A 114,191-nucleotide genomic window follows, 5' to 3' on the forward strand; every position below is an offset into this window, starting at 1 on the left:
TTATTCGTGATGGTATCGTTGTATTTGAGGGAAATATCAGCTCGTTAAAGAGATTTAAAGATGATGCAAAAGAGGTATCAAAAGGATATGAATGTGGTGTAGGCATAGAGGGTTATAACGATATGAGAGAGGGCGATTATATAGAAAGCTATAAAGAAGTGCAAAACAAGGCAGAACTATGAATGCCGCCGAAGTCAAACGACTAAGAACAGAGAGTATATTAAAAGAGCTTATCCCAGAAGCTCTTAGCACTTTAGAAGATGCGTATTTAAAAGGACTTTGCGTTACTGATGTTGAGTGTAAAAAAGGCAGGTATGATGCTTTTGTGTATCTTGATAAAATGATGCTTGATGAAAGAGAGCAAGCTTATGTTCTTAGCCATTTAAAAAGAGTGTGTAAGTATATTCAAAATCATTGTATGGCGGCTGAGGGTTGGTATAGAGCTCCAAATTTTCATTTTAAATTTGATGATAGACTAGAGTATCAAAATCGTATAGATAAGGTTTTTGATAAGATCTCAAGCGAACTACAAAAAGGCGACAAATGACAGATTTAGCAGCTCTAGTTTCTGAATGCGGTGTAAATTTATATGACACAGAAATAGCAAACGATAATGGTAGGACTATATTTAGAGTATATATCACAAAAAACGGCGGTGTAAATTTAAATGATTGCGAAGCCGTCAGCAGACTACTTTCGCCTATTTATGATGTTATGCCTCCAGTCAGTGGAGACTGGGTTTTAGAGGTTTCAAGTCCAGGAATCGAAAGAAAACTTAGCAAAATAGAGCATTTTAAAGCTAGCATCGGCGAACTTGTAAAAATAAGCTTAAATGATAAAAGTGAGCTAAAAGGCAAGGTTTTATCTGTTACTGATGATAAAATCGCTATAGATATAGATGGTGTCTCTAACGATATAAATTTTATAGATATCAAAAGGGCAAAAACATATATAGAGTGGTGATTGCCATTTAGCATTTAATGCACATCATAGAAAAAGCCGTTATAGACTTTTTCTACTTTACTTTTTATACCTTTAGAAGCTTTTATATATTTCTTTACTTTAAAATAAGCTTTGTTGCATTTTACAATTATCGGTAGCGCGTTTTGTTTCTGCTATAATTTTTTAATCCGTCATTGTTCTTGCAATCAAGTATAATGAACTACACATTTAAATTTCTAAGTGCTTATATTTTTTAGCGTTAAAAACATAAAAAGCAATATTTTGTTATTTATTCAAATTTAGGCTCTAGTTTTTGGCAGGTTAGTTCTAATTTATCCTTGTTTTGTTTAAAATGATATATCCATTCGTCTGTTTCGTAGCTGATTTTTTTAGCTTTTTTTGGTTTTTTGAGCGTTTTTAGCTTATCTAAAATTGTTGGAACTTCTTTTAAAATAAGAGTTTTTATACTCATATCCATACCGTGATTTAAATTTTTTATAAATTTACCATCGACTTGGTTTTGATCTTTTATTAAAGTCAAATTTGAATCAAATTTAAATAGCTTTAAATTCTCATAAAATTTAGATTTATCATAGTAGTTTGCTATATGATCATTTATTGAGTGATATCCTATATAAATAGGCTTATTTGATCTGCTTTGAATATACAAATGTTTTGGGTAATTAACATCTCTTATATCTAATCTGCTTTTAGAACAAAAATATGGCGAAGCGGAATTTGAAGTCCATTTTGTTTTATCTGAATAAAAAAAGATTAAATTTTTTCTGATTGCATTTGTCGCTGAATATCTTATATAGTCTATCTCTTTACCAAAGCCCATAGCTGAGAATTGTAAATAATTTTTATTTTTTAAAATATCGCTAGAGATATTCCAAGATGAGTTATCCACTACGCCATCTATAATCCAAGGTGAGATTTTGGCACACAAATTTGCTATATATCCACCATGGCTTGAGCCTACTAAGATGCAAGGCACCCCCCCCCACCTATCATCATTACAATTAAACGGCGGATTTGCTTTGACGTGTAAAATAGCATTTATAACATCAATTGCACTCATCAAACCAAAGTTTTGATAATCTCCATTTGGCGGTTGAAAAGTAAAATGCAAATTTAGTTCAAAATCACTTGAAAACTTACCATTTACTTTACCTAAAGCTATAAATAAATTTAGAGAATTTACTATATTATCTACATATTGCGTATCTTCTGATTTTGTTTCAAAATCTTTTTCAAGCTTAAAACCTATGGCTTCGCAGCTGGTTCTAAAGATAAGTTTATCTATATCATCAAGTATAGTTTTTGCTCCGATTTGTGGGCGATTTGCTATGCAGTGGTAATTCACGCTTAAAACAGCAACATTTAAATTTAAAGCTATACTCTGGGCTAAATGCTCTTTATAGCTATAATTTGCATCTGCTCCAAGCCCTGGGATAATGCAAACAATGGCTTCAATGCTTTTACTATCATCATAAGTTAAAAAGAAATTTAAAAGTGATTTTCGCTCTATCCCAAGCTCTACATCATCGCAGCTTTTTATATCATAAGTTTTAGTTTGAATCATTTTATCCTCTCATAAGCTGTTTTTATACCATTTTTAAGAAAATATCCATCATTTTGCATTATATAAAACTCTATCTTAGCACCTCTTAGCAAAATTCCCTCACTGCTAAAAACTCTATTTAAGTCGTATCTTTTAGCGTTTTCATCTATCAAAATCGCGGTTGTAAAATTGTCTTTGGAGCTAAGACTTATCATGTGTTCGCCAAAATTTAGTATATAACGCTCATCTTTTTTGCTTAGATTACGCCTAAAATCCTTGCTTTTAAATACCATCGTTTCAAATTCAGGCACAAAAACTCTTTTTAGCCCTTCATCATTTATCTTTTGCGAACACCCTAAAAATAGTAAAGTAAAAATGGCTATCAAATAACGTATTTTAACCATTTACAGCACTTTTGCTATAAGCTCGATAGGATTTTCACATCTCATATCGGAATTTTGAAGATGAAGTGCGTTATTTAGTTGCATTTTACAAGCACTGCACTCTGCACTTACGCAGTTAGCTTCAGTTTTTATTATGCTATTAGCTCTGCTAATTCCTGCTGCGCGAGATAAATGATACTTCTCACTTTGCATAGTAACGCCACCAAATCCACAACAACTAATAGTATCGCTCATCTCTTTGATATTATAAACCTTACTTAGTAAAGCTCTAGGTTCTTTAAATACGCCTTGCATTTTTTTAGCGTGACAAGGGTCGTGATAAGTAATAGTGGCTTTATCTAAATTTGCCCCTATTTTTGCAAGAATTTCACTTAAATTTGTATATTTCTCAAAATACTCAGTAGCCAAAAATATCTTTTTACTCACATTTTTAGCACGGCTCTTCCACTCTTCATCATTTGCAAAAAAATGTTCGTAATCAACCTTTATCATCGCACTACAAGTGGCTTCTGGGATAATGATAGCTTCACAAATTTCAAGCATTTTCTCAAAATACGCAATATTTTTTTTAGCCAAAACCTCAACTGTGTTAAAGTCTCCTGTAAAATACGCCGGAGCAGCACAACAACTTTGATCTTTCATCAAATGAGCATTTAAATTTAATGTTTTACAAATTTTAAGTAACCCTTCGCCGATGCTAGTATATGCGTAGTTTCCCATACAGCCTATGAAAATTCCGATTGTTTTTTCGCCGCCGTTATCGATAAATTCTAGATGAGAATTTAAAAAACTCTTTTTACTTGCAGCTGGAAGTAGTCTTTCTTTCTTTAACATAGGAATGCTAAAACGCGCTTGCATCTCGCCGTTTCCTACTTTAAATCCACAACTTTGAAAAACATATCCCATACGAGCTGCAAGATCCATAATCTTACGATGTCTAAGTAGCCAAAAAAATACTTTTTTAAACCACGCTATACCGAATTTATCTGCTATATCGCGTCTTACGTTTTCTATCATCGTATCAGTTGCTAATAAATTTGGACATTCGCTTACGCAATTTGTACATAAAAAGCAACTTTCAAATATATCTTTAGCGTTTTTATCTAGCTCAAGCTCACCGCGACTATAAGCACCAAGCAAGTCAAGAAATCCCCTAGGGCTCTTTGTCTCATCGCCACTGATCTTGAAAATAGTGCAGTTTGGCTTACATTTTCCACATTTTACACACGCATCTGAAATGATATTAAATTTATATTTTTGCATTTAACTTCTCTGTTTTTTTGTGCTTGCTTTTACAGCTTCTATAAAAGCACTTCTAATAGCGTATTTTTCAAGCTGGGCTACGCCTTCTATCGTAGTACCTCCTGGGCTACAAACTGCTTCTTTGATAAGAGCTGGATGCGAACTTGCTAAAAGCTTACTAAAGCCGTTAAAAAGCCCATTTACTAAGATATTTGCATCATCTTTTTTTAATCCTTCTAAAACTCCTGCGTTACTTAGAGCTTCAGCTACGATAGCAAGATATGCAGGCGCACATCCTGCTAGCACACTAGCGGCGTCTAGCTCATTTTTAGTTTCGAGCTTGACTGAGCTACCAAAGCCGTTTAAAATTTGCGATATCAAAAGTGTGTCGCCTTCACTCATAAAAGGCGTTATGCTAGAGTTAAATTTAGCAGCGATATTTGGTAAGCAAACAGCGTAATTTTGAGCTTTTATATGAGTTTTTAATAGTTTAAGATCTGTTCTTGCTAATACGCTTATGCAAACTTTTGCATCTCCTTTTAGTAAATTTGATACACTTTGTAAAGCATACGGCTTTACTGCAAGTATTATATTTTTATCTTTTATATCAAAGACATCGCCATAAAGCTCTACGCTAAATCCTGCTTCTTTTAGATCTGCAAGTTTTGCTTTATCTCTTCCTACTATAATGACATCAAAACCGCTATTTTTTAGCCCGTAAGCCATAGCAGTCCCCATATTTCCGCCGCCTAAAATATATATTTTCATTTTACAACCTGTTTTAAAACTGAAATATCATCAAATTTACTCATATTCTCATCGTTTTTTATAAAATTTGTTATATCATTTAAGCTATATTTTGTATGATTAAAGCTTACGATACTTATCTCATCGCCACTTTTTAAAAAGCGATTTTCACCCTTAGGTTCATATCTAGTGGCTCCTATTGTGATGATGACATCTTTTTTATACCCGCTTTTTCTTAGAATTTCACCTAAATCCTCAAGTACAGAAAAATCTTTTTGAGAGTTAAAAGTGTCTTTTATCCAGCCTAAAAGCTTGGCGTAGATATAGTTATATTCACTTATTTTCGCACACTCGCCATACCTAAAAAACTCTTCATTGCTTTTTAAAAACGAAACTAAAGAGTAATCGTTGCAAATACCGGTTTCATCAAATTTATCTATTTTTATCTCGTTACCAAAACCTTTTGAACCACTTGAGAAATTCTTTTTTTGAGATATTTTAGTAGCTGTCTTATCACCTCTGATAGAAGCGTCGTTAAATGCCATAAACGCAATCGGCGTGATACCTTTGACGATACCATTTTCATACTCAAACTCACATCTAATGGCTATTTCTGGTTCAGCTTGAATATCTTTACCGCGAGCTAATATCAAATTTAAATTATCAATACAATCTCTTCCCAAAAATCCATCAAATCCAGGAATATAAAAAGGGAAAATCCCTTTTGGAGCGTCTGCTTCTTTGGTCTTGATATCCACAAAATCACTAGCCTCTCCTGCTTGTTCTAAATGAAAAGCAAAGTTCCCGACCACCCCAAATCCTAAAAAATTTTTCATCTTTATACCGTTTTTGAAAAGCTATTTTTGACGTCTTTAAATTTGACCATATATTCATCAAAACACATAGCGATATTTCTTATAAGAAGAGTTCCTGTTTCATTTACTTTTATCTTTTGGGGCGAAATTTCTATAAAATCCTTTAACTCTTCAAGTTCATTTAGCTCATCTTTAAAATGTTCCCAAAAATCAATGTTAAATTTAGTTTCAATAGCTTTTATATCAAGAGCAAAATTCGCCATAAGATCCATAATCACGGCTTTTCTTAGCTTGTCCTCTTTGCTTAGCATTATACCTTTGAAATTTGGCAATTTGCCCTCGTCGATAGCTTTTTCGTATCCGTCCATATCTTTGAAATTTTGCGCATAGTAGTCCTCGCCCTCACCTATACTAGTAAGTCCGATACCGATGAGATCAGCACCGCCCTTGGTCGTATATCCTTGGAAATTTCTATGGAGCGTCCCGCTTTTTAGTGCGTGAAATAGCTCATCACTAGGCTTAGCGTAGTGATCCATTCCTATCATTTTGTATCCGTTTGATGTGAGAAATTCCATAGTGTATTTTAGAATTTCTAGCTTGACTTTTGGGCTTGGAAGAGTGCTTTCATCAAATTTTCTCATACTCTTTTTAATCCATGGCACATGAGCGTAATTAAACACGGCAAATCTATCAGGATTTAGCTTAAGTCCTAGATCTAGCGTATTTTTAAAACTCTCTAAACTCTGAAACGGAAGTCCGTAAATAAGATCTGTATTTACGCTGATGATACCCTTAGCTCTAGCCATATCTACTGCATTTTTAGTCATCTCAAATGGCTGAATTCTATGGATCTCTTTTTGAACTTTTTCATCGAAATCTTGCACGCCAAAGCTCACTCTGTTAAACCCGTGAGTAGTTAGCACATCTAGTTGCTCTTCGTTTAAAAATCTAGGATCGATCTCACAGCTTATCTCAGCATCATCGCTCCAGTTTTTAAAATGCCTTTTTATGGATTTAATAAGCCTATTAAGCTCACTAGCGCTATAAAACGTAGGCGTTCCACCGCCAAAATGCATCTGCGTAACTTTGCGATTTGTATCTAAAACTGCACTTAAGATATCAAGCTCTTTATCTATATAATCTAAATACCTAGCCATTTTGTCGCTTTTGCTAGTGTATATGACATTACAGCCACAAAAATAACAAGCCGAACGACAAAATGGTAGATGAAAATACAATGATAAAGGTCTATTTTTATCGCCATTTCTTAGCCGTTTTGTGTATTCATCATAGCTAAACTCATCACTAAATTCCAAAGCCGTAGGATAGCTCGTATATCTTGGTCCTGGCTTAGAATACTTCACAAATGCGTCAAAGTTTATCATTGTATTTCCTTGTTTGTATGGATCAAATTTTGCATATCTACAAATAAATTTGGATGTTCTCTTTTGATTTTTTTGATTATCTGATCCAAATTTGGCTCTTTTTTAAATTTTTTGCCTTTTATCTCATTTATAGCTACACTCCAAACATCGCCAAAATCAACAGGAATATGCTGCCAAATAGATCTTTCAAGCTTTAGCTCAAAATTCTCTTTTTGTGTATTTTTTAATGAATTTAAAATAGCTTCAAACAGAGCTGCTGATATAAGAGCACACTCTTCTCCATTGCTACTGACGCCAAACCATGGGTTTGTAAGATCGATATTTCCTCTGTTTATAGTGAGCTTCATCTCTTTTTCATCTATTTGTTCTAGCTTAAATGTTGTTTGTTTTGCTTTAGAGATACCAAGAGTGCTACTTATATCATCTAATCTTTTATGCTTTTTACTCATATCTTTTCCTATCGCACCAAACCATTACGCCTTTTTGAGCATGCAAACGATTTTCTGCTTCGCTGAAGATCTCTTCTGCGTGAGCTTCAAAAACGCTTCCACTTACCTCATATCCGCGGTAAGCTGGCAAACAGTGTAAAAATTTAGCATCTTTAGCTGCTAAGCTCATCATCGCATCATCAACGCAGTATCCAGCAAAATCCTTAATGCGCTTTTCTTTTTCATCTTCTTGCCCCATAGAAACCCAAGTATCTGTAGTAACGACGTCTGCACCGCTAATAGCGGCTTTTGGATCATTTGTGATGATTAAATTTGCACCGCTTATTTTGGCGTTTTTTTCTGCCTTGTCTAAAACCCACTGCGGTACTTCATAGCCTTTTGGAGTGGCAACCCTAAGCTCAAAACCAAGCTTAGATGCAGCCATAAGCCACGAATTAGCCATATTATTGCCATCGCCTATATATGCTACTTTCATAGTTTGTAAATTTAATCCAAGTTCGCTTAAGGTAAGCAGATCGGCCATAAGCTGAACAGGATGAAAATCATCGCTAAGACCATTTATAACAGGTACGCCACTAAATTTAGCAAATTCCTCTAAATCGCTTTGTTTATAAACTCTAGCCATTATCATATCTACCATTCTTCCAAGAACTCTAGCAGTATCTTTGATAGGTTCGCCGCGCCCTAATTGTATATCGCGACTACTTAAAAATAGCCCTTTGCCGCCGAGCTGATGAATGCCGACTTCAAAGCTGACTCTTGTCCTAGTCGAACTTTTTTCAAATATCATTGCTAAGGTTTGGTCTTTGAGATAAGAGATATAATTTTTACTTTTTGCCTCTTTTTTAATCTTGGCGGCTAAATTTAAAATATCTAAAATCTCATCTTTACTAAAATCGTTTAATGTCAAAAAATGTCTCATCATCGCACTTTATTTTGGGATTTTAGGATTTTAGCTACTTCTTTTGCGTGGTAGCTTATTATCAGATCTGCTCCTGCACGCTTAAATCCAACCATTGTTTCCATCATAACACGCTCATAGTCGATGACTCCGGCTTTTGCTCCGGCTTTTAGTAGCGCATACTCGCCACTTACGTTATACGCACAGACTGGAAGAAGAGTTCTTTCTTTGATATCACGCAATATATCAAGGTAAGCTAAAGCCGGTTTTACCATTAAAATATCTGCACCTTGCGCTTCATCTTCTAAGCTTTCATTTATCGCTTCAAGGCGGTTTGCGCAGTCCATTTGGTAGCTTTTTCTATCGCCAAAGCTTGGCGCACTCTCAGCCACGTCGCGAAATGGCCCATAATACGCAGAAGCAAATTTAGTAGAATACGCCATGATCGGAAGATTTTCATATCCGTTTTCATCAAGAGCGTTTCTTAAAGTTTCTATGATGCCATCCATCATACCGCTTGGAGCTATCATATCAGCACCGGCTCTTGCATGAATTAAAGCTTGTTTAGCAGAGATCTCAAGCGTGGCGTCATTATCGACTGTTTTATGAACATAATCAAGTATTCCACAATGCCCGTGATCTGTATATTCGCAAAAGCAAAGATCAGTTATGACTACAAGCCCTGGAAATTTAGCTTTTATAGCTCTTAGAGATCTAGCGATTAGTCCATCATCACTCAAAGCGTCGCTACCTATGCTATCTTTTAGACTTGGAATTCCAAATAAAAGTATGGATTTTATACCTAAGCTTACGACTTCTTCACACTCTTTTAAAAGCTCGTCGATACTTAGCTGAAATACTCCTGGCATCGAGCTTATCTCTTTTTTGATACCATTTCCATCAACGACAAAAAGCGGATAGATGAAATCTTCTACGCAAATTTTATTTTCCCTGACCATATCGCGAACAGCAGGATTTATTCTAAGTCTTCTAAATCTCGCAAACATAATATAACTCCTAGTTTTAGTTGTTGGCAATTATATCTAAAATAATGTTAATTAAAAATTATCTATTTTTCATAAATTTAAATATTTTTGATACACTTTGGGCAAAAAACAAAAAAGAAGAGTCAATGCAAATACAAAGCTCAGAGATAGCAAATTTGCCAAGTCGTTTTGGCAAATTTAAGATAAAATCATACAAAGAAAACTCATGCAAAGAACATCTTGTTGTGTTTTCCCCAAATTTAGACGTAAGCAAACCAGTAAATGTAAGAATTCACTCAGAGTGCTTAACAGGAGATGCGATCGGTAGCTTAAAGTGCGATTGTCGCGATCAGCTAGAAGCTAGTTTAAAATACATAAACGAAAATAGCGGAATGGTCATTTACTTGCGTCAAGAAGGGCGAAACATCGGGCTACTTAATAAAGTAAATGCTTACGCCTTGCAAGATAAGGGTCTTGATACCATAGAAGCAAATCATCAGCTAGGTTTTAAAGCCGATGAGAGGACTTATGAGATAGCAAGTTTTATACTAAAAGATTTTGGTATAAAAAGCATAAATTTACTAACAAACAACCCCTTAAAACTAGCCGGTCTTACTTGTGTCAAAATAGAAAAAAGAATTCCTATCGAGATAAAATCAAATGAGTTTAACGAAGGTTATTTAAGAGTCAAAAAAGAGCAGATGGGGCATATACTTGAACAAGTTACCAAATGATTTTTGGGATAAAGTAGGCGAATTTGAGCTTATTTTACAACAATTTAATAAAATTCATAGCCTAACAAACTATAACGATATAAAACCGGTCGTAGAAGATAGCATAAAACCGCTTGAGTTTTTAGATATTAGCCCTAAAATAGTGTGCGATGTAGGAAGTGGGGCTGGTTTTCCAGCTATTTTTTTAAGCCTTATCTTGCAAACAAGCGAGTTTCATCTTTATGAGCCGATCGCTAAAAAATCAAGCTTTTTAACCTACGTAAAAACGAAGCTTGGTTTAAAAAACATAATAGTTCATCAAAAAAAACTTGAAAATAGTACTAAATTTATAGCCGACCTCATCACTTCAAGGGCGCTTATGAAAACTCAGTTTTTACTCAAAATTTGCAGTGGATTTTATGATGAAAATACAAATTTTTTACTATATAAAGGAAGTCTAGCAAAAGATGAGATCGATGACTTAGAGTGCCAAAAAGATATCATCAAAAGCAAAGCTCATAGAAATTATATATTTTTAAAAGGGATAAAATGTTAGGAAAAATCATAATCTTTGGAGTTATAATTGCGATCATTTACTTTTTTATACTGCCTAAATTTAGAAAAAAAACACCTAAAAATAGCATAGAAAATTTCGTAGAATGCGATGAATGCAAGACGTTTGTAAGTATGAAAGATACTATTTTAAAAGACGGCAAATACGTTTGCAAGGAGTGTTTAAAATGATAGTTTTTGGAAGTGAGTTTGTGCCGTATTCAAAGATTGTTTTAGAAGATTTTAGCCTTTTAAATTTAAAAAAACAAGCCGAGTTTCTAAGAGTAAATTCAAAAAAACAAGCTATTTTTGCAAATGCAAACTCAGTTAAATTTATAGTCTGTGATAATCTTAGCTTCGCTAGAGTTCTTCAAAGCATAGCAAATGACTATCTGTTTGATTCTAAAATAGCTCTTCTTGTAAATGACGATATAGAGCTAGAAGCAGCGTGCGATGCAAGAATAGACGCCGTGATATATAAAAATATATTAGGATAATATATGGAAGTTTTTAAAACGACTGCGTTTATGGTTATTTTGATGCTTTTGTTTGTTAGTGTAGGCTTTTATATCGGCGGGACTAATGGTATGATTATGGCATTTTTGATAGCTTTAGCGATGAATTTCTTTAGCTATTTTTATAGCGATAAGCTTATACTAAAACACTTTAATGCCATGCCAGTTAGTCAAAATAGCCAAATTTATCTGCTTGTAAAAGAGCTAACAAGCAGAGCAAACTTACCTATGCCAAAAGTCTATATCATAGATGATAATGCCCCAAACGCCTTTGCAACAGGTAGAAATCACGAAAATGCAGCGGTTGCTCTTACTAGCGGACTTATAAATTTAATGAATGAAAACGAGATAAAAGCCGTTGTCGCCCACGAACTTGGACATATCAAGCACTATGATATTTTAACAGGAAGTATAGCGGCAGTTTTTGCAGGTGCTCTGTCTTTGATATCAAATTTCGCTCAGCTTGGAACCATTAAAAATGAAAATCGTCCAAATATGATAACAACTATCGCTTTAGCAGTGATTATGCCATTAGTAGCTAGTATAATCCAGATGAGCATATCAAGAAGTAGAGAGTATGAAGCAGATCGTTTTTCAGCTATCACGACTCAAAACCCGCAGTGGCTCATAGATGCTTTATCGAAGCTAGAAAACTACTCGCAAAATCACGCTGTGCTAAAAAATGCAGATCCGCAGACGGCTCATATGTTTATCATAAATCCATTTGGCAATGTAAAATCAAATTTAAGCAATCTTTTTAGAACTCATCCAACCACGTCCGATAGGATACAAAAACTAAAACAGATGACAAATCAAAGCCCAGCAGCAAGGTATTTTAACTCATTATAAGCAAATTTATATAATTTTTCTTGGTATATCTTTGCTTAATTTTACTAAGATATCATAGCTTATAGTTCTAAAAAACTCAGCCCAGACATTCGCATCATCAAAAACGCAAACTTTAGACCCTGCATCTATAGTACTAAAGCTATCCATAGACATTTTACCTAGAATTTTTTGTCCATTTGCTAGATGCAAATCCCCTGCCCCGCAGTATCTAAGAAGCCCATCTCCATAGCCTAAGTCATAAGTAGCGATATCTAAATCAAGACTAGCTACAAATACTCCGCCGTATCCGACGCATTCGCCTTTTGCTAGTACTCGTTTGCTAACTCTATGAGCCCACAGGCTAAGAACTTTTTTTAAATTTAAACTATCATTAAACTGCGCATAACCAAACTGAGCGATCCCAACTCTTACAAGCTCATCGCCAAAGCCAGTCGCTCTTTCAAGCGCAGCTGAATTATGTGAGTGAAAAACTCCTTTTGGCAGATTAAATTTATCAAAAAGCTCTCTTAATCTCGCCTTTGCTATTTCAAAGTTTTCTTTTTGCACGAAATATTCACCGCTAAGCTCATCGCTACTTCTAAAATGAGTATAGGCACCGCATATCTTAAGATCCATTTTTTTAGCTATTTCAAAAGCATTTTGCAACTCATCAAGCTTAAGCCCGTTTCTGTGCATCATAGTATCGATAGCCAAATGAACTTTTAGCCCTTTTTTTAAATTTAAAAGATTGCTTATATCGTTTATGCCATATATAAATTTAGGATTTTCATCTCCAGCGGGGATATGTGATAGCACGATTAGATTTTCGAAAAAAGAGCTGATCTCTTCAGCTTCTTTAATACTTTTTACACACGCCCATTTTATACCAAATTCACTTGCGAGTTTAGCTATTAAACTAGCGCCGTGACCATAAGCATTGTCTTTTAAAACGGCGATCACTTTTTCTTTGTCGCCTACTTTATTTGAAATTTGAGTTAGATTATGTAAATAAGCATTTTTATCTATGATGATCTCAGACATTAAAGCTTACACCAAATCTCTTATATACGTAAGGTAAGATTTTTCTTATAGAGTAGTCATAAGCGTAGAACTCTTTATAAAGATCTTTTAAACTCTTATCTTTACAAGACTCAAAGTCAAAGACGTTTGAGTTGCCTTGTTTTGGCACATTTTTATCCAAAACTTCAAAAAAAGCATCTCTTGCTTTTAGCATCGATTCTATCTGATTTTTTATGAAAACTCTTTCTTGTTCTGATACTTCTTCCATTATTTCTCCTTATGCTATTGCTCAACTAGTATCTTCATCTTATCGCCGACTAGTTTTACGTAAAGGGTTTTGATACCATCAAATTTATACGTAGCAGTTCTATATTTTTCATTGAAACTTACTCTAAAAAATGAGCCTTCTTTTGTAGATGGATATGGGCTAATGCTAAATTTAGTAAATTGTATAAATTTATCCTCTTTCTTTGAAAAAATGCTCTTTTTCATATTAGCAAAATCACTAAATTTCATACCATCAAACCTTAAAAACTCTTTATCATAAAAGTCCAAATACGCCTTTACGTCGCTATCTCCCCAAGCTTTTTTCCATTTAAAAAGTTCGGCAAAGATAGTTGCTATCTGTTCGTTTGAAGCCTCTGTTACGCTATTTTCATTTATAAGAACCATTGCGCGATTATCTTTTAAAATTTCATCAAACTGCATAATTTTATCATTTTCAAACGCCACGCAACCTTTAGTTTTATACGTATCTATTCTCATATTTCCATTCATAGGAAAGCCGTGTATCCATATGCCGCCACCCGTTCTTCCTTTTGCCTTATCATAGATATTTGGATATGAAAGGTTAAAAGCAACTGGCCCATAGTAGTTATCGCTAGGCACAAAACGCCTTGTTATCTCATAAGCACCAACAGGGGTTTTTAGATCTCCCTCGACTAATTTATCGCCCATTAAACCAGTTAGCACTTCATTACTAAATTTATTAGTCAGTTTTCCGTCTTTATAATCATACAAGCTTATATTTTTAGCTTTTTTATCCACAACGACTAAAAAAATATCATCTTCATAATATCCGTATTTTGCATCTATGTTTCCGATACGTTTTTCCCAATAATTTTTGCTCTGAAGATTTGATTCAATAGCATTTTGAACTGCGAGTATTCCATCGTCTAAATATATCTGCTCAAGATCTTTACCAAACAAGCCACTAAGACAAGCCAACAATAACAACCCAAACTTTCTCACTATTTTCTCCCATTAAATTTTTAAATATAAAGGGCATTATTATAACTCAAGATTTTTAAATTTTCAGTTAGTTTTTACAAAAGTTCATATATTATTTTATAATATTTCAATACAAAGGATACAATATGACTAAATTTATGTTCTCTGCTGCACTAGCGGCTGTATTTGCTTTTGGCGCTGATATTGACGTAAATGACGCTTTTGTAAAAGCTACTATGCCAAATGCACAAAATAGTGCGGCTTTTATGAGCATTACAAACAACACAGACCAAAATATATCTCTTGTTTCTGCTAGTAATAGCGTTAGCAAATTTACAGAACTTCACGCTCACGTAAGCGAAAACGGAATGAAAAAAATGATTCAAATTCCACAAATCGACATTCCAGCTAAAAGTAGCGCCCAGCTAAAACCAGGCGGTCTTCACATAATGATGATAGGTCTTAGCAAAGCTATAAATCCTGGAGATAAAGTAGATATTACTCTAAACTTTAGCAATGGTAAATCTATCGATCTAAAAGGCGTAGAAGCTAAAAAACTACAACCTATGAAAAAATAGGTAATTTGGGCGAAACTCGTCCAAATTCTTACTTCACTTATAAAATTCTCTTTTTATAACCTTTTAAATTTTCATCAAATAGCCTTCTTAAGATTTTAATTTAATTTCAAATTTGGTATAATCAAATAAAGGAGCAGATATGTTCAATAATAAAAATATTCTAATAACAGGCGGAACTGGAAGTTTTGGAAAAAAATATACAAAAATTTTACTTCAAAACTATAAACCAAATAAGATAATCATCTACTCACGAGACGAACTAAAACAGTATGAAATGGCAGGTGAATTTAATCAAAAATGTATGCGTTACTTCATAGGCGACATACGCGACGAAAAACGTCTTAAAACTGCGATGAACGGCGTGGATTACGTCATTCACGCTGCTGCTATGAAGCATGTCCCTATAGCCGAATACAACCCAATGGAGTGCATCAAAACAAATATAAACGGCGCTAGTAATGTCATAAACGCTAGTCTTGAATGCGGTGTGCAAAAAGTCATCGCTCTTAGCACTGATAAGGCCTGCAACCCAGTAAATTTATACGGTGCTACAAAACTTGCAAGCGATAAGCTTTTTATAGCTGCAAATAACATAGCAGGAAATAAACCTACCCGGTTTAGCGTTGTGCGTTATGGAAATGTAGTAGGAAGTCGCGGTTCAGTAGTACCGCTATTTAAAAAGCTCATCGCAAACGGCGCGCGCGATCTTCCTATCACAGATACAAGGATGACTAGATTTTGGATCACCTTAGAACAAGGCGTAAATTTCGTGCTTAAAAACTTTGCTCGTATGCAAGGCGGAGAGCTATTTATCCCTAAAATTCCATCTATGAAAATGACTGATTTAGCTAAAGCAATGGCGCCTAATTTAGGCATTAAGATTATCGGCATAAGACCCGGCGAAAAACTTCACGAAACTATGATCAGCAAAGACGATGCTCACTTGACTTATGAGTTTGATGATCACTATGTTATAGTTCCATCTATACATTTTTTAACAGAACCAAATTTTAGTCTAAATTTACTCGGAGAAAAAGGCTTAAAAATAAATGGCGAATTTGAATATAGCTCAAATACAAATAAAGAGTGGCTTGATAGTGCTAGATTAAACCAAATGCTTGAAAATGTATAATGAATATTTATCTGCAAATGACGACTTAAAAAATTTAAAAAAAGCTAATTACTATGGTTTGGACTAAAAATTTTACCAAGCTTAGCAATGATGAGATTTTAAAGGTCTATAAAGCCAGAACAGATCCTGCTACACTGAAATTTAGCAATACAAATTTCAGCTTTGATGAGCATATAAATTTTATATTTTCACTAAAGTTTGCTAAAGACAAAGTTTATTTTATGGTTTATAAAGATGATGAGTTTATAGGAGTTATATCATTTACAAATATAATAGGAGATATGGCGGAATTTGGAGTATATAAATGCCCAAGCGTATCAAATGTAGGCGATATACTTATGAAAGAGCTCATAAAAGAAGCTAAAAATTTAAATATAAAAACGATACTCGCAAGGGTTTTTAAAGAAAACAAAAAAGCTTTATATCTATATCATAAATTTGGATTTATGACTATGATAGAAGATGACAAGATAGCTCATCTCAAATTAAATTTAGAATAAACTCTTTAGCTATTATTGTTCCTGAGTTCATATCTTTAAGAGTTACTGAAGCTTGTTTCATTTTTGAGCCATTAAGTCCAGCTTCCTTAGAAAAACCATGTCTTGCAGCACCCGCACCATTCTTATCTGTTGAGAATACAACTCTTATATCTCTAGCATCTTGACGTATAAAGGTAAGATGCCCTAAGACTGTAATTGCAGATGATTGCTCACCTTTAACTCCAAAGCCCATAAGGCTAATGTTGCCTTTATACCCAGCGGCAACAGAGAGTTTTGATGAAGCAGCTATTTTTATGGCTCTGCCATCTTTTGCTATAAGTGTTAATCTTCCGTTTTCTACAGATGCTTCAACTCCGGTTTGATCTTTTACTTTATTTATGGCATTTACTAGAACTCCATCAGAGTCTCCACTCTTTGTATCTATAGTCCCGATATTGACATTATTTATACGTAAATTTGCTATTTGACCAGTACCGACTACATTAGATAAAGTCAGCTTATTATTTACATTTGCTTTTATGCCAGTTTTATCACTTACTCTATTTATAGCATCAGCTACTGCTTTTAGACCATCTTTATCTAAGACTGTTTTAGAAATCTTTTCAAAGGCATAACCGGTAGGGTAGCCATCAACTCCGCTAAATTTAATAGTCAAATCATTCATACCTGGAGTGCTACTCTTATCAAAAGCTATATTTCCTGTAGTTTCAAAACGAGTATAGCCGATTTTACCTGATTCAGTCGAGCCGATATTTACTTTAACAGTTTCATTTGAGTAAGCACCTATTTGGAATTCTTTATTAGAGAAATTTCCGTTTAGAAGTTTTTGTCCGTTGAAACTTGTAGTTTTAGCTATGTTATCAAGCTCTTCAAGGAGTCTTGAGATGTCGTTTTGACTCATTTTATTTTTATCGTTATATCTAAAAATAAATAGTCTAGAAGTTAGAATTTAAAAAGAGTGAGAGTATGGATTTGTGTTTTGGTGGAAGTTCGTGATAAAAAACGCAAAACTGTGATGCAAATTTATACTTAGCTACAGCAGCTAAATTTGGTTTGGAAAAAAATAGCGTTGCAAATTTGATAAGTGAATGTTTTAGGCAAATAAATTTGGTAGTGAGAGAGTGCGAAAATATCGACTACAAAGCTGTAAAACAGACACTTTTAGAGCGTTAAGCTTATTTTTAAACCTATATTTACAACAGACCAAAAAGACAAAGCCCCACATAGAAGCTAACTTACACGCCTTCTTTATCATTCCATAAACGCACGTGAAGTCTATCAGAGTAGTTAAAACCATTTTTGATACAAAACTCTGCCACATTTAAGGCGTTTTTGCCTAGCTCAAAGCGGTCTTTGCCAAGAGGCATACACCAAACTTCGCCGTTTTGTAGCTCCAATATCTCATTTATCTCATCAAGCTCACTTCCGCAAATCACAAATTTATAAAACGCATCAGCGTTAGCAAAGATCGCTTGTAAGGCTTTTTGATTTATTCTTTTGGATTTTAGCTCACCACTTATGGATAGTTTTACGCTTACTGCAAATTTGGACTTTTTATACACTTCAAATTTATCAAAATCCACAAAAATAGTGCCATTTGTTTCAAAATGCACTTCATAATCTTGCTCAAAACACCACTTTGTAAATTTGATCAGATCTTCATCTTTATGCCAAAGTAGCGGCTCACCGCCTGTTATCACGATGAGAGGTTTAAACTCCGTTTCTTTTACTAAATTTACAAGAGCTTTATAATCAAATTTACTATGCTTAAAATGCGATGTTTGCACCGCTTTGATCGTATCACAACCGACTAATATCTCGCCTGTTTTTGGCGACCTTGTCTTGACGCCAAAACCCTTGCAAGAAAGATTACATCCCCCAAGGCGGATAAAAAGTGAGTAGCGACCACTAAATTTACCCTCGCCTTGAATGCTAGTAAAATGCTCGACTACACTTATCATCAGCCGCCTGTTTGGTAAAATGCACGGCTAGATATCTCGCCTTTACCATCATTTTCCCATTTATTTTTCTCTGGCTTTTTTTCTATGACTTCTCTTAGTATCTCGCAAGCTTTTTTGATATCTCCAGCTCTCATTGCTTCTCTTATGCTTTTTCCATCTTCATAGTAAAGGCATGGTATCAAAAGCCCTTCCGCGCTGAGTCTTAGGCGATTACAAGTAGCACAAAAGTCGTGTTTGTGTGGATCGATTATACCAAATTTATAACCATCTTCAAGCTCAAAAAGGCTTGATGGACTATGTGGGCTTTTTGTTATCTCTTTTACTTTATATTTTTTTGAGATTAAGCTTAAAATATCATCTTTTTTAAGCCCTCTTAGCTCACTACAAGCACTACTATTTTCCATAAATTCTATATAGCGGATTTGGGCGTTTTTACTTTTTGCAAATTCCATTAGATCAAGAAGTTCATCATCATTTACACCTTTTAACGCCACAGTGTTTAGCTTAACTCCAAAGCCCAAATTTGTAGCTTCATTTATGCCATCTATAACCTCATCAAGAACATCTTTTCTGGCTATAAAAGTAGCTTTTTGCCTGTCTAAAGTATCTAAAGATATATTTAAACGTTTAAGCCCCGCCTCTTTTAGGGCTTTTGCTTTTTTTGCCAAAAGATAGCCATTTGTAGTCATAGCAAGATCAAGATTTGGCTTATAGTTATTTATCATAGCCACAAATTTTTCAACATCTTTTCTAACAAGCGGTTCGCCGCCCGTTAGCCTGATCTTTGTAACGCCGTTATCTAAACAAATTTTGATAAACTCAAACATTTCTTCGTAGCTTAGCACATTTTGATGAGAGATATTTTCAATGCCATCTTCTGGCATACAGTAGCGACAGCGAAAATTACACCTTTGGGTTACTGAAACTCTAAGATAATCAACAACCCTACCATAACTATCAATTAACATCAAATCACCTTATGAAATTTTAAAACCATATTTACCCTTCCGACACTTAGCCTTAGGTCTCTTGCTATGCTTTCTACGCTTTTTCCAGCATTATACAGCTCTATTATCCTATCTTCTTGCTTATCAAAGCTAGGCGGAGTGATCTTAGTAAATGTTTTTGTTCGCTCTTCTAAGCTATAAAGTCTATTTTGCTGATCATTTTGAAAATCGTCTATAACTTTTTCTATGCTTTTTAGGCTCTCTAACATCGGCGCTACTTTTAAATTTAACGCTTCATCAATATGCTCGAAAGCGACTTTTATAATACCGCTATCATCATTTACTTGGGTTTTAGGAAGAGATGAAATTTGCTTTTTGAGCTGATAATTTTCTTTCATAATGCTATCTAAAGTCATCTCAAATTTAGAAAACTTTTTCCTAGCTTCTTTATCTTTTAAATTTATATAAACAAACATCACTACTAAAATCACGCTAAAACATATATAGATCAAAACATCACTACCCATTGCGTTTTTGCTTCCTTATCTCTAGTCTTTCGCTCTGTGCTACATACATAGACCACTCTTTTTCATCGCTTGTTGATACTTTTATTATCTTTGCAGTCTTAGTATCTAGTGCTTCAAAATACAAAAGAATGCCACGTTTTATAAAAAGAGGCAAGGAAACTCTTGCAAAGTAAATTTTGCCAGGTTTTAAGCATTCGTTTTTAAACTCAAAACCTTCAAATCCTATCAAACTTGTAATCTCATGATATTTTAAAGGAATCTGTGGCGACTTTTCATTTTTTATTAAATTTGAAAGCTCATCTACTTTTTTATAAAGCTGAACAAGCAGTTTTAAAGTAAGCGGATCTGAGTTTTCAGCTTCGCCTCTAGCTTTTGCTAGACTAAGCCACTCTTCGATATTTGCACGAGATGAGCTAAACTCTAGCTCAAATTTATCACCATCATCCTCTTCAAATTCCACTGAAATCTGCGAAGCTATAAGTCTAAAATCTACCATAAGTCAATCCATATAAAAACAAAAAACATAATACCTAAGTAACCATTTAACGTAAAAAAAGCTTTATCAATCTTTTGAAAATCGGCCCTTACTATTCTATGCTCTTTAAAGAGTATAAATCCTGCTATAATAGCTCCTAAATACGCAAAAACGCCCAAATGACTAGCACCTATAAATAGCAGCCAAAATAGAACACACAAGCCGTGAAACAGAGCAGATATAAACATAGATGCTTGCTGTCCGTATATCGCTGGTATGCTATAAAGTCCTGTTTTTCTATCGTAATCCATATCTTGCAATGAATAAAGCACGTCAAATCCAGCCACCCAAAATACGACTCCAAGACACAATAAAATAGACCAAAATGGTATAGTGCCACTTACAGCTATGGCGCCGGCTATAGGAGAAAGTCCTAGACTTAACCCTAAAACAAGATGAGCTAAATGAGAAAAACGCTTAAAATAAGAGTATCCGCCTAAAATGATAAGAAATACAAAGCTAAGCCAAAAAGCCAAAGAGTTGATAAAATATGCGGTAACAACAAAAATAACGGCGTTTGCGATTATAAATAAAAGTAAATTTTTTCTACCTATGCGACCATCTACACTAGGACGAGAAGCGCATCTTGGATTTGGTCTGTCGATATCCTCATCAAGATAACGATTTAGCGCCATTGCGTAGTTTCTAGCGCTAACTGCGCACAAAATTCCTAAAAAAAGCAACGACAAACCAAACCACATAGTACCATTTACTAATTTACTACAAACTATCATAGCCATAAATATAAATGGTAATGCAAAAACGGAATGTTTAAAAACTATAAGTTCATTTATATCTTTTAGAATTTGAATAAATTTGCCCATTATTTTCCTTTAAGTTTGTGATTGTAGCAAATATTTCATAAATTTATAATTATTGATATTTTTTTGATAGAATTAAACCAAAAAAAAGGAAGCCTTTGTTTTTTGAGTTTGCACTTATCGGAACGACTGCTAGTGGTAAAAGTGAGCTAGGAATAAAACTAGCAAAAAGGCTTGATGCTGTCATTTTGAGCCTTGATTCGCTCTGTCTTTATAAAGATATCAATATAGCAAGTGCAAAACCTAGCAAAGAACAATTAGAAGAGATAACCCATTTTGGTATGAATTTAGTCTATCCAAACGAGCATTTTTGTGTAGGAAACTTCATAGACGAGTACAAAAAAGCAGTATCTTATGCTAGATCTAAAAATTGTCCGCTCATCATCACAGGAGGAAGCGGTTTTTATCTAAAAGCTATGCTAGAAGGGCTAAGCCCCAAAATTCCAGAATGCGACATAAAACTAAGCGATGATGAGATCTGGAAAATAGCCTTAAAAATCGATGAGAAATTTTGTGCTAAATTTAGTAAAAACGATAAATTTCGACTTCACAAATGGTATCAAATTTATGAATTTTCAAAGTGTATTCCAACTATTTGGCTAGAACAAAACACAAATAAAAAAGTTATCGAAAATATCGATATTTATGAGATCTACTGGGATAAAGAAGAGCTTAAAGATAGGATATATCTAAGAACCAAAAAGATGCTTGAAGTAGGGCTTTTAAACGAAGCTCATCTGCTTTTTGACAAATACGGATTTGAAGCAAAATCGTTAAAATGTATAGGGCTTAAGGAGTGCGGTGAATTCTTACGCCACAAAGGCGAATTTGAAAAATTTGATTTTAATGATCTAAATTTAGATAAATTTGATAAAAACTGCATCGAAAATGAGCTTAAAAACCAAAAATCTAGCATATATAAGCTTTACTGGCTTATAGCTACTCATACTATCCAACTAGCAAAAAGGCAACGCACGTTCAATAAATCTCAGTTCCCAAATACAAAAAAAGTAAAATTCCAAAGCGGATTTGATGAAATTTTAAGCGATATAAAAGCTAATTTATAAGCTTACTTTGCTGCTCACATAGGTTTTTCCAAGGCGAGTCTAGTCTCATCTTCAAGCACTCATCTACATAAATTTTAGCCGAGTTTGGCTCATTCATAGAGATATAAATTTCAGCCACTTGATATAAGGCTCTGATTCTACTTTGCGGAGGTATATTAATGTCTAGCAAAGCTCTAGCCACGCTTAAGGCTTCATTAAATTTAGCTATTTTTAAGAGTGATGATATATATATAAAATCAACATCTGGGCTAAACGTATTAATGCCTAATTTTCTTTGCATATCAATAGCTTTTTTTGAATAATTAAGCGCAGCACTATCAAAACCCTTGTCTTTTGCATATTTTGCTGCAGCATCGTAAATTTCGACTAAACGTATATCATTTCCCCTTAAACTTTCAAGAGCATTTATACTGCTTAATGCTTCTTCAAATCTATTTAGCTTTAAAAGCGAATAAAAGCGGTAAAAAATCGCCGCTGTCGGGTCAGAATATTTTATAGTAGAGGCTAGGCTCATCGCCTCATCACAAGCTCTTATGCACTCTTCATATCTGCCTACTTCATAAAGAACTCTACTTGTATTTGAAAGCCACTCAACTCTATCGTGCAAGTCATCATCTCTGATGTGAGATACTGCTAAATTCAACGCTTCATCGTATTTCGCAGTTCTCATAAGACAATTAAAAAGCTTGAACTTATCTTTTATAGCATCTTTTAAATCGTATTTATTTGTTATATTTACTAGCGTTCTACAATCTCCGCTTTGATTTGCTAAATTTGCTAAAAAACTAGCTGAATCTTTAAGAAATTTTGTAGAATCGCTATCATTTAGATCCAAAATTTGATCACCAAAACCTAAAATTTTTTTATAATTTTTCTCTTCAAAGCTAAGCTTAACTTCTTCTTTTAAAGCCTTTTTTCCGATATCTAAGCCTTTGTATTTATCCATAAGTTGAGCGTAGTTTTTATGTTTTTCTTCATTTGTACCATTTAAATCAAAAAACAATCTATCTAAAGCGACTGATACCTCAGGCATAAACTCACTACCGCTAAATTCTTTTTGATATCTTTGCAAATATTCATAAGCTTCTTTAGTCCTAGATATTTTTGACAAGCTCAGACCTAAATTTCGAAGTGCTGTTTCATAAAAGTTGTCACCTCTTTTTGAGTATTCAAAAACAATCTTATAAATTTGTGAAGCAATATCTTGCATACCCTTATCTCTAAAAGTGGCGGCTTGTTCCATAGAGTTTGCTAAGTCTAAAGCAAAATACTTTTGATTTGAGTTTATAACCTTTTGAATATATTCTTTTGCGTCATTAAATTTTTGCTTTGATATGCTAGCATCTGCTAGTTTTGTAGCTGCTCTGCTTGCTAGGTCAAGATCATTTGTAGAGTATAAGACATCTTCATAAAGTCGCACCGCATCTTCTAATTTTCCTTTATCTAAAAGGGCATCTGCATAAGCTAGTATAGTAGTTTTCGTCCAAGGCGAGTCTGGATGCTCTGTCATAAGTATATCAATAGAGTAATTTGCATCACTTGTCATATCTTTATCAAGGTAAGCTTCTGTGATGAGATATAAAACTTCAGGGTAATTTTTATCAGAAGGATAGTTTTTCATCCACCTTTTACCGCTATTTATTATATCATCAGCGTATTGTTCTGCTAACTTATAGTCGGTTGCTCTTTTTGCTAACTTTTGCAAAGAGCGTAAATAATAGAGCCAAAACTCACTTGCAAAGATACTTTGAGGATGAATTTCAAGTGCTTTTTTAGCATCTTTTAACGCCTCGGTATATGCTTTGCTATCATAGCTTTTTTTTATACTAAGATATAAGCCAACATCGGCGCCATCTCCATAGGATAACGGCTCTTTATTAAGATCTAGCGCACCTATGCTAGGTCTTAAAACATTAAAAAACGTGATAGGAAAATCTATACCAACGCCACTATTTTTTGGCGATTCTATTATGTTTTGTCCGATGAGTATAGTAAAATGTTTAGAAAAATCAGCTGTTTTTTGCTTTGGATTTTGTGTATCAAACAGACTCACGCTAGCGTTTATAAGCCTAGATTTTTGTTTTGCTCTTATGATAACATTGTAACTATCACCGCTTTTTTCAAATAAAATATCTGCAAATGGTAAATTTTGATTTTTTATCTTATCATCAAGACTACCTAAAACTTTACAAGTATAAATGTTTTGCATATCTTGCTCTGCCTTGCATTCTATATCAAATATATCTTCTAAATGCAAAACATAATAATCGCTACCATTTTGCCTGCCGCTGTTTATCGTAAGAGAAAACGCAAAAACATTAACGCTGACAAAAATTATTAATGCTAGAAATTTCATTTTTAAATTATATCATAACTATCATTTAAGTCTTATGAGCTCTAAATTTGAACGTGGATGAATCTGCATCGTTAAAGCGTCTTCAAACTCGCCGTTTTTAAATTTAGTAGCTCCAGCGCGTGCTATCATAGCCGCATTATCACTGCAAAATTTAAGAGGCGCATAAAGTAAATTTGAACCGAATTTAGAGCAAAGTTTTTCTAGCTTATTTCTTAAATTTAAATTCGCACTAGCCCCACCTACGACTCCGAAATTTTTAAATTTAAATTTATCAAAAATCTTTTCTAATTTATCGATTATATGATTTACGGCAGTCTCTTCAAAACAAGCAGCTATGTCACTTATATCTTGTTTGCTAAGATCTCCTAAATTTGCAATTTGAACGCGTACTTGATTTTTAAGCCCAGAAAAGCTGTATTCTAAACGCTTATCGTATTTTAAAGGAACACTAAATTTAAAACGATTTTTATCGCCACTTTTAGCCAAATTTTGTATAACTTCTCCGCCTGGATAGCCAAGATTCATCATCTTTGCTACTTTATCAAAACTCTCACCAAAACTATCATCGCTAGTAGTAGCAAGTATTGTTATAACGCCGTTTTCATCGATATTTAGTACGAGTGTATGTCCGCCACTGACAAGCAAAACCCCAAGCGGTAAAATAGGCTCATTATCCAAAAATAAAGAGTAAATATGCCCTATTAGATGATTTACTGAGATAATGGGTAAATTTAGAGCTACGCTTAAGGATTTAGCGACGCTTACGCCACTGATCAAACTGACGCTAAGACCCGGTTCATTTGTAACTGCTATGGCTTTAATATCGCTAAAATATGGCTTTATCTCTTCTATCAAGCAAGGAAGTGCCGCGGTGTGGAGACGAGCTGCAAGTTCTGGAACTACGCCACCATATCTGCTATGCTCATTTTCTTGAGTGATTTTTTTATAAAATTTAAGCTCAAAACTGCCTAATTTCATCAAAGCTACCGAGCTATCATCGCAACTGCTTTCTATGCCAAGTATCATGATAAAACTCTATTATTTGGCAGATCTAGCATTGCAAATTCTACCAAAACATACCGATAAACTTATCCTCGGTGCCGTCTTTTTGCTCATAAAGCTCTATCCTAAAGATTTTGCCTTTTTTATCTATAGAGTAGCTTCTGATGATATCTTTTTTATTTACTATGATGCCTGATTCGTCTTTTAATTTTGAATTATAACCTATGATATTTACTCTTATGTTAGGGCGACTTATGACTTTTATATTTTCTTCAACATTAACTTTTGAGCCAAGAGATATATCTTTTAAAACACCATCGGCTTCTATTTTTACGCTACTTTCTATATCTGAATAATTAAAATATTCAGGGATGAGTTTTGTAAGAACTTTATTTCCATAATGCACGACATATCCGCCTTTGTCCTCTATAAGAGCAGTTAGCGGATTTGTAGAGTTATACTCAAGTGCCGTGTTTTTAGGTATCGGCACATAGCCTATCTTTGCTCTTGGATCATTTAGACTAAGATAGAATTTATTATCAAATAGCACGACTTCTATCTCTTTTTCTATGGCTTTTTTTACATTTTGCGGATTTAGCTCAAAACTTCTTTCAAACTCCACTCCTGCCACCTTTAGATACTCTTCGATAGCTAGTAGATGATAATACGCTCTTTGATGGCTAGGTAAGGTTTTACTCGCTTCATTCGCAAATGCGGATTTATTGTTTTTGATAGCAAAATAGGTAAGAGATTTTAGCATCTCTTTGTCGCCTTTTGCGGTGTGGGTATTTTTTAGATGATATTTGTGTTTAGGGTCTAAGATATTTTGATTTATCTTATCCATAACTCTTAAAGCTATACCCTTTAAATCGGCGTATTTAGAGCCTTCAAGACTTTCTTGATCAATTATACAGCTATTTCCCCAACGTTTTGGATTTTCTAACTCGTTTATATAGTGATCTCTATAAAATCCGCTTCCATCGTGTAAATTTAATACCATAGAAACGTTTTTATCTACTATGAGATTCTGTATTCCTCTTACACTTTTAAGCTCTGGATCATTCTCTTTTATCTTATCAAATTTACGATTCATATCTCCGTAAATCCCGCGATCTCGTTTGATGATACTGATAAAATTTAAATTTGGTACGACCCACAAAGAGCCTTTTGTAATGTTATACTCAGTAGCTAGCAAACTAGCAGCTAAAAAACCTCCAGGCTCGTCTCCTTGGATCCCGCCTATGACAAGAACAGTATTTTCATCAAGCTTACCTTTTTTTATAAGAGAATACTGTAAATTATTTGCTTCTAAGACGCAACTGCAAATTGTTAAAATAAAAAATTTAATAAAAATCTCTCTCAAACTAAACTCCGTTTTTTTAAATTTAAATCAGATCAATATCTGTTATATCCACTAAATTTAATATCACCCGCGATCGTGCCACTAAAACTAGCCACGCCAAAATCAAACACCATACCGCCTATAGCAAATACAACGATACTATTTTCTAGGATCGCTATAAGCACAAGAGCGCCAAATAAAGCGTCGCCAACTCTAAAATGGTAGCCATCATAAAATCCCTTATTCATCAAAATCCTTTACAAAACTCTCTTACTTTTTTATCTATTTCAAAAACGTCCTCAATCTCATCTACTCTAGGCGAACCAAATTTATCAAGCGTTTTAAAAATTGCTCTTGCTATATCTAAAAATCCACATTGACCGCCTAAAAATTTATATACCATTTCTTCATTTGCCGCATTTATGATGACGCCTAAATCAGGATTATTTAAAACATCATTTTTTAATGAAAAAATAGGGTATTTTTTTAAATTTATCTTTTTAAATTTGATACTTTTTAAGCCTAAAAGATCCACGCATTCTAGCGTCTGCTCACCCCCTAGACCTATGGCGTGTGCGATAGCTAGTTTCATATCTGTTTTTGAGATATGAGCCGTAGTCGAGCCATCGTAAAAATTTATAAGAGCATGTACAACTGAAGTTCGCTCTATGAGCGCGTCTATGTCTTTAACAGAGTAAAGATGATACGCCTCAAGTACTTCAAATAGCTTATTTGCCATAGTCGCACTATCTATCGTTATCTTTGATCCCATGTTCCAGTTTGGATGATTTAAAGCCATTTCTGAAGTGACTGAGCTAAGAGACTTTAAAGGAAATTTATAAAACGCTCCACCGCTTGCAGTGATGATAAGTTTTTGAATTTTTGGTCTGTTTTTTAGTAAAAATTTAAGCCCAAAATGCTCACTATCGATCGGTTCTATGCTTTTAGTATCTAAGAATTTACCGCCTGTTACTAAGCTTTCTTTATTTGCTAAACATAGCTTAAATCCAAGATCTTGTGCCACTATACTAGGCTTTAAACCGCTAAAGCCCACAAGAGCGTTTATGAGAATACAAGAAGTAGAGTCAAACTCGTCGCTTATAGCTTTTAAAAAAGCGTCTATGCCGTCATTAGATGTAAAAACATTGTCATGATCTACTAGACTTTTTAAACTAGGATCTTTTATATAAACAAATTTCGGATTTAGCTCTTTTATTTGACGATTTAGCTCTTTATAGCTTTTTTCACAAGCTAGAGCTTTTACGTTTATACCATGCTTTTTAGCTAGTATTACGCTATTTTTACCGATACTTCCTGTGCTTCCTAAAATAATCATGCAAGCACCAAAAACATAGCCACAACGCCAAATAAATATCCGTCCATTCTATCTAAAATACCGCCATGAGCTCCAAGTAAAGCCCCGCTATCTTTGATATCTACTCTTCTTTTTAAATAACTCTCAAAAAGATCACCAAATACACCAAAAATAGTTAAAAGAATAGAACAACTAGCAGCCATAAAATAGCTTACATCAACAAAAATAAACGCAAATGCAGTTCCAAATACGCTACCAAAAACCACTCCGCCAATAACGCCCTCTATGGTTTTATTTGGACTAGAAGCCGAAAACTGATGTCTTCCTAGGTATTTCCCGACAAAATACGCCGCAGTGTCGCTGATTATTATAGTAAAAACAAGCCAAAACAAGCACTCTATACCGTAGTTTTGATACAATGCAAACATCATAAATATCGGCACCGTAGGATACAAAAAAGGTAGTATAAGCTTCATATTATCTGATTTTGTGTATGCCAAAACAGACGATATGATGATTAAATTTAGAAGTATTACTTTAAAAATATCATTAATTCCTTGCAAAAATGGCAAGATACTATAAAAAACGAGAGCTATAAAGACGAGATTTTTTTGCTCTATTTTATAAAGCTTTAGGCTTTCTAAAAACGCAGTAGCCAATATAATGCCAAATATCAAAAAATTAAGCCAAAATATATCGAGCAAAGCTATGCCTAAAAATATAACAAAAAGCAATAAACCGACGATTATACGATTTTTCATAGAACTTCCTTTGGCAAGATTTTATCTAAAATCAACTAAAACATTGCTTTAAATTTAGTCTGAAAATCACTTGATAAATTTAGAAATTTCTTGTCTTTTACCAAAGCTATCATAAATAAAACAACAAGCCACTAAAGCCGAAGCTTATATTTAAGCTTTCTAATGATTATCAAAAGGCATGGCTACAAAACTGAATTTAAATTTCTGATTTGTCATCGTGCATGGCTAACAAAGAGTTTGTATTTGCTCCAAATACTTTTGCGTAATGTTCTTTGGCTAATGCTTATAATGCTGATTTTATTGATATTTGAAGCATTTAAATTTATAGTAAAAACGTAAAAATAACGTAAAAATATAGTAAAGCTTTTTTCATCATTATACGACTATATTTAACTTATGCTCGCCACTTAGCTCATCTTTTTGATCGATATTTTCTTCTTTTTTTTCATTTTGATCTTTGGTTTGCTCTTCTAAAGATTCGTGCTCATGCTGTTTTTCATGCTCATTTTGCGGATCTATCTTATAAGTCTCTTCAGTCGGTCTTATTTGGGCAACTTCTTTTTTCTTTTCATTAGCAAGCTCTGCGACAACAGCATTTTGAAGCTCCAACTTTGATTGAAAATCGCTTTGTACGCTAGCGACTGCTGGCGAATTTTGATTAACGTAGATAGTTCCACCTACTGGAGTTATAGCCATAGCATCTCCTTTTTTTCATATATATCGGTATTTTAACTAAAGTCGGTAAATTAAAAAGAAAAATTACGTGAAATATCCATATCCACGCCACTATTTACACCACAAAAACAGCTTAAATAAAATACAAATGATATGCGAAGAAAAAATAATATTTATTTTATTGTGCTTAATGTAGCCAAAGATATTTTTATAGAATTTATATGATTTTAATAAAAGTGGCTCCGGATGCTGGATTCGAACCAGCGACCAATCGGTTAACAGCCGACTACTCTACCGCTGAGCTAATCCGGAATAAAAAAGAGTGGGAATTATACCTAAAACTTTTTTGTTTGTCAATAACATTGATTGAGCACAAAACCAAAATACAAATTTTTACTAAGCTACAACAATTTCAAAACATAAAAAGCTCAAAATAAAATCAAAACATTACAAGATCACAACTTCGCTTTTTAACTCTATACCAAATTTATCCAAAACTCGCTCTTTGGCTAAATTTATAAGGCTCAAAGCATCTTCAAATTTACCACCACCATAATTTATCAAAAAATTCGCATGCATCTTGCTAAATCCGCAATCTCCTATCCTAAATCCTTTTAGCCCAACGCTCTCTAGCAAGGCTCCAGCATAATGTCCTGGCGGATTTGCAAAACAAGAACCAAAACTAGCGCCTTTTGGTTGGTTTGCCCTTTTTGCATTTAACACTTTAAATAGCTCATCATCAAACTCGCGTATCACTTCAAAACTAGCTTCAAATATCACACCTTTTATATTTGAATGACGATAGCTAAAGTCGCACTCTTTTTTAGAAAATTCACCATAACTAGTGGTGATATTTTTTAAGTTCAAGCTGATCTCGTGCTCTTTTACTCCGGCGTTCATAGTAATCATTCCACCAATGCTACCAGGGATTTTTTTTATAAACTCAAATCCTCCGATATTATGATCTTTGGCAAATTTAAAAAGCTTTGCACTACTAGTTTTTGCGCCCACTTTTAAGATATGGTTTTCAAATTTGATATAGTCGAATTTAGAGCTTAAAATCCCCATTTTAGGCGGATTTGGCGAGATCAAGATATTGTTTGCACCGCCTATCATCACTCCGCTAAATTTACGTATCTCGTCTATAAGTTCTACATCAAAAACTCCGCCGATCTTAACAGAGCTAAATTTAGAAAAGTCGATCTTCATTGTATAAAAGTCGGTATCATATTTAAAATTCTAGCCGTAAAATCCGTCATTTGGTTCATCATCCAAGGCATTAAGAAGATGATTATCACGACGACTAAAATGATCTTTGGTACAAAGCTCAAAGTCATTTCGTTTATTTGAGTCGTAGCTTGAAATATACTAATAAGAAGTCCTGCTATAAGACCGGCTAAAAGCATAGGAAGGCTTATCATAAGAGTCAGCTTAAAAGTCTCAACTCCAAGCCCTATAAGATCGCTTTGCATCAGGCGTTTCTGCTTTCTAAATACTCAGTAGGGATAAAATTTGGCTCTGCTTTTATAAGGTTAGGATAAAATCCGTTTTCAAAACCTAGCTCAAAAAGCCTATCTAACGCCTTTATCTGAAGTTTGTCCATACTTATAGAACTATCATTTGCATATAAATTTAGATAAATTTCAAGTTTTTTATCATCTACTCTGACTAAATTTCGCTCTAAAAGCATTTTGCAAAGCAATTTTTTGTTTTTATTTGCGATATCTACAGCTTTTGTCAAAACTCTTTCACACTCTATAGCATCAGTTAGCGGCAAGCTTCTTCGCACCGCCATTCCACCAAGAGGCAGTGGCAAAGTATCATCATTTCTAAACTCGCACCAGATATCCCAAATTTCACGCTCCACGCAAAGCTCACTGCTAAATTCTAAAATGCTTTCGTGTATAAGTACGCCAGCATCTACTTCACCGCTTAAAACAGCACTTTCTATCTCCAAAAAGTTCTTATAAATCACCCTAGCTTTTGGATAGGCTATCTTAAATAAAAGCGCATTTGTAGTATGCTCGCCACTTAAAGCAACTTTAAAATTCGGTTTTAAGCTCAAGCCTTTTTTCTTGATAAGTTTTGGACCATACCCATTACCAAAACTCACAGCAGTCCGTAGAAGTGCGTAATCTTCCCAAATCAATGGATACAGACCAAAGCTTATAGCAGTCGTGTCATAAGTGCCTTTTAATGCTTCTAAATTTAGAGTTTGGATATCAGATGGGGTATTAGAAAATAAGAGTTTTTCACTACTGACCCAACCAAATTTGATAGCCTCATACATAAAGATATCATCGGCATCTGGCGAATGAGCTACTGTTATATTTTTCAAAATTGCACCTTTTTTGACTTTTTATTAGCAGTGTATTAAAATTTAGCTTAATTTTTAATACTTTTTGATAAAATAGTTTAAATTTTTTGCAAGGAAAAATATGGATGAAAATAAGAAAAAAAGCTTAGATTTAGCTTTAAAGCAGATTGATAAAGCTTTTGGAAAAGGCACTATTTTAAGGTTAGGAGATAGAGAAATTGAGCCTATTGATAGCATTAGTACAAGCTCAATTGGACTTGATATAGCCCTTGGAATCGGTGGCATTCCAAAAGGTAGAATCATCGAAATTTACGGCCCTGAAAGCTCAGGCAAGACAACTCTTACTTTGCACATCATAGCAGAATGCCAAAAAGCCGGCGGAATTTGTGCGTTTGTAGATGCAGAACACGCACTAGACGTAAAATATGCAGGAAATTTAGGCGTTGATACTGAAAATTTATATATATCACAACCAGATTTTGGCGAACAAGCTCTTGATATCGTAGAAACTCTAGCTAGAAGTGGTGCGGTTGATTTAATAGTCGTAGATAGTGTCGCAGCGCTCACTCCAAAAAGCGAGATAGAAGGCGATATGGGCGATCAGCACGTCGGACTTCAAGCAAGACTTATGAGCCAAGCTCTTAGAAAATTAACCGGCGTAGTACATAAAATGGGAACTACGGTTATATTTATCAACCAAATTCGTATGAAAATCGGCGCCATGGGATATGGTACTCCTGAGACTACGACTGGCGGAAACGCACTTAAATTTTACGCTTCAGTTCGCCTTGATGTACGTAAGGTTGCCACTTTAAAACAGAGCGACGAGCCTATAGGAAACCGCGTAAAAGTAAAAGTAGTAAAAAATAAAGTCGCGCCTCCATTTAAACAAGCTGAGTTTGATATAATGTTTGGCGAGGGTATAAGCAAAGAAGGCGAGATAATAGACTATGGCGTAAAACTTGATATTATCGATAAAAGCGGTGCTTGGTTTAGCTATGATAACAGCAAGCTAGGACAAGGAAGAGAAAACTCAAAAGCATTTTTAAAAGAAAACAAAGCAGTAGCAGAAGCAATTATAGAAAAAATACGTGCAAATATGAATGACGGAATTATGAGTAGCACAGATATAGATGAAGAGAATTTAGGAGAAGAATAATGCCTACAATAAAAAGTGTAAAAGCGATAGAAGTTTTAGATAGTAGAGGAAATCCAACATTAAAAGTAAAAGTAAAATTATGTGATGGTAGCGTTGGTGATGCTATCGTGCCAAGTGGCGCAAGTACCGGTAAAAAAGAGGCCTTAGAGCTAAGAGACGGCGATAAAAGCAAATTTGGCGGAAAAGGCGTTTCAAAAGCTGTAAATAACGTAAATACGTTAATAGCAGAAGAAATAAGCGGTATGGATGCACTCAACCAAAAAGCTATAGACGATGCTATGCTAGGACTTGATGGCACAGACAACTACTCAAATTTAGGTGCAAACGCAGTTCTTGGCGTATCGATGGCAGTAGCTCGTGCAGCTGCAAATAGTCTAAATTTACCACTTTATAGATACCTTGGTGGCGCAAATGCCTGCACGTTGCCCGTTCCTATGTTTAACATAATAAACGGCGGAGCTCACGCAAACAACAGCGTAGATTTTCAAGAATTTATGGTAATGCCTTTTGGTTTTTCAAGCTTTAGCGATGCTTTGCGTGCTGTAGCTGAAATATACCAAACACTTAAAAAGATCCTAAACGACTTAGGGCATAGCACGGCCGTTGGCGATGAGGGCGGATTTGCTCCAAATTTAAAAGACAATGAAGAGCCTATAAAAATCATTATGGAAGCTATAGTAAAAGCCGGATACAAGGCTGGAGAGCAGATAAAAATCGCTCTTGACGTAGCTAGTAGCGAACTATATGAAGATGGTGTTTATAAACTTGAAGGTAAAGCGCTAACAAGCAAAGAACTAATAGATAGATATGAAGAACTTTGCAACAAATATCCGATATTTTCTATCGAAGACGGACTTAGCGAAGATGATTGGGAGGGCTGGAAACTGCTAACAGATAGACTTGGTAGCAAAGTTCAGCTCGTCGGAGATGATCTATTTGTAACAAATGAGAAGATCTTAAAAGATGGAATTCAAAAAGGCATAGCAAATGCAGTGCTTATAAAACCAAATCAAATAGGCTCAGTAAGTCAAACAATGCAAACAGTGCGTCTAGCTCAAAGAAATGGTTATCGTTGCATTATGAGCCACAGAAGTGGTGAGAGTGAAGATAGCTTTATAGCCGACTTTGCAGTAGCATTAAACACAGGCGAGATAAAAACAGGAGCTACAAGCAGAAGCGAGAGAAACGCAAAATACAATCGTTTGCTTGAGATCGAGCTTGAAACTAGTGAGTATTTGGGGGATAAAATTTGAATGAAATTTTAGATGAGCTAGGCGTCCCTAAAAAAAAGACTAATAGCTCTTTTAAATTTCTAATATTATATCTTGGAGCAACTTTTTTTGTAGTTGTCGCAGGAATTTACGTAGGAAATGCACTTTTTGGCTCACGCTCTCTTGATGTGATGATAGATCTTTACAATCAAAAAAATAGCCTTAAAACAGAAGTGCAAAAACTACAAGAGGCAAACTCGGCACTACAAAAAGAGTATTTTGAGCTTATAGGCTTAGATCCTGATAACTACAACAAATAAATGGGTAATATATGAAACGATTTTTAATTTTATTAGTTTTTGCATCTATTTTTTACGGACGTGAAAATCCATTTTTGCCGAGCGATATCAATGAGACTGATATGGTCGCATCAAACGTCATTGAGAGTGCTCCACCATTTGAAACAAAGATAATCAAATTTCCAAGCGATGCTAGAGAGCTAAGTCATGCGGTTTTTTATTATAAAAGTATAGACGGCAACATAAAACAAAAGATCATAGATATAAATGGAAGTTTTGATTGGCACGATGAGTTCGTGCTAAGAAATCAAGCAAATCCAAACAAAAGCGCCACAAAGATCTTAGACGTATCAGTAACCAGCAAACCAGATATCAAAAAAGAAAATGTAAATATAGGTCTAAATACCACAAAAGCACCTAAAATAGAGCCCCCGCTTAAAAACGTAAATTTTTCAAAACTTGTTAAATTTGATATTTATAACTCAAAGATAAATATCTTTACCAAAGATGAGAAGATCCGTGATTTTATCATCGATCAGCCAAACAAGATCGTCATAGACTTTAAAAAACCAAAAACAAGACTAAATACTAAAACGTTAAAGGTAGATATTGGGGCAGTAAAAAAGATAACTTTTGGATCGCACGAAGAGTTTTATAGAGTAGTTATATGGCTAGATGGAAACTACTATTATGGTATCAGACAAAGCGATGGTGGCTATACTCTTATCCTTAAATAAGCTAGAAAATCTGGCTTATTTAAAAAACACAAATCCTATGCCTATTTTATTTGTATGTTTATCATAGTCTGCTAAATTCTCTGCATAGCCGTTAAAATACTGAACATATCCATAAAATCCCGCATAAAATAGTGGAAATATCCATCCAAGCTCGGCAGATCCTCTATTTGTTTTATCAAGATGAAGGTTGTTTGTAAGCTTTAGACTAAATATGTGCTTGTTAAATTTATAAAACATACTCACATCGCCATTTCCTGCGTAATCCTTAATGTCTGGATTGTCATCATCGTGTTCTGGGATTCTCCACCAAAGACGCGGAGCTATGCTAAAACCATCATAAACAAAATTTCCCCTTAAATAAACTCTATTCCAAGAACGCGACTGCTCGCCGTCTTTGCCATTTGAATTATGCAAAACTCCAAGCTGGAAATTCTTTAAATTCGGAATTGTTAAAATATCTGTAGGAAAATTTACAAAGAGTTCAGGCTCATAATTATTCTCTCTAAATGGAGATGAATCTTTTGAAGTTTGCCACCACGAACGCTGAGTATAGCCAAAATACAGCGTTTCATCTAAACCTAAAATATCTCTAACAAGAGGTTTTTTAACACTTATTTGAAATTTAGTCTCAAATTTCTTGCGTCCGTCATCTGGTATATTTTTCGTATAAGTTTCTGGTAAAATATAATTTGTATGAAAGGTTTCAAGACCGAAAAAATCGGTTATTGGCTCATCTGTATGAGCAAAATTCATACTATGATCTTGCTTTTTATCAGTTTTAAATTCTTTGCTTATATCTTTTATATCTAAAGCGACTTTCGCTGCTTGTTTATAGAAGAAAAGTGCATTTTTCATATCTCCGTTTTTTTCAAATTCACTAGCTTTTTTATATAACTCATCAGCCGAGTTTGCATAAGCTATCAAGCATAAACTCAAAATCAAAACAGATATCTTTAGCATCATCTTACAAGCTCATAATCAGCCCGAGTGTTTAAATTTAAAAACTGCTTTTTATCTTTAAATTCAGTGATAATAGTAGGACAAAGATCTCTTAAAAGTGAGACTTTTTGCATACCATTTTTTAACAAAGATTGCGCTACTAGGCTCACTTTAGGATTATAAAATCCGCAAAGCCCATGCACAAACTCGCCGTCTCTTGGAAGAGACATATCGTTATTTTTTAAATTTAAATACAGCTCTTTTATCGTTTCAAGTTTTACAAACGGCGTATCTGCAGCTATAATAAAAACAGGCTCGTCATAGTTTTTATCTAAATTTGCTATAACTTTTAAGACAGAAAAATCACCAAAATCATCGATCAAAACAGGAAGTTTAGGCTCAAATTTATCATTTTTTGCGCTGATTTTAACATCTTCAAAAATCTTGCTTAAACGCTCAAATAAAAAGTGCGTAATGCTAGGATAATCTTTGTAAGCAAGAAGCGTTTTATCGCTTCCCATTCTGCTGCTTTTTCCTCCAGCTAAAATCAGTGCGTTTTTCAAATTTGGCTTTCTTATAGCGCTCTTGGATCTGCGATTTTCCCGGCTATAGCAGAAGCTGCCGCGACTGCAGAGTTTGCAAGATACACTTCGCTAGTCTTGTCGCCCATTCTGCCTACAAAGTTTCTATTTGTAGTGCTTACGCATCTTTCCCCTGCTCCTAAAATCCCCATATATCCGCCAAGACAAGCTCCACACGTAGGATTGCTGACTACAGCTCCTGCTTCTACAAAGATATCCATAAGCCCTTCTTTTTGCGCTGCAAGTGCGATCTTTTGCGTAGCTGGAGTAATGATAAGCCTAGTGTGCTTAGCTACTCTTTTTCCTTTTAAAATTCCAGCAGCTATCCTAAGATCGCTAAGACGTCCATTCGTACAGCTTCCTATAAACACTTGATCTATTTTTAGGTCGTCTTTTAAAGCCTCATTTATGCTTTTTCCATTGCTTGGTAAAAACGGATATGCAATAACCGGATCAAGCTTACTCACATCTATGCGTAAAACTTTTTCATAGTTTGCATCCTCATCGCTATAGTAAAACTTTGGTTTTGAACGTAAATTTTTACTAGCTAAAAATTCTTTTGTTATATCATCTACTGCGATTATACCGCTTTTTCCGCCTGCTTCTATAGCCATATTACATAAACTAAAACGGCTATCCATATCAAGATATTTCATAGCGTCCCCACAAAACTCTAAAGCTTTGTATAAAGCTCCATCAACGCCGATTTGACGTATAACTTCAAGTATTAAATCCTTGCCATAAATGTGCTTCGCAGGTTTTCCCACGAACTCAACTTTTATGGTTGCAGGCACCTTAAACCAGTTTTTACCAGTTATCATAGCATAAGCCAAATCCGTGCTTCCCATTCCCGTGCTAAACGCTCCAAGAGCACCATGCGTACAGGTGTGAGAATCTGCTCCTATGATAACATCTCCTGGCACTACAAGACCTTTTTCTGGCATCAAAGCGTGTTCGATGCCCATATCTTTTTCATCAAAAAAATTCTTTAGATTATGTTCATAAGCAAAATCACGACTGATTTTTGCCTGATTTGCGCTTGCTATATCTTTAGCTGGGATATAATGATCCATTACTATAGCAAAACCATCTGGATTTGCTAGTTTTTTTGCTCCACTCTCCCTAAAAGCCTTGATAGAGATCGGCGTAGTGATGTCGTTTCCTATAACCATATCAATCTTGCTTTCTACTATTTGCCCCGCATAAACAGCGTCTCCAACATGCTCACTAAAAATTTTTTCAGTAATAGTTTGTTTCATGATTTTCCTTAGCTAAATTTGGTCTATTGTAGCAAATTTTTGGTATAATCAGGCTTATGAAGTATAAAATTTTAACTCAGATATCAGAATTTTTAACCAAATTTAAAAAAATAACTAACATAAAAAGAGTTGATGATTTGGCTTTGCAAATTACATTTGATGGGAATTATTCTTTAATTTTTGATCTAAATAAAAGTAGCTCTAGCATCTATAAAACAGATGAAAAAATCGCCGTAAAAGAGTATAAAGCGCCTTTTGATATCACGCTTAAAAAACGCCTAAACTCAGCCAAGATAGATAGCATAAAAACGCTAAAAAACAACAGGATACTGAAAATACAAGCAAGTCTTAGTGGCTCATATAAGAAGGTAAATTCAGTTTTGTATCTAGAATTTACCGGACGATTTACAAATATCATTTTAACAGATGAAAACGGCATCATCTTAGAAGCCTTAAGGCATATGCAAAACGATAAAAGAGTCATAAAACCGGGCAAAAAATTAATCATGCTTGAGCCATTTGACATAAAAGAGAGCGGTTGTGAGCAGATCACTGACTTTGACGAATATTTTCAAAACGAATTCTTAAAACTCAAAACGAAAAGATTAGAAAATTTAAAATCTGCGAAGTTGGCGAACTTAGATAAAAAAATATCAAATTTAAAAGCTAACTTAGATAAGCTTGAAAGCAAGGAATTTTTAGAAGCAAAAAGTAAAGAGCTAAATAAAAATGCTAGCCTTATAATCTCAAATTTATATCTTTTACAAGGATTTCAAAGAGAGTTAAATTTGATTGACGAAGATGGCAACAATATAAATTTAAAGCTAAACGATACTCCAAAAAATAGTGCAAATGCTATGTTTAAAGAGAGTAAAAAGCTAAAACAAAAAGCAGCAAACATAGAGATAGAACGCTCAAATTTAAATGAAAAAATAGACTTTTTGCTCAAACTAAAAAATGCCATAAACCTAGCAAATACCAGCAGCGAACTACTCATCATATCGCCTAAAAAATCGCTAAGTAAAAATAGTGCCAAATTTAGCGACATAGTTCGTGATTTTTACGTAGGCGAGTTTAAGATCAGTGTGGGAAAAAATGAAAAAGGTAATGCGTTTTTGCTTAAAAATGCAAAAAAAGATGATTTTTGGTTTCATCTAAAAGATATCAAAAGCGCTCACGTCATCTTAAAGACAAATAAACAAAATTTGAGTGAAGATATCATAAATTTTGCTGCGAAACTTTGTATAAATTTTAGCACAAATGAACGCGGAAGCTACAGCGTCGATTATACAAAAAGGCAAAACGTCAAGGTCGTAAATGAAGCCTTTGTAAATTACGTAAATTACAAAACGGTAGTAATTAAAATTTAATATCATAAGATATGATTATATTTTAAAGGAGAAAAAATGGTAAAAGTCGAGTTTTTAGGGCCGATAAATACGGACGCTTTAGAGTTAGATGTAGCAAATTTAAGGCAGTTAAAAGAGATCTTAAATAAAAATGAGAATCTCAAAGAGTGGCTAAAACTCTGTGCTGTTGCACTAAATGACGAGATTGTTACCAATCTTGATACTACTTTAAAAAATGGTGATAAAATTTGTATATTACCGCCAGTTTGTGGGGGCTAAATATGGAACTATATAGCGGCGAACTAAACGTCACTGAGATAACAAACCGCTGGTTTATGCAAAATAAAGATAAAAATTATGGTGCTATCATAACCTTTGTAGGCGTTGTGCGAGATGAAGACGGCATAGATGGCCTTAGTTTTGACATCTATGAACCGCTACTTAAAAAATGGTTTGATGCGTGGCAAGAAAAGGCAAAAGAAAAAAATGCCACTATATTTATGGCACATTCAAAAGGCGACGTGCCAAATCACGCCTCAAGCTTCATAGCAGGTGTGCTAAGCCCAAAAAGAAAAGTAGCGCTAAGTCTTATAAATGACTTTGTAGAAGATTTTAAAGCAAATGCTCCAATCTGGAAATATGATCTAAAAAATGCCAAAAGAATCTATGCCAAAGATAGAAGTCAAGCGATAAATGGGGCTGGGATTTTAAGCTAAGAAGTTGAAAAAGTTACTAGTTTTTATGGTTTTTGCAAGTTTTTTATTTGCTAGTACTGCTATTTTTATGGGCAAAACGGAAAGTTGAGTTTAGAGCTACCTAGTATAAAAGGCGTATCTGCTTATATGTTTTAAATTTATTATCTTCTTATAGCAAATATCAAATTTCAATAGTAAATTTAATAAAAATTATATTATTTAAATTTTATAGTATTTTTGGATTTTCGTAAATTCTTTCTTTATTTGCGATTTATTCATACGGCTCATATTAAGTAAATTTAGAGTATAATCCATACAAAAATACTAGGCGATAAAGGAAAAAAAATGCAAAACATAAAGCTGATCTCTCATCCGCTCATTGAGCATAAACTCACTATTTTAAGAGATATAAATACAGACCCATTTCAGTTTAGAATGCTTGTTGATGAGATAACTTATCTTATGCTTTTTGAAGCCAGCAGAGACTTTTTGCTAAAAGACACAGAGGTTACGACGCCAGTTGCCACTACAAAATCGAAAAAATTAGCCGAGAAGATTATGATATGTCCTGTTCTAAGAGCAGCTCTTGGTATGCTTGATGGCGTATTTAAACTACTTCCTGATGCAAGTGTCGGATTTTTAGGTTTTCAAAGAGATGAAAAAACTCTTAAAGCAGAGTTTTACTATGCAAAACTTCCAAAAGATCACGCCGAACGTACTGCGATCATCATAGATCCGATGTTTGCTACTGGCGGGACTGCTATAGATGCAGTCAAGTTTTTAAAGTCTAAGGGTGTAGAAAAGATCAAATTTATCTCTATTTTAGCAGCACCCAAAGGGCTTGATAGATTTAGCGAAGTTTATCCGGACGTAGAAGTTTATACTGCAGCTATCGATAAAGGCTTAAATGAAAAAGGCTATATAGTTCCTGGACTTGGCGATGCTGGAGATAGAGTTTTTAACACGTTGTAAAAAGGTATAAATATGTTATTTGGCAAGATCGATTATCTAAATTTGCTTCCGTTTCACGTCTTTTTAAAATCATATCCTTTACAAAGCTATATAAAAAAAAGTATTGAATTTAAAAAAGGCGTTCCTAGTAAATTGTGTAAAGATCTTGAGTTTAGGCGCGTTGATGCGGCTGTTATCTCAAGCATAGAAAGTAGGAAAAGCAAGTATAAGACGCTTGATTTTGGAATTTGTTCTAAAAAAGATGTAAAATCTGTTCTTATCAGAAAAAATAGCGATAAGGCTTTGGATCCAGCTTCCATGACTTCAAATATGCTTTGTAAAGTTTTAGGTTTAAAAGGAGAAGTCATCATAGGCGATAGAGCTTTGAAAGCCTACCTTGATGAGGGGGAAAATGCGTTTTATGATATGGGTAGAATTTGGCACGAAAAAAGAAATCTTCCGTTTGTTTTTGGAAGGTTTTCATATATTAAAAATAAAAATAGCTATGAAAAACTTATTAAAAAATTCTTAAAGACTAAAGTTAAAATACCAAAATACATAGTGGATCAATACTCTAAAAGTAGAAATGTAAAATCAAAAGATATCCTATGGTATCTCGGCTTTATAAGCTATAAAATGGATAAAAAAGAGAAAAAATCTCTAAAAATTTTTCTAAATTTGGCTAGAGAATTTAAATTTGATCCTAAGTAATGCTTAGTATAGTGACTATTTAAAAATTTATTTAGTATAAAATTTAATATTAAATAAAACTTTAAATATTTTTTTGTATAATAAAAAACAAATTTTATTATAAATAGGAGCCAAAATGGGAGTACATGATTACATAAATCAAACGCTTGAAAATATCAAAAAGTCAAGTCCAGGTCAAACAACATTTTTACAAGCCGCAACAGAGATATTGCGTAGTTTAGAGCCTTTGCTAAGCAAAGAAGATAAGTATCTAAAGCATCGCATAATTGATCGTATTGTAATGCCAGAGCGTACTACGATGTTTAGAGTAACTTATATGAACGATAAAAACGAACCTTGCTCACATTTTGGATATCGCGTAGAGTTTAATTCTGCTCTTGGCCCATATAAAGGTGGTTTGAGATTTCACCCATCAGTATGCCTTGATATCATTAAATTTTTAGGCTTTGAGCAAATCTTTAAAAACTCACTTACAGGTCTTAATATGGGCGGCGGTAAAGGTGGCGCAAATTTTGACCCTAAAGGCAAAAGCGATGGCGAGATTATGAGATTTTGTCAAGCTTTCATGAATGAGCTTTATAAGCTAATAGGCGACGTAAAAGATGTCCCAGCTGGTGATATCGGCGTTGGTGGTCGTGAGATCGGATATATGTTTGGTCAATATAAAAAACTAACAAACCGCTTTGATGGTGCTTTGACTGGTAAAGGTCTAGACTGGGGTGGTAGCTTAGTAAGGGTAGAAGCTACTGGTTATGGCTCAGTATATTTTGCTCAAGAGATGCTTAAAAAACAAAATAGTAGCTTAGAGGGCAAAAAATGCTCAATAAGTGGTGCTGGAAATGTGGCTATATATACAGCTCAAAAGCTATATCAGCTTGGCGCACTTCCTGTGACAGTAAGTGACTCAACTGGCTTTATCTATGATAGCGAAGGCATAGATGTAGAGCTACTAAAACGCATTAAAGAGGTTGAAAGAAAAGGTCTTAGCGAGTATGCTGCAGCTAAACCTAGTGCGAAATTTACTCCTGTTAGCGAGTATAAAGCTGGAAGAAACGGAATTTGGAGCGTTCCATGTGATGCTGCTTTCCCTAGTGCTACACAAAATGAGCTAAATTTGGAAGATATCAAAACTATTTATAATAATGGTTGTCGCTTGGTTTGTGAGGGTGCAAATATGCCTAGCACACTTGAGGCTATTGACTTTATGCTTAGCAAAAAAGATTTCTTATTTGGCCCAGCAAAAGCCGCAAATGCTGGTGGTGTGGCAACTAGTGGCCTAGAAATGGCACAAAACGCAAGTATGCAAAAATGGACTTTTGATGAAGTAGATAGCAGACTTCATAATATAATGACAAATATTTTTCATGAGAGTTACGATACTTCAGTGGAGTTTGGCGATGCTGGAAATCTTGTTCTTGGAGCAAATATCGCAGGATTTAGAAAAGTCGCTGATGCGATGATCGATCAAGGATATGTATAATAGATATCTAAATTTGGCTGATATTCAGCCAAATATTTCCTCGGCTTCATAAGTTTATCTTATATCATCTAAACTTAAAGGATGCCCAAATTCCAAATCTTTTTTTGCCGTTTTTCCTAAAATTTCATCATAAAATTTAGGATGAAGTCCGTTGTTTGGGCGGATTGAGCGGATATTTTGTGGTGTAAAAACCTCACCTTTTTTGATACGCTCTACTACAAAAAGCGATCTAGCGCTTTTTCTATTTTTCTCATTTACACTATAATCAACGCTTCCAAGAGCCTTATAAGCATTTCTAACTGCTGTGCTCATAGCTTTAAATTCATCTTTATTTAGAGAAAATCCACTATCTTCACCGCCTAGAGCTCTATCTATGGTAAAGTGTTTTTCTATCACGCTAGCTCCTAATGCGACCGCTGTTATCGGGACTTCTAAGCTCATAGAGTGATCGCTGAGCCCAACTTTTACGCCCATAGGCGAAAACCTTTCAAGCATATCTTTTATGGTTAAAAGGTTCATATCTTCTATTTTAGCAGGATAGCTTGAAGTGCATTTAAGTATAGTTATATCGTCGTTTCCTACGCTTTTGCAAGTTTTGATTGCTTCATAAATTTCTTCTAAGCTTGAAATTCCAACTGAGATTATCATAGGTTTTTTAAATTTAGCCGCGTATCTGATGAGCGGATAATCGATCGCTTCAAAAGAGGCGATCTTATACATAGGAACATTAATGCTCTCTAAAAAATCCACCGCACTATAATCAAACGGCGTTGAGAAAAAGTCTATCCCGACACGATCGGCGTATGCTTTTAGCTCGCCTTGCCACTCCCAAGGCGTGTATGCTTTTTTGTATAGTTCATATAAGCTTTGCCCTGCCCAAAGACCATCATCTTGAGTCATAAATATCTCATCTTTACAATCAATCGTGATAGTATCAGCTGTGTAGGTCTGCACTTTTATAGCATCAGCCCCAGCTTCTTTGGCCGCTTTTATGATTTCAAAAGCTAAGTTTTTATCTCCGCAGTGGTTAGCTGACATTTCAGCTATTATGTATGGCCTCTGTGATGTAAAAATCATTTTGTATATCTCCGTTATTTTGAGTGAAAGTCTCTTTGTCTATGCTTGATATTTTCAAATCGGCTTTGTAAAACACATCTTTTATCATATCTATATCATAAAATGTATATAATAAATCTTTGTGCGATTTTCTTGTTATTTTATATACATTTGGTTCTAAATTTATAGCGCCGTTTTTTAAACTATCATTTTTACTTCTGAAATTTACTAGAATTTTACCATTTTTATTTAGATGATTTTTAAACTCACTTAGTAAATTTACTACGATATTTGGTGTAAATAAATGCAAAACTCCCCAAGAAATTATCGCATCTACTTTGGTGTCGCCAAGAGTGTCATAAAGTATGTCTTTTAAGCTTTTATCTTTATTATTTAAAAGTATGAGCTTACCCCCCCCCATTTCTACGCGTTCATTTAGTCTTGCAAAGGCTACATCAAGAGGCTTTTGGTTGATATCTACGCCGATTATTTTCTTTACTCCAGCTCTATTTAAACACTCAAGATGCCTACCTGTAGCACAGCCAAAATCAAGTGCGCTTTTAAATTTATTTTTAAAAATAAAACGCACCACATGCTCGTTTGGATATATTAAATCGCCTTTTAAAACAAGTTCTTCCCAGTAAGTTAAGTCATTTTTATAATCTTTTAAGCTATTCATCAAATCTCCTTTAGTTTTTTGGCTTCTATAATATGCCATGAATTTATTATATTTCCATTATTTGTGCTAAATTCTTCATAATCTTTGCTAGTTATTTTTAAACCAGCACTACTATAAATATTTTCTATTTCATCTAAGCTTGGGAAGTAATAAAGCATTCCTTTATGAGACTCTTCATCTATGATAAATGTATCTTTATCTATCTCTTTGCCTTTTTTATACAAAGAGTCTTTTCTTGTCCGCCAGTTGGCAAATACGCTTCCGCCTTCATTTAAAATATCTCTAAATTGCTTTATAAAATTTGAAGTTATCTCTTTTGCATTTAGATGAGTTATGCCCCAGCAAACTACACAATCAACTTTTTTTCCGCCTAAAACTTCTTTTAAATTTAAAATCTTTCCGCTTTGAAATACTTCTACGCCCGTTTCATTACAACGATTTTTAGCTATTTGTAAAACTGATTTATTGTAATCTACGCCGATTATATTTGGAATTTTTGCTTTACTCATCATCTCAAGGTGTCTTCCATCGCCACATCCAAAGTCTAAAACGCTTTTAAATCGCTTTTGGTTTGCAAAAATATATCTTGTAAGGTATTCATTTGGATAGAGCAAATATCCGCTTGATACATGCTCTTCCCATAGTTTGTAAGCATTTTCTTGTGCCTCTTTTACACTTTCGTTCATTTTATATCCTTTTTAAATTTTTTTATAAGAGCATCTGCCTTTGCCAGGCACTCTTGCTTGCTGCTAGCTACTATGATGGCATATCCTCTATTTATGATGCTTTTGCCATCTGTTACTTTGCCTAAAACTCCATTTATGTTACACTCATATTTTACAATTCCAAGTTCATCTTTTAAAATTTCAAAATTTGGCGCGGTGACTCTGCCCTCAAAATCAAAATACCTAATAATCGCATGTTTTGTAAATTTAGGCTCAAAGCTAAAAGCTTTGCCTAAAATCATATTTATCCACTCTTTTGTCATATTTACGCCAGTTGCTATCTCTACAAAGGTGCTTGAGAGATAGTGACCGCTTGGGCGTGGAGCTAACTCTATGATAAAAGGCTCTCCTTCTGGCGTTATGATAAGGTCTGCGTTTATAAGGCAGTTTTTTAAATTTAGTCTAGTAGAGACTTTTTGCATATAGCGTGTAACTTCCAAAATCTCCTTAGCACTCAAATTTCCTATACTTTGTCTATAAGGCAGCGGCGTAAGAAGCTTTTGTCTTATAAGTATGTGGATATACTTTCCATTTACTACCGCTCCACTTAGTCCGTATTCCATCCCCTCTACTAATGTTTCAGCTAAAAAATCCTCTTTGTTTAAGTCTATTTTTGATAGAGCATTTTTTAGCTCATCTTGATCTTTTACGGCTATGACATCTCTACTTCCACTTCCAAATCGCGGTTTAATGATAAGTGGAAATTTAAGTATGCTTAAATCTAAATTTGGAGTTATCAAATGACATTCTATAGGTCTCAAATCCTCTCCTTTTTCAAAAGAGAGTCCTCCCCCCCCCCCATAGTTTTTATAGTCTTTTTCATCGCTTAGATTTCTTAGTTTTTTATGAAATAGAAGTTTATCGGTGCATAAATCAGCAGCTTTGTAGCTAACGCCATCTAGTTTGTAGTAGTCATTTATACTTCCAGTTGTTATCAGATATCTACCGATAGGAACCGGTAAAATCGTTATAGGCTCGTACCCCCCCCATAAGTTTTTCTATGATATTTTTTGGATCTCTTATATCTACTACGAAAGATACGTCGGCAAATTTTAGTCCGATTGCATCTTTATTGCCATCAAAAGCTACAACTTTAAGTCCGGCTTTTTTGGCTTCGCTAATAGCAAAAACACTCTCACTACTAGCACCTATTACTAGGGCTACTTTTTGGCTCATTTTAACTCCTTTATAAATTTAGAATCTTTTATAAAATCATCTAAATTCTCTTTACTATCTTTTATCGTCTCTATAGCAAGAAATTTATCTTTATCTATGATAGAGTGGATTTTTTTAAAATCAATATTTCCATCTCCAAAATGCAAATGTGCGTCATAAATGCTTGTGCTATCATTATCGCTTAGATGATATACAGACGGCTTTAGAGAGTTAAATTCTAAGATATATTCATAAGGGTCTAGTTTTTGATAGTTTGCACTCGCTAAAGCGTGACCGATATCAAGGCAAAATCCACGCCCTGTTTGGTCTATTATTTTTTTTATCATTTCAATGGTTGAACCGATACAAAATGCGTCTGGAGCGTTATTCATAGGTACTACGTAAGGCTTGTTTTCTATTATAAATTTAAAATCTTTTATACTATTTATCTGTCTTATACTTTCATCAACCTTACCGCCAATTCCTGGATGAAAAATAGTATAAATAGCGTCAAGCTCAAGGCTATAAGCACGAGTAAGCTCTACTAATTTTAAATTTGAGCTAAATTTATCTCTATTTGAAAAGTCCAAACCACTACTAAAATGTGGAGCATGGATAGCAAAAGGGATATTAAATTTGCTTTTCATATCTGTCCAAATACTGATTTTATCAAGAGAATTTGGCACAGCATAAAGCTCAATATAATCATAAACTCCATTTTCATAAAGAGTTATCGCACTATTTATATAGTTTTCATTTAAAGACCATAATTTAAGTCCAATTTTATAAGCCATGCAATACCTTGTATTTAAGCTCTGCCATTTTCCAATCGTCCATAGTATCTATATCTTGCGTAACATCTTCGCTTAGGATAAATGGTACTCTATCACCTGAGTTTAGCGCGTTTGCTTTATAAAAATAGAACATTCCAGCGTCGTGATACATCGGTTCTAGATCTTGAGATCTTTTGTTTGCATTGAGTGGTTCGCGGTATTTTAAAAATCCTTTTTCATCTACTCTAAAAGCCCTTTGTATGGGAAATGAAAATTTGACTACCGGAGTTAGTTTGTCTGCATTTGTAGATATAAATATTTTATGGGCTTGTTTTAAAAGTTCGCCACTTATAAATGGTACGCAAGGGTAAATGCAACATATATTTTCGATGAAAACTCCTAATTTCGCATACTGGCTTAGTACTTCTTCTATAACATCATTTGTTGTAGCAAAGTCGTCTGCTGTTTTGGCACTTCGTAAAAATGGAACTTTTGCACCTAGATTTTTAGCGATACTAGCTATCTCTTCATCTTCAGTTGAAACCATGATCTCATCAAAAATTCCAGCATTCATAGCTGCATTTATGGCGTAATGTATCATAGGTTTTCCCATAAAATCTTTGATATTTTTACGTGGAATTCTTTTACTTCCGCCACGCGCTGTTATTATGGCTATATTGTTTATCAAGTTTTGTTCCTTGAGAATTTTATCTGCAATGATAGCATAAATTTGGGATAGGGCTTATAAAGCCCTATGTTATTTTAGATCACTCTCATCAATCATCGCAGGTACGCCTCTTATGGCGCCTGTTTCAAAGTATCTGTTTATGGCGATTTGCTCTTTTTTGACTTCATCATCTGTTATATTTGCTGGAGCTTTTGCATCTTTTGCATAGTATTTTCTAAAGATTTTTATCTTTTGCTCATCGCTTGATGCGTTTTTTACTTCTTTATATATCGCTATTGATTTTTTTATAGCATCTTCGCCGTGGCTAGAAATCGGCGCCATTACTACTTTTAAATTTAGATTTTCAAGATCTTTTTCGATCTTGTCTAGCTCAAGTCTGCAGTATGGGCAGTCTGGGTCTGTAAATAGATATTTTGTAGGTTTTTTAGGATCGTTTCCTAGCTCTATAATCCTTGAATTTCCTTCTTCTTTCAGAACTTCTCCAAGTCTTTTATAAGCACCTTTCATAGCCGCTTTTTCTTGTATTTCGTTAAAATGGTTTGCATAAGAAGTTTTTTTATCTATGTCTATAATATCTGGAAATATATATTTTCCATCAGTAAATAAAACTTGCTTTTGGCTTTGTTTTCCATCTGTGATCTCTATGACTATTTGTTCAAATTTTGTGCCTTCTAATTTGCTTTTTGAATCAACTTTTACGCTTAAGCCTTGAACGCTAGCTGCGCTAAATAGCTCCAAAATATCTGCGTCGCTTATAGCAAACAAAGAACTAGCCGCTATCAAAGAACTACATACAATTATTTTTTTCATTTATTACCCTTATATAAAATTTTTGAATTATATGAATTGTTTCTAAACAAAAACTCTATCATTTTCAAATTTAGTAATATCTTTAAAATTATCCAAATATTCTAAGTAGGCAAGAGCGTATTTTCTACTCAGTCCTAAATTTGCTTTTACGTTTGTTATGTTGGCAAAACCTTCTTTTTTGATGATATTTCTCAAGCTTTGCATTACGTTTGAAAGGGCGTTTTCTTCGATAAAAAGATTGTGCTCTAGTCTTACTACCTTTTTTGCTTTTGTGAGTTTTTTTAACGCTAAGTCGCCTAAAGTCCTGTCTATATCAAGTTTATCATATATATTATATGGTGCCTCTGGCGTTATATTTTGCTCTTTTAAAATATCATAAATTTTATCTTCCAAACTAAGGCTTAGTTTGTCAAAATCAGCTCCAAATTTAGTATAAATTCCGCCATTTTTTTGAATGATTTCTTTGGCTTCTAGCTCGTTTAGAACTTTTTGTATGAGCTCTTGTGAAGCCCAGTTTAGTTTTAAATTTATGCTTGAAGGAGAAAAAAGGGCATTTGGATTTTTAAGTATGATGAAATTTACAAATTCATTAACATCTTTAAAGGCGGTTTTACCATAGATACACCCGTTTTTTACATCTACAAATACATTATTTAAATTTTTAGCCAAGCTAAGCGCGTCTTCTTGGTTTAAGCCAAATCTTTGCACACTTGATATTAGTCCAAATCCGTGTTTATGAGTGTTTGCTAGTCTAGCAAAAGCAGATAAAAAATCTTTTTCTTTAAGCGAGTTTAAAAGTGCGATTTTTTGCTCTTTTTTAAGCGGTTCATTTACTGGATTTAGCACTCTTCCGCCGCCTATTACTCTACCTTCTTTTAGTAAAACAAACAGCTCATCAAACTGCAAAAACATTTTTTTATCAAATTTAAAAGTGTAAAAACCATCTTTTAGATGCAAAACTTTGGCATTTACTTGTTTTGTCCCTACACAAAAAAGCAGTTCGCTTCCGTGAGGTATGCTAGTATTCACAAAACAATCCGCCTCAAAAAATCCTCGCCAAAACCCTTTCTTGCTTAGAATTTGCCCTTTTTCTAGTTTATGAGTATTGTCGCCGCTAAGATTTAGCGCTACTCTATTTGGAGCAAATGCTATATCTCTGTTTTGAGCATGAACTTCTAATGAGCGCACGCTAAACATTTCGTTTATGTCTAAATTTAAAAGCTTATCTGAGAGTTTTACGCTTCCATTTAGTACGCTTCCTGTGACTATCACTCCATGACCTTTTAGGCTAAAAACTCTATCTATGTAATATCTAAAAAGTGCAGTTTCATCGTGTTTTTTTGGATTTAGCGTAAAGAGATAATTTTTAAGCTCTTCTATGCTACTAGGATCTTTTATGCTCACGAAAAATGTTTCGTATATACTTAAATTTTTATACTCTTTTATAAACTCTTTTACTTCGCTTTGTACTTTTTGCTGAGCTAGAGTATTTGTTAGGTCACACTTTGTTACGACTAGGATTATGTTTTTTACATTTAGTAAATTTAGCACGGCGATATGCTCTTTGCTCTGAGGTTTAAGTCCTTCGTTGCTTGCTACTACAAGCATCGCAGCATCAAACCCAAATGCTCCACTTATCATAGTTTTTATAAGGCTTTCGTGACCAGGAACATCGATAAATGCTATATTTGAAGAGGCATTTGATAAATTTGAAAAGCTAAGATTTACCGTGATTCCTCGCTCTTTTTCTTCTTTTGTCTCATCTCCATCAAAACCATTTAATGCTTTTATAAGAGCGGTTTTTCCGTGATCTATGTGTCCGGCTGTGCCTATTATTAAGTTATTCACCATTTACCTCGTTTATTTTGTTGATTAAATTTGGAATCTCATCTTCATAAATAGATCTAAAATCTAGTATAAATTTACCCTCTTCAATACGTCCGATTATGCCTTTTTGGCGAAATTCTTGCTCAAGAGTGTTTGCATTTCCTAAAAATGCGAGTGCTACACTAGGATATGGCGTGTTTGGTAAGCTTCCGCCACCGATGAATGTTTTAGTGCTTTTGATCTGGGTTTTAAATTTGATATTTTTAGCAACGTTTTTGGCTAAAATCTCAAGTTCATTAACGTTTTTATAAATTTGATTTAATGGTTTTATTAGTTTATATTCTTTATTTAAGTATGCTTTTATAGTTTCATTTAATATGCTAAGTGTGATTTTATCTACCCTTAGCATTCTTAAAAGCTGATTTTGTTTTAGCCTATCTATAAGCTCTTTTTTACCTAAAATTATCCCACATTGCGTACTTCCAAATAATTTATCCCCGCTAAAGCTTACTAGATCCACGCTACTTTGAAGGACTTTTTTTAGACTCTTTTCGTCTTTGCCTAGATTAAAAGGTAGCTCATTTACGTAAGCACTTCCTAGATCGTAGTAGCTTATCAAATTTGATTTTTTAGCTAAATTTGAGATATCTTCTATGCTTGTTTCCCCGCTAAATCCGACTATATCGTAGTTTGATTTATGCACTTTTAGGATAACATTTGTATTCTCATTTATGGCGTTTTCATAGTCGCTAAGATGCGTTTTGTTTGTGGTGCCGACTTCTTTTATCAGGCATCCGCTACTTGCCATGACTTCTGGAATTCTAAAACTTCCGCCTATCTCTACTAGTTCGCCCCTGCTTACTATGACCTCTTTATCTTTTGCGTAAGTGTTTAGCACTAAAAATACAGCAGCAGCGTTATTATTTACTATAAGGGCGTCCTGGCAGCCTAGCATTAACTTAAATAAATAACTCGTAAAACTATATCTATCGCCTCTTTTTCCACCGCAGATGTCGTATTCTAAATTTGAATATGAGCTAATAAGTGGAGTTATTTTTTCTATGATCTCTTTGCTAATAGGGCTTCTGCCAAGATTTGTATGGACTACAACCCCGGTTGCATTTATCAAATTTTTCGTGCGTAAGTTTTCAAATTTAGCATAATCTTTTGCTATAAGATCTATTATCTCATTTTCTTTTATTTCAGAGTTTTTACTCTCTCTTAGCCTATTTATAACTTTTTTTGCAATCTCTAAAAGAGCTGGTTTAAAGCCGTTTTCAAACTGTTTTAAATTTACTATCTTGTCGATTTTAGGTAGTTTCATTGCCATCTTTTTCCATCTTAAATTTAGATTAAGTATAACATTTTTTACTTTTGTTTTTCCTTTTATGATAATGATTAGTTATAATTGCTCAGCGTGGATTAATTCAAAAAACTATAAAATAAAAGTAAATTCTATACAAGGAAAATTAATGCAAGAATTTGCATTTTTATGCAAAGATGAGATAGTTCTTAGCGATAAAATAGCAGTTTTAAATGAAAAAACGAATGATAAATTTTTAGTAGCGAATTCAAAGGAGCTTGACGCGCTCATTTATGCTCCAGAGATAAATTTTTATCTTAAAAATACGACAGAAAATACCCTAACAAAAGCAAAAAATTCACTAAAGCTATATGAGATTAGAGCTAGTGAGTTTGATTACGCTTTAGATGTCGATTTTAGCAAAGAGATAGGCAAAAATATCTTGCTTGTGAGTAACGAGAGTGAAAACATCGAAAAACCGCTAAAGGAGCTTGGATTTAACGTCATAAAGATAACTCACGCCGAAGTAGAGCTGATATACGGACAAATCGGCGATTTATGCGGAATTTTAAAGGTTAATAATACAAAAGAAACTAGCGACTTTGGTGATGAGAGCTTCTGTTGCGATTTTGATATCTTGCTTGTACGTGGCGCAAAAGACTTTATGCTAAGGCAAAGTGGTTGTTTTGAGATAGATGGTTTAAATGAGAATGAGATATTAAATTTAGTTAAGAGCGTAAGTCCTAAATTTGATTATAAAAAGCTAATAAGCTATGATGATAGCATTTGTCAGTATGCAAGGCGTAGGAGCGAGCACTGCGCTAAATGCGTAGATATTTGTCCAAGTGTCGCCATAATGAAAGATGACGAAAAAAGAGAGCTTGTATTTTCTGATATAGACTGCGTCTCTTGCGGACTGTGCGCGAGTGTTTGTCCAAGTGGGTCAATCGAATGGAGAATGAACCCAAGACAGGGCTTTGAGTTTATAAGCAAATTTTATGAGGATCATATAGCGCTCATTCTTGATGAGAGTATAAATTTAGATAATCTAAACATTAAGCTAAAAGATAAAGTTTTACCGCTTATGTTAAAAACAGTAAATTTTCTAGATCAATCTTACCTTTTAAATTTAGTTCAAACGACTGGAGCTACTATCATTTTACTAACAAAGAATTTGGGCGAAGGCACAAAAGACAGCGTAGATCTGATAAATGAAATTTATGAAAAAGCTTATGGTAAAAAGGCTATTTTATTAGCAGATGAGAGCGATATAGAAGATATTTTGGAGCTTGCTGAGTTTATAGAAGGAAGTAAATTTGATCTTTTGCAGACAAATTTAAGCAAAAGAGAGATATTTGCTAAAAGAGTTAAACATTTAGTAGGGGAAAATGATTTTGGTAAAACTATTCCAAAAGAGTGGGTAAGATATGGCAAGATCACTATAAATGAAGATAGCTGTACGCTTTGCTTGAGCTGTGTTGGAGCCTGTAACGTCGGAGCTTTATACGCTGATAAAAGTGATAATTCTATCAAATTTAACGCTTCTGTTTGTACCACTTGTGGATACTGCGAAACAAGCTGTGCTGAGAAAGATACATTAAAAGTTTATAGAGATGGTATGGAGCTTAAAAATAGCTATTTTGAGTATAAAACTTTGGCTAAAGATGAGCTATTTAAATGCGTAGAGTGTGGAAAGGAATTTGCCACTGCAAAATCTATACAAAAGATAGCAAATACCTTAAAACCTTTATTTGCTAGTAATCCAGTAAAGCTAAGAACGCTTTATTGCTGTGCTGAATGTAAAGCAAAATTGATGTTAAAAGAGCAGATAGAAAAAGGAGAATTTGATGAGTGATTTAGATGTGGGCAGGAGTTATTATTACGAATTTTTGGCTTATCCTCTGTTTTTTGATGAAAATGGTTCAGGCTTTAAGAGCTTTTTAGAACAGGCCCATTACTTAGCAAAAAGTCCTATAGATGAGTCAAATATAAGCGATTTTGAGACTATTTTGGGTTTTGATTTTGATAAATTTAAAAATGAACAAAATTCGGTATTTTTTGATCTGAGCTATGTAAATGTTCCTTTGAGTGCTAGTTTTTATGACGAAGGAAGAGATGATGGCAATAAACGTTTAAAAGTTATGGAAATCTTAAAAAGTAGCGACTTTAGAAGGAATTCGCAAAAGTGCAAAGTTAGCGAGGATTATATAGGTTTCATATTTAGACTGATGACTACGTTTTTGAAAAGTGATCTCAAATTATCAAGAGAATTATTTGAAAAAATTATAAATGATTTTTCTGATGAATTTACTAAAATGTTAAGCGAACATAAGGCTGCAAATTTCTTCAAAGCTTATGCAAATATCTATAGAAATTTTATCGCCTTAGAACGCTCTATTTTAGGCATTAAAGCACCTATTTTTGAAAAAAGTATGGCTGAAATTTCTATGAGTAAAAAGCCATACCAAACTAAGATGCCTACACAAAAAAGCAAGATAAATTGGGATGAATTTACCGCAATATAAATTTATATATTTTGAAATATAAATAAATTTATATTATTAATCTTTATAAATTATTATAGTTTGATTCGCTTTTAAGTAGAATAGATCGTAAATACAAGTAAAATATATTTTACTTTACAAAGGAGTTGCTTTGGAAAATAGACGCGATTTTCTAAAAAAAGCTTTAAAAATAGGCGCTATTGCAGGCGCAGGAGTCGCTGCGACTTCAGCTTTAGCTAGCTCTAAAGCTTATAGCGATGCAGATTCAAACGGCGTTGTTAGAGGAAAAACAAAGAAAAAAGAGGTGCTTTACTGGCAAAGTGAAGCTTGGAGTAAATACTATAAAATAGCATACTGAAAGGCTTAAAATGAGTGAATCTCATATAGGCAGAAGGTCGTTTTTAAAGCTAGCTGCTCTTGGTGCGGGAAGCACTTTGGCTTTTGGCAAAGAAAACGATACTATAAGAACTGCTACTAATGAAGAGATAAAAAACCCATTTCCGGGTTCAAAAAAAGTTCGAACTATTTGTTCGATATGTTCTGCTGGATGCGGTATAGAAGCTGAGGTAAAAGACGGTGTTTGGATAAGACAAGATATGGCTATAGACCACCCGATATCTCAAGGAAGTCATTGCTGTAAAGGTATAGATCAGATCGATCTTACAAAATCCAAACAACGCATCAAATATCCTATGAAAAAAGTAAATGGCAAATGGGAGAGGATTAGTTGGGAAACCGCTATAAATGAGATCGGCGATAAAATGCTAGAGATCAGAAAAGAAGATGGGCCAGACTGCGTTGAGTTTTTGGGTTCGGCTAAATTTAGTAATGAACAAGCATTTTATTTTAGAAAATTTGCAGCCTTTTGGGGAACAAATAATATAGATCACGTAGCACGTATTTGACATAGCGCAACAGTGGCCGGTGTGGCCAATACTTGGGGTTATGGCGCGATGACAAATCATTTTGGCGATGTGACAGCAAATTCAAAAGCTATACTTCTAATCGGAGCAAATTCAGCAGTTGCAAATCCTATAGGATTTAAGCATATGCTTCAAGCAAAAGATAGAAATAACTGTAAACTTATCGTAGTTGATCCTGTATATACAAAATCTGCTGCAAAAGCTGATTATTACGTAAGACTTAGACCAGGAACAGATATAGCGTTTGCTTATGGTATGCTTCACTTAATCTTTAAAAATGGTTGGGAAGATAAAGAATTTATAAAAAATCGTTCTTACGCGATCGATCAGATAAGAAAAGAAGCTGAGCATTGGACTCCTGAAGAGACAGAAAATGTCACAGGTATCCCAGCAGAGCAACTAAAAGAGATCACTAGAGTTTTTGCTACGACAAAACCTGCGACTTTGGCGTGGGCGTTAGGCGTTACTCAACACTCAGTTGGTAGTTCTAATACTAGAATTTACTCTATCTTGCAATTAGTTCTAGGAAATGTAGGGCAAAATGGTGGCGGATGTAATATTATTCGTGGTCACGACAATGTTCAAGGTGCGACAGATATGAACAATCTTGCAGACTCACTTCCTGGATATTACGGCTTGGGTGATGCTGCGTGGAAACACTTTTGTAAAGGTTGGGGGCAAGACTACGATAAATTTATAAAACGTTTCGCAACTAGCGTCAAAGAACCTAGAGAAAAGCTCGGCGAAGACGTGGAAAATACTAAATTTAAAGAGTATTTTTATCATGATCCAAAAAATCCAGAAGATAGAAATTGGAGAAATGAAAAAGGCTATTCTCTATCTAAATGGTGGCAAGGCGTTTTAAAAGAGGAAAATACATTTTCAAGTGGAAATTTACGCGTACTTTGGGTACAAGGTACTGGTATCACATCTATGGCGCATCTTACAAAAATACAAGAGGCTATAGATAAATTAGATATGCTTGTAATAGTAGAGCCATTTGTAAATGAAGTAGCAGTTTTAAGCGATAGAAAAGATGGAGTTTATATACTTCCTGCTTCAACTCAGTTTGAAAGTAGTGGATACGTAAGCGCTACAAACCGTTCTGCTCAGTGGAGAAGTCAAGTTATACCTCCGATTTATGAGGCAAAGCAGGATCAAGAAATAATGATGCTTTTTGCTAAAAAATTTGGTTTTTATGATGAGTATGTAAAAGGTATGATGCTTGATGTAGTTGATGGAGAAATCAAAAAGGTTAAAGATAGCTTCGTGTGGCCAGATGATGCTACAAATGAGATAGCAAGAACTACCCAAAGTATTGGCAATAACGGACGTACTGCAGATCGTCTAAAAAAACATCAAGAAAACTGGGAGAATTTCGATCCTGATACGTTGATGGGAAAACCAGGTAGCCCTGTAGCAGGAGAGTATTACGGTCTTCCTTGGCCTTGTTGGAATAAAAACCATCCAGGCAGTCCAGTTCTTTATGACGTTACAAAACCTGTTTGGAAAGGCGGTATGGGATTTAGAAACCGTTTTGGACTTGAGCACAATGGTGTTAGTCAATTAGCAGAAGACGCCGTTACGCTTCCTGGATCAAAAGTAAAAGGTGGTTATCCTCAGATCACTAAAGAAAATATAGAAAGAGTTCTAGGCATCACTCTAAGCGAAGAAGAAAAAGCTAAGATGGGTAGTAGCTGGAGCATGGACTATAGCGGAATCATAGCTAAAAAATGTGAAGAAGCTGGCGTTAGCCCTTGTGGAAACGCAAAAGCAAGAGCGATAGTTTGGGAGTTTGCAGATCAGTATCCAAAACATAGAGAACCGCTTCACTCTCCACGTCAAGATCTAGTAGAGAAGTATCCTACTTTTGATGATCAAGCTAGAAATTTTAGGGTATCTACTAAATTTATAAGTGAGCAAAAGGCTCAAGATTGGAGTAAGGATTTCCCTACTATCATTAGTTCAATGCGTCTAGTAAATTTAAGTGGTGCAGGAATGCTTGAGAGAACTAGTAAATATTTAGCCCATATAACTCCAGAAATGTTTGCTCACGTAAATCCAGAGCTTGCTTTGAAATATGGCATACAAGACGGAGAGATGATGTGGATACATAGTCCTCAAGGCACAAAGATAAAAGTAAAATGTATTCATAGTCATAGCGTTACTCCTGATAGGATATGTCTGCCATATAACTTTGCGGGTATTATGCAAGGTGTAGATTTAAGCGATAGATATCCAGAAGGAACTAAACCTTATACTATAGGCGAAAGCTCAAATACGGTTACAAACTATGGTTTTGATATAAACACTCAAATTTCAGAGTTTAATGCAGGACTTTGTAGGCTTGAACGTGCCGAAGATCAAAGTATGTTTAAAACTTCGTTTTTTGATGAGAAATGAGCAAGGAATTTAAAATGGCAAGAATGAAATTTTATGTAGATAAAAACAGATGTATAAGCTGTTTTGCGTGTCAAGTTGCTTGTAGTTCAGCTCATGAAGTTCCAGTCGGAATAAACCGCCGCAAAGTCATCACTTTAAATGATGGCGTTGAAGGCAAAGAAGTATCTAGCACTATTGCGTGTCAGCACTGCACTGATGCACCTTGTGCTCAAGTATGTCCCGTGCAATGCTTTTACATAAGAGAAGACGGCATAGTTTTACACGACAAAAATAAGTGTATAGGTTGTGGATACTGCCTGTACGCTTGCCCTTTTGGTGCTCCTCAGTTTCCAAGAGATGGAGCGTTTGGCATCAAAGGCGAGATGGATAAATGCACTATGTGTGCAGGTGGTCCAGAGGAGACAAACAGCGAAGCTGAGCGTCATCTTTATGGTCAAAACCGAATTGCTGAAGGTAAGGTGCCTATGTGTGCTGCAGTTTGTTCTACAAATGCTCTTTTAGTCGGTGATGCGACTGAAGTTTCAAATATTTATCGCAAAAGAGTGCTTATCAAAAACGCAAACATCTAATCTTTTAAATTCAAAGGATCCATTTAAAATATTTGGATTCTTTGAAATATTTTTCGAATTTTACAATAATCAAACAATAAATTTATTATATTTTTTAGTTTATTGTGTAATAAAGTAACAACTTTTCTAATAAAATTAAAATTATATTTTAATATAAAATTAATTTATAATAAAAATTTATATTTCTAAAAAATATCGCTAAAATAGCTATAAAAAGATAAATAATCTCTTAAATAATATAATTTAAATTTATAATATTATTCTAAATTTAAAAAATAAAGTTCTAATAATATTTAGAATACAATAAAATTTATTATAACTTAATTTTGACTGCTATACAATTTCATTATATTTACTACAACTATGTAAGGAGATGACCATGAAAGGTTCAGTTTTATTTTTAAGTTCTGTTCTAGTTGCAAGCTCGATGTTTGCTATAAGCGATGCTGATTTATTAAAAGAGGCAAAAAATGCAGGTCTAGTTGCACTACCAAGCGATCAAAAACAAGTTGATGCTATGCTTAAAGAGATAGGTGTAAAACCAAATAAATTTAGTGAAGCTAAAGCTGAGCTTGGTAAAAAGCTATATTTTGAACCAAGACTATCAAAAAGCGGAATCATAAGCTGTAATACATGCCACAATCTAGGTCTAGGCGGAACCGATGGTATCGCAGCTGCTGTAGGCCACAAATGGACTGCAAACCCACATCATTTAAATTCTCCAACAGTTTATAACTCAGTTTTAAACACAACACAATTTTGGGATGGTCGTGCTATGACTTTAGTAGATCAAGCAAAAGGACCAATCGAAGCTGAGCCTGAGATGGCTACTCCAGCAGCACTTGCAGTAGAGAGAATAAGCTCACTCCCTGAGTATGTAGCTGAATTTAAAAAAATATATAAAGATGGTGTTACATTTGACAATATCGCTGATTCTATAGCAAGTTTTGAAAGAACACTTCTTACTCCTTCAAGATTTGATAAATTCATAAAAGGCGACAAAAAAGCTTTAACAAAAGATGAAAAAGCAGGTCTTAAATTATTCCTTGATAAAGGTTGTGTAAGCTGCCATACAGGTGTAAATTTGGGCGGTTCTATGCAGGCATTTGAGGTAGCAGGTAAGTATCAATTTGCAAATATAGGCGATTTTAAAGGCGATGCAAATGGCATGGTTAAAACTCCAACTTTAAGAAATGTCACTGAAACTGCCCCATATTTCCACAATGGTGCTATATGGTCACTTGAAGAAGCTGTTAAAACTATGGGTAGTGTTCAATTAGGCATCGAAATAAGCGATGCAGAAGCAAAAAGCATAGCAACATTCTTAAATTCACTAACAGGTGAAATGCCAAAAGTCACTTACCCAATGTTCCCAAGAAGCACTGATAAAACTCCAAAACCAGAGCTATAATAATCTTTCGCTCCATATTTTGGGGCGAACTTTATTCATCATTTCTTATTTTCCATATTATTTTATGACTTGACTAAAATATTTATTAAAATAGTTTTTACTATTTTTAGTATTACTAATAAAATATTAAATTTATGCAACATATAAACTATAATTTTGAATTTATTTTCAACTGAAATTTATATAATTTTGAGTATAATCCACATTTTACAACCAAAATAAGCCCCTAAAATTTTCTATATTTTAAATTTAGAAATGCTTTTTGGTCTTACCAAATTTTAAAGGATAGTTTGATGTATGCGATTATCAAACATGGTTCAAAACAATATAAAGTTAGTGAAGGCGACTTTCTAAATTTAGATCATTTTGAAGCCAAAGCAAAGTCAAGTGTCGAGATTAACGAAGTTTTAGTAGTTAATGATGGCAGTTTAAAGGTAGGTGCGCCGTTTGTGAGTGGTGCAAAAGTTGTTTTAGAAGTAGTATGCGAAGGTAAAGACAAAAAAGTCGTTATTTACAAAAAACGCAGAAGAAAAGACTCAAAATTAAAACGCGGTTTTAGAAGACAATACACTCGCGTAAAAGTTACAAGCATAAAAGCCTAAGGAGTAAAGTATGGCACACAAAAAAGGTCAAGGTTCAACCCAAAATAACCGTGATAGTATTGGTCGCCGTTTAGGTATTAAAAAATTTGGCGGTGAGTTTGTAAGAGCTGGAAATATCATAATCCGCCAAAGAGGAACAGCAACTCACCCAGGCAATAATGTAGGTATTGGAAAAGATCATACTATATTTGCACTTATTGATGGTTTTGTCAAATTTGAAAGAAAAGACAAAGACAGAAAAAAAGTTTCTGTTTATCCTGCAGCGTAACTCATAGCCCATTTTGGGCTATCTCTTCTATTTTAATTTCAGCAATTTTTTATTATAATCCCCTTAAATTTAAGGATATTTTATGTTTATAGATAGTGCAAGTTTTAGTGTAAGTAGTGGCAAGGGTGGTGCTGGATGTGCTAGTTTTCGTCGCGAAAAACACGTTCCTTTAGGCGGACCAGACGGCGGAGATGGCGGGAATGGCGGAGATGTTTATTTTATAGTAGATAACAACACTCACACTCTAGCCAACTACAAAGGCAAAAGATCTATGAAAGCCGCAAACGGCGTACCTGGACTTCCTAGAAATATGACAGGAAAAAAAGGAGATGATCTTGAACTTATCGTTCCGCCTGGCACTGCTGTTTATGATGCAGATACAAATGAACTTCTGCTAGATCTTACCATAGAAGGTCAAAAAGAGCTATTTTTGGTGGGTGGAAAAGGCGGACTTGGAAATGTTCATTTTAAAACAAGCGTAAATCAAGCCCCAACTAAAGCCCAGCTAGGACTTCCGGGCGAGAGTAAAAATATCCGTTTGGAGCTAAAGCTTATAGCAGATGTTGGTTTAGTAGGATTTCCAAATGTCGGCAAATCAACTCTTATTTCAAGTATATCAAACGCAAAACCGCAGATCGCAAATTATGAATTTACAACTCTCACGCCAAAATTAGGACTTGTAGAAGTTGATGAATTTAATGGATTTGTGATGGCTGATATCCCCGGTATCATAGAGGGTGCTAGCGATGGCAGGGGGCTTGGATTGCAGTTTTTAAAGCATATTGAGAGAACAAAAATTTTGCTTTATATGATAGATTTAGCAAATTATCGCTCACTTAAAGAGCAGTTTGAAACGCTCAAAAATGAAGTTTTTAAATTTTCACCAAATCTAGCAAAAAGAGATTACGCCATAGCCTTGAGTCGCCTTGATGCCGTAAGAGACGCCGATGAGAAGATAGAAGAGTTTTTGAGTGAATTTAAATTTGATAAAAAACAAGATATTTATGAGTATAATCACCAAAAGCCGTTTTTTGTTTTGCCTATTTCTAGTGCTACAGGAGAGGGATTAAAAGAGCTTAAATTTGGGCTTTTAGAGCTTTTAAATTCAAATTAATTTAAGCTTTTATTGTTATTTTAGTTAGAATTTTATACTTTTGTTTTTATGTAAATTGATTAATTAGCCTAGAATTAGACTAATTAATCAGAATTTTAATTGATTTTTTTCAGTTTTAATTTTTCATCATCAGTTAAATCGCTTAAAAGTTTAATAGTGATAATTTGTTTATCAACCATTACATTTTCATTTTGTTCAGGTGTTAAATTCCACATTGCACCAGTTAATGGATCTACTATAAGCCAACCAAGTGGCCCGCCAAATATTAAATTTCCTGCTAGATACCATCCATTCGGTGTTGGTTTGATATTAAAACTTATATCTTTATATCCATCTTTACTAAGTGTAACTAAATAGGTTTTTCCTTGAAAATACCCAGCTTTTTTATCAAGAACTATTTGAAATGGGGTTTTATTTTCTATCACAATCTTATTGCTTTTGATATCTTTTACAGTGATTTTAGCAACTGATGGATCAGATACTATATCAAACTTTTGAGCTTGAGAATTCTCCATTATACTAGCGCATCCGCTAAGCGATAATACACACAGCCCTATTAAAGAGCCTTTTATAAGATTTTTTGATACCATGAATATCTCCTTAAATAAAATTAAAATCCGATTATACCCCCCCCCAGACTTATATTATGATTAAAATCTATTAAATTTAAGTAGTAAAATAGTATAATCACAAAATTTATTTTTAAATTCAAGGCAACAACTGATGAAAAGAGTGGTGATAAAAGTAGGCTCTCATGTTCTAAGCGATGATGGCTCAATCAACCAAAATAGGATAGATAATCTTTGTAAATTTATAAGCGATTTGAGTGATAAATTTGATGTGATATTAGTTAGTAGTGGGGCGATTAGTGCAGGGCAAGCGAAGTTTAATCTACCTAGGACAAGCGTGGTAAATAAGCAAATTTTATCTAGTTTGGGTCAGCCGTATCTTATGGAAATTTACTCTAAAACATTATCAAAATATAATAAATTAGCAGCTCAAATTCTTCTTACGGCGGGGGATTTTGACTCTAGGAAGATTACAAATCACGCTAAAAATGTTATCAATGGTTTGCTTGAAAATAAAATTTTACCAATTATAAATGAAAACGACGCCACTGGAATTAGCGAGATAGTTTATGGCGATAATGATAGGCTCTCAAGTGCGGTGGCGTACTATTTTGACGCTGATTTGCTAGTTATATTAAGTGATATAGATGGTTATTATGACAGCGATCCAAGAGAAAATAAAAATGCAAAAATCCGCCCTTTAGTTACTAGTTTAAGCGATGAAGAGCTAAACAAAACTAGCGATACAGGTAGTAAACACGGCACAGGCGGCATCACCACAAAGCTTTTGGCTGCTAAGTTTTTGATGGACAATAAAAAAGATATGTTTTTAGCTAGTGGGTTTGACCTTAGCGATGCAAGAGCATTTTTACTAGACAATAATCAAATAGGCGGCACAATCTTCAAAGGCAAACAATGAAAAATATAGTTTTTATGGGGACTCCTGATTATGCTAGTGTCATTTTAGAGGCTATATTAAAAAATGGCGGTTATAAGGTAGTTGCGGTATTTACGCAGCCAGATCGCCCAGTAGGAAGAAAAGCGATTTTAACTCCTCCAGAAGTCAAAAAAATAGTTTTGCAAACTGATATCCCTATTTTTCAACCTTTAAATTTAAAAAATAGCAATACTATAAATGATATTAAGGCTTTAAAGCCTGATTTTATCGTAGTTGCGGCTTATGGACAAATTTTACCAAAAGATATTTTAGATATCGCGCCTTGTATAAATTTACACGCTTCATTGCTTCCAAAATTTAGGGGCGCAAGTCCTATCCAAGAAGCGATTTTACGTGGCGAAAAGCTTAGTGGCGTAACTGCTATGAGAATGGGGGTAGGTCTTGATGATGGAGATATGCTAGGCTTTAGCTTGATTGATATATCAAATTTAAAATCAAGCGAACTTTTTTGCGAATTAGCAAAAATGGCTGCAAGTTTGATTATAAAGATACTTGATGAGTTTGATGATATATCGCCTATAAAGCAGTTTAACGCACTTAGTAGCAAATGCACGAAGATAAAAAAAGAAGACGGGCTTATAAATTTAAAAATAAACGCTAAAGATATTTATGCTAAATTTAGAGCTTTTTATCCTTGGCCGGGCATATTTTTAGAAAATCAAACTAAGATTTTAGAGATGAGAGTTTCAAATTTATCAGGTCCTATCGGTGAAATTTTGCGTATTGATAAAGATGGTTTTGTAGTTGGTGTAAATGACGGAAGTATTGAGATAAACGTACTTCAAGAAGCCGGGAAAAAAAGTGTTTTGGCAAAAGATTATATAAATGGTAAAAGGCTAAGAGTTGGTAGTAAGTTTTATTAAAAGCTGTCCTTCGACTCAAGAAGAACTCATTTTTATGCTAAAAAATAGGGTCATAACTCCACCTTATGCCCTAGTGGCAAGCACTCAAACAAACGGCGTAGGCAGCAGGGGGAATTCTTGGCAAAGCGATGAGGGAAATTTGTATTTTAGCTTTTGCATAAATGAAAACGATCTTGCAAAAGACGTAGAAACAGCGTCTGCTAGTATATATTTTGCTAGTTTGATGAGTGAATTTTTAAAGAGTTGCGGCTCAAAACTTTGGATAAAATGGCCAAATGATTTTTATCTGGGTGATAAAAAAATCGGTGGAGTTATCACGACAAAAATAAAATCAGTATATGTGTGTGGTATGGGAATAAATTTAAAAAAATCACCAAGTTTTGCAAATATCCTTGATATCGACATTTCAGCGCCAAATATCGTTGATGGATTTATCAATTATTTAAATTTAAAGATATCATGGAAGCAAATTTTTAGCAAATATCTGATAGAATTCGAAAAATCAAGAGTTTTTAATACCCATATAGATGGCGAGCTAACGAGCCTTAGAGACGCTATTTTGTTGAACGATGGCTCGATAATGATAAAAAATAAAAAGGTGTATTCTTTAAGATGAGTGAAGTTATAACAATAGCCAATCAAAAAGGGGGCGTAGGTAAGACGACAACAGCTGTAAATTTGGCTGCATCGCTAGGCGTGGCTGAAAAAAAAGTTCTTTTGATAGACATTGATCCACAAGCCAATGCTACAACAGGCCTTGGTTTTAGCAGGAGCGATTATGAGTTTAACATATACCATGTTCTAACAGGTAGAAAAAAACTTAGTGAAATTATACTAAAAACAGAGATTCAATCTCTTCATCTAGCTCCATCAAACATAGGACTTGTCGGCATAGAACAGGAGTTTAATGATCAAAATAAAGATTATAAGCTTATACTAAAAAATAAAATTGCCGAACTTAGAGATAGCTATGATTTTATCATCATTGATAGCCCTCCAGCCCTAGGAAGTCTTACTATAAACGCACTTAGTGCTAGTGATAGTGTTATCATACCTATACAATGTGAATTTTACGCTATGGAAGGACTGGCTCAGATCTTAAACACTGTAAAAGTTATCAAAAAGTCTATAAATCCAAAGCTAAATATTAAGGGATTTTTACCGACTATGTATAGTGCGCAAAATAATCTCTCAAAAGAGACTGTGGCCGATCTAAAAAAGCATTTTGAAAATAAATTATTTAAAGCAGAAGGTAGCGAAGAGGGCTTTGTTATAATCCCAAGAAATGTTAAGCTCGCAGAAAGCCCAAGCTTCGGTAAGCCAGTTATTTTGTATGATATCAAGTCTAGCGGTAGCATAGCGTATCAAAATTTAGCATATTCGATAATGGGGTAAAAATGGCATTAGGTAGAGGTCTTAGTTCGATACTTTCAGATGTTGAAGAGGCGTATGATAAAGAGTTAAATAGGGATTTAGTCAAAGATATCGATATAGATAAAATAACCCCAAATCCATATCAACCACGTACTTATTTTGATGAAGAAGCATTAAGCGAACTTAGTCAAAGTATAGAAAAACACGGACTTATTCAGCCTATCATCGTCATACAAAACGAAAATGGCTATACGCTAATAGCCGGTGAAAGGCGTCTTCGCGCTACGAAAATGCTAGGAAGATCTAGCATAAAAGCCATAGTGGCAAATTTAGAAGATAAAAATCTAAGAGAATTAGCTCTTATAGAAAATATTCAAAGAGAAAATTTAAGCCCTATTGAGCTAGCAAATTCATATAAAGAGCTCATAGAAGAGTATAAAATAACGCAAGAAGCTTTATCTAATATCATAAAAAAAAGCCGTACCGTGATCACAAATACGCTTCGTTTGCTTACCTTAGGCGATGATACAAAAAAACTTATTGAAGATGGAAAACTAACTCAAGGTCACGCAAAAATTATAGTTGGATTAAAAAAAGATGATGAAAAAATGGTCGTAGATACGATCATTGGTCAAAGATTAAATGTAAGAGATACGGAAAATCTTGTAAAAAGACTTAAAAATAAATCAGATAAATCATCAAATTTAGATAATATACAGCAAGACTATAATGACAATCTAAGCTTACTTCAAGCAGCATTTTCAAATTTGGGATTAAATTGTAAGATAAATAAGAAAAAAATTATATTAAATTTAAAAAATACTGATGAAATTAAATATTTAATTGCAAAAATTCAGTAAAAATTAGTTTTTAGTATTGTAAAATACTAGACTATTTTATGTTTGCCAAAGAAATTTATTAAGGAGATTTAATGTTAGAGATTAATCTACCGTTACTTACAGTTACGGTTGTGATTTTTTTAGGACTGATTTTTGTTCTAAATTCCATTCTTTACAGACCTCTTCTAAGATTTATCGATGATAGAAATATATCGATAAAAAATGACGAAGAAAGCGTAAGTAAAAATGCTAGCGATATTGGAGCATATCAAGCCGATATCGAAAGAATCATATCGAGTGCTAGAGCTGAAGCAAATTCTATCAAACAGACTGCTTTAAATTTAGCTAAAGATGAAGCCGCTAAAAAAATTCAAGCTAAAAAAGAGACTTTAGAATCAGAGTATGAACTTTTTTCCAAAGATTTAATATCTAGAAAAGATGAATTAAAAAGTATGCTTTTAGCCAAACTTCCTGAGTTTAAAAGTAGTCTTAGTATAAAATTGTCAAAGATTTAAGGAATTAAAATGAAACTTAGATATATATCATTATTGTTAATTCCGGTGTTTGGATTTGCTAGTAGCGACGCTGCACAGCACGACTATGATATAGTCGCTAGAACTATAAATTTTCTTATATTTGCTGGAATTTTGTATTATTTGATCGCTGAACCGGTGAAAAAAGCATATAAAGGAAGAATAAACTCTATAGCCACTAGATTAGAAGCTATCCAAGATAAACTTCGTGAATCAAAAGCCAAAAAAGATGAAGCTATAAAAGCCGTAGAACAAGCTAAAGAAAATGCCAAAGAGCTTATAAAAACTGCTAAAAAAGAAGCTGAGCTTTTGGTTTTTAAGGTTGAAGCAGATACACAAAATGAACTTGCGTATTTAGAAAAAAGTTATGAAGAGCAAAAAGCTTTTGAAGAAAGAAAAATAATTAAAACCGTCGTAAGCGAAGTTTTAGATGAATTATTTACTTCAGATGCTTTAAAATTAGATCAAAACGAATTTGTAAATTTAGTGCTTAAGAAGGTGAGCTGATGAAAGAAGTAATAGCTAAAAAATATGTAAGAGCATTGATTTCAAGTTTAGAGGCTAGTGAATTTGATAAAATGAATGAATCTTTAGCGATTCTTGGCGTTGCTTCAGGATTTCCAAAGCTAAAAGTTATACTTGATTCACCTGATATTTCTTCTAAAAATAAATCCGATTTTATCTTTTCTTTGGTGGAAAATGGTTCGGAAAAACTTAAAAAATTTATCAATCTTTTAGGTGAAAACAAAAGACTTGGTCTGTTGTCAGATATCGCAAAAGAATTTGCATATCAAAAATCTGTAAAAGACAATGAATTCACTGGATTGATATTTGGAAATTTTGAGTTTAGTAAAGCTGAGAAAGAGCAACTAGAACAAAGTTTTTCTAAAAAATTTGGTTCAAAAATTAGTTTTGAAACGATCAAAAATGATTACAACGGTGTCAAAATTGAGCTTGATAGTTTGGGTTTGGAAGTTAGTTTTTCTATTGATAGACTTAAGGCTCAAATGAGCGAATATATTTTAAAAGCAATTTAATAAGGAGTAAAAGCGTGAGTGTAAAATTAAAAGCTGACGAAATTAGCAGTATCATCAAAGAACGCATTGAGAATTTTGACTTAAGCGTTGATGTTGAAGAGACTGGTAAAGTAATATCTGTTGCTGATGGAGTTGCTAGCGTCTATGGTCTAAAAAATGTTATGGCCGGAGAGATGGTAGAGTTTGAGGGCGGCGAAAAAGGTATGGCTTTAAACCTTGAAGAAAGTAGTGTTGGTATAGTCGTACTTGGTAAATCAAGCGGTATAAAAGAAGGAACTAGTGTTAAAAGATTAGGAAAACTTCTTCGTGTTCCAGTCGGTGATGCTTTGATAGGACGTGTTGTAAATGCACTTGGTGAGCCAATAGATGCAAAAGGTGCTATAGAAGCTACAGAAACAAGATTTATCGAAGAAAAAGCAAAAGGCATCATGGCTAGAAAATCAGTTCATGAGCCACTACAAACCGGTATCAAAGCTATTGACGGTTTGGTTCCGATCGGTAGAGGCCAAAGAGAGCTTATAATCGGCGATCGTCAAACAGGTAAAACAACAGTTGCTATAGATACCATCATAAACCAAAAAGGTCAAGATGTTATATGTATCTATGTAGCTATCGGTCAAAAACAATCTACAGTTGCCCAAGTTGTTAAAAAACTTGAAGAATATGGTGCTATGGATTATACAATAGTCGTAAATGCGAGTGCAAGCGACTCTGCGGCACTTCAATATCTAGCTCCATACGCAGGTGTTACTATGGGTGAGTATTTCCGTGATAACTCACGCCACGCACTCATCATCTATGATGATCTAAGCAAACACGCTGTGGCTTATCGCGAAATGTCATTGATCTTAAGGAGACCGCCAGGTCGCGAAGCTTATCCAGGTGATGTTTTCTATCTACATTCAAGACTACTTGAGAGAGCTAGTAAATTAAGCGATAAATTAGGAGCAGGAAGTCTTACGGCTCTACCTATTATCGAGACTCAAGCAGGCGATGTTTCAGCTTATATTCCTACGAATGTTATTTCTATCACAGATGGTCAAATTTTCTTAGAAAGTGATCTATTTAACTCAGGTATTCGCCCAGCTATTAACGTTGGTCTATCTGTTAGCCGTGTTGGCGGATCAGCTCAGATCAAAGCTATCAAGAAAGTTTCTGGAACACTTCGCCTTGATCTTGCTCAATATCGCGAACTTCAAGCATTCGCTCAATTTGCTAGCGATCTTGATGAGAGTAGTAGAAAACAACTTGAGCGCGGACAAAGAATGGTTGAAGTACTAAAACAACCTCCTTATAGCCCACTTCCAGTAGAAAATCAAGTTATCATAATTTTTGCAGGAAGTAAAGGTTACCTTGATGATATTCCTGTAAGTGCAGTAACTAAATTTGAAGCTGAGCTTTATCCTTATATAGAGGCTAGATATTCAGAAATTTTTGAGCAAATTAGAACTAAAAAAGCACTAGATAAAGATATCGAAGAAACTTTAACTAAAGCATTAAATGATTTCAAAGCAACATTTAGCGCTGAATAAGGCTAAGATATGTCAAATTTAAAAGATATCAAAAGAAAGATTAAGAGTGTTCAAAACACCCAGAAAACAACAAAGGCGATGAAGCTCGTATCTACTGCTAAACTAAAAAAAGCAGAAGAAGCAGCTCGTCACTCACGTGTTTATGCTCTTAAGATAAATGAGGTGATAAGCGAAATCGCTTATAAAATAAATCAATTTAAAATAGTCGGTAAAGATAGTAAATTTTTTGATTTAGATGCTCCAGTAACAAAAATAGACATCATATTTGTTACTGCAGATAAGGGACTTTGCGGTGGATTTAATATATCTACCATAAAAACCATTAAAAATATGATAGAAGAGTATAAATCTAAAAAAATAAAAGTCCGCTTAAGAGCCGTAGGTAAAAAAGGTATCGAATTTTTTAATTTTCAAGGCACTGAAATCCTAGAGAGCTATAAAGGTGTAAGTTCTGCACCGACATACGAAAAAGCTCAAGGCATTATTACTGATGCTATTAACGATTTTATGTCAGGTACTACAGATAAGGTCATACTTGTCCATAATGGATATAAAAATATGATCTCTCAAGAGATTAGGATAAATGATATCGTCCCTATAAATATCCCATCTATAGATGGTGCTAGTGCTTCTAGTTCTCTTATGGAAATAGAACCAGAAAATGATGATAAAATCCTTGATGAGCTTATGAGAAAATATTTTGAGTATAGTATGTATTATGCTCTTATAGATTCTCTAGCAGCGGAGCATAGTGCTAGAATGCAAGCTATGGATAATGCCACAAATAACGCAAAAGCCAGAGTAAGAGAGTTAAATCTTGCTTATAATAAAGCAAGACAAGAAAGCATCACAACAGAGCTTATAGAGATTATAAGTGGCGTTGAGAGTATGAAGTAAATTTATAAGGAGTGATAATGAAAGGTGTAATTAGCCAAGTTATGGGTCCTGTAGTTGATGTTGATTTCAAAGACTACTTGCCTAAGATTAACGAAGCTATTGAAGTAAATTTTACAGTAGAGGGTAAGACAAATAAACTTATCCTAGAGACTGCTGCCCATCTAGGCGATAATAGAGTTAGAACGATTGCTATGGATATGAGCGAAGGGCTTACTAGGGGATTAGAAGCTACAGCTCTTGGTGCGCCTATTAGTGTTCCAGTAGGTGAAAAAGTTTTGGGTAGGATTTTTAATGTTGTTGGCGATTTGATAGATGAAGGTGCTGAAGAGAAATTTGATACAAAATGGTCTATCCATAGAGATCCACCGCCATTTGAAGAACAAAGCACAAAGAGTGAAATTTTTGAAACTGGTATTAAGGTAGTTGATCTTTTAGCGCCATACGCAAAAGGTGGTAAAGTAGGGCTATTTGGCGGTGCTGGCGTTGGTAAAACAGTTATCATAATGGAGCTTATCCACAATGTTGCTTTTAAACATAGTGGTTACTCTGTATTTGCGGGTGTTGGTGAGAGGACTAGAGAGGGTAATGACCTTTATAATGAGATGAAAGAATCTGGTGTTTTAGACAAAGTTGCCTTATGCTATGGACAAATGAATGAACCACCAGGGGCAAGAAACCGTATAGCACTTACTGGTCTTACAATGGCTGAGTATTTCCGCGATGAGATGGGGCTAGATGTTCTTATGTTTATTGATAATATCTTTAGATTTTCTCAATCAGGTTCAGAGATGTCAGCGCTTCTTGGTCGTATCCCAAGTGCTGTTGGTTACCAGCCAACACTTGCTAGTGAGATGGGAAGACTTCAAGAGAGAATCACATCGACTAAAAAAGGTTCGATTACGTCTGTTCAAGCTGTATATGTGCCAGCTGATGACCTTACTGACCCAGCGCCAGCTACTGTTTTTGCTCACCTTGATGCAACAACTGTTCTTAACCGTGCTATTGCCGAAAAAGGTATCTATCCAGCAGTTGATCCGCTTGATTCGACTTCAAGAATGCTTGATCCTCAAATTTTAGGTGAAGAGCACTATAAAATAGCTCGTGGAGTTCAAGCCGTGCTTCAAAAATATAAAGATTTGCAAGATATTATCGCAATCCTTGGTATGGATGAGCTAAGTGAAGAAGATAAGCTTACAGTTGATAGAGCTAGAAAGATAGAAAAATACCTATCTCAACCATTCTTCGTAGCTGAAGTTTTCACAGGAAGCCCTGGTAAATATGTGAGCTTAGAAGAGACAATTGCTGGATTTAAAGGTATTTTAGAGGGTAAATATGATCATCTACCAGAAAACGCATTTTATATGGTAGGAAATATTGATGAGGCTATCGCTAAAGCTGAAAAAATGAAAGCGTAAGCCAAAAGGAAGCTATATGAATACAATATATTTAGAAATAGTCACTCCTGAGGGGCTAATATTTTCTAATGATGCTAAAATGGTAGTCCTTCCTGGTAGCGAGGGTGAGTTTGGTGTGCTTCCTGGGCATGCCTCTCTTGTCTCACTTTTGAAGATAGGCGTTGTCGATATAGAAAATACCGATGGAACTCATGATGCAGTTGCTATAGACTGGGGTTATGCTAAAATAGATGAAAATAAAGTCGTAGTTTTAGTAGATGGTGCAGTTTATGTATCTGGAAATAGCGAGAGTGAGATAGCTAAATCGCTACAAAAAGCCAAAGATCTAGTTCGATCCATGGAAGATGGAAACGGAATTTTGGCTGCTGCTTTATCAAAAATCGAAAATGCTGCGAGGGCTAAATAGGTGTTAAGCTTTTTAGATCTGTTTTTGAATTATCTATCAAAAAGTAGCTTGGTGACAATCTTCGTCTTAAGTTGGTTGTCGCTATATTTTATTATTAGTTTTACTATACTATTTTCTAGATATACTGGACTGAATACTTGGAAGAAAAAAGAGCAAGCTGCATTAGAGTCTATTTTGATGGGTGCTAAAGTATCTTCTGTAGATTCTTCTTTAAAAAAATGCGCATCAAGTTTTCCTACTAAAGAGAAATTAGATGTATGTATCAGTTTAGCAGAGACAAATGCGACTAGCGGACTTACTATGCTTTCTATTATCGCTTCAACGTCACCATTTATAGGGCTTTTTGGTACGGTTGTTAGCATACTTGAAACATTTGCAGGACTTGGGCAAGGTGGCGGAAGTAGTTCTTTAAGCGTGATCGCACCGGCTATTTCAGAAGCTTTGGTTGCTACTGGATGTGGTATATTTGTAGCTATCCCGGCTTATAGTTTCAATCTTCTTATAAAAAGAAAAGCGTATGAGATTCTTAGTATAATAAGAAGAGAGTCAAATATTTTATTAAGTACGCAAGAAGAAACAAAGTAAGATGATCAATCTCGATGAAACTCCGGAGTTAAATATAACTCCACTAGTTGATATTATGCTTGTGTTGCTTGCTATTTTGATGGTTACAACTCCTGCTATAATATACGAAGAGCAGATTACTCTTCCAGATGGTTCTAAAACTAAAGTCGTCTCTCAAAATTTAAAAAGTCTGACTGTAAGAATAGATGCGCAAAGAAAAGTCTATATCAATCAAACTACTATGGATTTAAACGAGTTAGCAGATAACCTAGTTTTGATTTCACAAAAATACGATAAAGGCTCACCAGTTTATATAAAAGCCGATAAAAGACTTATATATGATGATGTTATGTTTGTATTAAAAAGCATGAAAAATGCAGGATTTACAAAAGTCGCATTAGAAACAAATGGCTAAAATATCTAAAAAAATCGGTGCTACGTATCCTACGTTTAGCTCTTTTATAATTGCATCTATAATATATATTTGTATAATATTTTTTCTTTTTTTTAAAATTTATACAAGAGAAGATCCAAAAAAATATACAAATCAAAAAGATGCATTTATGGACGTTTATGTTGTTCAAACTGAAGTCGCAGATACTCTGATCTCTCCAAAACAAGATGAAAAAAAGGTAGAAGCTAAGATAACAAAAGAACAAGAAGAACCCAAAGAAGAGCAGATAAAAACTACAAATAAACAGACTCCAGAGCCAAAAAAAGAAGAACCAACCAAAGAAGTTGCTCCACAAAAAGAGACTCCTAGTGTAAATTTAAGTGAGCTTTTTAGTAAAACTAAATTACCAGAAACAAAAAGTAGCACAAAACCTGAAGCCGTCCAAAGCAATAAGCAAAGCGCTAAAAAAACCGAATCTAGCTCAAAAAGTGCAAGCGACATATTTAAATCACTTCAAAAAGATATAGCTTCTAAAGCTCCAAAAGCTGGAATGACCGGCGAATATAATAAATTTTTTGGAGATATAAGCGAAATAATCCAAAGAAAATGGGTTGTTTATAAAGCCGATACAAATAATAATGCAAAAGTTCAAGTTTTTATAGATAAATTTGGAAAACTGAGTTACAATATCATCTCTTTATCTTATGACAAAGAGTTTAATAATAAAGTTAGGGATTTTTTAGAAAGACTTAAAGAAGTAGAGTTTCCTGTTCCGCCAAATAGGCAAACGGCTTCTATTTCATTAATATTAATAGATCAAATTGATACGGAGTGAGAATGAGAAAAATATTTTTATTAGTTGCCTTATGTGTAGGGCTTATCGCGGCTGACGCTACAATGGAAGTCATAAATAAAGGACTTGTTTTACCGAGAATTTTAGTTCAAGATGCGACTACAAATTTTTCAAATTCAGGACTTAAAAATAAATTTTTTAAGATAATGATAGGAGATTTGAAAGTTGGTTCATCATTTGAGGTTATCGAGGATTACTATACTAGCTCGTATGATGGTGATTTTAGAACAAATTTAGCAAATAGCAAAAATCCAGAGTTTATATTAAGATATGCTTTGAGTAATGCAGGATCTGGACTTGAGTTAAAAGTCAAGCTTTTAAATGCAAAAGATGGCTCTATAAGATATGAGAGTGTTTTTTCTCAAGGTGAGCTTGCTAAATTTCCATTTTTAGCACATAAAAGTGTAGCTGAGATAGCTAGGAATTTAAATTTATCCCCTATTGATTGGATGGATAAATCAATTATCATATCTCAATATACGTCTCCTGGAAAGAGTAATATAATAGTAGCAGACTATACGCTAACTTATCAAAAAGTCATACTAACAGGGGGATTAAATATTTTTCCAAAATGGGCAAATAAAGAGCAAAGTGCGTTTTATTATACATCATATATAAAGATGGTTCCTACATTATTTAGATATGATCTTGCTACTGGAAGAAAAACAAAGATAACAACGAGTGCGGGTATGATAGTCGCTTCAGACGTCAGTCAAGACGGCAACAAACTTCTTTTGACAATGGCGCCAGATGACCAAAGCGATATATTTGTTTATGATATAAACACAAAAAGAAAAACTAGAATCACTGATTTTAGAGGTATAGACGTAAATGGGAATTTTGTAGATAATGATACTAAAATAGTTTTTGTCAGCGATAGGCTAGGCTATCCTAATGTTTTTAGCACTAGCGTAAATGGTGGAGCTGTAGAGCAAATGGTATTTCATGGTAAAAACAATAACTCTGTAACTACATACCAAAATTATGTTGTTTATTCTAGTCGTGAAAGCTCAGGTTATAGCACAAAAACATTTAATTTATATCTTATTTCTACAAAGAGCGACTATATAAGGCAGCTTACAGCCGGTGGAGTAAATACTTATCCTCGTTTTTCTGCAGATGGTGGTAGCGTGGTATTTATAAAAAATTCCGGTGGAGAAAGTGCTGTTGGTATTATACGTATAAATGAAAATAAGAGTTTCCAGTTTCCGCTTAGGATTGGTAAATTACAATCAATTGATTGGTAAAGATTGTCTGTTTTTTAAAATTTATAATTTTTATGACAAAAAAATTATAAATTATGATATAATTGCGTGAAAATTTTATTTAGAAGGTAGGAAATGAAAAATTTAGTTTTAGTTTCAGCTGTTGCTGCCGCTTTATTTGTGGCTGGTTGTAGTTCAAAAGCTCCTGAGGTTGACATGAATGCAGATGCAAATAAAATGTCAAATGGCTCTATGTCAAATACTGATATGATGAGTGATGCAGAAAGAATGGCTGCTTTAGCGAATCAAATTCAAAGTCAAGTTAAAAATGTTTATTTCGACTTTGACAAATTCGCTATCCGTTCTGATATGCAAGAAGTTATAAATACAAATGCTTCTTTATTTAATCAATCAGGCGCCGAAAGTCTAAAAATCATGATCGAAGGCAACTGTGATGAGTGGGGTAGCGATGAATACAACTATGCTCTAGGTGTAAAAAGAGCAAAAGCTGCTAAAGATTCTCTTGTAAATCAAGGCGTAAGTGAAGATAGAATCGAAATCACAAGTAACGGTGAGAGCAAACCTGTATGTACTGAAAAAACAAAAGCTTGCGACGCTCAAAATCGTCGTGATGAATTTAAAGTTCTTCCATAATCTTTATGAAAAGAAATTTCATCTTTGCGGCTCTATTTGGAGCCGCGAGTTTTCTTAATGCTGAAGTTTCGGTGTTTGATGCAGGTAATATTAATCGAGATACTCCATATGGTCTTACGGAAAACGAAAAGATCTTATTAACAAATAAACAAAAAGTAGAAAAATTAAATCAAAATATTGGTTCGGTACAATCTGATATTGCCAATGCGCAAGAAAATATAGAAGGACTTAGAACAGTTCTTGATGGTATCAGTGCCAACAATCAAAAAATGTATAGCAGAATATCTGATTTAGAAAACAGAGTTAATGCAAATGAATTAAATTTAACCAGTGAAATTACTGAGTTGAAAAAAAGTCTAAAAAAAAATCAAGATATACAAGAGAAAAATTATAAAAAAATTACACAAGCTATATCTGAATTAACTTCTTTAATCGATTCTATGAATAATCAAGATACTAAATCCGCAAAAACCGATTTAAAAAATAGCGACAACGCTAACTCTTCTATAGCGGATAAACTAAATTTTGATGACAAGAAGTTATCTGAGGTACTAGAATATGCAGATCTCGCATATAAGAAAAAAGATTATGATAATTCAAAATCTGCTTATTTATATCTTGTAGATAAAAATCATAAACCAGCGTATTCAAATTTTATGTTAGGCGAAATACTATATATACAAAAAGCATATAAAGAGGCTATTCCGCATTATCAAAAGAGTGTGGAGCTTTACGATAAAGCTGATTATATGCCAAAATTATTATATCATACTGCTATTAGCTTTGATAAGATCGGCGATAGAAATAGTGCGAATAAATTCTATCACGCATTAAAACAAGCATACCCAAATAGTAAAGAAGCAAAAGCTTCACCAAATCGCAAGTAATTGCATAAATTTTTTATAGGAGAAAATATGTCAAAAGTAATAAAAATGTTCTATGAATTAAAAGATGCCAAAACAGGTGAGCTTTTAGAATCAAATATAGATGGGCAAGAGATCGCTTTTGTAAGTGGTAAAAACCAAGTTTTAGAAGCTTTAGAAAACGGAGTTATAAATTTAAGCGTAGGCGAGAAGGCTACTATTAAAATTCCGGCTAGTGATGGTGTAGGCGAGTATGATGAAAACGCTCTTCAAACTTTGCCTAAAGAGCAATTTGCCGGTATAGAATTAAATGAAGGTATGGAGCTTTTTGGCGAGGGTGAAGACGGAAGTAGTGTTAGAGTGATCGTAAAAGCAATCGGAGAAAATGAAGTTACCGTGGATTTTAACCATCCATACGCTGGTAAGGATTTGGAATTTAATATTCAAATTACAGAAAATAGAGACGCAGACGCAGATGAGGAGCTAACTGGTGTCGTTGCTATGCCTCATGTGTGCGGTTGTGGCGGACATGGTCATCATCATGGGCATGGTGGTGGAGGATGCTGCGGCGGACATGGTCACCATGAAGATCATGAAGATAGTGAGTGCTGCGGCGGTCACGGTCATGATAAAGATGGTGGCGGATGCTGCGGAAAACATAATCACTAAGAGTTTATAATGGGTGATGTTGCCTTTTTATTTCCTGGTCAAGGTTCTCAAAGCTTTGGTATGGGATTTGAAATTTATGAAAATTTCAAAACTGCAAAAGACCTTTTAGATAGTGCTAGTGATTTTTGTAAGATCAATTTTAAAGAGCTTATGTTTAAAGAAAACGATCGATTAGGTATATCTGAATTTACTCAACCTGCTATTGTTTTAAATTCTTTTATCTGTTTTCTTGCTTTCAAAGAAAATATTGGTATCAATGCTAAATTTGCACTTGGCCATTCGCTCGGTGAGTTTTCAGCTCTTAGCGTTAGCGGTGGTTTTGATATGCTAAATGCTATAAAGCTTGTTCATTTAAGAGGTAAATTTATGAGCGAAGCTTGTCAAGGTAAAAATGCCGGGATGATGGTTATCCTTGGTTTAAATGATGATATTGTAAAAGATATTTGTGAGAAATCATCAAAAAGTGTTTGGGCCGCAAACTATAACTGTGATGGGCAAATAGTGGTGGCTGGAGTAAAAAGCGATCTTGTAGAACTTGAGCCTGTATTTAAAGAAGCCGGTGCTAAAAGAGCTATGCTTTTAGATATGAGCGTAGCTAGTCACTGTCCGCTTCTTGATAGTGCTAGCATTAAGCTCTATGATGAGCTTAAATGCCTTATAAAAGATGAGTTTTCTCCTGTTATATCAAATGTCACGGCTAAGTCTTATACTAGTAAAGCAGATGCTTTGGAGCTCTTAAAGCTTCAGTTGGTAAAACCTGTTTTGTATAAGCAAAGTATTAAAAACTATGAAAACGATGTCGATTGTTTTATAGAGTTTGGCTCTAGCGTATTAAAAGGATTAAACAAAAAAATAACTTCAAAAACCACTTATAGTATTTCAAATTTAAGCTCTTTAGAAGATAGTTTAAAGGCGTTAGCGTGAAAATAGCAATTCTTGGTGCTATGCCTGAAGAGATAGCACCGCTTTTAGATAAACTGCAAAATTACGAAACTATAAAATATGCTAAAAATGAGTTTTATTTGGCTAAATATAAAAACCATAACCTTGTTATAGCCTATTCAAAGATAGGCAAGGTAAATTCTACCTTAACTGCTACGTTGCTTATAGAAAAATTTGGTTGTGAGATACTGCTATTTACTGGAGTTGCTGGAGCATTAAGTGAGAAATTAAAAATAGGCGATATCTTTTATGCTACAAGTACAGTTCAGCACGATCTTGATATAAGTGCATTTGGACATCCTTATGGCTATGTTCCTGGTATAAATGTGTATGAAAAAACAGATGAAAAACTGAATAATATAGCAAAAAAAGTTGCTGTTAAAAATGGTATAAATCTTGTTGGTGGAGTTATAGCTAGTGGAGATCAGTTTATATGTGACCCTGTGAAAAAAGAGTGGATCAAATCGACTTTTGATGCAGATGCTGTGGAGATGGAAGGTGCTAGCGTTGGACAAGTGTGCGCTACTCTTGATATTCCATATTTTTTGATGAGAGCTATAAGTGATGAAGCAGGTGGCGGTGCCGAGATCGACTTTGATAAATTTGTGGTAGAGGTTGCAAATACATCTGCTAAATTTGTACTTGATATGGTAGAGTATTTATGATAGAACTAAGTAAAAAGCTCATTCGTCAAGTAGGTCAAACAAATGCTAAATATAAGATGTTTGAAAAAGGTGATAAGATACTTCTTGGGCTAAGTGGTGGTAAAGATAGCTTAGCTTTGGCTCATATACTAAAGCATTTTCAAAACGTTACTCCAGATAAATTTGAGTTTGAAGCCGTAACGCTTAGCTATGGTATGGGCGAGGACTATGCGTACTTGACTAAACATTGCAATGCACATGGTATAAAGCATAGCGTTATTGATAGCTCTATATTTGAAATAAGCAAAGATAAAATCAGAAAAAATTCGAGTTTTTGTAGCTTTTTTAGCCGTATGAGACGCGGATATCTCTATACTTATGCGCTTGAGCACGGTTTCAATAAACTAGCGATCGCTCATCATCTTGATGACGCGGTTGAGAGTTTTTTTATGAATTTTACTTACAACGGTGCTTTAAGAACGCTTGCTCCAAAATACAGAGCGAAAAATGGACTAGTGCTGATACGACCTCTCATAAATGTCAGAGAGCGTCAGCTTAGAGATAACGCTACTAGAAATAATCTCTTTGTCATAGGCGATGAAGCGTGTCCTGCGATGAGATTTGATGTGAAAATGCCACACGCTAGATATGAAACAAAACAACTTTTAGCCCAGCTTGAAAAAGAAAGTCCAAAGCTATTTACTAGCTTACAAGCTGCGTTTGAAAATATACATATAGATACCTTTTTTACGCAAAAAGATCAAGAGATATAGACTTATTTAAATTTAAAATATCCAAATTTAAATAAGCTTTTTAAATTTACTTTATTAAATCACCTTTTAGCTCATCTATATTTTTAAGATAAATATCTTTTACGTCGTTGATATGCTTTAGATTTTCTTCTTTGATGCACGCAAAGCAAGATGAAATTTCATCTATAAATTTAATGATAAAAGCTCTATTTCCTATAAATTCATTTTCAAACTCATAGTAGCCAAGCGAGCCAAGCACTCTTTCATTTATCTCATCAAGCTTAGGATAGTACAAAGAAAAAGCTAAAGGATCGCTCTCATAATCGCTACTTGCTTTAAGGCATTTTTGCTCTATGAAAAATACAGCAAGTTTTATAGCATTTTCATAGTTTGTAGCTATTTTTATACTGATTTTTTCAAAAAATAGTCCGAGTTTAGCATAACTTTTAAAAAGCGTTTTTTCAAATTCATTCAAAAACCTTGCATAAACTTCGCTACTAAACTTGCGAATATCAGCAAAAAGTACGTCAGAATGAAACTCATCGCTCTTTCTAAGGCTTTCATATTTGGCTTTAAAACCCAAAACCCTATCTTTAAGAGTCTCGAAAATAGCTTCTAAGTCACTTTTTATGGCTGTCTCAAACTCTCCTAGCTCTTTTTTGAATTTTCTAAATATTTTACTCATTTTATCATCGTTATAAATGAGTTTTGAAAGCACTTCATCTGAGTTTAATATCACTCTTTCATACTCTACTTTTTCATAGATCTTTTTACCAAACAAGGTAGTTTTTTCTTTGAAATACTCTCTTTTTTGACTTATCAAAGATTTATTTATCTCATTTGCAATGAAATAAGAGTTTTGCTTTACCTCTTCAAACATAAGTTTAAATTTATCCCCGTACGCACTTTTTAGCTCTTCAAACTTAGCATTTGAGCAAAACTCATCAAAAATCGTCTCTAGCTCACTTAATATGCTTATAAATTTAGTATTTTGTGAGATGCTTGAATCTCTTAATTCTTCGCATTTTGCCTTTATAAATTCCTGCTTTGTATCGTTTAATCTATCTATAAATTTAAAAACATTTTCAAAACCGCTATCCTTAGACCCTTTTATCTCTAGTTTAGATGAGACTGCGAAAATACCGCTAAAATAGTCTTTGTATGTAATACTAGCATGATTTAAAACATTTTGTATCTCAGTTTGACTAAGTTTATCTTTTTGATTTAAAAGGCAGATGGAGTTTAGCTTTAAAGATCTTGGTACTAAGCTTAGCTCTTCAAGCTCCGTGCTTCTTGCGGCGTTGTCAATAAGGCTTATCCATATAAGTGCGGTGGCGTCTTTTAGTATTTTTTTAGTTTCGTTCGTATCAGCATCACTTCTTGAGTTGAGCCCTGGTGTATCTATAAAACTAGCTTTTTTTAAAAGCTCGTTTGGTGCGTAGATATACAAAGACTTGACACCTTTTAAAGATAGCCTTTGATCTACAAAAGATGCAAGTTCATCTATATCTCTGTACTCTTCGCTGCCATCATTATAAAGTGCTTTGAGCATAAAATTTGGAGCGTATTTTATAAAAGTAGGCTTTGCAGTCACCGGAACTACACCAGTAGGCAAGATCTCGCGTCCTAAAAGAGCATTTAAAAAGCTGGATTTTCCACTGCTAAACTGTCCTACTACGGCGATGAGTGGCGGTTCGTGATTTAGAGAGTTTAGTAAATTTAATCTAGCTAAAAGCTGTCTGCTAGGATGAAACTTAGGCTCTGTTAAAAGTGCGCGAAATCTCTGCCACTGCCCTAAAAAACCACTATCAAAACTTATTTCAAATTTAGCTTTATACTCTTTTATAAATTCTTTTAACACGCACTTATCCTATTGTAAATTTCTTCTAATTTTTCAAATTTAGACTCTAACAAAGCCCTATCTTCTCTATGCTGCGCCTCATCTGCTTTAGCGACGCTAAGCATATCTAAAAGCTCTTTTTCTTTAGATTTTAGACTTTGTGATGTCTGATGAAGTGAAGTTTGCAAACCATCCATAAACTCTTTAGAACAAGCAAGGCTTAATTTTTTAAGCTCATTTGGTAAATTTAAATTTACTATAAACTCATCAAAAAGCGTTGTCAATTTTTGGCTCAAAATCTCCATATCGCTTACGTTTTTTACTGCAGAAAAGAGATCTTGCTTTAGCTGTGTGAAGCTGAACTTAGGCAAATTCTTATCTAAATATTCTTTGGTTTTAGGCAAATTTAGCGTAAAATCATCACTGCTAAATTTAATCCTTGCCGTTTCGTAAAGCGAGTTTATATCTTTAGCTATGACTAAACCAAATTCCCTAAAAAGATCTATAAACATATCGTTAAATCCGCTCTCACAGATAACTCCAAGCCTATCAAAATTCACTTTTTGTTTTCTATCCCTAGCATACTTCACATCGCTTATAATTCTATTTTTTATTTTAGAACTTATACTTTTTAGAGAACTAAGCTCACTAAAAGAGTAGTCTAGCTTTTTAATAAATTCGTTCATTTGTGCTTTTAGAGAGTTTAGATCTTCTTCTAAATTTGATAGGCTAAGTTTTAAGTTTTCCATCGTTTCTTTGGCTAAAACTCTGTTTCCGCCGAGCATTCTAAGCTTAAAATCAACATCTTCTTTTATAAGCCTTGTTATGTGAAGCAACTCTTTTTTGTAGTTTTCTATGATTAAATTTGCTTTTTTAGAGTTACTTCCAAAAAAGCTCTCATAAAGGTAATTTTTAAGATCTTCTATGCCGATATTTTTTACCGCAGAAACTAAGAAAAACTTAACATCTAAAGCAAGAGATTCATCAAATCCATACTCTTTAAGCTCAGCGGCGATACTTTTTTTCGTGTATTCTAAAACTTCAGCTTGATCATTGCTGCTTAGTTTATCAATGTGAGTTAAAACCACTATAAGCCCACCACTTTTGGAGTTTTTTAACGTATCTACTATAAAGCTCATATCTTTTTTTGTAGCGCTTTGAGCTGCGTTCATAAGATGAAGCGTAAAGTCGCTCTCTTGCATATAAGCTTTTGTTAGCTCTTCTCTTAAGACTACTGCATCATCAAGCCCTGGGGTATCTACTATGTTTATTCCATCTTGAAGCATAGGCAAATCCACTCCTAAAATCACTTGCTTTACATAAGACGCTAGCGGACTTGAGGCACCTGTATATTTTACGAGCTCACTTATATCTACTTTTATATCTTGCAGTTTTTTAGGCTCAAGCCCCATACTTTCTTGCTCATTTTCACTCCAAAACACTGCTTTTGCAAACTCATCTTTACTATAGGTTATAACGCTTAAATTTGCAGTTTCTGGCACATTTGAAACGCCGAGAATTTTTTTACCGATCATTGCGTTTAGAGTGCTTGATTTTCCTGCGTTTATGACGCCAGTTACTGCTATATAAAATTTAGAATTGTTCGCGCTATTTTCGGCATTTTCTAGCCTTTTTATATGGCTTTCATCTAAGGCTTTAAGCTCATTGCAGATCAAATTTAAATTATTTATATTTTTATAAAACGTCAGATTTTCTTTTTTTAAAACGCTATTTTGTTTTTCTACGAGTTTTAAATTTAAAAGATATTCGCTTATAAATTTAAAAGAAACAAAATCCAAAATGTCATTTTTTCTGAGCTCCTCAAGTCCGTTTAAAACTTCGTCTAATTTGATTTTTAAATTTATTATGCCATTTAGTATTCCTGTTTGCATAAGCTGGACGCTGTATTCGTTTGGCTCAAGACTTACTCTATCAAAGATAGCCTTAAAACTATCAAGCAGTATATACCTATCGTAAGTTTTAGCACTCACACTTAAAATTACGCTGGCTGTTTGTTCATCTACAAATATACTAAAATTTGGATCTATATAAAGTTTTTTAACGCCCCAATTATGCTCTAAAAAATCATTCACGTTTTATCCTATTTTTAAATTGATAGATTTTATCATATCTAAATTTAAAAAATATAGAAATTCAAAAGTTAAATTAAATTCAAAATCTAAGTATAATCTAAATAAGCATAAAAATTTCTAATAACGTTTATCACCATTTTTTATCCTATATAAAGCGTTTCACGTTGTTTTTTAGAATTTGTTTCATTTAAATTTTTTGTTAGGTAAAAGATTTAAATTTATAAATAAAACAAAAAACAGCCATACTATAATTTTTTCTAATATTAAACCTTGAAACTAATTTAACTCTAAAAGACAATATTATGTAAAATAGTAGTAATATTCCCACCAAAATACTTAAGCAAAGGATATAAATTTGGATAGTGATCTTTTTTTGAGTCTTTATCTTTATATTTTTATTGTTCTAGCTTTGATAGCCGGACTTGCTTTTACAAAAAAGATAGGTCCTAAAGTAGATGGAAAATCCAAAAATAGAAGCTATGAAAGCGGTATAGTAAATATTTATGGTGGTATCAACTCAAGCATAAATGTCAAATATTATCTTGTCGCGATTATTTTTGTCATCTTTGACATAGAAGCGGTATTTATGTATCCGTGGGCTATAAATTTAAGAGACTTAGGCGTTTTTGGACTTATTGAAATGTTTATATTTATGGGGATTTTGCTTGTTGGATTATTTTACATATATAAAAAGAAGATCTTAAAATGGGAATAGAAAATCTGATCAAAAATGACGTCTTACTTACAAGAGTCGATGAGCTATTTAACTGGGGGCGTAAAAACTCGCTTTGGCCTATGGTTTTTGGAACTGCGTGTTGTGCTATAGAGTTTATGAGTGTTGTATCTTCAAGGCACGATCTATCTCGTTTTGGTGCTGAAGTCATAAGATTTTCTCCAAGACAAGCTGATTTAATGCTAGTTGCAGGAACGATCTCGTTTAAACAAGCACCGATCTTAAAAGAAATTTATGATCAAATGTGCGAACCAAAATGGGTTGTAAGTATGGGAGCTTGTGCTTGTAGTGGTGGATTTTACGATAACTATACAACACTTCAAGGAATAGACAAAATAATACCAGTAGATGTTTATATAAGTGGCTGTCCGCCACGTCCTGAGGCTATCATAGATGCACTTCTAGCTATACAAGAAAAAATATCCAAAGAGTCCATAAAAGATAGGCATAAAGATTTTAAAGGAATACTAGATGCTTGATGAATTTTCTTCTAAATTTAAAGTCTTAGAAACCTGTAATGATAACTCACTTCTTAGCATAAAAATAGACAAAATAGATCTTTTAAATGCTGTAAAATTCATAAAAGAAACTCTTAAATTTGAAATACTTCTTGACATAGTCGGTGTTGATAATCTAAATTTAAATAAAACAAAAAGATTTAGTGTTTATTATATTTTTAGGCGATTAGATGCGAAAAAGCTTTGCATTTGGGTAGATACCGATGATAGCGTACAGAGCGTAGAGAGCATTTATAAGAGTGCAAATTGGGCTGAGAGAGAGTGTTTTGACCAGTTTGGCGTGATATTTAATGGGCATCCAAACCTAAAACGCATACTAAATCACAAAGAGTTCGTCGGTCATCCACTAAGAAAAGACTATCCTATAGATGCTTATCAAGTTTTACATACTAGCGATGACCTTGTTGATGAGATGAGGCTTGAGCTTAAAAGAAATAATCTTACAAGCGAAGAAAATGATGAATTTAAAACAAAATATACATTTTTAAACATAGGACCATCTCACCCAGCAACTCACGGAACTATTAGAAATTTTGTCGCACTTGATGGTGAAAAGATCGTTTCTTGCGTAAGTGAGATAGGCTATTTGCACCGCGGATTTGAAAAGTCTTGTGAAAATCATACTTACGCCCAGATCATTCCATATACTGATCGCTTAAACTACTGCTCAGCTCTACTAAATAACGTAGGCTACGCAAAAGCGGTAGAAGAAATTTTAGGTGTAGAAATAACAGATCGCACTAAATTTATGCGCGTTATCCTAGGAGAGCTTGCTAGGATAATCGACCACGAAGTCTGTTTGGCTGCTATGTTTGTGGATATGGGTGGGCTTACAAATTACTGGTATCTTTATAATCCTCGTGAGAAAATTTACAACTTCCTTTCAAAGCTAACAGGAGCTAGATTTACAAACTCATTTACAAGAATAGGCGGTATGGCAAATGACTTTTATGAAGGTTGGGAAGATGAGCTAAAAGCCCATCTGATAGACGTCGAAAAAGGGCTTGATGATACTCTAACTCTCATAGAAAAAAACCGCATATTTTTAGATAGAACACAAGGAATTTGTAAAATAAGCAAGGCTGATGCTCTAAGCTACGGCTTTAGCGGACCAAATTTAAGAGCTAGTGGAGTTTCATACGACTTACGCAAAGATAAACCATACTATTTTTATGATAGTTTTGACTTCAGCGTTCCAGTAGGAAGCTACGGAGATATCTATGATAGGATGTTTGTAAGATTTTTTGAGATGAAAGAGAGCATATCTATCATAAGACAAGCTATAAATTTAATACCAAACGGCGATATCAACATAAAAGATAAAGATATTGTATTGCCGCCAAAAGATCAAGTTTATGGAAGTATAGAAGGACTTATAAATCACTTTAAGCTTGTATTTGATGGTATAAAATTGCCTAGTGGTCATTATTATAGTGCGAGTGAAGGCGCAAACGGAGAGCTTGGATTTTTTATACTAAGTAGTGGCGAGACAAAACCATATAGACTAAAGCTCAGACCGCCTTGTTTTTACGCACTAAACGCATTTTCAAAAATGGTAGAGGGCTCTTTGATAGCAGATAGCATACTAAATCTTGGTAGCCTAAATATCATAGCAGGGGAGCTAGATAGATGAATTTTAAATTTAGCGATGAAGAATTACACAAAATAATCGAGCTTAAAAGCAAAGTAGATGATGAGAGAGCTTTAGTTCTTCCAGCTCTTTGGATGGTACAACGCAAAAATGGATTTATAGACAATTCAGACGTAAAATATTTAGAAAAAACACTAGGTATAAAAGCTATCTTTTTTAAAGAAGCTATCAGCTTTTTTGCTATGCTAAATGATAAACCAAAAGGTAAATTTGAGCTCAAATTTTGTAGAACTATAAGCTGTAAATTAAGAGGAAGCGATGAGCTTATAGAGCTTTGCGAAAGCTTGCTTGGTATAAAACTTGGAGAAACTACCAAAGACGGACTTTTTAGTCTTGAAGAGACCGAATGTCTTGGATACTGCGAAAAAGCTCCTTGTATGCTTTGCAATTTAGAGCAAATAGATACTTTAGATGAAGATAAAGTCGCAAATCTGATAGAAAATTTAAGGACAAAAGAATGCAAGTAGTAAGTGCAAGATTTTCTATAAAAGACGCTCATAAAATAGAAGTAGCAAAAGCAAACGGCGCCTACTTAGACCTTGAAAAATATCTAAATTTAGATAGAGAATTTATAGTAGAAACTATAGATAAAAGCGGACTTAGAGGCAAAGGTGGCGGCGGTGGAAGCTGTGGTGTAAAATGGAAAAATATGATCGCCTACGCCAAAAGAACAGAAGCCAAAAAACGCTATCTTGTGATAAACGGCGATGAAAGTGAGCCAGGAACTTGCAAGGATAAATATATACTAAATTTAGATCCGCACTTGCTAATAGAAGGTATTATAATCTCTGCTTACGCACTTGGTGCAAATATGGCTTATGTCTATATCAGAGGCGAGTATGAAAGAGAATACAACTCGCTTATAAATGCCATAAATGAAGCAAAAGCAGAGTTAAACGGGCTTGAGATCATAGTTTATAAAGGCGCTGGGGCGTATATCTGCGGTGAAAAAACAGCACTTTTAGAGTCTATAGAAGGCAAAAGAGGTCATCCAAGGCTTAAACCACACGACAGAAGTGAGCCTGATTTTTTATTTGGTTCGCCTTGTGTTGTAAATAACGTAGAAACCATAGCAAGTGTGCCTTTTATAGTAAAAAATGGTTGGGAGGCTTATAGGAGCGTAGGTACGGAAAAATCGCCAGGAACTTTGCTATTTCAGATAAGTGGCTGCGTAAATACGCCTTGCGTAAAAGAAGCTGCGTTTGGTACTAAAATGATCGATTTTATAAACGAATTTGGTGGTGGAGTATGGAAAAACAGAGATCTTAAAGCAGTCATTCCAGGTGGCTCAAGTGCCGCAGTACTCACAAAAGACGAAGTTTTAAAAGCCACTTTAGACTATGAAAGTTTAAAAGATTTTAACAGCTCTTTAGGAACTGGTGGAATGATAGTTTTTGACGATAAAACAGATATGCCAAAAGCGCTTTTAAATTTACTTGAGTTTTACACAGAAGAGAGTTGCGGACAATGCACGCCATGTAGAGAAGGGTGCGGCTGGGCTTATAGAGTTGTAAAAAAGATAATTGATGGCAAAGGCAGTTTAAAAGACTTGCAAACGTTAAAAGATATATGTTTTATGCTTGATGGTAAGACTATATGCGTATTTGCACCGGCTGTAAAAGACGTAATAATAGGCTTTATAACTAAATTTGAAGATGAATTTATACGATATCTTAAGAAAGACTGAAAATGGTTGATATAATTGTTGATGGCAAAACTCTTAGCGTAGATGAAAAAGGCAATCTAATAACAGAGCTTAAAAAATACGGTATCGAGATTCCTCACTTTTGCTACCACGAAGCTTTAGGAGTGAGTGGAAACTGCAGAATGTGTCTTATCGAAGTCGTCGGTCAAAAACGTCCGCAAATAGCTTGTGATATGCCTATAACTGCAGGTATGGAGATAAAAATAAATAGCGATCTTACAAGAAAAGTTCAAAGAGGGCTTTTAGAACTTGAGTTTATAAACCACCCACTTGACTGCCCAGTCTGCGATCAAGCAGGCGAATGTGCCTTGCAAGAATACTATATGAAATTTGATAAACAAGACTCAAAAGTAAAGCTTGTAGATAAGGTACAAAAAGCTAAAAAACAGGACTTTGGCTGTTTGGTTATCCACGATAGTGAGCGTTGCGTTTTATGTAGGCGTTGCGTGAAATTCACTCAAATTTGCACTAAAACTTATGAACTTGGTATCGCAGGGCGTGGGGAACATAGCCATATCAGCTTATTTGATGATAGAAAGATAGACAATCCTTACGCAGGAAATATCGTCGATATCTGCCCGGTTGGAGCTATGACTTCAGGTGATTTTAGATTTAAAAAACGTGTTTGGCATCTAAAAATTAGCGAGGCAATCTGTCAAGGATGCGAAAAAGGATGTGCTATCTACATAGACTCTCATAAAGAAAAATACGAAGATCACAAAATCTACCGCTTTAGACCACGCTTTGACAAAGAAGTAAATGGGCATTTTATCTGCGATTATGGAAGGTATTCTTATAAAGATGAACAGCCGTTTTTTAAAGATACAAATGAGAAAGCTCTATTAAATTTAAAATCTTTTGTAGAGCAAAACAGAGCTAAATTTGACGTTGTTGTGACTTCGGCTCTATCTTTAGAAGAGATGTATGCAGCACGTGAGTTTGCAAATGAATTTGGTGCAAACATTTATGGATATGATGATTTTTTTGATGAGAGTTTTGATGATAAAGGTGATATGCTAAATCTTAGATCGCCAAACAAAACGCCAAATAAAAAGGGCTTAGAATACTTCGGCATAAGTACGAATTTAGAAGCCTTAAAAGACAACGTTATACTTTTCAATCTAGGAATCCCTATAAAGCTAAACGTTCAAAATATAATCACAATAAGCCAAAAAGCAGATGCTGATGTGCTTTGTGCTAGTGCGTATCATAGAAACGGTCACACTATAAATAAAGATGGTATTTTAAGAAGCACCAAAGCAGCATTTTCACCTTTAGCTCCTTGCATTGAAGATATCATAGCTAAAATTTGCGATAAAAGTTTTAAATTTGACATAAAAAGGCTTCTAAATGAGTGAGATTGGGCTAACCATTTTTAGGATTGTTTTTATACTATCATTCGTACTATTATTGATACCGATCCTAGTACTACTTGAAAGAAAAATCTCTGCTTTCATTCAAGACAGACCAGGACCAAATAGAGCTAGTATTGCAGGCATCAGACTAGGTGGTATAGTTCAAGCTTTAGCCGACGCCCTTAAACTAGCCATAAAAGAGGATTTTACGCCAAAAGGAATTAGATCTAAATTTCTATTTATACTAGCCCCTATGGTGCTATTTTTGATGAGTGTTCTTAGCATTGCAGTAGTGCCATTTTCTGATTATTATACTATAAATGGCGTAAAACACATAATGCAAGCAGTTGCGTTTGATGGCGGAATGCTATGGTACCTTGGCGTTGCTTCATTAAGCGTATATGGCATAATGCTAGCTGGCTTTGCATCAAATAACAAATACTCGCTCCTTGGCTCTCTAAGAGCTGCTTCAGGGGTTATAAGCTATGAAATTCCTATGGGACTTGCAGTAGTTAGTATGATGATAACATATAGCTCTATAAATTTAAACGACTTCGTATCATATCAACAAGGCTCTTTTTTAGGGCTTCCTGCGTGGGGCATATTTATTCAGCCACTAGCCGCTATCATCTTTATAGTATGTGCATTTGCCGAAACAAACAGAGCTCCATTTGACTTAGCAGAAGGAGAAAGCGAGATAGTAGCTGGGTATCATCTTGAGTATAGCGCGATGAGCTTTGCTATGTTTTTTATGGCCGAATACATAGCAATGACCGCTATGAGTGCGCTTATAGTTACGATATTTTTTGGCGGATACTCTTTGCCTTATCTAAGCACTTCAGATTTAGCACAAAACTATGAGATAGTTCTTTTAGGGATAGCTATTTTTATTAGTTTATTTGGAGCAGTATTTATCTTTTGGACGTATAAAAATAATATTACAAGATACAAAACCACTTATGATAAACGAAAAAGAGAAAATAAATTTTATCTAATATCTACGCTTATTACGGTAATTCTTATAGACGCTATCTGCTTTTATCTTTATAACAGTGGGCTAACTACGCAAGGTAGCAAATTTTTAGCTTTAGTAGTAGATATGAGCGTATTTAGTATAAAAACTCTCATAGTGTTATTTTTATTTATAGTGGTTAGGTGGAGCATACCTAGATTTAGATATGATCAAATCGGACATCTTGGCTGGGAGAAACTTATGCCTCTAGCCATTTTAAATATCATTATAACTGCATTGGTGGTGACTTATGGCAATTAAAATCAAAAAAATAGAACGAAAGAAAATGCCGCTTTTACAAAGACTTTATCTACCATATATTTTTATCGGTATGGCTAGAACGCTTAGCCATTTTTTTAAGAATTTACTAAATAGTAAAAACATAGAGTTTTTAGAATATCCCGAGCAAAGACCTTCTGATATAACGCCTAGATACAGAGGACTTCACAGATTGCTAAAAGATGAAAAAGGAGCTTTAAAATGTGTAGCTTGTGATATGTGTGCCACTGCTTGTCCGTCAAACTGCATATTTATAGAAGCCCATGAGATACCAAATTCAAAAGAAAAAGAGCCTATTAAATTTGATATAGACTTGCTAGAGTGCGTATATTGCGGACTTTGTGTCGAGGCTTGTCCAAAAGATGCCATAAGAATGGATAGCGGGATTTTCACAAAAGTAGGAAATGATAGAAACTCATTTATAGTCGATATAGCCACTTTAGCAAACACAAAACAAGGAGATTTTTAATGGAGCTGTTTTTATTTATAAATTTCTCTTTACTAGCTATTGTAAGTAGTCTTGGTCTGTTATTTTTCAAAGCTCCTATCCATAGTGCTTTAAGTCTTATAGTCACTCTTGTTTGCATAGCAGGACTTTATCTTTTATTAAATGCAAAAACGCTGTTCTTGATACAAATCGTCGTATATGCAGGAGCTATTATGGTATTAAGCATTTTTGTCGTGATGTTTTTCAACATCAAAAGCGACTTTTTGATAAAAAGATTTTCTAAAAAATCATTACTTCTTGCGATGCCTATCGTAATTTTATTTGCGATATTTGCTAGTTTAGTTTTAGGCTTAAACCCTGAATTAGAAGTAGCAAACGATGGTTTTGGAGAGATAAAACCGCTTGGTTTTTATCTATTTTCAAATTGGGCGCTTAGTTTTGAAGCTATATCGATCTTACTAACTGCAGCTCTCATCGCGGTAGTAACTATCTTAAAAGGTAAAAACGATGCTTGATCTATATCTATTGGTTGCTTTGATACTATTTTTTATAGGAATGCTTGGGGTAGTTCTTAGAAAAAATATCTTTACTATTTTTATGTCAGTTGAACTTATGCTAAATGCAGTCGCACTCATCTTTGCTGCTTTTGCTAGAGCAAATTTAAATCTTGATGGGCAAGTCATCGTTTTGCTTATCATAGCTATAGCTGCAGCTGAAGCTAGTTTTGGTTTAGCTCTTATCGTTTTGATGTATAAGCAAAAACGCAATCTAAATATAGAAAATTACAACGAATTAAAGGATAACGATGCTAATTAATATCGTAGTTTTAGCTCCGTTTATCGGTAGTGTAGTATTAGGCATAGCTTACTTAAATAGAGTAAATTTAAAAATCACACAAAATACATTTGCCGCTCTTGGTATGAGCGCACCTTTGATCAGCTTAATTTGTATGGGTATTATTTTATTTGATGGCGGAGCTAGTAAATCAGTAAATTTAAGCGTATTTAACTGGATAAGCGTAGGCAGTTTTGAGATAAATATAGGATTTTATCTTGATAAGCTTAGCGTTATTATGGGCTTTTTCGTACTTTTTTTAGCCACTCTTATACATTTTTATTCTATAGGATATATGGATAAAGATCCTGGATTTGGTAAGTTTTTTTCTTATATGAATTTATTTTTAGGAAGTATGCTCGTGCTAGTTTTAGCCAACTCTCCTATTTTTATGTTTGTCGGTTGGGAAGGCGTAGGCGTTTGTTCATACTTGCTTATATCTTTTTATTTTGATGGAAAAGATAATGTAAAAGCCGGAAATAAAGCTTTTATACTAAACCGCATAGGAGACTTCGGCTTCGTAATAGGACTAGTCACTTTATATATAGCTGTTGGAAGAAGTGGATTTGACTATGATAGTTTAGCATCAAACATATCTTTGATATCACCAAATTTAGCCATATTTATCGGATCTTGTTTTATCTGTGGAGCTTTAGCAAAATCAGCACAAATTCCTCTTTACACCTGGCTACCTGATGCTATGGCTGGACCAACTCCGATATCAGCTCTAATTCACGCAGCTACTATGGTAACTGCTGGCGTTTATATGGTTATACGTTTTGACTTTTTATATGAGAATTTAAGTAGTGTTTTAGAAGTTTTAGCACTCATCGGTGTTTTTAGCGCACTTTTTGCAGCTGTGATAGCTACAAAAGCAACCGATATCAAAAAAATTCTAGCATACTCAACTATGAGCCAACTAGGATATATGTTTGCAGCCCTTAGCTATGCTAGTGGTGCATCACTATTTCACCTTTTTACTCACGGATTTTTCAAAGCGCTTTTATTTTTAGGGGCTGGTTCGGTTATCATCGCGCTTCATCACGAACAAAATATATTTAAAATGGGCTCTTTGCGTAAAAATAGGGTTTTATTTTATCCTATGCTTATCGGCTCTCTTGCCATAAGCGGAATTTTCCCATTTTCTGGATTTTTCTCAAAAGACGCCATTATACTAAACGCCTTTTTATCAGGACATTATCTTATAGGCGCAATCTTGCTTTTTGTAGCTGGGCTAACTTCGTATTACGTTTTTAGACTATTTTTCTTGGTATTTTACTCTAAAAATGTAGCACCTAAAGCACATAAAGTGCCGTCTATTATGACTTTCGTAAATATTGTTTTATCGATTTTAGCTATATCAGGTGGGGCTGTTATGATGATTCTTGAGCTACCTCACGCTAGTCTTATGGCAGAGATTATAGCAGGAGTTATTAGCTTAAGTGTATCATTTTTGGGAATTTTTATAGCGTATAAAAAGTTCTTTTATTATGAGAATAAAAACGAGCAAGAGAGCAAATTTGAAATCATAGTCGCAAATAAATTTTATATCGACGAGATTTATGATCTGCTCTTTGTGCGTACTTTTGCTAGTGCTAGTAAATTTATCACAGGAGTATTAGATAAAGCGTTTTATAGCGCCGTTTTAAATTTAGCTTTAGCATTTAAATTTACAAGCAAGATCTACACCAAATTTACACAAACCGGACTTACAAATAGCTACGCGTTTTATATGGTTTTATGGATCTGCATCATCGTCATTTATATAAAGGTTGATTTATGATAGAAGTTATACTTTCTCATATACTTAGTTTTATGATATTTTTACCGCTTATCGTGGGACTTTTTATAGTGTTATTTTGCAATGACAAATTCGGCAAAACATTAGCGTTTATAACTAGTTTAGCTATACTTGTTCTTGGATTTTATATTTTTTTAAATTTCATTCCAAACGGCGGTATGCAGTTTGTAGATAACTTTAATATAGTAAATATTTATGGTATAAACTACGGCGTTGGTATTGATGGTATAAATTTACTTATACTACTTATAGTTTCTTGTGCGTTTCCACCATTATTTTTCTTAGTAGATTTTGATAAAAAAGGATACTGGGCGAATTTATTATTTATGGAATCTGCATTTTTAGCAGTTATTAGCGCTACTGATCTTATCTTTTTTTATGCAGGCTGGGAAATGATGCTTATACCGATATTTATCTTTATAGGAATTTATGGCAAAAAAGAAGATAGAAATGTAGCTGCTATGGATATGATATACTACGCCATATTTGGCTCTATGATTATGCTTTATGCTATCATCTATATAGGCGTTGCTCATTTTAAAGAGTTTGGGTTTTTCAGTTTTGCCCTTAATGATCTAGTCAAAACAAACTTTACACCTAGCATAGAAGCAACCCTATTTTTTTGCTTTATGCTTGCTTTTGCTATCAAAGTTCCACTATTTCCGTTTCATGGATGGCTAAAAGATGCTTATACGAAGTCACCTACCACCGCTACGTTTATGCTATCGGTTATCGCATCAAAAGTCGCTATTTTCGCGATACTTCGTTTTGTATTGCCACTATTTAGCTTTTCATATTCAAATTTTGCTTGGATTTTTGTAGGTTTAGGGCTATTTTCGATGCTATATTTTGGCGTAGCTGCTATAAAAACCAAAGATTTTAAAACGATCCTTGCTTACGCTTCTGCTTCACACTTAGGACTTATTATGGCTGGAGTTTTCTCTTTGGATGTAGAGGGCTTTGTAGGCTCGATGTATCAAGTTATCGCTCACGCTATCACAAGCGGAATTATGTTTTTACTAGTAGGACTCATAAGCAAAGAGCTACTAACTAGAAATGTAGATAAGCTAGGGGGCATAGCGGTAAAAGCGCCGATCTTTGCACTATTTTTTGCCATAGCTATGATCTCAAGCGTAGGACTACCAGGAACTATAGGCTTTATAGGAGAGCTTCTTATTATTTTTGGACTTTTCAAGTCAAATTTACTTTATGGCGTGATAGCAACCACTTCTATCATCATAAGTGCCGTTTATATGTTTATCGTCTATCGCAAAGCTATCTTACAAGGCGTAAATGAAACGACTGCGGTATTTAAAGATCTAAGCAAAAAGCAGATCATTGCATTTTTAGCGCCTATAGTTATGATCTTTGTTTTGGGACTTTACTCAAAACCATTTATCTCAAAGATAGAGCCAACCATGCAAACGCACTATGAACAGTTTGTAAAACCATACTTAAAGGAGCAAAAATGATCCAGTTAGCACCTTTTATCCTATCTTTAATAATAATCTTTATAAATATATTTTTATGTGTAACAAGCATATCTAAAAAGACTTCTATAAATTTAAATATCTTTTTTTGGATCATTATTCTAGCTTCTTTTTTTATAGTTAGAGATAGTTTTGATGATACAGGGCTACCAAATTTACTAATAGGCTTCATCTCTTTAGATAAATTTAGCTTTGGCCTATGCGTAATACTCTGCGTTCTTACTCTGATATTTCTCTTTTCAAGTAAATTTAGCGACGATGAAGGGTATTACAAGCAAGAGTTTATGGTACTATCAAATTTAGCCACTTTTGGACTAATGGCGATGAGTCTTAGCACAGAGCTCATACTTACTTTGATATTTTTAGAAGTAGCTTCCATAGCCTTATACGCACTAATAGCGATGGATTCAAGTCAAAAAAGCGTAGAATCAGCTTTTAAATACTTCGTGCTTTCATCATTTATGGGGGCTTTTTATCTACTTGGGACAGCTTTTATATTTGGCATGGTAGGCTCAACTCAATATGAAAAGATAGCCGCTCATTTAGACTCTAGTTATTTAGCGCTTATCGGTACTATCTTAGTCTTGTCTATGATATTTTTTAAGATAGCGATATTTGGATTTTATCGTTGGAGCATCGACGTGTATTTTGGAGCGAGAACAAATTTAAGCGGATATCTAGCGTCTGCTTTTAAACTAGCTTCATTTGCTATTTTGATCAAATTTTGCTTTTTATATCAAAACCAAAATATAGCATTTTTACAAAATCTTTTTGCAATCTTGGCGATTTTAAGTATGTTTGTAGGTAACTTTTTAACCATAAAAGAACAAAACGTTAAAAAGATACTTATAACAGCAAGTATCGTACATAGCGGATATATATTTATAAATTTAGCCTCTGTAAATTTTGAAATTTCACTATATCCAGCATTTTTTTATTTAGGTACTTACGCTATCGTAGTAGCGTTTGCTTTTGCTATCTTAAACGCTGTATTTAAAGATCAAAACGTTAAAATTTGCGACTTAGGCGGGCTTTACAAAACTCATCCATTAGAGAGTTTTGCTCTTTTTGTAGTATCTTTATCTTTTATAGGTTTTCCTTATACCGTCGGATTTTTAGGTAAAGTTTTTATATTTGGTAGTGCAGTGACGAGCTCTGCTACTTATCTAGCAATACTAGGTGTCGCAAATACAATAATTTCTGTGTATTATTATCTAAAAATAATCACTTCGATATATTTCAAAAACTCTACGCAAAAAACGACTTATAGCTCACTTGGTGCTAAGATACTAGCCGTTTTTGCCATAGCATTTATAGTTTTAGAAGGTAGCGGAGTTATGAGTATAGTTTCTTTTTTAAATTTATTTTAGTAAATTTGCTATAATATTTTAAAAAAAGGAGAGAAAATGCCACTTTTAGATAGTTTTAAAGTAGATCATACGATTATGAACGCTCCTGGTGTTCGTTTAGCAAAGACGATGAAAACCCCAAAAGGCGACGAGATAAGCGTATTTGACTTGAGATTTTGTAAGCCAAATGTAGAGATAATGAGTGAGCGCGGTACTCATACGCTTGAGCATCTGTTTGCAGGATTTATGAGAGAGCATCTAAACGATGATAAAACAGAGATCATAGATATATCGCCGATGGGCTGTAGGACGGGATTTTATATGAGTGTTATCGGAGTGCCTAGTTGGCAAAAAGTAGCCGTTGCTTGGGAAAAGTCTATGAAAGACATTTTAGGTGTAGCATCTCAAAGCGATATACCAGAACTAAACATTTATCAGTGCGGAACATGCTCTATGCACTCACTAGATGAAGCCAAAGTAATAGCAAAAAATGTTTTGGATAAAGGCATCAAATATATAGATAATGAATCCATAAAGCTTGATATGGCTAAAATTCAACACTAATTTAGACTAAATTTGAACTCTATCAAATTTAGAGCTCAAATTTAGTAGCTTAAAATAATTTTATTTATTTCTATTTTTAAATTTGTTTTTTAGTCTCTTTTTGCAACTCATAAACTTCTCTTAAATGGTCGCAATTTTAGATTAAAATTTGATTATTTGTTATTTATTTCATTTAGGCTATTTACGATGACACCTACGATGAGATTTAGCGCTATCATGCCCACAATGACGATATAGCTTACAAAAACTATCCACGCATAAGGATAGACCTCCATGACAGGCCGCACGATGCCCATGCTCCAGCTCTCAAGCGTCATTATCTGAAATAGCGTATATAACGCCCTTGGCAGCGAGCCAAACCACTCAGGGAATTTCTCTCCAAAGAGCTCCACACAAAGCACGCCATAAATATAGTAAAAAATGCTCAGCAAGGCTGAAATACTAAGCATAGCTGGGATTGTTTTTAGCACCGCATCGACCACCACGCGCATAGCTGGCACCGATGAGATGAGGCGCAAAATCCTAAGCGTCCTAAGTGTGCGAAGGACCGAATACTCAATCGCTACAAAGCTAAGCGCGACTATGAAAACATCAAAGATATTCCACCATTTCTCGCTATTTGTGAAAAATGCTAGGCGGTAGCAAAATAGACGAAGTGCTAACTCAGCTGCAAAAATCCAAAGGCAGAGCATATCAAGGGCGTTTAAAAGTCCGCCAAAACTAGCTTTTATCTCAGTGCTGGTGTTTAGTCCTAGCAAAAGCGAGTTAAATAAAATCACCGCAATTATGGCGTAATTCCACGCCTTAGTTTCGATTATACTTTGTAATTTTGAGCGTAGGATTATGATTGATGACATCTTTTACCTTTTGTTTTGTGATATTTTGGCAGAATTATAGCTGAAAATGGCAGGGAATTCTAGCTTAATTTATTTGCACTTTTTTGATCTTGTAAAGTATCAAGAGCCACTACACTCTTTTAGTGTGTTTAATAAAGAAAAATCATATTCTTTTGTTTGTATTTTAATATCATCAATAGCACATTTTTCATCACAAATAAAGCTATATTCAACTTGCTTTTTCTCTCCAAAATTAGCAAACTGCGTAAGCACATTACCATTTAGCAAAGAACTTATTTTTAGTGATTTTTTAAGCTCTTTTGCGTCCCAGTCTTGCCCATCTACAACTGGGTCAAATTCTAGGCAAATCATACCATCATCAGTATTTTCAGCTTTATCCCACAGCATTTTTGTATCTTTGCCAAGCAAAGCCAAAAGTGGCTGATTTGGCTCTTGATTTATCATATATTTGGCATACAAATCTTTTATGATTTGTTCTTTTTGGGCTTGTGTGTTTAAATTTTGCGAAGCATTATGGTTTTGCATAGCACTAGCATTTTGCTTTTTGCTTTCTTGTGGCTTGTTTTCTAGCTTTGCTAGCATATCACACGCTTTTTTGTTTTTATCTAAAATTCCATTACAGAGTTTATCTAGCATTTCTTTTGCCTTTTCTACATTCTGCTCTGTCCCTATGCCCTCAAGGTAATTAAGAGCAAGATATAGCAAGCTGATTCTTTATCGCCACCATCGCAAGCTTTTTTGTAAAGCTCAGTGGCTTTTACTTCATCTTTTGCCACTGCGTGTCCGTTTTCATAGTAAAAAGCCAAAAGATTACAAGCACTTGCGTAGTCTTTTTCTTCGCAAAGCATTTGTGCTACTGGCAAAGATTTTTCATAAAGTCCTTTGTTATAGTTATCTAAGGTGTCGTTATATTCATCTATATCTTTATTTTCAAAAAATACCCAGATATTATACTCAGCCACTGCTAAGACAATTAAAATCGTTAAAAATGTTTTTCATTTTTTACCTTTATTTGTATTTATGCTCCAAGCACTAACGCACTAAACGAAATTATATTACCAAGTGTAGTGCTTTTTAGAGCTTTGATAATTATATTATCATCGCATTTTTTAACCTTGCTTTCTATTTCTTTTGGCAAGTTCTTTTGAGCTTTTAGCATTTTTAAAAAGTTTTTTATATCAATCGTAACTATTTCACTATTAAACGAGCTATCAAGCGTATCAGCGCAAAGCTCTTTTAGTTTTGCTTCTATTATACTTCTTTTGGCTTTATTTTCTATTACAAATTTTATTTTTTCATCACCTGCTTTTCTAAGTACGATTTTTTCATCTAGCAAATCGTTTAAAAAATCATTAAAAAGGCTGTTTTTATCTATATCATCAGCATATTTTATTTTTATATTATTCTCAGCACTTTTTATTCTTGCTGAGTTTATTTTTAGAATTTTTTCTATTCTAGCGTGTGATAATTTATCAAAAAATCTCTCTTTTTCATCATACACGCAATGCTTATTTAAAAGATAAATTATATAATCACCTATATCGTTTTTACTAGCATTTAGCAAGCTGTATTCGTTTATTCTTTGCCAAAGCTCATCTAAAAACTTATCTGCGTGATTATTTTTAAATTTCATTTTATATCCTTTTTATAATCATAAGACTGCTAGAAAAATTTTCTAGCAGTCTAGTTTGGCTAAGTTTTTTAAAAGCCTATCAGCATTTGCCTCATTACCACAACCAACAAAAAGTGCCACAAGGCACACCACGCTTAGAAACTTTTTCATTTTATCTTCTTTTAAAAAATCAAGTTCGCAATAATACGACACTCTTTCTAAATTTAAACTAAATTTACAACTTATTTTCATAGTTAGATTTTAAATTCTTAATAGATAATCTTATAGCTATGAAATACTCACAAAGAGATAAAGCGAGAATACTTCGCATAACGACTAGGACATTACAAAGGTGGCGCACAACCAAGCCTGAGCTATACGCTATAATAGAAAGTGCCTTTAAGCTGCGAGAGCTAGCAAACAGCGAGTTTGAGCTGTCAAAAGAAATAAAGCAAACTCTGCTAGAACATATCCCGCCAAGCTAGAATTCTAAATAATTACTAAAAATATATTTGCGTATAATTGACAAAAAAGGTTTGATAAGTGGTGTAAAATGATAGCATTAAACTTAAATATAGAACCAAATTTGCTTAGCAAGGCACAATGAACTAAACACTAGCGAAAATTGATCCAAACGCAAGAGTAGAAGTAAGTAGCGATGTAAAAAGACTTGCGCTTGATGATTGCTCTGTTTGAGCGTGTGGAGTTTGTAAAGTGTAAAAATATGGACGAATATGACCTAAAATGGCGATATTTAGGCTTTTGCTAGTGTTGTGTAAAGCCTGATTTACTCCTAGTTTATAGAAAAATGATACTTAGAGCTTTACTTACTAAATGTTGGCTCTTATGGTGATTTATTTAGCAGTATAACTAATTTCTGAATTTATGATAAATAAAAAAAATAATAAATAATAAAAAAATCCCAAATTTTAATAAATTTGGGATTTTAAAGCCACGATATCAAAAGTGGGCGAAAGCTAAATTTGTTTATTTTACAGTGGCTAGTTTGCGTCTCATATAGGCGATTTTGCTTTGAAGTGGCAAGTGCTTAGGGCAGTTGTCTTCACAACCAAGCAAACTCATACAACCAAAGACGCCATTATCATCACCTACTAGCTCATAGAAGTCTTCATCGCTTCTATTATCTAGTGGATCAACTTTAAATCTAGCCACACGGTTAAGCCCCACAGCACCGATAAAATCAGGTCTCATAAGAGCCGTTCCGCAACTTGCTACGCAGATACCACACTCAATGCAGCGATCAAGCTCAAAGGTCTCTTGAGCTGCGTCTGGATCGACTTTTTCTTCCATTTTGCTAATATCAGTAGTGTGATTTGAGTGTATCCAACTCTCAACTCTTTTACTCATATTATTCATCCAGTTACCAGTATCAACGCTTAGATCTTTAAGTAGTTTGAAAGCCGGCATAGGCATAAGCTCTATAACGCCACTTGGATAGTCTTTTGTAAGAGTTCTACAAGCTAGTTGTGGGCGACCATTTACAACCATACCGCAGCTTCCACAGATCCCAGCACGACATACAAAGTCAAAGCTAAGACCTGGATCAAACTTCTCTCTTATTACATTTAATGCGATAAAAAGTGTCATACCATCGGTTTCTTCTAGTTCATACTCAGCAAAGTGCGGTTTGCTAACTTTGCTTTGAGGATTGTATTTGAATGCTCTAATTTTTATTTTTCTACTCATAGCCTATACCTGCTCTTTCGTTTAATGCTTTGTATTTTGGTTGAAGTTCATAGTGCATTAATGCATCTTGAATTTCATGTCTATTTTTGCCCTCAGCTTCTAGTTTTGCTCTGATAGCATCAACCTCTTCTTGGCGTTTAGCTGATAGTGGATTTTCTATGATATTGCCTTTAGCACCATATCCACGAAATGCCGGTGGCATCTCCATTTTCATAATATCTAGCTCTTCATACTCTAGTGTTGGGAGTGTATCGCCTTCTTTCCAGTATGCCAAAGTTCTCTTACACCAGTTAAGGTCGTCTCTTTTTGGATAATCTTCTCTATAGTGTGCGCCACGGCTTTCGGTTCTTTGAAGTGCCCCATAAGCCACGCATAGAGCTAGTTTAAGCATTTTAGGCACACGGTAAGCCTCTTCAAGCTCAGGATTACCATATAGCTCTTTATTTTCTAATTTGACATTCGTGCTTTCTTTGTATAGCTCTTCAAGCTCTTTTACAGCTTTAGCTAGACCATCGCCAGTTCTAAAAATAGCCACATGCTCCCACATTATATCTTTCATCTTATTTTTGATCTCAAATACATTGTATTTTCCATCTTTATTTATAAGTTCATTTAGATATTCTTTGCTTTTATTGATGAAATTTTCTATTGTTTTGGTTTGGATATCTACTTCATTTTTATCGCAATACTCAGCGAAATAATCACCGATAATCATACCGCTTACCACAGTTTCAGCGACGCTATTTCCACCAAGGCGGTTAAATCCGTGCATATCCCAGCACGCTGCCTCGCCACAACTAAATAGCCCTTTTAGAGTTTGGCTCTCGCCAGTTGGTTTGACACGAATTCCGCCCATTGAGTAGTGTTGCATAGGAAGTATCGGCGCCCAACCTTTTGGGCCTTCATCAGCGGGATCTATACCATTGAAAATCTTACAAATTTCTTGAACATCACGCAAGTTTTTCTCTATATGCTCTCTACCAAGAATGCTAATATCTAGCCAAACATGCTCGCCATAAGGGCTTTTTACGCCTTTGCCATTTCTGATATGCTCCATTATACGGCGACTAACGACATCACGGCTAGCTAGCTCTTTTTTCTCAGGTTCATAATCAGGCATAAAGCGGTATCCATCAACATCTCTTAGTATTCCACCATCACCACGACAACCCTCAGTTAGCAAAATTCCGCTTGGGACAATTGGAGTTGGGTGGAATTGGACGGCTTCCATATTTCCAAGTCTAGCAATACCAGTCTCAAGAGCGATCGCAGCACCTGTGCCTTCGCAGATTACGGCATTTGTAGTGTGTTTGTAAATTCTACCATAGCCACCTGTTGCAATTAGTGTGCCTTTTGATACATAGGCTGAAATTTCGCCAGTTACTAAGTCACGGACGATCGCACCATAACAGCGGTTATTTTCATGTATAAGAGCTATAGCTTCTTTTCTATCGTGAATTTCAACATCTCTTTTTAAAGCCTCATTTGCCACGCCAAATAGCATTGTATGGCCTGTAGCATCAGCAGTGAAACAAGTTCTCCATTTTTTAGTACCACCAAAGTCACGGCTATGGATAAGTCCATGAACCTCTTCTTTTTCATCGATTGTTGTTCTTTGAGCGTTTATGATAGCACTTCTTTTACCTTTTGTGATTCTAGTCCAAGGCACGCCCCAGCTAGCAAGCTCACGGATCGCTTTAGGTGCGGTTTGGACAAACATTCTAGCAACTTCTTGATCGCATCCCCAGTCGCTACCTTTGACCGTATCAGCAAAATGCACATCTTCATTATCGCCTTCGCTCATTTTTGAGTTACCAAGGCTTGCTTGCATACCGCCTTGAGCAGCAGCAGAGTGGCTTCTTTTGACAGGACATAGGCTTAAAACTACGGTGCTAAGACCCTTATCAGCAGCGGCTACAGCAGCTCTTAAACCAGCTAGACCACCGCCGATTACTAATGCATCATAATATTTTACATTCATACTATACTCCTAGTTCATAGCGATTTTAAGAAACGCCCCAAGGCTTAATAGTCCAAGAGCTATAAAGAATATACTTAAAATCCATTTAGCTTTTTTAAGCTTTTTACGAGTTGCTTTGGCATCTTTGCCCTCAAACCATCCCCATTTCACGCATAGTCTGTATAGACCGATACTTCCGTGAAGTTCAACAGCAAAAAGCAATACTAGATAAAATAACCACATAAAATGGCTATAAACACGCTCAGCTGATCCAAGTGTGCCATCAGCTAGTAGGGCGATTTGATCTGAATTTGTGATGATGATGATTAGGTGTGCTGACCCAAGGAAAAACATAATAAACCCAGTACAAGCTTGAATCCACCAAAGTGTTGTATCTTCGTGTTTCATACGAGTGGCGTGAGCACGATAAATTTGCCATTGTCTAAAATTGATAGGCATTTTTCTCATACCAAGCGCAGCATGGACAAAAAAGATTACAAGCACACAGGCTGCCAAAAAGCTAGTAACATAGCTCATATTTGGGCTATCATACATAAACCTAAGCTCTAAAATATGCACAACTTTATTATAGACATCTTCACCAAATAATATGGTAGCTACAAATATCATATGTGCCCACATAAATAGTCCTAGGAATAGCCCAGTTCCACTTTGAATAAGATCGAGTTTAGCAGGAATTCTACTCTTCTTGCGATCCTCGCTTATACCAAGAAACCCTTCGATTTGCTTACTCATAAGCTCCCCTTTTTTTGGAAAATTTTGAACTAGCCAAAATTATACTCTACAAAATCTTTTTTTAAGATTAAAACTATATTTAGTTTAAATATCTAAAGATAACTAAAACACGCTATTAGCGTATTTTGCTAGACTATTATATTTAAACTAAACTTTAAATATAAAACTAATATAAAATATAGTTTTTTAAATTTATTTATTTTATTATTTAAATTTGATAAAACTTTATTAAATTTAGATTATCAACTTAGATTATGCTTTAGCCACTTTTTATCAAGCTTTCTATTTTGTTAAAGGTGTTGATAAATTTAATTTTAATTTATTAAATAAAATATTTTTTTGCATTATCAAGTTTTGAAAAATCATAAATAGCCATATCGAATTCCTTGTGGCATTTTATAACACGATTTTATAAGAAATTAGCCTCGATATTTATAAAAACAATTTTCACTAAACTCACTCAAAACTCTCCACATAGTTTTTATAAAATTCCCAAACTTTGCCGGATTTAATCGCATTTAAGATAATCTCTTTAGCCTCTAGTGGTGAGTTAGCGCCATCTGCGGCGTATAGAGCAAACATCGCATTTAAAAGCACTATATCAAATTTAGCTCCACTAAGCTCTCCTTTTAGCGTGGCTTTTAAAATTTCGGCATTGTAACTAGCATCGCCACCGACAATATCAGAGTGAAATGCCCTTTTAAAGCCAAATTGCTCTGGTGTAACCCTATACTCAAGTATCTTGCCATCTTTGACTTCGTGGATTAGTGTCTCATCGCAAAGTGTTATCTCGTCCATAGAGTCCATTCCATGCACGACAAGAGCGTGTTTGCGACCTAAATTTAATAAAGTAGCTGCGATTAACTCATTAACTTCTTCAAGGTAGTTGCCGACTACTTGATTGCTAAGAGCTAAATTTGGATTTAAAAGAGGTCCAAGGATATTAAACACAGTTCCTATGCCAAGCCTACTTCTTGCTTCTTTTACTTCGGCTGTTATCTTGTGAAAAAATGGTGCATGAAAAAATGCTAAACCTTGATTTTGTGTTAAATTTCTAAGAACTGCGATATCGCTTTCTAAAGGAACTCCAAGAGCACTTAAAACATCACTACTTCCACTTTTGCTAGTGATAGCCCTATTGCCGTGTTTTGCGACTTTAACACCCATACTAGCTAGTATAAAAGCTACAGTAGTTGATATATTTATAGTTTTTAGCTTATCGCCACCAGTGCCTACGATGTCAAACATCGGCGAACTATCGCTATAAGTAATGGAGTATTTAAGTATATTTTTAACAAGAGCAACAAGACTATCAGGATATAAGGATTTTTCACTTATCAAAACCAAAAGTCCAGCAAGCTGAACTATATCGTAATTTTTATCATACAATGCTTTACAGATTATCTCATAATCCTTGCTATCTAATGGGAAATTTTTTTGCAACTTCGTCATAAACGGAGCAAAACTCATCTCTTTTTTCTCTGCATTTTGTGGTTTATTTAACTTAACAAAATTTGCTATGATCTTTTTTCCATACTCTGTAAAATAACTCTCAGGATGAAACTGAATTCCATATATAGGCTTTGATTTATGCTTCAGACCCATTATGACGCCATCATCGCTCATAGCAGATATCTCAAGGCATTCAGGTACGTTATCTACGTAAAGTGAGTGATATCTCATAACGCTAAATTCGCTAGGAAGTTCATCAAAAATCTTATTTGATTTTACTACTTTTATCATACTATTTTTGCCGTGCAATGGAAGCTCAAGCCTTTTGATACTAGCTCCAAAAACAAGTCCGATAGCTTGATGTCCTAGACAAACACCAAGAATAGGAATGTCAAGATCTGCTTTTAAGATATCTAAGCACACACCGCTATCGCTAGGGTGCTTTGGTCCAGGGCTTAAGATGATCTTGCTAGGACATAGCTCTTTTATCTGCTCTATATTAAGCTCGTCATTTCTGACTAGCTTTATCTCTTCGTCCGTTGTTTCTAAAATATATTGATAGATATTATACACAAAACTATCATAATTATCGATCATTAAAATCATCTAAGCTCCTTACAAACTTCTTCAAAAATCTTTACGCAACTTCTTCGTTTTTTACAAATTTCTTCATACTCACTTTTAGGAACACTATCATACACGATACCTGCTCCAGCACCGATAAATACTTCATTTACGCCATTACCTTTTGGAACAAATATAGCCGAACGGATAAGTATAGCCATCTGAACATCGCCATTAAAATGCCAAAATCCAATCCCTCCGCCATACACTCCACGCGAGGAACCTTCTAGTTCGTTTATGATCTGCATTGCTCTAATCTTCGGACTTCCACTAAGCGTACCTGCTGGAAAAACTATACTCAAAACATCAAACGCACTTTTGTCTTCACGCTTTGTGCCATACACTTCGCTAGCTATGTGCATAACACTTTCATAAGTCTTTATATGCATAGGATTTTTGACTTTTACGCTACCTTTTTTAGCGAATTTACCTATATCGTTTCTTGCTAGATCTATGAGCATCTTATGCTCGGCAAGTTCTTTTTCGTCATTTAAAAGCTCAAATTTTAGTTTTTCATCTTCGTTTGCATCACTACCGCGCCCCCTTGTTCCTGCTATAGGAGCTACAAAAATCTCACCTTTTGATACCCTCATAATGAGCTCTGGACTACTTCCAGTAACCACACCATAAGGAGTAGGAAAATAAAACATATATTGACTTGGATTTTGTCTTTTTAATATCTCATAAAACTCAAGCGGATCTAAATTTGAGCTTAATTTTAAAGTCTGACTAAGTACGACTTGAAAAACATCTCCGCTTTTTATATATTCTTTTGCTAAATTTATAGAATTTTTAAAGTGTGTTTCTTCGGCGTTTAAATCAGTATCTATATGGTAAAATCTTTCATTATTTGTATATTTTTTTGGTTTTACATTTTCTAAATTTGAAAAATACTCGCCCTCGCCATAATAACTATAAATTTTGCTTTGCTTATCATAGTGCAAATAGGCTTTTGCATTTGCATAAAAATATGTCGGAAAATCGTAAAACATAGGTTTTTTTTCACCGATAGTTTCAAATTTATGTACGACTTCATAACTCATCACGCCAAAAAGCCCCGCAAATTCACAAATTTTATTGCCATTTTCGTATGCAGTTTTTAGCTTTTGTAAGTCATCGCCGTCAATATAATCGCAGTCTATTCCTATAATAGTTTGTAGTTCATCTTCTGCTAAATATGAGTTTGGATATAAATTTAATATCTCTCTAAGATAAACAACTGGTTCATCTAAAAGCATTTTGGCTCCAAAAGTTTTTTTAAAAAAATATTATACATAATTTTTTCTTTGTCTATCTTAAAAAATACTTTTAAATTTCTAATAAAAAATTAAAAATTTATTATAATTTTAAATGAGATTTTATAAAATTATAATAAAAAATTCCGATTTACAGCAAATAGATTTTATAAATATAATGCGTGGGGGGGGGGGAGATACAAAAGTGGCATTTAGAATAAATACAAATGTAGCAAGTTTAGTCGCCACAATGAATTTACAATCCAACCAAAAAGAACTCACCAACTCTCTAAGTCGTCTAAGCTCAGGTCTTAGGATACAAAGTGCAGCCGATGATGCCTCTGGTATGTCTATCGCTGATAGCCTAAGAAGTCAAAGTAACTCACTATACCAAGCTGTGAAAAATGGAAATGACGCCATAGGCATAGTCCAAACTGCTGATAAAGCTATGGATGAGCAGATAAAAATCATAGACACAATTAGAGTAAAAGCTATCCAAGCAGCAAACGATAGCCAAAATACTGAATCAAGACGAGCCATTCAAAGCGATATCACTAGGCTACTTGATGAACTTGACAATATCTCAAATACCACAAGCTTTAATGGTCAAAATTTGCTAAATGGTAACTTCTCAAATAAAAATTTCCAAGTAGGTGCCTATAGTAATGAAACGGTCAAACTCAGTATAGGAAATACAAATTCAAAAGCTATCGGCCATAAAAATTTTCTAGCTACTACTTCTTTAGTTTTTAAAGATACTGATTTTGAAAAAGCCAAATTTGATATGAGATTAGACGCTGTGCCAAATTTTTTAAATGGAATTCAGTTTGAACCAATCTATGGCGATGAGATATTAAAAGATGGACTAGGTGCGATAGCAGATAAAATAAACGCTTATAGCGACAAAACAGAGATAAAAGCTAAGGTAAAAAATGAATTTGTTAGCAGTGCTACGATGTTTGGAACAAGATTCTTTAAAGATAGCGTTTCAAGTCTAAAGATAAATGGCACACTTATAGGGACAAATATCAAATTTGTAAGAGGCGACCCAGATAACGTCCTAATAGATGCTATAAACGCTCAAAAAGACACAACAGGCGTAAGTGCATCAAACATAGGCGGTCGTCTATCGATGGTAGCAGAAGGCGGAAAGCCTATCCATATAGAATTAGGAAGCAAAGAAGACGCTCAAGCTATGGGAATATCTTTAGGTAACAATGCAAATGATAAAAGCGTCTTGATACTAGGACAATTATATATTGAATCAGATGGATTTTGGCCAACCATAAGTCTAGCTGATACTACAAATACCATAAAAGGAGCTGAGGTAGGCGGTCTAAATGCCAAACAGGTAGATCCAAAAAATATCATAGGTAGTCAAACAGCCGAGAAGGTGTCACTTAGCCTAAATGACATAATAAGAAATAAATTTGACGAGCACACACTAAAAGCTTTAGGCGGTATCGACCTTAAAAATCCGACGATTTTGGAATTACCAGGTGGCGTAAATACAAATTTAGGTGCGCAAACCTTAATGGATATCGCTCTAAATGCACTTAAGGATTTAGACAAGCTAAGATCAAGCTTAGGCTCAGCACAAAATCAGCTAGTTGCTACCATAAACAATATAACAGTCACTCAAGTAAATATCAAAGCCGCAGAAAGCCAGATCCGCGATGTGGATTTTGCTATTGAGAGTGCAAATTTTTCCAAATTAAATATTTTAGTACAAAGTGGTAGCTATGCACTAAGTCAAGCAAATCGAATAAATAAAGAAATAATAGATAGACTTCTTGTATAAGAAGACACACAAACAAATACGAAAAACTAAATTTAAAATCGCTAAAGCCATAGCCTTAGCGATAATTAAATTTAAATAGATAGATTAAACACTGCAACTCCAAGAGTCATAATTGTAAGAGTTATTAAGAATATTCCTATGATATTTAACCAAAAACCAGTTTTTATCATATCGCTGATTCGCACATATCCAGAGCCGTAGGCTATAGCGTTTGGCGGAGTTGCGACAGGTAGCATAAATGCGCAAGTAGCAGCTAGTGCAACAGGTACTGTAAATAACATAACATTGCTTCCATCATATCCAAGACCTAAAGCCACACCGGCTATTACAGGCAAGAACGCAGCTGCCGTAGCGGTATTTGAAGTGATCTCTGTTAGGAAAATAACAAGTGCAGTTACTATGAGTATAACCACAAGTATCGGCATAACGCCAAGTGCGCTTACTTGATGTCCTATCCATAAAGATAGACCTGTTTTGCTAAATTGAGCAGAAAGTGCAAGACCGCCACCAAATAATATAAGGATATCCCATGGAAGTTTCTTAGCCGTGCTCCAGTCTATAAGTCTCTCTCCACTTTTGTTTGCAGGAATGATAAAGAGTAATACAGCGACGCTCATAGCGACGATCGTATCAAGACTGCCTACTTTTATCCCGTATGCTTTTAGTATAAATCCAAGGAATATCCAGCAAAGTGCAGCCAAGACAAACACACCACCTACTAGCAACTCAGCTCTACTCATATTTCCTAGTTTTTTATACTCTTCATGAATGATTTCTTTGCCTCCTGGTATCTCATCTATCTCAGGTGGGAATAACCAATAAACAAGTATAGCCCAACAAATAGCAAGCATAGTTACGGCTAAAGGAACACCCATTATCATCCACTCTCCAAAACCGATCTCTACGCCGAATTCATTTTTCATATGAGCCACAAGAAGTGCATTTGGTGGCGTTCCTATAATAGTACCAAGAGAGCCGATAGAAGCAGCATAAGCGATACCAAGCATCAAAGAAATACCAAAATTTGAGGTAAATGCACTTGTTCTTGCTTTTACTTCTTCAACTATATCTTTGCCTTTGTGGATGACAGCACTTGCGATACCGCCTTGAGTGCCTTTACGAGCTATTTCATCAAGATGTCTCATATCTCCTTCTACGCTACCATCAACCTTACCAGTAGTAAGCTTACTAACTAAGTGAAGAACAGAAAGTCCTACTGGAAGCATCATAACAGCAGTGGCAGTATTGCTAACCCACATAGATAAAAATCCAGTCGCTACCATAAATCCCGCTACTAAACGACGCGGACTTGTTCCGATTAGTAACACGATACCAAGAGCTATTCTAGTATGTAGATTCCACTTTTGCATAGCAAGAGCTAGAACAAACCCACCCATAAACAGATATATAGTATCTGAAGCATACGGAGTGGCTGCTGATTTAAAGCTATCAACCCCTAAAAGCGGGAACAAAACCATAGGTAAAAGAGCAGTAGCAGGAAGTGCTATCGCTTCAGTCATCCACCATATACCCATAAGAACTGCAACAGCAGCGACTATAGGCAGACCATCGATATTTAGCTTTTTGCCATTTGCCGCAGCGTTTGCTATATCTCCGGCATTGCTTGGCATCATATAATACACCAAAAGGGCAGCCAAAATACCACCAAAAAGACCGATAATCTGAACGATACTGGTCTTTTTATCCACAGGAACATTAGGATTAGACATCATTCCACCTTCTTTTTATGATTTATTAATTTTAGATATCATTCTAACAATAAATTTAATCAATCAGTATAATTTTGCCTATATTTTTTATTTTTTTAGTAATAATGTGAATATATGTAACACTAAATTTAAATTATAAAAACAAATTTAAACATAAATTTTAAATCTTAGGTAAAATCAAGTTTTATATATAAACAAATTTAAGATAATCTGATATTAAAATTATTAAGATATAATTAGAACTTTTAAATTTAATGGATAAATTATGAATGAAACTATAAAAATAACAGGTGCGAAAGAGCACAATCTTAAAAATATTAGCTTAGAAATACCAAAAAACCGCCTCGTAGTATTCACAGGACTTAGTGGTAGTGGAAAAAGCACACTCGCTTTTGACACGCTTTACGCAGAGGGTCAAAGACGATATATAGAGAGCCTTTCTTCTTACGCAAGACAGTTTTTAGACCGTATAGGAAAACCAGACGTCGATCATATCGAAGGACTTACTCCTGCTATCGCAATCGATCAAAAATCAACAAGCAAAAATCCTCGCTCAACCGTAGGAACTATAACTGAAATTTATGATTATTTAAGACTTCTATATGCCAGGATCGGGGTTCAACACTGCCATAAATGTGGTAAAATCGTCTCAAAAATGAGCGCAAGTGATATCATAGATCAGATCACAAAGCTTCCTGATGGCGCTAAGATAACAATACTAGCTCCCATAGTACGTGAAAAAAAGGGAAGTTTCGCGGACGAACTAGAAAAATTAGCCAACAAAGGCTACGTAAGAGCTATGATAGATGGCGTTATGGTAAGACTAGATGAAGAGATAGAACTCAGCAAAACCAAAAAACACACTATAAAAGTCGTGATAGATAGAGTAGTTAAAAGCCCGGAAAACTCTTCGAGGATAGCAAGCGACGTCGAAAAAGCACTCCATGAGAGTTTTGGCGAAGTAGAGATCGATATAAGCAATGCTGAGGAGCTAAATTTAGAAAAGAGCTTTATACACTTTAGTGAGCATAATGCTTGTTTTGATTGTAAAATATCATTTAACACGCTTGAGCCATTAAGCTTTAGCTTCAACTCACCAAAAGGTGCTTGTCCTAGTTGTGATGGACTTGGAATCCGTTTTAGCTTAGATCTAAACAAAATCATCGATGAAAATCTCAGCGTAGAAGATGGGGCTATAAAAGTAATGTATGGATTTAACAAAAGTTATTTTTATAAATTTACTCTTGCTTTTTGCGAACAAAACGGCATAAATATTAAAACTCCTTACGGCGAACTAAATGAAGACGAAAAAAGGCTCATACTTTATGGAAATGCTAAAAATATAGATTTTTTATGGAAAAGACATAAGATAAGTAAAACTTTTGAAGGTGTCTTGAAAATAGCTTATGAGATCTTAAAAGACGATAAAGATTTTAGTGATTATATGACTGAAAAACAGTGCGAAGTATGTGGCGCTAAGCGTCTAAAACAAGAGAGCTTAGCAGTCAAAGTCGCTGGAAAAACCATAGGCGATATCATAGATATGAGCATCGAAGACTGCACTAAATTTTTTAGAAATAGTTCAAATTTTGCTCATCTAAATGACGGGCAAAAGATGATAGCTACGCCGATCTTAAAAGAGATAAATGAAAGGCTATTTTTTCTTTATGATGTCGGACTTGGGTATCTAAGCCTTGGTAGAGACGCTAGAACCATAAGTGGCGGCGAAGCGCAAAGAATTCGTATCGCAAGCCAGATAGGAAGTGGGCTTAGTGGCGTAATGTACGTGCTTGATGAGCCTAGCATAGGACTTCATGAAAGAGACACTTTAAAACTTATAAAAACGCTAAGAAATTTACAAGAAAAAGGAAACACAGTAATTGTTGTCGAGCACGACAAAAAAACTATAGAAGCTGCTGATTTTATCGTAGATATCGGTCCTGGGGCAGGGATTCATGGTGGAGAGGTCGTATTTGCAGGAATTTACGAAGAACTTTTAAAAGGTGGCACTCAAACAGCAGCGTATTTAAATGGTAAAAAATCTATAAATTATTATAAAGGCAGAAAACAGAGCGACTTTCTAAGCATAAGCAACGTAAATTTAAATAATATTTCAAATTTAAATGTCAAATTTCCACTTAGAAATTTAGTAGGAGTAACAGGAGTAAGCGGTAGTGGAAAAAGCTCACTCGTACTTCAAACTCTACTTCCAACTGCTCTTGAAGAGCTAAACCGAGCTAAAAAAGTACAAAAGATAAAAGGCGTAAAAATAGAAGGTTTAGAACATCTTGATAAAGTTATCTACCTTGATCAAAGCCCAATAGGTCGCACACCGCGCAGCAACCCTGCAACCTATACTGGAGTTATGGATGAGATAAGAGGGCTTTTTGCCTCTACAAAAGAGGCAAAACTCAGAGGATACAAGATAGGAAGATTTAGTTTTAACGTAAAAGGCGGTAGATGTGAAAAATGTAGCGGAGAAGGAGAGATAAAAGTAGAAATGCACTTTTTA

General features: G+C 34.4%; 124 protein-coding genes, 1 tRNA gene and 1 pseudogene (2 of these 126 running past the window's edge). 70 read left to right on the top strand and 56 right to left on the bottom strand.

The window, feature by feature from the left end; genetic code table 11:
• The 3 genes in view from infB to rimP are tightly spaced (each overlapping or abutting the next) and all read left to right on the top strand, a layout consistent with a single transcriptional unit that may run on beyond the window.
• Window positions 1-182: the end of a translation initiation factor IF-2 gene (gene infB, locus CHLWT_RS00955; RefSeq protein WP_112000486.1), read on the top strand. Its footprint begins 2,401 nt before the window's first position; only the last 182 of its 2,583 coding nucleotides appear in the window; the start codon falls outside the window, past its left edge; the stop codon is at window positions 180-182.
• Window positions 179-547: a 30S ribosome-binding factor RbfA gene (gene rbfA, locus CHLWT_RS00960; protein ID WP_063997562.1), complete on the top strand. Its 369-nt coding sequence runs from the start codon at window positions 179-181 to the stop codon at window positions 545-547. Before infB ends, rbfA begins: the two co-directional genes overlap by 4 nt.
• Entirely contained in the window at window positions 544-963 is a 420-nt protein-coding gene (rimP, locus tag CHLWT_RS00965) for a ribosome maturation factor RimP (protein ID WP_112000485.1), read from the top strand. The genes rbfA and rimP overlap by 4 nt, the downstream gene beginning before the upstream one ends.
• Window positions 964-1,231: 268 nt before the next feature.
• Here rimP and CHLWT_RS00970 read toward each other — a convergent pair whose 3' ends face one another.
• From CHLWT_RS00970 to hemB, 9 genes are read right to left on the bottom strand one after another with little or no spacing between them, the layout of a single operon-like run.
• Window positions 1,232-2,527, bottom strand: a complete 1,296-nt coding sequence (locus CHLWT_RS00970) for a DUF2920 family protein (RefSeq protein ID WP_112000484.1) — start codon at window positions 2,525-2,527, stop codon at window positions 1,232-1,234.
• Window positions 2,524-2,910 carry a hypothetical protein gene (locus tag CHLWT_RS00975; protein WP_112000483.1) on the bottom strand — a complete coding sequence of 129 codons (387 nt, stop codon included), beginning with the start codon at window positions 2,908-2,910 and terminating at the stop codon, window positions 2,524-2,526. Before CHLWT_RS00975 ends, CHLWT_RS00970 begins: the two co-directional genes overlap by 4 nt.
• Entirely contained in the window at window positions 2,911-4,173 is a 1,263-nt protein-coding gene (locus CHLWT_RS00980; protein WP_111985713.1) for a (Fe-S)-binding protein, read from the bottom strand. It lies immediately after the preceding gene.
• On the bottom strand, window positions 4,174-4,920 hold the full coding sequence (locus CHLWT_RS00985) for a pyrroline-5-carboxylate reductase (protein ID WP_111985714.1): 747 nt from the start codon (window positions 4,918-4,920) through the stop codon (window positions 4,174-4,176).
• A complete protein-coding gene (locus tag CHLWT_RS00990; protein WP_112000482.1) occupies window positions 4,917-5,735 on the bottom strand; it encodes a DUF5718 family protein in 819 nt (272 codons plus the stop codon). The genes CHLWT_RS00985 and CHLWT_RS00990 overlap by 4 nt, the downstream gene beginning before the upstream one ends.
• A gap of 2 nt (window positions 5,736-5,737) precedes the next feature.
• Window positions 5,738-7,099 (bottom strand): oxygen-independent coproporphyrinogen III oxidase, encoded by a 1,362-nt coding sequence (gene hemN / locus CHLWT_RS00995; RefSeq protein ID WP_112000481.1) that lies wholly within the window; start codon window positions 7,097-7,099, stop codon window positions 5,738-5,740.
• Window positions 7,096-7,548 (bottom strand): DUF2603 domain-containing protein, encoded by a 453-nt coding sequence (locus CHLWT_RS01000; protein ID WP_112000480.1) that lies wholly within the window; start codon window positions 7,546-7,548, stop codon window positions 7,096-7,098. Before CHLWT_RS01000 ends, hemN begins: the two co-directional genes overlap by 4 nt.
• Window positions 7,541-8,470, bottom strand: a complete 930-nt coding sequence (gene argF, locus CHLWT_RS01005) for an ornithine carbamoyltransferase (protein WP_111971106.1) — start codon at window positions 8,468-8,470, stop codon at window positions 7,541-7,543. Before argF ends, CHLWT_RS01000 begins: the two co-directional genes overlap by 8 nt.
• Entirely contained in the window at window positions 8,470-9,456 is a 987-nt protein-coding gene (gene hemB / locus CHLWT_RS01010) for a porphobilinogen synthase (protein ID WP_112000479.1), read from the bottom strand. The genes argF and hemB overlap by 1 nt, the downstream gene beginning before the upstream one ends.
• Before the next feature lie 125 nt (window positions 9,457-9,581).
• Between hemB and ribA the strand changes: the two genes are divergently transcribed.
• Genes ribA through htpX form a run of 5 tightly spaced genes read left to right on the top strand, consistent with a single transcriptional unit; the run spans window position 9,582 to window position 12,064 of the window.
• The gene (gene ribA, locus CHLWT_RS01015; protein WP_111948971.1) at window positions 9,582-10,169 is read left to right on the top strand and encodes a GTP cyclohydrolase II; all 588 of its coding nucleotides are present in this window, start codon (window positions 9,582-9,584) and stop codon (window positions 10,167-10,169) included.
• On the top strand, window positions 10,150-10,704 hold the full coding sequence (gene rsmG / locus CHLWT_RS01020; protein ID WP_111971104.1) for a 16S rRNA (guanine(527)-N(7))-methyltransferase RsmG: 555 nt from the start codon (window positions 10,150-10,152) through the stop codon (window positions 10,702-10,704). The genes ribA and rsmG overlap by 20 nt, the downstream gene beginning before the upstream one ends.
• The gene (locus CHLWT_RS01025; protein ID WP_034961854.1) at window positions 10,698-10,892 is read left to right on the top strand and encodes a PP0621 family protein; all 195 of its coding nucleotides are present in this window, start codon (window positions 10,698-10,700) and stop codon (window positions 10,890-10,892) included. The genes rsmG and CHLWT_RS01025 overlap by 7 nt, the downstream gene beginning before the upstream one ends.
• Window positions 10,889-11,197 (top strand): hypothetical protein, encoded by a 309-nt coding sequence (locus tag CHLWT_RS01030; RefSeq protein WP_034961851.1) that lies wholly within the window; start codon window positions 10,889-10,891, stop codon window positions 11,195-11,197. Before CHLWT_RS01025 ends, CHLWT_RS01030 begins: the two co-directional genes overlap by 4 nt.
• A 3-nt stretch (window positions 11,198-11,200) precedes the next feature.
• The gene (gene htpX / locus CHLWT_RS01035) at window positions 11,201-12,064 is read left to right on the top strand and encodes a zinc metalloprotease HtpX (protein WP_147497727.1); all 864 of its coding nucleotides are present in this window, start codon (window positions 11,201-11,203) and stop codon (window positions 12,062-12,064) included.
• A gap of 6 nt (window positions 12,065-12,070) precedes the next feature.
• Here htpX and CHLWT_RS01040 read toward each other — a convergent pair whose 3' ends face one another.
• Genes CHLWT_RS01040 through pgp2 form a run of 3 tightly spaced genes read right to left on the bottom strand, consistent with a single transcriptional unit; the run spans window position 12,071 to window position 14,314 of the window.
• Window positions 12,071-13,084 carry an alanine racemase gene (locus CHLWT_RS01040; RefSeq protein ID WP_112000817.1) on the bottom strand — a complete coding sequence of 338 codons (1,014 nt, stop codon included), beginning with the start codon at window positions 13,082-13,084 and terminating at the stop codon, window positions 12,071-12,073.
• Window positions 13,077-13,331: a CmeU family protein gene (cmeU, locus tag CHLWT_RS01045; RefSeq protein WP_064019892.1), complete on the bottom strand. Its 255-nt coding sequence runs from the start codon at window positions 13,329-13,331 to the stop codon at window positions 13,077-13,079. Before cmeU ends, CHLWT_RS01040 begins: the two co-directional genes overlap by 8 nt.
• 14 nt (window positions 13,332-13,345) lie before the next feature.
• A complete protein-coding gene (gene pgp2, locus CHLWT_RS01050; RefSeq protein ID WP_111969133.1) occupies window positions 13,346-14,314 on the bottom strand; it encodes a cell shape-determining L,D-carboxypeptidase Pgp2 in 969 nt (322 codons plus the stop codon).
• Window positions 14,315-14,439: 125 nt separating this feature from the next.
• Between pgp2 and CHLWT_RS01055 the strand changes: the two genes are divergently transcribed.
• The 3 genes from CHLWT_RS01055 to CHLWT_RS01065 all read left to right on the top strand — a co-directional run bounded on the left by CHLWT_RS01055 (window position 14,440) and on the right by CHLWT_RS01065 (window position 16,503).
• A complete protein-coding gene (locus CHLWT_RS01055) occupies window positions 14,440-14,871 on the top strand; it encodes a copper chaperone PCu(A)C (RefSeq protein WP_063997547.1) in 432 nt (143 codons plus the stop codon).
• A gap of 139 nt (window positions 14,872-15,010) precedes the next feature.
• The gene (gene pseB / locus CHLWT_RS01060; RefSeq protein ID WP_112000818.1) at window positions 15,011-16,003 is read left to right on the top strand and encodes a UDP-N-acetylglucosamine 4,6-dehydratase (inverting); all 993 of its coding nucleotides are present in this window, start codon (window positions 15,011-15,013) and stop codon (window positions 16,001-16,003) included.
• A 53-nt stretch (window positions 16,004-16,056) separates the two neighbouring features.
• Entirely contained in the window at window positions 16,057-16,503 is a 447-nt protein-coding gene (locus CHLWT_RS01065) for a GNAT family N-acetyltransferase (RefSeq protein WP_111969135.1), read from the top strand.
• On the opposite strand, the gene CHLWT_RS01070 is transcribed toward CHLWT_RS01065, so the two are convergent.
• From CHLWT_RS01070 to mqnP, 6 genes are all read right to left on the bottom strand, one after another.
• Complete coding sequence (locus tag CHLWT_RS01070) at window positions 16,484-17,404, bottom strand: flagellin hook IN motif-containing protein (RefSeq protein WP_176320849.1); 921 nt, start codon at window positions 17,402-17,404, stop codon at window positions 16,484-16,486. The two genes, CHLWT_RS01065 and CHLWT_RS01070, sit on opposite strands and share 20 nt — an antisense overlap.
• A gap of 334 nt (window positions 17,405-17,738) precedes the next feature.
• A complete protein-coding gene (locus tag CHLWT_RS01075; RefSeq protein ID WP_111948931.1) occupies window positions 17,739-18,464 on the bottom strand; it encodes a 7-carboxy-7-deazaguanine synthase QueE in 726 nt (241 codons plus the stop codon).
• A complete protein-coding gene (gene moaA, locus CHLWT_RS01080) occupies window positions 18,464-19,432 on the bottom strand; it encodes a GTP 3',8-cyclase MoaA (RefSeq protein WP_112000547.1) in 969 nt (322 codons plus the stop codon). Before moaA ends, CHLWT_RS01075 begins: the two co-directional genes overlap by 1 nt.
• Entirely contained in the window at window positions 19,432-19,938 is a 507-nt protein-coding gene (locus CHLWT_RS01085) for a DUF6115 domain-containing protein (protein WP_112000548.1), read from the bottom strand. Before CHLWT_RS01085 ends, moaA begins: the two co-directional genes overlap by 1 nt.
• The gene (locus tag CHLWT_RS01090) at window positions 19,931-20,434 is read right to left on the bottom strand and encodes a hypothetical protein (protein WP_063997632.1); all 504 of its coding nucleotides are present in this window, start codon (window positions 20,432-20,434) and stop codon (window positions 19,931-19,933) included. The genes CHLWT_RS01085 and CHLWT_RS01090 overlap by 8 nt, the downstream gene beginning before the upstream one ends.
• A complete protein-coding gene (gene mqnP / locus CHLWT_RS01095) occupies window positions 20,428-21,297 on the bottom strand; it encodes a menaquinone biosynthesis prenyltransferase MqnP (RefSeq protein ID WP_063997631.1) in 870 nt (289 codons plus the stop codon). Before mqnP ends, CHLWT_RS01090 begins: the two co-directional genes overlap by 7 nt.
• Window positions 21,298-21,392: 95 nt before the next feature.
• Here mqnP and miaA point away from each other — a divergent pair, with 95 nt between their 5' ends.
• Window positions 21,393-22,361: a tRNA (adenosine(37)-N6)-dimethylallyltransferase MiaA gene (miaA, locus tag CHLWT_RS01100; protein WP_112000549.1), complete on the top strand. Its 969-nt coding sequence runs from the start codon at window positions 21,393-21,395 to the stop codon at window positions 22,359-22,361.
• On the opposite strand, the gene CHLWT_RS01105 is transcribed toward miaA, so the two are convergent.
• The 11 genes from CHLWT_RS01105 to CHLWT_RS01155 form a co-directional block, all read right to left on the bottom strand.
• Entirely contained in the window at window positions 22,351-24,717 is a 2,367-nt protein-coding gene (locus CHLWT_RS01105; RefSeq protein WP_112000550.1) for a tetratricopeptide repeat protein, read from the bottom strand. The genes miaA and CHLWT_RS01105 overlap by 11 nt on opposite strands.
• Before the next feature lie 21 nt (window positions 24,718-24,738).
• A complete protein-coding gene (tsaD, locus tag CHLWT_RS01110; RefSeq protein ID WP_112000551.1) occupies window positions 24,739-25,743 on the bottom strand; it encodes a tRNA (adenosine(37)-N6)-threonylcarbamoyltransferase complex transferase subunit TsaD in 1,005 nt (334 codons plus the stop codon).
• Between the two features lie 40 nt (window positions 25,744-25,783).
• Window positions 25,784-27,082: a M99 family carboxypeptidase catalytic domain-containing protein gene (locus CHLWT_RS01115; RefSeq protein WP_244948781.1), complete on the bottom strand. Its 1,299-nt coding sequence runs from the start codon at window positions 27,080-27,082 to the stop codon at window positions 25,784-25,786.
• Window positions 27,083-27,114: 32 nt separating this feature from the next.
• On the bottom strand, window positions 27,115-27,309 hold the full coding sequence (locus CHLWT_RS01120) for a hypothetical protein (protein WP_063997627.1): 195 nt from the start codon (window positions 27,307-27,309) through the stop codon (window positions 27,115-27,117).
• Window positions 27,309-28,397, bottom strand: coding sequence for a 1-deoxy-D-xylulose-5-phosphate reductoisomerase (locus tag CHLWT_RS01125; protein ID WP_112000552.1), 1,089 nt, complete (start codon window positions 28,395-28,397; stop codon window positions 27,309-27,311). Before CHLWT_RS01125 ends, CHLWT_RS01120 begins: the two co-directional genes overlap by 1 nt.
• The gene (locus CHLWT_RS01130) at window positions 28,394-29,137 is read right to left on the bottom strand and encodes a phosphatidate cytidylyltransferase (RefSeq protein ID WP_112000553.1); all 744 of its coding nucleotides are present in this window, start codon (window positions 29,135-29,137) and stop codon (window positions 28,394-28,396) included. Before CHLWT_RS01130 ends, CHLWT_RS01125 begins: the two co-directional genes overlap by 4 nt.
• A 375-nt stretch (window positions 29,138-29,512) precedes the next feature.
• Window positions 29,513-29,833: a hypothetical protein gene (locus CHLWT_RS01135; protein WP_063997624.1), complete on the bottom strand. Its 321-nt coding sequence runs from the start codon at window positions 29,831-29,833 to the stop codon at window positions 29,513-29,515.
• A 216-nt stretch (window positions 29,834-30,049) separates the two neighbouring features.
• Window positions 30,050-30,124: transfer RNA gene (locus CHLWT_RS01140), tRNA-Asn, on the bottom strand.
• 135 nt (window positions 30,125-30,259) lie between these two features.
• Window positions 30,260-31,021 (bottom strand): UDP-N-acetylmuramate dehydrogenase, encoded by a 762-nt coding sequence (locus CHLWT_RS01145; RefSeq protein ID WP_111995952.1) that lies wholly within the window; start codon window positions 31,019-31,021, stop codon window positions 30,260-30,262.
• Window positions 31,018-31,284, bottom strand: coding sequence for a flagellar biosynthesis protein FliQ (gene fliQ, locus CHLWT_RS01150; RefSeq protein WP_034962562.1), 267 nt, complete (start codon window positions 31,282-31,284; stop codon window positions 31,018-31,020). Before fliQ ends, CHLWT_RS01145 begins: the two co-directional genes overlap by 4 nt.
• Window positions 31,284-32,150 carry a menaquinone biosynthesis family protein gene (locus CHLWT_RS01155; protein ID WP_373886273.1) on the bottom strand — a complete coding sequence of 289 codons (867 nt, stop codon included), beginning with the start codon at window positions 32,148-32,150 and terminating at the stop codon, window positions 31,284-31,286. The genes fliQ and CHLWT_RS01155 overlap by 1 nt, the downstream gene beginning before the upstream one ends.
• A 100-nt stretch (window positions 32,151-32,250) precedes the next feature.
• Here CHLWT_RS01155 and recA point away from each other — a divergent pair, with 100 nt between their 5' ends.
• From recA to CHLWT_RS01175, 4 genes are read left to right on the top strand one after another with little or no spacing between them, the layout of a single operon-like run.
• Entirely contained in the window at window positions 32,251-33,288 is a 1,038-nt protein-coding gene (recA, locus tag CHLWT_RS01160; protein ID WP_111974927.1) for a recombinase RecA, read from the top strand.
• Complete coding sequence (gene eno, locus CHLWT_RS01165) at window positions 33,288-34,541, top strand: phosphopyruvate hydratase (protein WP_112000554.1); 1,254 nt, start codon at window positions 33,288-33,290, stop codon at window positions 34,539-34,541. The genes recA and eno overlap by 1 nt, the downstream gene beginning before the upstream one ends.
• On the top strand, window positions 34,538-34,819 hold the full coding sequence (locus CHLWT_RS01170) for a hypothetical protein (RefSeq protein WP_063997619.1): 282 nt from the start codon (window positions 34,538-34,540) through the stop codon (window positions 34,817-34,819). Before eno ends, CHLWT_RS01170 begins: the two co-directional genes overlap by 4 nt.
• 11 nt (window positions 34,820-34,830) lie before the next feature.
• Window positions 34,831-35,535, top strand: coding sequence for an AMIN domain-containing protein (locus CHLWT_RS01175; protein ID WP_063997618.1), 705 nt, complete (start codon window positions 34,831-34,833; stop codon window positions 35,533-35,535).
• A 15-nt stretch (window positions 35,536-35,550) separates the two neighbouring features.
• Here CHLWT_RS01175 and CHLWT_RS01180 read toward each other — a convergent pair whose 3' ends face one another.
• From CHLWT_RS01180 to leuC, 3 genes are read right to left on the bottom strand one after another with little or no spacing between them, the layout of a single operon-like run.
• Window positions 35,551-36,498, bottom strand: coding sequence for a phospholipase A (locus CHLWT_RS01180; protein WP_244948782.1), 948 nt, complete (start codon window positions 36,496-36,498; stop codon window positions 35,551-35,553).
• Window positions 36,495-37,037 carry an NTP transferase domain-containing protein gene (locus tag CHLWT_RS01185; protein WP_111969279.1) on the bottom strand — a complete coding sequence of 181 codons (543 nt, stop codon included), beginning with the start codon at window positions 37,035-37,037 and terminating at the stop codon, window positions 36,495-36,497. Before CHLWT_RS01185 ends, CHLWT_RS01180 begins: the two co-directional genes overlap by 4 nt.
• An 11-nt stretch (window positions 37,038-37,048) precedes the next feature.
• Window positions 37,049-38,314, bottom strand: coding sequence for a 3-isopropylmalate dehydratase large subunit (gene leuC, locus CHLWT_RS01190; RefSeq protein WP_063997616.1), 1,266 nt, complete (start codon window positions 38,312-38,314; stop codon window positions 37,049-37,051).
• A gap of 56 nt (window positions 38,315-38,370) precedes the next feature.
• On the opposite strand from leuC, the gene CHLWT_RS01195 reads away from it, so the two are divergent.
• The 6 genes from CHLWT_RS01195 to gdhA all read left to right on the top strand — a co-directional run bounded on the left by CHLWT_RS01195 (window position 38,371) and on the right by gdhA (window position 43,500).
• Window positions 38,371-39,684, top strand: coding sequence for an NFACT RNA binding domain-containing protein (locus tag CHLWT_RS01195; protein WP_112000555.1), 1,314 nt, complete (start codon window positions 38,371-38,373; stop codon window positions 39,682-39,684).
• A 36-nt stretch (window positions 39,685-39,720) separates the two neighbouring features.
• Window positions 39,721-39,942 (top strand): MoaD/ThiS family protein, encoded by a 222-nt coding sequence (locus tag CHLWT_RS01200; protein WP_063997614.1) that lies wholly within the window; start codon window positions 39,721-39,723, stop codon window positions 39,940-39,942.
• A 2-nt stretch (window positions 39,943-39,944) separates the two neighbouring features.
• Window positions 39,945-40,379 carry a molybdopterin synthase catalytic subunit gene (locus CHLWT_RS01205; protein ID WP_112000556.1) on the top strand — a complete coding sequence of 145 codons (435 nt, stop codon included), beginning with the start codon at window positions 39,945-39,947 and terminating at the stop codon, window positions 40,377-40,379.
• Window positions 40,380-40,703: 324 nt separating this feature from the next.
• Window positions 40,704-41,330 carry a uracil phosphoribosyltransferase gene (gene upp / locus CHLWT_RS01210; protein ID WP_063997612.1) on the top strand — a complete coding sequence of 209 codons (627 nt, stop codon included), beginning with the start codon at window positions 40,704-40,706 and terminating at the stop codon, window positions 41,328-41,330.
• 12 nt (window positions 41,331-41,342) lie between these two features.
• Window positions 41,343-42,020 (top strand): MqnA/MqnD/SBP family protein, encoded by a 678-nt coding sequence (locus tag CHLWT_RS01215; RefSeq protein ID WP_063997611.1) that lies wholly within the window; start codon window positions 41,343-41,345, stop codon window positions 42,018-42,020.
• Between the two features lie 115 nt (window positions 42,021-42,135).
• A complete protein-coding gene (gdhA, locus tag CHLWT_RS01220; protein ID WP_112000627.1) occupies window positions 42,136-43,500 on the top strand; it encodes an NADP-specific glutamate dehydrogenase in 1,365 nt (454 codons plus the stop codon).
• A 54-nt stretch (window positions 43,501-43,554) separates the two neighbouring features.
• Here gdhA and pseI read toward each other — a convergent pair whose 3' ends face one another.
• From pseI to selA, 10 genes are all read right to left on the bottom strand, one after another.
• Window positions 43,555-44,577, bottom strand: a complete 1,023-nt coding sequence (gene pseI / locus CHLWT_RS01225) for a pseudaminic acid synthase (RefSeq protein ID WP_112000626.1) — start codon at window positions 44,575-44,577, stop codon at window positions 43,555-43,557.
• Window positions 44,540-45,235: a class I SAM-dependent methyltransferase gene (locus CHLWT_RS01230; RefSeq protein WP_170253214.1), complete on the bottom strand. Its 696-nt coding sequence runs from the start codon at window positions 45,233-45,235 to the stop codon at window positions 44,540-44,542. The genes pseI and CHLWT_RS01230 overlap by 38 nt, the downstream gene beginning before the upstream one ends.
• A complete protein-coding gene (locus CHLWT_RS01235) occupies window positions 45,235-45,921 on the bottom strand; it encodes a class I SAM-dependent methyltransferase (RefSeq protein WP_112000624.1) in 687 nt (228 codons plus the stop codon). The genes CHLWT_RS01230 and CHLWT_RS01235 overlap by 1 nt, the downstream gene beginning before the upstream one ends.
• Window positions 45,918-46,721 carry an ATP-grasp domain-containing protein gene (locus CHLWT_RS01240; RefSeq protein WP_112000623.1) on the bottom strand — a complete coding sequence of 268 codons (804 nt, stop codon included), beginning with the start codon at window positions 46,719-46,721 and terminating at the stop codon, window positions 45,918-45,920. Before CHLWT_RS01240 ends, CHLWT_RS01235 begins: the two co-directional genes overlap by 4 nt.
• A gap of 181 nt (window positions 46,722-46,902) precedes the next feature.
• Window positions 46,903-47,136 (bottom strand): hypothetical protein, encoded by a 234-nt coding sequence (locus CHLWT_RS01245; protein WP_112000622.1) that lies wholly within the window; start codon window positions 47,134-47,136, stop codon window positions 46,903-46,905.
• Window positions 47,133-47,909: a TIM barrel protein gene (locus CHLWT_RS01250; protein ID WP_112000621.1), complete on the bottom strand. Its 777-nt coding sequence runs from the start codon at window positions 47,907-47,909 to the stop codon at window positions 47,133-47,135. Before CHLWT_RS01250 ends, CHLWT_RS01245 begins: the two co-directional genes overlap by 4 nt.
• The gene (gene pseF, locus CHLWT_RS01255; RefSeq protein WP_112000620.1) at window positions 47,899-48,576 is read right to left on the bottom strand and encodes a pseudaminic acid cytidylyltransferase; all 678 of its coding nucleotides are present in this window, start codon (window positions 48,574-48,576) and stop codon (window positions 47,899-47,901) included. Before pseF ends, CHLWT_RS01250 begins: the two co-directional genes overlap by 11 nt.
• 69 nt (window positions 48,577-48,645) lie before the next feature.
• Window positions 48,646-49,386, bottom strand: a complete 741-nt coding sequence (locus CHLWT_RS01260; protein WP_112000619.1) for a thioredoxin domain-containing protein — start codon at window positions 49,384-49,386, stop codon at window positions 48,646-48,648.
• A 42-nt stretch (window positions 49,387-49,428) separates the two neighbouring features.
• The gene (gene selB, locus CHLWT_RS01265) at window positions 49,429-51,234 is read right to left on the bottom strand and encodes a selenocysteine-specific translation elongation factor (protein ID WP_112000618.1); all 1,806 of its coding nucleotides are present in this window, start codon (window positions 51,232-51,234) and stop codon (window positions 49,429-49,431) included.
• Window positions 51,227-52,543, bottom strand: a complete 1,317-nt coding sequence (selA, locus tag CHLWT_RS01270) for an L-seryl-tRNA(Sec) selenium transferase (protein WP_112000617.1) — start codon at window positions 52,541-52,543, stop codon at window positions 51,227-51,229. The genes selB and selA overlap by 8 nt, the downstream gene beginning before the upstream one ends.
• Window positions 52,544-52,685: 142 nt before the next feature.
• Between selA and CHLWT_RS01275 the strand changes: the two genes are divergently transcribed.
• The 9 genes from CHLWT_RS01275 to obgE all read left to right on the top strand — a co-directional run bounded on the left by CHLWT_RS01275 (window position 52,686) and on the right by obgE (window position 62,310).
• Window positions 52,686-54,371, top strand: coding sequence for a 4Fe-4S dicluster domain-containing protein (locus CHLWT_RS01275; protein WP_112000616.1), 1,686 nt, complete (start codon window positions 52,686-52,688; stop codon window positions 54,369-54,371).
• The gene (locus tag CHLWT_RS01280) at window positions 54,364-55,041 is read left to right on the top strand and encodes a molecular chaperone TorD family protein (protein ID WP_112000615.1); all 678 of its coding nucleotides are present in this window, start codon (window positions 54,364-54,366) and stop codon (window positions 55,039-55,041) included. Before CHLWT_RS01275 ends, CHLWT_RS01280 begins: the two co-directional genes overlap by 8 nt.
• Before the next feature lie 130 nt (window positions 55,042-55,171).
• Entirely contained in the window at window positions 55,172-55,378 is a 207-nt protein-coding gene (locus CHLWT_RS01285) for a twin-arginine translocation signal domain-containing protein (RefSeq protein ID WP_034961936.1), read from the top strand.
• 10 nt (window positions 55,379-55,388) lie between these two features.
• Entirely contained in the window at window positions 55,389-58,346 is a 2,958-nt protein-coding gene (locus tag CHLWT_RS01295) for a formate dehydrogenase subunit alpha (protein WP_082858036.1), read from the top strand.
• A 14-nt stretch (window positions 58,347-58,360) separates the two neighbouring features.
• Window positions 58,361-58,915 (top strand): formate dehydrogenase FDH3 subunit beta, encoded by a 555-nt coding sequence (gene fdh3B, locus CHLWT_RS01300; RefSeq protein WP_063997586.1) that lies wholly within the window; start codon window positions 58,361-58,363, stop codon window positions 58,913-58,915.
• Between the two features lie 379 nt (window positions 58,916-59,294).
• A complete protein-coding gene (locus CHLWT_RS01305) occupies window positions 59,295-60,326 on the top strand; it encodes a cytochrome-c peroxidase (protein ID WP_112000614.1) in 1,032 nt (343 codons plus the stop codon).
• A 293-nt stretch (window positions 60,327-60,619) separates the two neighbouring features.
• Entirely contained in the window at window positions 60,620-60,928 is a 309-nt protein-coding gene (rplU, locus tag CHLWT_RS01310) for a 50S ribosomal protein L21 (protein WP_112000613.1), read from the top strand.
• A gap of 10 nt (window positions 60,929-60,938) precedes the next feature.
• Window positions 60,939-61,196 carry a 50S ribosomal protein L27 gene (gene rpmA / locus CHLWT_RS01315; RefSeq protein ID WP_111971125.1) on the top strand — a complete coding sequence of 86 codons (258 nt, stop codon included), beginning with the start codon at window positions 60,939-60,941 and terminating at the stop codon, window positions 61,194-61,196.
• An 82-nt stretch (window positions 61,197-61,278) separates the two neighbouring features.
• Window positions 61,279-62,310, top strand: a complete 1,032-nt coding sequence (gene obgE / locus CHLWT_RS01320) for a GTPase ObgE (RefSeq protein ID WP_112000612.1) — start codon at window positions 61,279-61,281, stop codon at window positions 62,308-62,310.
• A 95-nt stretch (window positions 62,311-62,405) separates the two neighbouring features.
• Here the strand turns inward: obgE and CHLWT_RS01325 are convergent, their stop codons facing one another.
• Complete coding sequence (locus CHLWT_RS01325; protein ID WP_112000611.1) at window positions 62,406-62,900, bottom strand: hypothetical protein; 495 nt, start codon at window positions 62,898-62,900, stop codon at window positions 62,406-62,408.
• Between the two features lie 133 nt (window positions 62,901-63,033).
• Here CHLWT_RS01325 and proB point away from each other — a divergent pair, with 133 nt between their 5' ends.
• The 22 genes from proB (at window position 63,034) to CHLWT_RS01435 (ending at window position 80,294) form a co-directional block, all read left to right on the top strand.
• Window positions 63,034-63,798, top strand: coding sequence for a glutamate 5-kinase (proB, locus tag CHLWT_RS01330; protein ID WP_151062168.1), 765 nt, complete (start codon window positions 63,034-63,036; stop codon window positions 63,796-63,798).
• Window positions 63,795-64,700: a methionyl-tRNA formyltransferase gene (gene fmt, locus CHLWT_RS01335; RefSeq protein WP_112000663.1), complete on the top strand. Its 906-nt coding sequence runs from the start codon at window positions 63,795-63,797 to the stop codon at window positions 64,698-64,700. The genes proB and fmt overlap by 4 nt, the downstream gene beginning before the upstream one ends.
• Before the next feature lie 34 nt (window positions 64,701-64,734).
• Window positions 64,735-65,316 (top strand): biotin--[acetyl-CoA-carboxylase] ligase, encoded by a 582-nt coding sequence (locus tag CHLWT_RS01340; protein WP_373924821.1) that lies wholly within the window; start codon window positions 64,735-64,737, stop codon window positions 65,314-65,316.
• Complete coding sequence (locus CHLWT_RS01345) at window positions 65,313-66,095, top strand: ParA family protein (RefSeq protein WP_063998747.1); 783 nt, start codon at window positions 65,313-65,315, stop codon at window positions 66,093-66,095. The genes CHLWT_RS01340 and CHLWT_RS01345 overlap by 4 nt, the downstream gene beginning before the upstream one ends.
• A gap of 2 nt (window positions 66,096-66,097) precedes the next feature.
• Window positions 66,098-66,934: a ParB/RepB/Spo0J family partition protein gene (locus tag CHLWT_RS01350; RefSeq protein WP_111949529.1), complete on the top strand. Its 837-nt coding sequence runs from the start codon at window positions 66,098-66,100 to the stop codon at window positions 66,932-66,934.
• Between the two features lie 71 nt (window positions 66,935-67,005).
• Complete coding sequence (locus tag CHLWT_RS01355; protein ID WP_063998745.1) at window positions 67,006-67,428, top strand: FoF1 ATP synthase subunit B'; 423 nt, start codon at window positions 67,006-67,008, stop codon at window positions 67,426-67,428.
• Between the two features lie 9 nt (window positions 67,429-67,437).
• Window positions 67,438-67,953, top strand: coding sequence for a F0F1 ATP synthase subunit B (locus tag CHLWT_RS01360; protein ID WP_112000665.1), 516 nt, complete (start codon window positions 67,438-67,440; stop codon window positions 67,951-67,953).
• Window positions 67,953-68,483 carry a F0F1 ATP synthase subunit delta gene (locus tag CHLWT_RS01365; protein ID WP_112000666.1) on the top strand — a complete coding sequence of 177 codons (531 nt, stop codon included), beginning with the start codon at window positions 67,953-67,955 and terminating at the stop codon, window positions 68,481-68,483. Before CHLWT_RS01360 ends, CHLWT_RS01365 begins: the two co-directional genes overlap by 1 nt.
• Before the next feature lie 14 nt (window positions 68,484-68,497).
• A complete protein-coding gene (atpA, locus tag CHLWT_RS01370) occupies window positions 68,498-70,015 on the top strand; it encodes a F0F1 ATP synthase subunit alpha (protein ID WP_063998742.1) in 1,518 nt (505 codons plus the stop codon).
• A gap of 9 nt (window positions 70,016-70,024) precedes the next feature.
• A complete protein-coding gene (gene atpG, locus CHLWT_RS01375; RefSeq protein WP_112000667.1) occupies window positions 70,025-70,912 on the top strand; it encodes an ATP synthase F1 subunit gamma in 888 nt (295 codons plus the stop codon).
• 17 nt (window positions 70,913-70,929) lie between these two features.
• Entirely contained in the window at window positions 70,930-72,327 is a 1,398-nt protein-coding gene (atpD, locus tag CHLWT_RS01380) for a F0F1 ATP synthase subunit beta (protein ID WP_063998740.1), read from the top strand.
• Between the two features lie 16 nt (window positions 72,328-72,343).
• Entirely contained in the window at window positions 72,344-72,733 is a 390-nt protein-coding gene (gene atpC / locus CHLWT_RS01385; RefSeq protein ID WP_063998739.1) for an ATP synthase F1 subunit epsilon, read from the top strand.
• On the top strand, window positions 72,734-73,318 hold the full coding sequence (locus CHLWT_RS01390; RefSeq protein ID WP_111985723.1) for a MotA/TolQ/ExbB proton channel family protein: 585 nt from the start codon (window positions 72,734-72,736) through the stop codon (window positions 73,316-73,318).
• A 1-nt stretch (window position 73,319) separates the two neighbouring features.
• Window positions 73,320-73,712 carry a biopolymer transporter ExbD gene (locus CHLWT_RS01395; protein WP_059426280.1) on the top strand — a complete coding sequence of 131 codons (393 nt, stop codon included), beginning with the start codon at window positions 73,320-73,322 and terminating at the stop codon, window positions 73,710-73,712.
• A gap of 148 nt (window positions 73,713-73,860) precedes the next feature.
• Window positions 73,861-74,526 (top strand): TonB C-terminal domain-containing protein, encoded by a 666-nt coding sequence (locus tag CHLWT_RS01400; RefSeq protein ID WP_170253215.1) that lies wholly within the window; start codon window positions 73,861-73,863, stop codon window positions 74,524-74,526.
• A gap of 2 nt (window positions 74,527-74,528) precedes the next feature.
• The gene (gene tolB, locus CHLWT_RS01405) at window positions 74,529-75,791 is read left to right on the top strand and encodes a Tol-Pal system protein TolB (protein ID WP_112000668.1); all 1,263 of its coding nucleotides are present in this window, start codon (window positions 74,529-74,531) and stop codon (window positions 75,789-75,791) included.
• A gap of 93 nt (window positions 75,792-75,884) precedes the next feature.
• Window positions 75,885-76,403: an OmpA family protein gene (locus CHLWT_RS01410; RefSeq protein WP_063998735.1), complete on the top strand. Its 519-nt coding sequence runs from the start codon at window positions 75,885-75,887 to the stop codon at window positions 76,401-76,403.
• A 5-nt stretch (window positions 76,404-76,408) separates the two neighbouring features.
• Window positions 76,409-77,290, top strand: a complete 882-nt coding sequence (locus tag CHLWT_RS01415; protein WP_112000669.1) for a tetratricopeptide repeat protein — start codon at window positions 76,409-76,411, stop codon at window positions 77,288-77,290.
• 15 nt (window positions 77,291-77,305) lie between these two features.
• Entirely contained in the window at window positions 77,306-77,935 is a 630-nt protein-coding gene (locus CHLWT_RS01420; RefSeq protein WP_394349363.1) for an FKBP-type peptidyl-prolyl cis-trans isomerase, read from the top strand.
• 9 nt (window positions 77,936-77,944) lie between these two features.
• A complete protein-coding gene (gene fabD / locus CHLWT_RS01425) occupies window positions 77,945-78,859 on the top strand; it encodes an ACP S-malonyltransferase (RefSeq protein WP_176320850.1) in 915 nt (304 codons plus the stop codon).
• Window positions 78,856-79,542: a 5'-methylthioadenosine/adenosylhomocysteine nucleosidase gene (locus CHLWT_RS01430; protein WP_111999996.1), complete on the top strand. Its 687-nt coding sequence runs from the start codon at window positions 78,856-78,858 to the stop codon at window positions 79,540-79,542. The genes fabD and CHLWT_RS01430 overlap by 4 nt, the downstream gene beginning before the upstream one ends.
• Window positions 79,539-80,294, top strand: a complete 756-nt coding sequence (locus tag CHLWT_RS01435; RefSeq protein WP_111999995.1) for a tRNA 2-thiocytidine biosynthesis TtcA family protein — start codon at window positions 79,539-79,541, stop codon at window positions 80,292-80,294. Before CHLWT_RS01430 ends, CHLWT_RS01435 begins: the two co-directional genes overlap by 4 nt.
• A gap of 46 nt (window positions 80,295-80,340) precedes the next feature.
• On the opposite strand, the gene CHLWT_RS01440 is transcribed toward CHLWT_RS01435, so the two are convergent.
• Complete coding sequence (locus tag CHLWT_RS01440) at window positions 80,341-82,134, bottom strand: dynamin family protein (RefSeq protein ID WP_111999994.1); 1,794 nt, start codon at window positions 82,132-82,134, stop codon at window positions 80,341-80,343.
• Window positions 82,128-84,206 (bottom strand): dynamin family protein, encoded by a 2,079-nt coding sequence (locus tag CHLWT_RS01445; protein WP_111999993.1) that lies wholly within the window; start codon window positions 84,204-84,206, stop codon window positions 82,128-82,130. Before CHLWT_RS01445 ends, CHLWT_RS01440 begins: the two co-directional genes overlap by 7 nt.
• Before the next feature lie 355 nt (window positions 84,207-84,561).
• Here CHLWT_RS01445 and CHLWT_RS01450 point away from each other — a divergent pair, with 355 nt between their 5' ends.
• The 14 genes from CHLWT_RS01450 to luxS are packed head-to-tail and all read left to right on the top strand — an operon-like array spanning window position 84,562 to window position 97,945.
• On the top strand, window positions 84,562-84,921 hold the full coding sequence (locus CHLWT_RS01450) for an NADH-quinone oxidoreductase subunit A (RefSeq protein ID WP_111948072.1): 360 nt from the start codon (window positions 84,562-84,564) through the stop codon (window positions 84,919-84,921).
• Complete coding sequence (locus CHLWT_RS01455; protein ID WP_063998726.1) at window positions 84,912-85,418, top strand: NADH-quinone oxidoreductase subunit B; 507 nt, start codon at window positions 84,912-84,914, stop codon at window positions 85,416-85,418. Before CHLWT_RS01450 ends, CHLWT_RS01455 begins: the two co-directional genes overlap by 10 nt.
• Entirely contained in the window at window positions 85,411-87,090 is a 1,680-nt protein-coding gene (locus tag CHLWT_RS01460) for an NADH-quinone oxidoreductase subunit D (RefSeq protein ID WP_111999992.1), read from the top strand. The genes CHLWT_RS01455 and CHLWT_RS01460 overlap by 8 nt, the downstream gene beginning before the upstream one ends.
• Complete coding sequence (locus tag CHLWT_RS01465) at window positions 87,087-87,575, top strand: NADH-quinone oxidoreductase subunit NuoE family protein (RefSeq protein WP_111948074.1); 489 nt, start codon at window positions 87,087-87,089, stop codon at window positions 87,573-87,575. Before CHLWT_RS01460 ends, CHLWT_RS01465 begins: the two co-directional genes overlap by 4 nt.
• A complete protein-coding gene (gene nuoF / locus CHLWT_RS01470; protein ID WP_111999991.1) occupies window positions 87,566-88,795 on the top strand; it encodes an NADH-quinone oxidoreductase subunit NuoF in 1,230 nt (409 codons plus the stop codon). Before CHLWT_RS01465 ends, nuoF begins: the two co-directional genes overlap by 10 nt.
• Before the next feature lie 2 nt (window positions 88,796-88,797).
• Window positions 88,798-90,171 carry a 2Fe-2S iron-sulfur cluster-binding protein gene (locus CHLWT_RS01475; RefSeq protein WP_111999990.1) on the top strand — a complete coding sequence of 458 codons (1,374 nt, stop codon included), beginning with the start codon at window positions 88,798-88,800 and terminating at the stop codon, window positions 90,169-90,171.
• Window positions 90,164-91,441 (top strand): complex I subunit 1/NuoH family protein, encoded by a 1,278-nt coding sequence (locus CHLWT_RS01480; protein ID WP_111970873.1) that lies wholly within the window; start codon window positions 90,164-90,166, stop codon window positions 91,439-91,441. The genes CHLWT_RS01475 and CHLWT_RS01480 overlap by 8 nt, the downstream gene beginning before the upstream one ends.
• A complete protein-coding gene (locus tag CHLWT_RS01485; RefSeq protein ID WP_111996048.1) occupies window positions 91,431-91,928 on the top strand; it encodes a NuoI/complex I 23 kDa subunit family protein in 498 nt (165 codons plus the stop codon). Before CHLWT_RS01480 ends, CHLWT_RS01485 begins: the two co-directional genes overlap by 11 nt.
• The gene (locus tag CHLWT_RS01490) at window positions 91,928-92,422 is read left to right on the top strand and encodes an NADH-quinone oxidoreductase subunit J family protein (protein ID WP_111999989.1); all 495 of its coding nucleotides are present in this window, start codon (window positions 91,928-91,930) and stop codon (window positions 92,420-92,422) included. The genes CHLWT_RS01485 and CHLWT_RS01490 overlap by 1 nt, the downstream gene beginning before the upstream one ends.
• Window positions 92,415-92,723, top strand: coding sequence for an NADH-quinone oxidoreductase subunit NuoK (gene nuoK / locus CHLWT_RS01495; RefSeq protein ID WP_034963426.1), 309 nt, complete (start codon window positions 92,415-92,417; stop codon window positions 92,721-92,723). The genes CHLWT_RS01490 and nuoK overlap by 8 nt, the downstream gene beginning before the upstream one ends.
• A complete protein-coding gene (gene nuoL, locus CHLWT_RS01500; protein WP_111974995.1) occupies window positions 92,713-94,524 on the top strand; it encodes an NADH-quinone oxidoreductase subunit L in 1,812 nt (603 codons plus the stop codon). The genes nuoK and nuoL overlap by 11 nt, the downstream gene beginning before the upstream one ends.
• Window positions 94,521-96,014, top strand: coding sequence for a complex I subunit 4 family protein (locus CHLWT_RS01505; RefSeq protein WP_111985241.1), 1,494 nt, complete (start codon window positions 94,521-94,523; stop codon window positions 96,012-96,014). Before nuoL ends, CHLWT_RS01505 begins: the two co-directional genes overlap by 4 nt.
• Window positions 96,011-97,402: an NADH-quinone oxidoreductase subunit N gene (locus CHLWT_RS01510; protein ID WP_111999988.1), complete on the top strand. Its 1,392-nt coding sequence runs from the start codon at window positions 96,011-96,013 to the stop codon at window positions 97,400-97,402. The genes CHLWT_RS01505 and CHLWT_RS01510 overlap by 4 nt, the downstream gene beginning before the upstream one ends.
• A gap of 36 nt (window positions 97,403-97,438) precedes the next feature.
• Entirely contained in the window at window positions 97,439-97,945 is a 507-nt protein-coding gene (luxS, locus tag CHLWT_RS01515) for an S-ribosylhomocysteine lyase (RefSeq protein ID WP_111974992.1), read from the top strand.
• Between the two features lie 152 nt (window positions 97,946-98,097).
• Here luxS and CHLWT_RS01520 read toward each other — a convergent pair whose 3' ends face one another.
• The 5 genes from CHLWT_RS01520 to CHLWT_RS01540 all read right to left on the bottom strand — a co-directional run bounded on the left by CHLWT_RS01520 (window position 98,098) and on the right by CHLWT_RS01540 (window position 100,666).
• Window positions 98,098-98,802, bottom strand: a complete 705-nt coding sequence (locus tag CHLWT_RS01520; RefSeq protein ID WP_111999987.1) for an ion transporter — start codon at window positions 98,800-98,802, stop codon at window positions 98,098-98,100.
• A gap of 99 nt (window positions 98,803-98,901) precedes the next feature.
• Entirely contained in the window at window positions 98,902-99,438 is a 537-nt protein-coding gene (locus tag CHLWT_RS01525; protein WP_143211745.1) for a hypothetical protein, read from the bottom strand.
• Between the two features lie 32 nt (window positions 99,439-99,470).
• Window positions 99,471-99,764, bottom strand: coding sequence for an SEL1-like repeat protein (locus CHLWT_RS01530; protein WP_111970865.1), 294 nt, complete (start codon window positions 99,762-99,764; stop codon window positions 99,471-99,473).
• A 56-nt stretch (window positions 99,765-99,820) separates the two neighbouring features.
• Window positions 99,821-100,435, bottom strand: coding sequence for a hypothetical protein (locus CHLWT_RS01535; protein ID WP_111970864.1), 615 nt, complete (start codon window positions 100,433-100,435; stop codon window positions 99,821-99,823).
• Window positions 100,436-100,477: 42 nt separating this feature from the next.
• Window positions 100,478-100,666: a hypothetical protein gene (locus CHLWT_RS01540; protein ID WP_111970863.1), complete on the bottom strand. Its 189-nt coding sequence runs from the start codon at window positions 100,664-100,666 to the stop codon at window positions 100,478-100,480.
• Between the two features lie 38 nt (window positions 100,667-100,704).
• On the opposite strand from CHLWT_RS01540, the gene CHLWT_RS01545 reads away from it, so the two are divergent.
• Window positions 100,705-100,899: a hypothetical protein gene (locus CHLWT_RS01545; protein WP_111970862.1), complete on the top strand. Its 195-nt coding sequence runs from the start codon at window positions 100,705-100,707 to the stop codon at window positions 100,897-100,899.
• 502 nt (window positions 100,900-101,401) lie between these two features.
• Here the strand turns inward: CHLWT_RS01545 and CHLWT_RS01550 are convergent.
• From CHLWT_RS01550 to CHLWT_RS01570, 5 genes and pseudogenes are all read right to left on the bottom strand, one after another.
• Complete coding sequence (locus tag CHLWT_RS01550; protein ID WP_111948091.1) at window positions 101,402-102,121, bottom strand: fumarate reductase iron-sulfur subunit; 720 nt, start codon at window positions 102,119-102,121, stop codon at window positions 101,402-101,404.
• Window positions 102,114-104,102 carry a fumarate reductase flavoprotein subunit gene (locus CHLWT_RS01555; RefSeq protein ID WP_111999985.1) on the bottom strand — a complete coding sequence of 663 codons (1,989 nt, stop codon included), beginning with the start codon at window positions 104,100-104,102 and terminating at the stop codon, window positions 102,114-102,116. Before CHLWT_RS01555 ends, CHLWT_RS01550 begins: the two co-directional genes overlap by 8 nt.
• Before the next feature lie 21 nt (window positions 104,103-104,123).
• Window positions 104,124-104,837: pseudogene (locus CHLWT_RS01560) on the bottom strand (fumarate reductase cytochrome b subunit); the annotation flags it as partial.
• A gap of 456 nt (window positions 104,838-105,293) precedes the next feature.
• The gene (gene trpD, locus CHLWT_RS01565; RefSeq protein WP_111999984.1) at window positions 105,294-106,895 is read right to left on the bottom strand and encodes an anthranilate phosphoribosyltransferase; all 1,602 of its coding nucleotides are present in this window, start codon (window positions 106,893-106,895) and stop codon (window positions 105,294-105,296) included.
• The gene (locus tag CHLWT_RS01570) at window positions 106,892-108,151 is read right to left on the bottom strand and encodes an anthranilate synthase component I family protein (RefSeq protein WP_111968576.1); all 1,260 of its coding nucleotides are present in this window, start codon (window positions 108,149-108,151) and stop codon (window positions 106,892-106,894) included. Before CHLWT_RS01570 ends, trpD begins: the two co-directional genes overlap by 4 nt.
• A gap of 202 nt (window positions 108,152-108,353) precedes the next feature.
• Between CHLWT_RS01570 and CHLWT_RS01575 the strand changes: the two genes are divergently transcribed.
• Window positions 108,354-109,949, top strand: a complete 1,596-nt coding sequence (locus CHLWT_RS01575; RefSeq protein ID WP_111999998.1) for a flagellin B — start codon at window positions 108,354-108,356, stop codon at window positions 109,947-109,949.
• 71 nt (window positions 109,950-110,020) lie between these two features.
• On the opposite strand, the gene CHLWT_RS01580 is transcribed toward CHLWT_RS01575, so the two are convergent.
• Window positions 110,021-111,679, bottom strand: coding sequence for an SLC13 family permease (locus CHLWT_RS01580; protein WP_111999983.1), 1,659 nt, complete (start codon window positions 111,677-111,679; stop codon window positions 110,021-110,023).
• A 265-nt stretch (window positions 111,680-111,944) separates the two neighbouring features.
• Here CHLWT_RS01580 and uvrA point away from each other — a divergent pair, with 265 nt between their 5' ends.
• Window positions 111,945-114,191: the 5' portion of an excinuclease ABC subunit UvrA gene (gene uvrA, locus CHLWT_RS01585; protein WP_111999982.1), read on the top strand. The gene runs 585 nt beyond the window's last position; the window shows 2,247 of its 2,832 coding nt (coding positions 1-2,247); it begins with the start codon at window positions 111,945-111,947; its stop codon lies beyond the right edge, outside the window.

Source organism: Campylobacter hyointestinalis subsp. lawsonii (assembly GCF_013372165.1).
In the GTDB taxonomy this organism is placed as follows: Bacteria; Campylobacterota; Campylobacteria; order Campylobacterales; family Campylobacteraceae; genus Campylobacter; species Campylobacter lawsonii.

What these genes read in the sequence shown, in the direction of transcription:
- rbfA (WP_063997562.1), top strand. Translation starts at nt 179, where the DNA reads ATGAATGCCGCCGAAGTCAAACGACTAAGAACAGAGAGTATATTAAAA.
- rimP (WP_112000485.1), top strand. Translation starts at nt 544, where the DNA reads ATGACAGATTTAGCAGCTCTAGTTTCTGAATGCGGTGTAAATTTATAT.
- CHLWT_RS00970 (WP_112000484.1), bottom strand. Translation starts at nt 2,527, where the DNA reads ATGATTCAAACTAAAACTTATGATATAAAAAGCTGCGATGATGTAGAG.
- CHLWT_RS00975 (WP_112000483.1), bottom strand. Translation starts at nt 2,910, where the DNA reads ATGGTTAAAATACGTTATTTGATAGCCATTTTTACTTTACTATTTTTA.
- CHLWT_RS00980 (WP_111985713.1), bottom strand. Translation starts at nt 4,173, where the DNA reads ATGCAAAAATATAAATTTAATATCATTTCAGATGCGTGTGTAAAATGT.
- CHLWT_RS00985 (WP_111985714.1), bottom strand. Translation starts at nt 4,920, where the DNA reads ATGAAAATATATATTTTAGGCGGCGGAAATATGGGGACTGCTATGGCT.
- CHLWT_RS00990 (WP_112000482.1), bottom strand. Translation starts at nt 5,735, where the DNA reads ATGAAAAATTTTTTAGGATTTGGGGTGGTCGGGAACTTTGCTTTTCAT.
- hemN (WP_112000481.1), bottom strand. Translation starts at nt 7,099, where the DNA reads ATGATAAACTTTGACGCATTTGTGAAGTATTCTAAGCCAGGACCAAGA.
- CHLWT_RS01000 (WP_112000480.1), bottom strand. Translation starts at nt 7,548, where the DNA reads ATGAGTAAAAAGCATAAAAGATTAGATGATATAAGTAGCACTCTTGGT.
- argF (WP_111971106.1), bottom strand. Translation starts at nt 8,470, where the DNA reads ATGAGACATTTTTTGACATTAAACGATTTTAGTAAAGATGAGATTTTA.
- hemB (WP_112000479.1), bottom strand. Translation starts at nt 9,456, where the DNA reads ATGTTTGCGAGATTTAGAAGACTTAGAATAAATCCTGCTGTTCGCGAT.
- ribA (WP_111948971.1), top strand. Translation starts at nt 9,582, where the DNA reads ATGCAAATACAAAGCTCAGAGATAGCAAATTTGCCAAGTCGTTTTGGC.
- CHLWT_RS01025 (WP_034961854.1), top strand. Translation starts at nt 10,698, where the DNA reads ATGTTAGGAAAAATCATAATCTTTGGAGTTATAATTGCGATCATTTAC.
- CHLWT_RS01030 (WP_034961851.1), top strand. Translation starts at nt 10,889, where the DNA reads ATGATAGTTTTTGGAAGTGAGTTTGTGCCGTATTCAAAGATTGTTTTA.
- htpX (WP_147497727.1), top strand. Translation starts at nt 11,201, where the DNA reads ATGGAAGTTTTTAAAACGACTGCGTTTATGGTTATTTTGATGCTTTTG.
- CHLWT_RS01040 (WP_112000817.1), bottom strand. Translation starts at nt 13,084, where the DNA reads ATGTCTGAGATCATCATAGATAAAAATGCTTATTTACATAATCTAACT.
- cmeU (WP_064019892.1), bottom strand. Translation starts at nt 13,331, where the DNA reads ATGGAAGAAGTATCAGAACAAGAAAGAGTTTTCATAAAAAATCAGATA.
- CHLWT_RS01055 (WP_063997547.1), top strand. Translation starts at nt 14,440, where the DNA reads ATGACTAAATTTATGTTCTCTGCTGCACTAGCGGCTGTATTTGCTTTT.
- pseB (WP_112000818.1), top strand. Translation starts at nt 15,011, where the DNA reads ATGTTCAATAATAAAAATATTCTAATAACAGGCGGAACTGGAAGTTTT.
- CHLWT_RS01065 (WP_111969135.1), top strand. Translation starts at nt 16,057, where the DNA reads ATGGTTTGGACTAAAAATTTTACCAAGCTTAGCAATGATGAGATTTTA.
- CHLWT_RS01070 (WP_176320849.1), bottom strand. Translation starts at nt 17,404, where the DNA reads ATGAGTCAAAACGACATCTCAAGACTCCTTGAAGAGCTTGATAACATA.
- CHLWT_RS01075 (WP_111948931.1), bottom strand. Translation starts at nt 18,464, where the DNA reads ATGATAAGTGTAGTCGAGCATTTTACTAGCATTCAAGGCGAGGGTAAA.
- moaA (WP_112000547.1), bottom strand. Translation starts at nt 19,432, where the DNA reads ATGTTAATTGATAGTTATGGTAGGGTTGTTGATTATCTTAGAGTTTCA.
- CHLWT_RS01085 (WP_112000548.1), bottom strand. Translation starts at nt 19,938, where the DNA reads ATGGGTAGTGATGTTTTGATCTATATATGTTTTAGCGTGATTTTAGTA.
- CHLWT_RS01090 (WP_063997632.1), bottom strand. Translation starts at nt 20,434, where the DNA reads ATGGTAGATTTTAGACTTATAGCTTCGCAGATTTCAGTGGAATTTGAA.
- mqnP (WP_063997631.1), bottom strand. Translation starts at nt 21,297, where the DNA reads ATGGGCAAATTTATTCAAATTCTAAAAGATATAAATGAACTTATAGTT.
- CHLWT_RS01105 (WP_112000550.1), bottom strand. Translation starts at nt 24,717, where the DNA reads ATGAAATTTCTAGCATTAATAATTTTTGTCAGCGTTAATGTTTTTGCG.
- tsaD (WP_112000551.1), bottom strand. Translation starts at nt 25,743, where the DNA reads ATGATACTTGGCATAGAAAGCAGTTGCGATGATAGCTCGGTAGCTTTG.
- CHLWT_RS01120 (WP_063997627.1), bottom strand. Translation starts at nt 27,309, where the DNA reads ATGAATAAGGGATTTTATGATGGCTACCATTTTAGAGTTGGCGACGCT.
- CHLWT_RS01125 (WP_112000552.1), bottom strand. Translation starts at nt 28,397, where the DNA reads ATGATTATTTTAGGAAGCACAGGAAGTATCGGTAAAAATAGCGTAATA.
- CHLWT_RS01130 (WP_112000553.1), bottom strand. Translation starts at nt 29,137, where the DNA reads ATGAAAAATCGTATAATCGTCGGTTTATTGCTTTTTGTTATATTTTTA.
- CHLWT_RS01135 (WP_063997624.1), bottom strand. Translation starts at nt 29,833, where the DNA reads ATGGCTATAACTCCAGTAGGTGGAACTATCTACGTTAATCAAAATTCG.
- CHLWT_RS01145 (WP_111995952.1), bottom strand. Translation starts at nt 31,021, where the DNA reads ATGAAGATCGACTTTTCTAAATTTAGCTCTGTTAAGATCGGCGGAGTT.
- fliQ (WP_034962562.1), bottom strand. Translation starts at nt 31,284, where the DNA reads ATGCAAAGCGATCTTATAGGGCTTGGAGTTGAGACTTTTAAGCTGACT.
- recA (WP_111974927.1), top strand. Translation starts at nt 32,251, where the DNA reads ATGGATGAAAATAAGAAAAAAAGCTTAGATTTAGCTTTAAAGCAGATT.
- eno (WP_112000554.1), top strand. Translation starts at nt 33,288, where the DNA reads ATGCCTACAATAAAAAGTGTAAAAGCGATAGAAGTTTTAGATAGTAGA.
- CHLWT_RS01175 (WP_063997618.1), top strand. Translation starts at nt 34,831, where the DNA reads ATGAAACGATTTTTAATTTTATTAGTTTTTGCATCTATTTTTTACGGA.
- CHLWT_RS01180 (WP_244948782.1), bottom strand. Translation starts at nt 36,498, where the DNA reads ATGATGCTAAAGATATCTGTTTTGATTTTGAGTTTATGCTTGATAGCT.
- leuC (WP_063997616.1), bottom strand. Translation starts at nt 38,314, where the DNA reads ATGAAACAAACTATTACTGAAAAAATTTTTAGTGAGCATGTTGGAGAC.
- CHLWT_RS01195 (WP_112000555.1), top strand. Translation starts at nt 38,371, where the DNA reads ATGAAGTATAAAATTTTAACTCAGATATCAGAATTTTTAACCAAATTT.
- CHLWT_RS01200 (WP_063997614.1), top strand. Translation starts at nt 39,721, where the DNA reads ATGGTAAAAGTCGAGTTTTTAGGGCCGATAAATACGGACGCTTTAGAG.
- CHLWT_RS01205 (WP_112000556.1), top strand. Translation starts at nt 39,945, where the DNA reads ATGGAACTATATAGCGGCGAACTAAACGTCACTGAGATAACAAACCGC.
- upp (WP_063997612.1), top strand. Translation starts at nt 40,704, where the DNA reads ATGCAAAACATAAAGCTGATCTCTCATCCGCTCATTGAGCATAAACTC.
- CHLWT_RS01215 (WP_063997611.1), top strand. Translation starts at nt 41,343, where the DNA reads ATGTTATTTGGCAAGATCGATTATCTAAATTTGCTTCCGTTTCACGTC.
- gdhA (WP_112000627.1), top strand. Translation starts at nt 42,136, where the DNA reads ATGGGAGTACATGATTACATAAATCAAACGCTTGAAAATATCAAAAAG.
- pseI (WP_112000626.1), bottom strand. Translation starts at nt 44,577, where the DNA reads ATGATTTTTACATCACAGAGGCCATACATAATAGCTGAAATGTCAGCT.
- CHLWT_RS01230 (WP_170253214.1), bottom strand. Translation starts at nt 45,235, where the DNA reads ATGAATAGCTTAAAAGATTATAAAAATGACTTAACTTACTGGGAAGAA.
- CHLWT_RS01235 (WP_112000624.1), bottom strand. Translation starts at nt 45,921, where the DNA reads ATGAACGAAAGTGTAAAAGAGGCACAAGAAAATGCTTACAAACTATGG.
- CHLWT_RS01245 (WP_112000622.1), bottom strand. Translation starts at nt 47,136, where the DNA reads ATGAGCCAAAAAGTAGCCCTAGTAATAGGTGCTAGTAGTGAGAGTGTT.
- CHLWT_RS01250 (WP_112000621.1), bottom strand. Translation starts at nt 47,909, where the DNA reads ATGGCTTATAAAATTGGACTTAAATTATGGTCTTTAAATGAAAACTAT.
- CHLWT_RS01260 (WP_112000619.1), bottom strand. Translation starts at nt 49,386, where the DNA reads ATGAAAAAAATAATTGTATGTAGTTCTTTGATAGCGGCTAGTTCTTTG.
- selA (WP_112000617.1), bottom strand. Translation starts at nt 52,543, where the DNA reads ATGGCAATGAAACTACCTAAAATCGACAAGATAGTAAATTTAAAACAG.
- CHLWT_RS01275 (WP_112000616.1), top strand. Translation starts at nt 52,686, where the DNA reads ATGCAAGAATTTGCATTTTTATGCAAAGATGAGATAGTTCTTAGCGAT.
- CHLWT_RS01280 (WP_112000615.1), top strand. Translation starts at nt 54,364, where the DNA reads ATGAGTGATTTAGATGTGGGCAGGAGTTATTATTACGAATTTTTGGCT.
- fdh3B (WP_063997586.1), top strand. Translation starts at nt 58,361, where the DNA reads ATGGCAAGAATGAAATTTTATGTAGATAAAAACAGATGTATAAGCTGT.
- CHLWT_RS01305 (WP_112000614.1), top strand. Translation starts at nt 59,295, where the DNA reads ATGAAAGGTTCAGTTTTATTTTTAAGTTCTGTTCTAGTTGCAAGCTCG.
- rplU (WP_112000613.1), top strand. Translation starts at nt 60,620, where the DNA reads ATGTATGCGATTATCAAACATGGTTCAAAACAATATAAAGTTAGTGAA.
- rpmA (WP_111971125.1), top strand. Translation starts at nt 60,939, where the DNA reads ATGGCACACAAAAAAGGTCAAGGTTCAACCCAAAATAACCGTGATAGT.
- obgE (WP_112000612.1), top strand. Translation starts at nt 61,279, where the DNA reads ATGTTTATAGATAGTGCAAGTTTTAGTGTAAGTAGTGGCAAGGGTGGT.
- CHLWT_RS01325 (WP_112000611.1), bottom strand. Translation starts at nt 62,900, where the DNA reads ATGGTATCAAAAAATCTTATAAAAGGCTCTTTAATAGGGCTGTGTGTA.
- proB (WP_151062168.1), top strand. Translation starts at nt 63,034, where the DNA reads ATGAAAAGAGTGGTGATAAAAGTAGGCTCTCATGTTCTAAGCGATGAT.
- fmt (WP_112000663.1), top strand. Translation starts at nt 63,795, where the DNA reads ATGAAAAATATAGTTTTTATGGGGACTCCTGATTATGCTAGTGTCATT.
- CHLWT_RS01340 (WP_373924821.1), top strand. Translation starts at nt 64,735, where the DNA reads ATGCTAAAAAATAGGGTCATAACTCCACCTTATGCCCTAGTGGCAAGC.
- CHLWT_RS01345 (WP_063998747.1), top strand. Translation starts at nt 65,313, where the DNA reads ATGAGTGAAGTTATAACAATAGCCAATCAAAAAGGGGGCGTAGGTAAG.
- CHLWT_RS01350 (WP_111949529.1), top strand. Translation starts at nt 66,098, where the DNA reads ATGGCATTAGGTAGAGGTCTTAGTTCGATACTTTCAGATGTTGAAGAG.
- CHLWT_RS01355 (WP_063998745.1), top strand. Translation starts at nt 67,006, where the DNA reads ATGTTAGAGATTAATCTACCGTTACTTACAGTTACGGTTGTGATTTTT.
- CHLWT_RS01360 (WP_112000665.1), top strand. Translation starts at nt 67,438, where the DNA reads ATGAAACTTAGATATATATCATTATTGTTAATTCCGGTGTTTGGATTT.
- CHLWT_RS01365 (WP_112000666.1), top strand. Translation starts at nt 67,953, where the DNA reads ATGAAAGAAGTAATAGCTAAAAAATATGTAAGAGCATTGATTTCAAGT.
- atpG (WP_112000667.1), top strand. Translation starts at nt 70,025, where the DNA reads ATGTCAAATTTAAAAGATATCAAAAGAAAGATTAAGAGTGTTCAAAAC.
- atpD (WP_063998740.1), top strand. Translation starts at nt 70,930, where the DNA reads ATGAAAGGTGTAATTAGCCAAGTTATGGGTCCTGTAGTTGATGTTGAT.
- atpC (WP_063998739.1), top strand. Translation starts at nt 72,344, where the DNA reads ATGAATACAATATATTTAGAAATAGTCACTCCTGAGGGGCTAATATTT.
- CHLWT_RS01395 (WP_059426280.1), top strand. Translation starts at nt 73,320, where the DNA reads ATGATCAATCTCGATGAAACTCCGGAGTTAAATATAACTCCACTAGTT.
- CHLWT_RS01400 (WP_170253215.1), top strand. Translation starts at nt 73,861, where the DNA reads ATGGACGTTTATGTTGTTCAAACTGAAGTCGCAGATACTCTGATCTCT.
- tolB (WP_112000668.1), top strand. Translation starts at nt 74,529, where the DNA reads ATGAGAAAAATATTTTTATTAGTTGCCTTATGTGTAGGGCTTATCGCG.
- CHLWT_RS01410 (WP_063998735.1), top strand. Translation starts at nt 75,885, where the DNA reads ATGAAAAATTTAGTTTTAGTTTCAGCTGTTGCTGCCGCTTTATTTGTG.
- CHLWT_RS01415 (WP_112000669.1), top strand. Translation starts at nt 76,409, where the DNA reads ATGAAAAGAAATTTCATCTTTGCGGCTCTATTTGGAGCCGCGAGTTTT.
- fabD (WP_176320850.1), top strand. Translation starts at nt 77,945, where the DNA reads ATGGGTGATGTTGCCTTTTTATTTCCTGGTCAAGGTTCTCAAAGCTTT.
- CHLWT_RS01435 (WP_111999995.1), top strand. Translation starts at nt 79,539, where the DNA reads ATGATAGAACTAAGTAAAAAGCTCATTCGTCAAGTAGGTCAAACAAAT.
- CHLWT_RS01455 (WP_063998726.1), top strand. Translation starts at nt 84,912, where the DNA reads ATGGGAATAGAAAATCTGATCAAAAATGACGTCTTACTTACAAGAGTC.
- CHLWT_RS01460 (WP_111999992.1), top strand. Translation starts at nt 85,411, where the DNA reads ATGCTTGATGAATTTTCTTCTAAATTTAAAGTCTTAGAAACCTGTAAT.
- CHLWT_RS01465 (WP_111948074.1), top strand. Translation starts at nt 87,087, where the DNA reads ATGAATTTTAAATTTAGCGATGAAGAATTACACAAAATAATCGAGCTT.
- nuoF (WP_111999991.1), top strand. Translation starts at nt 87,566, where the DNA reads ATGCAAGTAGTAAGTGCAAGATTTTCTATAAAAGACGCTCATAAAATA.
- CHLWT_RS01475 (WP_111999990.1), top strand. Translation starts at nt 88,798, where the DNA reads ATGGTTGATATAATTGTTGATGGCAAAACTCTTAGCGTAGATGAAAAA.
- CHLWT_RS01480 (WP_111970873.1), top strand. Translation starts at nt 90,164, where the DNA reads ATGAGTGAGATTGGGCTAACCATTTTTAGGATTGTTTTTATACTATCA.
- CHLWT_RS01485 (WP_111996048.1), top strand. Translation starts at nt 91,431, where the DNA reads ATGGCAATTAAAATCAAAAAAATAGAACGAAAGAAAATGCCGCTTTTA.
- CHLWT_RS01490 (WP_111999989.1), top strand. Translation starts at nt 91,928, where the DNA reads ATGGAGCTGTTTTTATTTATAAATTTCTCTTTACTAGCTATTGTAAGT.
- nuoK (WP_034963426.1), top strand. Translation starts at nt 92,415, where the DNA reads ATGCTTGATCTATATCTATTGGTTGCTTTGATACTATTTTTTATAGGA.
- nuoL (WP_111974995.1), top strand. Translation starts at nt 92,713, where the DNA reads ATGCTAATTAATATCGTAGTTTTAGCTCCGTTTATCGGTAGTGTAGTA.
- CHLWT_RS01505 (WP_111985241.1), top strand. Translation starts at nt 94,521, where the DNA reads ATGATAGAAGTTATACTTTCTCATATACTTAGTTTTATGATATTTTTA.
- CHLWT_RS01510 (WP_111999988.1), top strand. Translation starts at nt 96,011, where the DNA reads ATGATCCAGTTAGCACCTTTTATCCTATCTTTAATAATAATCTTTATA.
- luxS (WP_111974992.1), top strand. Translation starts at nt 97,439, where the DNA reads ATGCCACTTTTAGATAGTTTTAAAGTAGATCATACGATTATGAACGCT.
- CHLWT_RS01520 (WP_111999987.1), bottom strand. Translation starts at nt 98,802, where the DNA reads ATGTCATCAATCATAATCCTACGCTCAAAATTACAAAGTATAATCGAA.
- CHLWT_RS01525 (WP_143211745.1), bottom strand. Translation starts at nt 99,438, where the DNA reads ATGCTAGATAAACTCTGTAATGGAATTTTAGATAAAAACAAAAAAGCG.
- CHLWT_RS01535 (WP_111970864.1), bottom strand. Translation starts at nt 100,435, where the DNA reads ATGAAATTTAAAAATAATCACGCAGATAAGTTTTTAGATGAGCTTTGG.
- CHLWT_RS01540 (WP_111970863.1), bottom strand. Translation starts at nt 100,666, where the DNA reads ATGAAAATAAGTTGTAAATTTAGTTTAAATTTAGAAAGAGTGTCGTAT.
- CHLWT_RS01545 (WP_111970862.1), top strand. Translation starts at nt 100,705, where the DNA reads ATGAAATACTCACAAAGAGATAAAGCGAGAATACTTCGCATAACGACT.
- CHLWT_RS01550 (WP_111948091.1), bottom strand. Translation starts at nt 102,121, where the DNA reads ATGAGTAGAAAAATAAAAATTAGAGCATTCAAATACAATCCTCAAAGC.
- CHLWT_RS01555 (WP_111999985.1), bottom strand. Translation starts at nt 104,102, where the DNA reads ATGAATGTAAAATATTATGATGCATTAGTAATCGGCGGTGGTCTAGCT.
- trpD (WP_111999984.1), bottom strand. Translation starts at nt 106,895, where the DNA reads ATGATTTTAATGATCGATAATTATGATAGTTTTGTGTATAATATCTAT.
- CHLWT_RS01570 (WP_111968576.1), bottom strand. Translation starts at nt 108,151, where the DNA reads ATGCTTTTAGATGAACCAGTTGTTTATCTTAGAGAGATATTAAATTTA.
- CHLWT_RS01580 (WP_111999983.1), bottom strand. Translation starts at nt 111,679, where the DNA reads ATGTCTAATCCTAATGTTCCTGTGGATAAAAAGACCAGTATCGTTCAG.